This window comes from Polynucleobacter sp. 15G-AUS-farblos, assembly GCF_018882445.1.
In the GTDB taxonomy this organism is placed as follows: Bacteria; Pseudomonadota; Gammaproteobacteria; order Burkholderiales; family Burkholderiaceae; genus Polynucleobacter.
This window is the reverse complement of the sequence record NZ_JACVOM010000004.1, coordinates 57,672-173,014: the sequence shown is the minus strand read 5'-3', so window position 1 is coordinate 173,014 and position 115,343 is coordinate 57,672. Positions and strand designations below refer to the sequence as shown.

Here is a 115,343-nt window from a genome sequence, read left to right as displayed (position 1 = left end):
GGCATGCATCTTTCCTGGATTGCGGGAGGTGTGCTCAAAGTTGTTATGTTCTTGGAGGGGCAGCGCATCCATATCAGCGCGTAAGCCAATCATCTTGCCGGGACCTAAGTCTCCATCCAGTCTTCCAACTACGCCTGTTTTTCCCATGCCACGAAAAACGGTAATACCCCAGCTAGAAAGCGCTTCTGCTACTAGGTCGGAAGTGCGATTTTCTTCAAAGCGCAGCTCCGGGTGAGCATGAATATTGCGGCGAATCTCTTGAATGGAGTTAGCTGAATCGATAATTTCTGGAAGTAAATGCATTCCTTCATCTTATCCGAAAGTCTGTAGACATGCATCTAGAGTGCTAGCTACAGGGGGTTCAAGGTTTAAGTAGGTTTATGTGCTGCGCAGCAAATTGCAAAGCTTCTATTGAATAGGGGGCATCAATCTGTTTTTTTAGTGACGCGGGCAAAGAAGGAATGACCCCCAATAAGGGCGCCCTCATTTTGTGTTGAAGGTATTGAATATTTTCTTCTAAGAAGGGCATTTCAGAAGCGAGGGTGTTTGCAATCCAGCCAGCTACTTTCAGTTGGCGTGATGTCAATGCTTCTTCGGTGAGTAGCGCATGATTAATGCATCCTAATCGCATGCCAACTACCATGATGATCGGCAGCTGTAATTTTTGCGCGAGATCACTTAAATTTTCTGTTGCATTGATAGGAACTAAAAATCCACCGGCACCCTCTACTACAAGGGCCTCTACTTGACTCCGTATTTGCTCGTAAGCACCCATCATGATCTGGAGATCTAGATGGATACCCAATTTTTCCGAGGCAATGTGCGGCGCAATTGGCATGTCCAATATGTAGGGACACAAAACCATTTGTTCTGGTGCTAGTTGTGAGGCTAAACGCAGAGTTTCCAAATCCTCATTGAGAATTTTTCCATCATGATCTTGATAGGTGCCTGCAACTATGGGTTTAAAGCCAACAGTATTAATCCCTTGTTCACGCATTTTAAGAATGAGCGCACCAGCAACTAAAGTTTTTCCAACCTCAGTATCTGTACCTGTAATAAAAAAACCATTCGCCAGACTCATGACGCTTGCACCATGCTTGTTTGTTCAATCTGCTTGAGTTGATGAATCAGCTGACGTAAATCATCCACAGTATGGTTTGCAGAAAAGGTGATACGCAGACGGGCGCTGCCATCGGGAACGGTAGGTGGACGAATTGCAGGAATCCAATAACCTGCCTCATCTAATAGTTTTGCAGCCAGCAGAGCATTTGCATTGCTGCCTAGAATGACTGGTTGTATGGGGGTGCTAGAAAAACTCTTTTCCCATTGGGCAAAGACCATTTCTTTTTTCCAGATTTCAATCAGTTGGCGGAGATGTGTACGTCGATTTTGACCTTCTTCACCTTCGATCAGCTCAAGACTTGTTAAAAGGGTGTGTGCAATTGCCGGAGGAGTCGCTGTACTGTAGATGTAGGGGCGTCCTTTTTGAATGAGCCATTCAATAAATGAATCATGTGCACAAATAAATGCGCCACTCACTCCCGCTGCTTTGCCTAGAGTGCCGATATAGATCAATCGCTCAGAATTCAAATTATCCTGCTCTAAGATTCCGTGCCCTTGTTTGCCTAGGACACCAAATCCATGAGCATCATCAATCAAGAGCAGGGCATCGTATTGCTCAGCAATTTGCAGTAAGGCTTTTGCTGGAGCGAGATCACCATCCATACTGAAAACGCCATCTGTCACGATGAGTTTGAATGGCTTTTGATCATTCTTTAATGACTCTGTGAGGGAGTCCAACTGGGTATGGTCAAACAGAGTGACAGAGGCTTTATTTTGTGCGCCAGCCAGACGTACTCCATCAATCAAAGAGGCATGATTGAGTTTTGCTGAATAGATGCTGGCTTGGCCTGATGGGGCTAGCCTTACAAGGCCTGTAATCGCTGTGAGGTTCGCAAGGTAACCAGTACTAAAAAATAATGCTCGTGCTTGGGGAATATGTTGACTTTGAAAAGAGGCTAATTTTTTTTCAAGTAATTCGTGTGCGACGCTATGGCCACTAATTAAATGGGAGGCGCCACTGCCAACGCCATAGCGTTTTGCACCTTCAGCAAGTGCCGCAATTAGTGCGGGATGATTTGCAAGTCCAAGATAGTCATTGCTACAAAATGCTTTTAGTTCACGGCCATCAACTGTTGATTTTGTATCGCAGGCTGATTCAGTGGCGCGTAAGCGGCGTCTCAGTAATTGCAAATCCAGTTCGGCTATTTGGCTTTCAGCCAGATGTAATGCCTTAAATGAGTGACTCATGACAAGGCCTTATCCAGGGCACGTGCTACAGCCTTACCCATTTGTGCTGCTTCTTCGGTGGACAGGATATAGGGCGGCATGACGTAGATCGTATTTGCAATGGGACGAATCAATAGGCCCTCGTTAATGCATTCAGAGAACATTTGGCGCGGAAAGGCAGACGGATTTTTAAGACATGCTCGCTTAATATCAAACGCCAAAATCATTCCCTGTTGACGCCAATGCTCGATACGGTCATCCGTCTTTGCCCAAGCGAATGCATCTGCTAAATCTCTAGCGCGAGATTGATTTTTTTCTAGTACCTGCTCAGTCTCAAATATCTCTAAACAAGCTAAGGCGGCTGAACAAGCTAAAGGGTTGCCAGTATAGGAGTGTGAGTGCAAGAACCCTTGTTGAGTTTGATCGCTATAAAACGCCCCATATATTTTTTCAGTTGTCATGCATAGGGACAGTGGTAGATAGCCGCCACTAATTCCCTTGGACAGGGTTAAGAAATCTGGCCAGATTTGGGCTTGCTCGCAAGCAAAAAATGAACCACTACGCCCACATCCCACGGCAATTTCATCCGCAATTAAATGAATCTCATAGCGATCACATAAGTCTCTGACGAGTCGAAGATATTCTGGTGAATGCATCGCCATTTGTCCAGCACACTGCACCAGTGGCTCAATAATGATGGCTGCGATCTGTTGATGTTCTTTTTCAAAAAGTTGCTCAAGTTCTTTCGCTGCTTGTCTAGCTACATCATCAGCATTCTCTCCAGATTTTGCCTTACGGGCATCTGGCGATGGCGCTGTATAAACATCTTGCAAAAGTGCGCCATAGGCTTCACGAAAAATAGCAACATCGGTTACTGCTAATGCACCAAGTGTTTCTCCGTGGTAGCCATTTTCAAGACAAACAAATTTTTTCTTTTGTGGCTTGCCTTGAAGTTGCCAATAGTGATGACTCATCTTCAAAGCAATCTCAACTGCAGAGGCTCCGTCAGAAGCATAAAAAACATGCCCCAGATTTTCCTTAGTGAGAGCAGATAATTTTTCGGAGAGCTCTACTACCGGGGGATGAGTAAAGCCGGCAAGCATGACGTGCTCAATCTTTCCTAATTGCTTGGTAATGGCCTCATTAATGTGTGGATTTGCGTGCCCAAACAGATTAGTCCACCAGGAGCTTATGCAATCGAGTAAAGCATTGCCGTTTTCGTCATAAAGCCATGCCCCTTTACCTTTACTGATTGCAATCAGTGGAAAGGATTCATGGTGCTTCATTTGGGTACAAGGGTGCCATACGGCATCCAAACTACGCTCTACGAGGGATCTGGGATTTAGATCGGAAATAAGCTTCATCTTTGGTATTTGACCACTAGTTTTTCCTAAAATTGGCTTGTATCTGTTATGTTTATGCCTTGAATTGACCTATTTTCTGGAATTTACCCATGTTGGACTCCCAAACTGTTGAAAAACCCCTCACCCTAATGAAATCCCAGGCGGATTTGCGTAAAGAGGTGGACGCTTCCGGAGTATGGTCTGTTGCCCAGATTGAAGCTTTATTTGCACTGCCTTTTAACGAGTTGATGCTCAAAGCTCAAGAAACCCATAAAACCTATTTTCCAGAGGGCGATGTGGAGTTGGCCACCTTGCTTTCCATCAAAACCGGCGGATGCCCGGAGGACTGCAGTTATTGCCCACAGGCAGCACGCTATGACACCGATGTGAAGGCAGAGAAGCTGATGGGCCTGGAGGAAGTATTGGAGGCTGCCAAAGCCGCCAAAGCTGCCGGCTCGAATCGTTTTTGTATGGGCGCTGCATGGCGCGAGCCAAAAGACCGCGATATTGAGAAGGTCACCGCCATGATTAAGGGAGTCAAGGCTTTAGGCCTTGAAACCTGCGCCACTCTGGGCATGCTGGAGGCAGATCAAGCCCAAGCATTGCAGGAGGCAGGCTTAGATTTTTATAACCATAACCTCGATACGAGCGAAGACTTTTACCGTTCAGTAATTTCTACACGAGGCTATCAAGATCGCTTGGACACTATTTCCAATGTACGTGCAGCAGGCATGTCCGTCTGTTGTGGTGGCATTGTGGGTATGGGTGAATCCCGTGAACAACGGGCTGCATTTTTGACGCAATTGGCTAATTTGAGCCCATATCCTGAGTCAGTGCCAATCAACCATTTGGTGCCGGTAGCAGGCACGCCACTGGCTGAGCAAAAGCCATTGGATCCTCTAGAATTTGTCAGAACCATTGCTGTTGCGCGGATTACGATGCCCAAGGCACGCGTGCGCCTATCTGCTGGTCGTCAGGAACTAGGTAGGGCAGTTCAGGCAATGTGCTTTTTGGCTGGCGCCAACTCTATTTTCTACGGTGAGCAACTACTCACTACCGGCAATCCCGAGGCAGAACAAGACCGAGCACTATTGGCTGAGCTAGGTTTGAAAACGAAAAAAAGCTCTAAAGCAGAAGTTTTAATCTAGTTTCTTGACGTTTATGTCCCCAATCGATCGCCTGATTATTGAGTTTGATACCGCCCTTCGTTCAGTGGTCGGCGGGGCAAATTCGCAACGTCCTGCACCTGGTGCTGAGATGCTCTCAAAAACGGTTTTAGATACTCAAGAGCGTCAGCATGCTGCAGGACTAATGCGCGTTAATCATGTAGGTGAAGTTTGTGCGCAAGCACTCTATCAATCTCAAAAATTAGTTGCCCGAAATCCGGAAATTCAAGAAATGCTCAATCACTCTGGGCAAGAAGAAATGGATCACCTTGCGTGGTGTGAAACGCGCTTGCAAGAACTCGGTTCGCATACGAGTTATCTCAATCCATTGTGGTATGCAGGATCCTTTGCGATTGGCTTGGCTGCTGGCTTAGCGGGCGACAAGTGGAGTTTAGGTTTTGTTGCTGAAACAGAAAAACAAGTAGAGAATCACCTAGAAAGTCATCTACAAAAATTACCGCAGGAGGATCATCGTTCACGCGCAATTGTTGATCAAATGCGCGTCGATGAAATTGAGCATGGACAGGCAGCAAAAGAAGCTGGTGGAGTGCCCTTACCTGAACCAATTCAAAAAATGATGCAGACGATGTCAAAAATAATGACAAGTACTGCGTATAAGATTTAAATCTGATATTGAGAATCAAAAATCAGATTTTGATTAATTTTTTGATATATTTTTAATTGAGATACTGTTTTTAAATACAGTGCATTTACTGATTATCTAGCCTAAGAGCTAAGATCTATTCTTAAGTATATTTTCCAAGCTGTTGTTTCAAGTAGCTATTTTATTATCACCATTTTATTAACACATGACGCTAAGTGTTTGTAAACACTAGAGAATTTCCTAAAAAAACCCCCAAAAACACTTGACCCTCTAATGGCGATCCTCTAAAGTGGGAGGAAGTGTGAAAAAGTGGGGTAATTGGTGTTTCAAGGTGCGTCAGCTCTCAATTTAGATGCAAAAGGCCGCATGTCTGTGCCGGCAAAGCATCGTGACGCCTTGTTGGTACAAGGTGAGGGTCGGATTACGCTCACAAAGCACCCAGATGGTTGCCTTTTGCTCTTCCCGAGACCCGAGTGGGAAAACTTCAGATCACGAGTTGCGCAATTGCCGATGGATGCCCACTGGTGGCGCAGAATTTTTCTCGGTAATGCGGTGGATCTCGATTTGGATAGCGCTGGCCGAATTTTGGTGAGTCCGGAATTGCGTGCTGCGGCAGACATTGCAAAAGAAGTTATTTTGCTGGGAATGGGTAGTCACTTGGAATTGTGGGATGCAGCAACTTATGCTGCAAAAGAACAGGCTGCGATTGCGCAAGGCATGCCTGAAGCACTCAAGCAATTTAATTTTTGATGACAGGGTGCTATGAACATAACTCATCGCCCAGTGTTGCTGGCCGAGGCGGTGACGGCGCTAATCGATGGCCCACTCATCCAAGAACAGAATCCAGCAAAGAATATTTTGCTCATCGATGGAACATTTGGGCGCGGCGGTCACACTCAAGCATTGCTAAAGCAGCTTGGATCAACAGCGCGCATGATTTCATTCGACAAAGATCTAGATGCGATTGCAGTTGCGCAGCAGATCAACGACCCTCGTTTAAAAATCGTGCACGACAGCTTTGCTCATATGGATCACTACGCAGAGCCAGAATCGGTCGATGGAATTTTGTTGGATTTGGGAATCAGCTCACCGCAGGTGGACGAGGGGCATCGGGGATTTTCATTTCGCCGCGAGGGTCCTTTGGACATGCGCATGAACACGGAGCAAGGTTTAACTGCTGCTCAGTGGCTAGAGCAAGCGCCGCAGGAGGAAATCACTCACGTGATTAAGACTTACGGAGAAGAGCGCTTTGCATTTCAGATTGCGAAGGCTATTGTGGCCAAGCGCGAAGCAGGCTCGTCACCACAAACTACTACTGAGCTTGCAGCGCTAGTTGCCAGTGTTGTGCGCACGCGTGAGGCTGGTCAAGATCCTGCCACGCGAACTTTTCAGGCACTCAGAATCTTTATTAATCGTGAGTTGGAAGATTTGGAGTTGGGCTTAAAGGCTGCTCTGAAATTGCTAAAGCCAGGCGCGCGGTTGGCGGTGATTAGTTTTCATTCTCTGGAAGATCGCATCGTGAAGCAGTTTATGCAGGCACATTCAAAAGTAGAGGTGCCTCGAGGTCTGCCAGTACGCGAAAAAGACTTGCCGCAAAGTGCTCTTGAGATGATTGGCCGTGTTAAGCCGAGTGATGCAGAGATTTTAGAAAATCCCAGAGCTCGTTCAGCCATCATGCGCGTAGCAGAAAAACGAATGGGCTCAGTTGCATGAATCGCGCCACTTTGACCTTACTTACTCTCCTCTTGATTTGCGCGCTCTCTTTGGTGGCGGCGCAGCAACGTGCTCGTAAGTTATTTATTGCGCAAGAACGCGCACAAATTGAAGAGCGAAAATTAAATCAAGAATGGTTACGTCTGGAATATGAGCAACGTAACTTGTCTAAATCAGCGCGTATTCGTGATGTAGCGCGCAACCAATTGCGTATGTCTCCAATCTCCCCTGAGCGTACTTTGTATTTGAGGGAGCTTAAATGAGACCGGTTGGCTTCTCGACTACCCCCAATTTAGTTTTGCGCCTGCCCATGTGGCGGTCACGTCTGATGCTATTCCTGTTGTTCTTTGTTTTCATGTTGCTATTGATAAGAGCATTTTGGATTCAGGGTCCAGGAAATGCTTTTTATGAAGCTAAGGGTGTGCGGGGTACACAACGTGAACTAGAGTTACCTGCAAGTCGTGGAAAAATTTTAGATCGTAACGGTCAAGTTATTGCTACGAGCTTAGAGGCTAAGTCTGTCATTGCATATAACGATACGGTACCGGATGACCTCTCTGCTGAAAAAGTAAAAGCACTTGCTAATCTCTTGCAAATCAGCGAGACAGAGTTACGTAAGAAACTCAAGGAAGAGCGTAAGCAGATTTTCTTAAAGCGCCAGGTTGATCCAGCCGTTGCACAGCAAATTAAACAGCTAGAAATCCCGGGTATTGGTTTAAATAATGAATATCGTCGCTTCTACCCAGAAGGCGAAGCGATGGCGCACGTGGTTGGTTTTACAAACGTGAACGATAAAGGTCAGGAAGGCATGGAGCTCTCTCGGGAGAAAGATCTTGCTGCCCGTCCTGGACAAAGGCGCGTAGTAGTTGATCGCCTCGGTCGAGTGGTTGAGGAAATGGCGATCTTGCAGTTGCCCCAGAACGGCAAAGATTTAAATCTTTCTATTGATAGCAAAATTCAGTTCCTTGCCTATAACGCGGTGAAGAGTGCGGTTGAGACGCATCATGCTAAAGCTGGCGGGGCAGTTGTTCTAGATACGCAAACGGGTGAAATCTTGGCGCTGGCTAATTACCCAAGTTATAACCCGAATGACCGTAAATATTTAACAGGCGAGCAATTACGTAATCGAGTCTTGACCGATACCTTCGAGCCTGGTTCAACTATGAAACCGATTACGGTCTCATTGTCACTTGAAAAGGGACAAGTACAACCAAATACGCAAATGGCGATTGGTGCGAAATATTTAATCGGTCCCAAACCAATTACTGACACACATCCATACGGGACCTTGACTGTCGCTCAAATTATTCAAAAATCGAGCAACATTGGGACTGCTAAATTAGCAATGAATACGACCCCACAAGAAATGTGGGATCTCTACACAGCAGCTGGTTTTGGTCAAGCCCCTAAGATTGGATTTCCGGGAGCGGTTGCCGGAACTTTGCATCCTCACAAAAAATGGGTGCCATCAGATCAAGCACGTATTGCCTTTGGTTATGGTATTTCTGCATCACTCTTTCAGGTAGCGCGTGCGTACACGATATTTGCTCGGGATGGAGAGCTTGTGCCACTCACTATTGAGCGCAGCCCAGAATTTAAGCCAGGTACACCAGTTATTTCTGCAAAGACTGCGATTGAGATGCGCAGCATGCTTGAGTCTGTCACTGAACCTGGCGGTACAGCTATCAAAGCGCAGGCAGAGGGATTCCGTGTTGGCGGCAAGACTGGCACAGCACATAAGTTGGTTGGTAAGGGTTATGGCAACAAGTACCGCGCGTACTTTGTTGGATTGGCACCTATCAGTGCACCACGTATTGTTGTAGCGGTCATGATCGATGAGCCTACTGGCGGAAGTCACTATGGTGGTGATGTTGCAGCACCCGTGTTTTCTACCATCGTCAGTGAAACGCTACATACATTAAATGTATTGCCTGATGCCAAAGTGAAGCAAATGGTTCTACAGGATAAGACGGCAGAAGAAATTCGCACTGCCAATGCTCAGACTCAACATGTGGTTTTGAAAAGATGAGGGTGGCATTGAATATAGAACCCAATCATCTGATTGAATACCTACACAGCTTAGCGAGCCCCTCAGCTAAGGTGAGTGCGGATAGTCGCCAGATAGAGTCTGGCGATATCTTTTTTGCTTACCCAGTAGGGCATGGCAATGCCTTACGTGATGGACGTCATTACATCGATGCGGCCCTTAAAAATGGTGCAGCCGCAGTAGTGTTTGATCCTGCTCATTTTGAATCACCATTCTTGGATCATCCTCAGTGTGTAGCCGTTGAGAATCTTGCTACGAAAGTGGGTGAACTCTGCGCACAATGGTATGGCTACCCAAGTCAGAAATTACGCATGATTGGTGTCACTGGTACCAACGGTAAAACGAGCATTACCCAGTGGCTAGCATCAGCCCTTGATGGAGCTGATCATCGCACTGCAGTGTTAGGTACTCTCGGTACAGGATTTGTAGGTTCTTTAGTGCAGACTGGTTACACCACGCCCGATGCCCCACGCCTGCAAACGCAACTTCAGGAGTTATTGACTGCGGGAGCAAGCCAAGTAGTGATGGAGGCGTCATCGCATGCCTTAGAGCAAGGCCGTATTACTGGAGTTCAATTTAACTGCGCAGTATTTACCAATCTCACCCAAGATCATTTGGATTACCACGGCAATATGGCTGACTATGCCGAGGCCAAAGCAAGCTTATTTGCATTTGCTGGTTTAGAGCATGCAGTGATTAATTTCGATGATGCATTTGGTCGCGAGTTAGGTATGAAGCTATTGGCAAAAGGCGGAATCAAAGTATGGGCCTATGCTTTAAGTAAAGATGCTTTAAATGGCTTTGAAAAATTTGGCCAACGTTTAGAGCGAGTCTACGCAGACGACATCATTCTCAATGGCGTTACATACGATGCCAAATTGGTACATGAAGGTGTCAGTGAGAATGTGGTTCATATTCCTGTAGTAGGGGAATTTAATTTAAGTAATGCATTGGCTGTATGGACTGTATTGCTTACCCAAGGTCTTCACGCTGATGAAGCAAGCAAGCGAATTGCTAAGCTTCGGTCAGTGCCGGGGCGTATGGAGTTGATACCACTGACTAGGGGTAATAAATCCGAGGGCTTGCTCGTCATCGTTGACTATGCGCATACTCCAGATGCATTGCAAAAGACGCTTCAAGCAATTCGTCCAATTGCAGAGCAGCGCAAAGGAAAAATTTGGTGTGTCTTTGGTTGTGGTGGAGACCGCGATGTAGGTAAGCGTTCGAAAATGGGTGCAGTTGCAGAACAACTCGCCGACCAAATCATTATCACTAGTGATAATCCGCGTACAGAAGAACCTTTAGAAATCATCAAGATGATTCGTGCAGGTATGGCTGAGGATGCGTCGAATATTCAAACGATTGCCGATCGTGCGGCTGCCATCATGGCCGCTGTTCGTCATGCTGATGCGCAAGACATTGTCTTGGTTGCGGGCAAGGGTCATGAGACTTCGCAAGAGATTAATGGCAAAAAATTTGATTTTTCTGATCAAGAGCATATTCTCTTAGCGGCTGGGAGTGCTGTCTGATGTTTGCAATGACAACCCTTGCACAAGTGCAGGCTATGTTGCCTGGAAGTACGCTCGTGAATAGTTCTGAGCAGGCTGCTGAGCAAATCCAAATTTCAAGAGTTGGGACCGATAGTCGCCAAATTGAAGTAGGCGAACTATTTGTTGCCTTGGCTGGTGAACGTTTTGATGCGCATGATTTTTTATCGGATGTTGCCAAAGCAGGTGTTGGCGGTGCGCTAATTAGTAAACAAGATAAGTGCCCAGCAGATTTGGCTGCTGTCTGTGTTTCTGATACCAGAATTGGCTTGGGTCAGTTAGCGGCAGCTTGGCGCGTAAAGTATCCAATCCCATTGGCATTAGTCACTGGTAGTAATGGTAAGACTACCGTCAAAGAGATGATTGCCTCCATTTTCAAAGCAGCCGTGGGTGAGGAATCCGTCTTAGTCACTAAAGGTAATCTGAATAATGATATTGGCCTACCTTTAACTTTATTAAAGCTGAAATCTACAGACCAACTTGCAGTGGTTGAGCTGGGAATGAATCACCCCGGTGAAACCGCTGTATTGGCTGCAATTGCGCAAGCCAATATTGCCCTCATTAATAACGCACAACGCGAGCATCAAGAATTTATGGCAACGGTAGCTGCTGTTGCTGAGGAACATTCGGCTGCAATTAAAGCTTTACCTAAAGATGGAGTGGCTGTCTTTCCGGCTGATTCTGAGTTTGCTGATGTATGGCATCAAGCGGCCGCAGGTCGCAAAATCATGGACTTTGTATTGTTATCAGGAGATTCCTCTAAAAAGGCTTCTGTTACTGGACGTCTTTTAAGCGATGGTCAAGTGCAAGTGCTATCAGAGCAGGGCGAGATTGATATTCGTCTCAATACCTTGGGTAGCCATAACGTTCGTAATGCATTAGCAGCTAGCGCTGTTGCTTTGGCTGCTGGCATCAGTCTTCAGAAGATCAAGCAAGGCCTTGAAGCCTTTGTTCCAGTCAGTGGTCGTATGCAAGCAAAGCATGTGGATGCGAACTATACCCTCATTGATGATAGCTATAACGCTAATCCTGATTCTGTGAGAGCAGCAATTGATGCCTTAAAGCAAAGCGGCAATAGTTCTTGGCTCATTCTGGGAGATATGGGTGAAGTTGGTAATCAAGGCCCAGAATTTCATCGTGAAGTTGGTGCCTATGCCGCTTCACAGGGCGTGAATAAATTATTTGCTCTAGGGGAGCAATGCCAATTTGCTATTGCTGGGTTTAAGGATACTAAGTCTTTATCTCCTTCTGCAAGCGCAAGCCATTTTGCAGATATGGATCAGCTCATAGCGCAATTAAGAAATGAATTGCAGGGACAGGTAACTCACGGCAATCGGCATTTAAATATTTTGGTTAAAGGTTCGCGTTTTATGCGTATGGAGCGTGTAGTACAAGCCTTGTTAGAGGAGGCTAAAGCATGCTCTTAATTTTGGCGCAATGGTTGCAAGATGATCTGGGTTTCTTGCGGGTTTTTAACTACATCACTTTTAGAGCGGTGATGGCTACAGTCACTGCTTTGTTGATTGGCCTAGCAGCAGGTCCTTGGGTGATTCGGAAGTTGACTGCATTAAAAATGGGTCAAGCGGTTCGTACTGATGGACCTCAATCGCATTTGGTTAAATCAGGCACCCCAACAATGGGTGGTGTATTGATTCTGATTGGTATTTTTGTCTCCTGTATGTTGTGGGCTGACCTTAGCAATCGTTTTATTTGGATTGTGATGATCGTGACCTTTGGATTTGGTCTGATTGGGTGGGTGGATGACTATCGTAAGGTTGCCTATCAAGACCCTAAAGGTATGGCTTCAAAAGAAAAATTCTTTTGGCAAACCTTAATTGGTTTGTTTGCTGCAATTTACTTAGCCTTCTCAGTTTCAGAAGTAAATAATCTGAAAGTATTGCAATTGTTTTATGAGTGGGTCAAAAGTGGTTTTGCATTAGACCTACCCGCTAAGACTAATTTACTTTTACCTTTTATAAAAGAGGTGAGCTATCCCTTGGGGATGATGGGTTTCATCATCCTCAGTTACTTAGTGATTGTCGGTAGCAGCAATGCAGTGAATCTCACGGATGGTCTAGATGGCTTAGTGATCATGCCGGTGATTTTGGTGGGCGCCGCATTAGGTGCTTTTGCCTACGTGATGGGTAATGCCATCTATGCGAAGTATTTACTTTTTCCATATATTCCAGGAGCTGGTGAGCTCATGATCTTCTGTGGTGCGATGGGCGGCGCAGGCTTAGCATTCCTTTGGTACAACACCCATCCAGCCCAAGTATTTATGGGTGATGTTGGTGCATTAGCTTTAGGTGGCGCACTTGGCACTATCGCTGTCATTGTGCGACAGGAAATTGTGCTCTTTGTCATGGGCGGCATTTTTGTTGCCGAGACATTCTCTGTGATGTTGCAAGTGTTCTGGTTCAAATTTACCAAGAAGCGCTACGGAGAAGGGCGTCGAATATTCCGCATGGCTCCATTGCATCATCACTTCGAATTGGGTGGCTGGAAAGAAACCCAAGTAGTAGTTCGTTTTTGGATTATCACCATTTTGTTGGTCTTAATTGGTTTATCTAGCTTGAAATTACGGTGAGCCAACAGTCAATATGCTGAACTTAGAAAATACCTTCGCAAATCCTAGCGCCGTTAATAATGGGGGCTATGAAGCTCCCCATCGTTTCTTAATTTTGGGTCTGGGCGAGTCTGGCATAGCCATGGCGAAATGGTGCTTGCGCAACGGCGCCAGCGTTCGTCTTGCAGACACCCGCAATCAGTCTGAATTGACTGATCGACAAAACGCTTATTTAGAAGAATTGCGAATAGCTGGGTTCCAAGATATTCAATTTGGTCCGCTAGATGATCAATTGTTATCTGATATTGATGTAATCGGCATCAGCCCTGGTTTATCTCCATTACAGGAGCCAGCGCAATCATTCTTAGTGAAGGCTAGAAAAGCAAGAGTCGATGTGTGGAGTGAGATTGAGTTTTTTGCTCGTGCAATCGCAGCGCTTGAGAGCATGGCTTTGGCAAGTAACTCCTCTTATGCATCGACTGTGCTGGCTGTTACAGGTACTAATGGCAAAACAACAACGACTGCACTAACGGGTCAACTGTGTGAGCGTGCCGGTAAGAAAGTGGCAGTAGCTGGCAATATCAGTCCTGCAGCATTAGACAAGCTTATGTCATGTTTGGATGGCGCTGATCAGCTTGAAGATATGCCTGATATATGGGTTTTAGAGCTCTCTAGCTTCCAACTCGTTTACACCTCGACTCTGAATCCCCGGGCTGCCACTGTACTCAATCTTTCTCAAGATCACTTGGATTGGCATGGCGACATGTCGTCTTATGCAGAAGCAAAATCCAAAATATTTGGTAATGACACGATCTGTATTTTGAATCGCGATGATCCCTTGGTGATGGGTTTGTTAACAGATGAGCAAAAAAATGAACACGCTATTGTGACGTTTGGTGCAAACAGACCGAGCGAACAAGGCGAATTTGGGATTGAGCATGACTTACGTGCTGGCGGCATTGATTGGTTGGTGTGGGGTGAGATCGATGAAGACGTTGAACCCAAGCCAAAGCGTCGTCGTAAGGGAGCTCCGGTTGAGGAGGGTGAGCCTTTGCGTCTGAAGCGCTTAATCCCTGCTGATGCATTGCGGATACGTGGTCGTCACAATGCCTTGAACGCCTTGGCTGCACTGGCCTTAGCGAGAGCAGCTAATTTGCCAATGAATATCTTGTTACATGGTTTGCGTGATTACCATGGCGAACCTCATCGTGTTCAAAGTATCGCGATTGTGAAGGATGTGGAATATATCGATGATAGTAAGGGCACTAATGTTGGCGCAACAGTTGCGGCATTAAATGGTCTTGGTAATAGCGAATCAGGCAAGAGAATTTGGTTAATCGCTGGTGGTGTCGGCAAGGGTCAAGACTTTAGCCCACTTCGTGAGCCTGCATTGCGATTTGTCAAAGGCGCTTTTTTGATCGGTGAAGATGCCGAGCGTATTGCAGAAGTGCTCAATGAACAAGTGCCTTGTACTAACAGCGGCACCTTACAGGCGGCTGTTCAATCCGCAGCTGTGCAAGCTCAATCAGGCGATATGGTTTTGCTTTCTCCAGCCTGCGCTAGCTTTGATCAATTCCGTGATTATGTTCAGCGCGCCGAAGTATTTGTATCTGAGGTAGAAGAATTAGGTATGCGTTTCGAAGGAGTTCAGGCATGAGCTTAAGAGAAAAATTATTTCCAGAAAATCGGATGGGATTGAATCGTTTTTGGAATTTTTCTCGCGGCGGAATTGATAATTTCCGAAGCGGCTTAAGGGATGCTGTATCAGGCGTTGAACAGACACGCTCACGCATGATGGATTACGACCAGTTATTAGTATGGGCTGTCCTATCATTGGCACTCATTGGTTTAGTGATGGTGTATTCAGCATCTATTACTTTAGCTGATGGGCCTAAGTATGCGAACTACAGCAGTAATTATTTCTTAATTCGTCATCTGATCTCTTTGACAATCGCAATTGGTATGGCGATCGTGGTGTTCAAGATTCCTACAAAAGAATGGGATCGCTATTCCCCTGTCATATTTGGATTCACTGTGTTATTGCTAATTGCCGTCCTGATCCCCGGTGTTGGAAAGGGTGTGAATGGCGCTAAACGCTGGATTTCCTTGGGTTTGATGAATTTTCAACCATCAGAATTAATGAAATTTGCAGCAGTCATCTTTGCAGCAAGCTATACCGTTCAGCGACAAGAGTACCTGCACTCATTTGTAAAAGGCATGTTACCAATGGGCATTGCAGTTGCATTAGTTGGTGGCCTGTTAATGGCTGAACCTGATATGGGTGCATTTGTAGTGGTGGCTTTAATTGCCTTTGGGATTTTATTTTTAGGCGGTATTAACGCTAAATTATTTGGTGGTTTGATTGTGGTTGGCTTAACGAGTGCTGCAATAATGATTGCGCTATCGCCATTTCGTCGAGGGCGTATGTTGGCCTTTATGGATCCATGGCAAGTCGACAATGCTGCCAATAAGGGTTATCAGTTAACGCATTCACTCATGGCATTTGGTCGGGGTGAATGGTTTGGTACAGGCCTGGGCGGTAGCGTGGAGAAGTTGCACTATCTACCAGAGGCACATACTGATTTCATCATGGCAGTGATTGGTGAAGAACTTGGCTTCGTTGGAGTAGTGGTCATGATCTTCCTCTTTTATTGGATCGTGCGCCGCGCATTTATGATTGGTCGCACTGCTCTCCAGTTAGATCGAAGCTTTGCTGGTCTAGCCGCAAAAGGGGTTGCCATTTGGATTGGTTGGCAAGCCTTTATCAATATGGGCGTAAACCTAGGCCTATTGCCAACTAAAGGTTTGACATTGCCATTAGTTAGCTATGGCGGCTCCGGAATTTTGATGAATGCAGTAGCAATCGCAATGTTATTACGCATTGATTATGAGAATCGAATTTTGATGCGCGGAGGGAAGTTGTGACAAGACCCTCAATTCTAGTGATGGCTGGAGGTACTGGCGGGCATATCTTCCCAGGCCTTGCTGTCGCTGAATATTTGCGGATCTGTGGTTGGAAAGTCTCATGGTTAGGAAATCAAAATGGCATGGAGTATCGCCTTGTTAAGTCCTGTGATTTTCCATTTGAGTCAGTAGAGTTTGGTGGCTTACGCGGCAAGGGTCTGAAAGCAAAGTTGATGTTACCTATCAACTTAATGCGTGCCTGCATTCAAAGCTGGAAGATTATGCGTCGACTCAAACCTAGTGTCGTTTTAGGTATGGGCGGTTACATCACCTTCCCAGGTGGTCTCGTGAGTAAATTATTAAAGCAGCCCTTGGTATTGCACGAATCTAATTCAGTTGCCGGTAGTGCAAATCTTGCACTCGCCAAAATTGCTATGCGGGTACTAACTGGCTTTCCAGATACGATGAAGCCGGCTGAGTGGGTAGGTAATCCGATTCGCGAGGAGTTTGATCATGTACAAGCACCTGCTTTGCGATACGAAGAACGGCAAGGTCCATTATCCATTTTAGTGGTGGGTGGTAGCTTAGGTGCTGCAGCTCTGAATGAGGTTATCCCCGCTGCATTGGCCTTGATTCCTATCGAGGATCGGCCGAAGGTCATTCATCAAGCCGGCGATAAACATTTGGCAGATTTGCAAAAGCGTTATGTGCAATTGGGCGTGGCTGCGGATATTCGCCCTTTTATTGACGATATGCCTTCAGCTTATGCTCAGGCGGATTTGGTGATTTGTCGTTCGGGAGCAATGACCGTTTCTGAGCTGGCTGCCTGCGGTGTTGCCTCCTGTTTAGTTCCTTTTCCGCATGCGATTGATGACCATCAAACTGCTAATGCCCGTTTTTTATCAGATGCTGATGCAGCCATTTTGTTGCCCCAAGACTCTCTTCATGCGCAGGATTTAGCAATGATGATTCAGAACATGGATCGTTCGAATTTAAAAGCAATGGCATTGCGCGCACATGCATTGTCTAAGCCTCATGCAACCCAACGGGTAGCTGAAGTATGTGCAAATTGTGCAGGGGTAGGCATATGAAGCATATCGTTCAGCAAATTCACTTCATTGGCATTGGTGGCGCAGGCATGAGTGGTATTGCTGAGGTCCTGCTGAACTTGGGTTATCAAGTATCAGGCTCTGATTTGTCGGAGAGTACCACTACTGCGCGTTTAAAAGAATTGGGCGCGGTTATTCATATTGGACATGATCCAAAAAATATTGGAACAGCTGAAGCGGTAGTGATATCTACGGCAGTAGCTGGTAATAATCCTGAGGTGTTAGCAGCGCGTGCAGCTAAGATCCCCGTAATTCAAAGGGCAGTCATGCTGGGTGAGTTAATGCGCCTGAAGCAAGGAATTGCCATTGCTGGAACACATGGCAAGACAACGACCACTAGCCTAGTTGCTTCTGTCTTGGCTGAGGGTGGATTGGATCCAACCTTTGTGATCGGCGGTAAGCTGAATTCAGCAGGTGCCAATGCTCGCTTAGGGCAGGGCGACTTTATTGTGGTTGAGGCAGATGAGTCTGATGCTTCTTTCTTACAGCTATTTCCAGCAATGGAAGTGGTCACCAATATTGATGCTGATCATATGGATACTTATCAGCACGATATGGCCAGATTGAAGCAGGCATTTGTCCAGTTTATTCAGCGTATGCCTTTTTATGGTGTTGCAGTGCTATGTATCGATGATACTAACGTCCGCGACATCATTCCTTTTGTTTCTCAGCCAGTATTACGTTACGGTTTATCTGATGATGCTGATATCCGTGCGAGTAATGTGCGTGCTGATGGAACGCAAATGCATTTCACGGTGGATCGTCGTACGGTACGGCGACATGGCAATAAGCCGGGACCACTCAATATCACCTTAAATTTACCGGGCTTGCACAATGTTTGTAATGCCCTGGCAGCAATTGGTATTGCAACTGAATTGGGTGTTAGTGATGAGGCGATTACCAAGGCCTTATCGCAATTTGGTGGCGTTGGTCGTCGCTTCCAGCGACATGGCGAAATTGCGTTGACATCCGGCGGCAGCTTCACCTTAATTGATGATTATGGCCATCATCCAGTAGAGATGGCGGCAACTCTCGCGGCAGCAAGAGGTGCCTATCCAAATCGGCGCCTTGTCTTGGCGTTCCAGCCACACCGATTTACCAGAACGCGCGATTGTTTTGGTGAGTTTGTTCAAGTGCTCAGAAATTTTGATGCTTTGGTTTTGACAGAAGTCTATCCAGCAGGTGAGGCAAAAATTCCGGGTGCAGATGGGAAGAGTCTGATGAAGGCGGCGCTGGCAGAAGATAAACATTCAAAAGGATCGCTCAATTCTGCAGCGGTTGTATTTGCAGCAAATGTGGGTGAGATGCCGGAAAAATTAAGTCACGTTTTAAAAGATGGAGATGTATTAATTACGATGGGTGCAGGTTCAATTTCTGCTTTGCCATACACGCTGGTGGAGGCAAAGCATGTCTAAGCAAATGATGGATTGGGGCCAATGCGTACAAGCACAACTAGCTAGGCTGGATGTGAAATCCTTGGGTCGAGTTGGCGTTCTATTAGGCGGACGATCAGGTGAGCGTGAAATTTCACTGATGTCTGGCAATGGTGTTCTAGACGCATTAAGAGCAAAAGGGATTGATGCTCATAGTTTTGACACTGGATTGCGTTGCCCTACAGAATTAGCTAAAGAAAAATTTGATCGTGTATTTATTTCCCTGCATGGTCGCTATGGTGAAGATGGAACAATTCAAGGTTTATTGGAATTATTGAATCTGCCCTATACCGGAAGCGGTGTTTTAGCATCAGCATTAGCCATCGATAAAATCGCAACTAAACAAATTTGGATTAGCAATGGTTTGTCTACCCCAGAGTTTGAGGAGTTGACTGCAAGCAGCGATTGGAATGCGGTAGTCAATAAGCTGGGCCTTCCTTTAATTGTGAAGCCTGCTCATGAGGGCTCATCTCTTGGCCTCACTAAAGTGAAAACAGTGGAAGAGCTGCCTGCCGCCTATCAATTGGCTGCAGGACTAGATAAAAAGGTCATTGCTGAAACTTGCATCATTGGTGATGAGTTAACTTGCCCTCTAGTAGGACAGGGCAGTACTGCTGAGGCATTACCTGTGATCAAAATTATTCCACCCCAAGCCAATTACGATTTTCATAATAAGTATTACTCAGATGAAACCCAGTATCTTTGCCCTACGGGATTTGCACCTGAGGTCAATGCGCAAGTCCAAGCCTTAGCGCTAGCAGCATACAAAGCATTGGGATGTCGTACCTGGGGACGGGCCGATGTGATGCTAGATCAAAAGACTGGCAAGCCCTATCTTTTGGAAATGAATACCTCGCCGGGAATGACCTCACATTCTCTGGTGCCAATGGCGGCAAAAGCTGCGGGTGTTGATTATGCAGATTTAACCCTTTGGTTGCTAAGCCAAACTTTAGAGCAAAGGGTGAGCTCTAAAATATGAGTAATTTCATGGATCGGTTCGGTGAAATCTTCACCATGCTAGCGTCTCCTCTCTGGAATCATCCAGCGCGTATGCAGGCGTTTAGCCGATTCTTGATGCGTTGTTTTGCAGTGATGTTGGTCATTGGCGTATTGGTGTGGTTAAGTCAGAGACCGGTCTTTGCGCTCAAGCAAATTCAAATTGAGCCTGTAGCAGGACAAACGCTAAAACATATCAATAAGCCGATTGTGAAACAACAAGTCCTTGAGACAGTACAGGGCAATTTCTTTAGTGTGCGCCTAGAGGACGTTAAGCGCGGCTTTGAAAGTATGCCGTGGGTTAGGCATGCCAACGTTCGTCGCGTATGGCCAAATGGATTAGTGGTCAGCATTGAAGAGCAAAAGCCATTCGGTACATGGGGTGGTGTTGATAGTCACACTCTGATGAATGCTCAAGGTGAATTATTTGCTGGGCGTGTTTCTGAGATTAGCGATGATGTTCACCTGCTTGACTTCTATGGACCAGCTGATGCCAGTCAAGAAGTGATGAGTCTGTATCAAAAAGCAAGTGCCTGGTTCAAGCCTTGGGGTGTAGAAGTAAAAAGTTTGGCGCTAACTGAACGTTATGCATGGCATGTCAAGTTATCAAACGGCATGAAAGTGGAGTTTGGTCGCGATGAAGAAAATTCTGACAAGAACTTAACTGAAGAGCGAGTAGCTCGCCTATTTAAGTATTGGCCACAAGTGCAAGAGAAATGGCCAAATCGTGTTGATGCAGTGGACTTACGCTATGCCAATGGATTTGCGGTGCATTTAGCAGCAGCAAATATTAAAAAGAATGATGTAGATAGTAAAAAAAGTGAGCAGAAGCAATGAGGAGTTGGAATGAGTAAAGACAATCGCGATCTATTGGTGGGCTTAGACATTGGAACCTCCAAGGTGGTTGCCTTGGTTGCTGAACTAGCTCCCGATGGTCAATTTAATGTTGTGGGTGTTGGGCAAACTGCGTCTAAGGGTTTGAAGAAGGGCGTTGTTGTCAATATTGAAGCCACCGTTCAGTCGATTCAGAAGGCCTTAGAAGAAGCAGAAGTGATGGCTGATCGACAGATTGTTCAGGTCTTTACTGGCATCGCCGGAAATCACATTGTGAGTTTTAACTCTAGTGGCATGGTTGCTATTCGTGACAAAGAGGTTGGCCAAGGTGACGTTGAACGCGTTCTAGAGACTGCTAAAGCAATCAATATTCCAACGGATCAACAGATACTGCATATCCTGGTTCAAGAATTCATCATCGACGGTCAAGAAGATGTTCGTGAGCCAATTGGAATGAGTGGTCTTCGCTTAGAAGTGAAGGTGCATATAGTGACTGGTGCTGTTAGTGCGGCACAAAATATTGTGAAGTGTGTGCGCCGCTGTGGCTTAGAAGTAAATGATTTAATCCTCCAGCCTTTAGCCTCGAGCTTAGCGGTGCTAACAGATGATGAAAAAGAACTGGGTGTTGTATTGGTTGATATTGGTGGAGGCACCACTGATATTGCGATTTACTGTCAAGGGTCTATTCGTCATACGGCAGTGATTCCGATTGCAGGTGATCAAATTACCAATGACATTGCTATGGCATTGCGTACGCCAACAATCGATGCAGAAGATTTAAAAATTGCGCATGGTATTGCTCGTCAGGAGATGGCTGATCCAACCACCATGATTGATGTGCCAGGTGTAGGTGATCGTGATCCACGTCCAATGTCTAAGCAGGCCTTGGCTGCAGTGATCGAGCCTCGCGTGGAAGAGTTATTCACTTTGGTCAGAGGCGTCGTTCGTGACTCTGGTTATGAAGATATGGTTTCTTCAGGAATTGTGCTGACCGGTGGAACTTCTTTAATGCCTGGAATGGTGGAGTTAGCAGAACAAGTCTTTTTAAGACCCGCTCGGATTGGTACTCCTGAATATCGCGGTCATTTACATGAGGTTTTAAGAAGTCCTCGATACGCAACCAGTATTGGTTTGTTGATGGAAGGCCAAGCGCAGGTGTTACGTGGCCGCCGTGTTTCTCAATCGGGCGCGTTACAAGGAGTGATGTCGCGCATGAAGGAATGGTTTGCAGGAAATTTTTAAGTTTTTTTCGTCGTCGTCAATGTAGTAAGTTAATTACCTAGGAGGGTATATGGAATTTGAAATGTTAGATCAAGATACTGCTGGCAAAACCATTATTAAAGTGGTTGGAGTTGGTGGCGCTGGTGGTAATGCTGTCCAGCACATGATCCGTCGCGGAGTGAGTGGCGTAGAGTTCATTTGCATGAACACCGATGCAGGCGCATTGCAGCGTTCTGAAGCATCTGTGAATTTGCAACTGGGCTCTAGCGGATTAGGCGCTGGTGCAAAACCTGAAATTGGTGCCTCATCAGCGATTGAGGCGCGCGAGCGAATTGCCGATGCATTACAAGGCGCTCATATGGTTTTCATTACCGCTGGTATGGGTGGCGGTACAGGTACTGGTGCCGCACCTATCGTTGCACAAGTGGCAAAAGAAATGGGCATCCTGACTGTAGGCGTGATTAGTAAGCCATTTGACTTTGAAGGCGTGAAGCGTCTCAAAGTTGCGGAGAATGGTGCAATTGAGCTCGAGTCTTACGTCGACTCATTAATTGTTGTACTCAACGAGAAGTTGTTTGAAGTCATGGGTGAAGATGCTGAGTTTGATAAAGCATTTGCCTGTGCAGATGATGTTTTACACAACGCTGTTTCTGGCATCGCTGAAATTATCAATGTTCAAGGTTTAATTAACGTTGACTTTGAGGACGTCAAGACAGTTATGGGTGAGCAAGGTAAAGCTATGATGGGTACTGCAACTGTATCTGGCATGGATCGTGCTCGTTTAGCTGCTGAAGCTGCCGTCGCATCTCCATTGCTCGAGGGCGTTGATTTGTCAGGTGCACGTGGTGTATTGGTCAACATTACCGCTAGCCGTTCATTGAAGTTGTCTGAAACACGTGAAGTAATGGCTGCGATTCGGGGCTATGCTGCCGATGATGCAACGGTTATTTTCGGTACGGTGTATGACGATAGCTTGGGCGATGCATTGCGCGTGACTGTTGTCGCTACTGGTTTGAATAATCCACAAGCACGTCAAAGCAATCAACCAGAAGTAGTTTGGAGACAAGCAACTGGTACGCATGATGCAATGCCAACCATGGCTGATTTAAATACTTTTGCCCCTGCTAGCGCATCTGCTGCGATGAGTAAGGTCAGTATGGACTCAGCATTGACTGCTAGCGCTGCGATGCTTGGAGGCTTATCTTCTCAGCCCGCTCAGTCTGCTGGTGCTGGCACTGTTGATTACAGTCAATACGATTTGCCACGAGTGTTCCGCAGCTCGCGTGAAGCAACTCCTGCCCCGACTTTGGGTGCAGATAGTTCTCCGCAAGCAAAGACCATGCTTGATAAAGGGGCTGATTACTATGAGATTCCAGCCTTTTTACGTAAGCAAGCAGATTAATTGACTGCTTAATACAATAGATAGTTGCGAAATGCCAGCGCGGCGCCCCTCCGGACGACGAATCCCGCGCTTGCGTTGGCATACTAACTAACAACTACTTATTGGAGATGTCATGATTGCAGTTGGACAAAAATTACCTAACGCTACTTTGAATGAGTTTTTTAATGAAGAGAGCGAAGGCTGTTCTTTGGGGCCAAACGCCTTTGAAGTTGAGAAATTAGTTGCTGGTAAAAAAATTGTTATTTTTGCTTTGCCTGGTGCCTTTACACCAACTTGTTCTGCTAAGCATGTTCCAGGATATGTTGAGCACTGCGATGCAATCAAAGCAAAAGGTGTTGATGAAATTTGGTGTATCTCTGTAAATGATCCATTTGTAATGGGTGCATGGGGACGCGACCAAAAAGTAGGTAAAAAAATTCGCATGATGGCTGATGGCAGCGCAGATTTCACTAAAAAATTAGGCCTAGAATTGGATTTAACAGCTCGTGGCTTTGGAGTGCGCTCAGATCGCTATGCGATGATTGTTGAAGATGGCGTCGTGAAATCCTTAGATCGTGAAGCGCCAGGTAAGTTTGAGGTAAGCGATGCAGCCTCAATTTTGAAAAAACTGTAATTTACTTTTTAAGTAGAGACACCTCATCATGATGAAGCAACGCACAATCGCTACACCGGTGAAAACCGTAGGGATTGGTTTGCATTCTGGTCGCAAGGTCACGATTTCGATCAAGCCTGCACCAGTCAATTCAGGGGTTCAATTTGTTCGTATGGATACCCCAGAGAAGTCAGTGATTCCCGCTACTGCTCTGGCGGTCTGCGATACCCGATTGGCTTCAGTCATCCATAAAGATGGTATTCGTGTCTCGACTGTCGAGCATTTACTATCGGCCTGTGCTGGCCTTGGTTTAGATAATCTCTTGATTGAGCTCGATGGTGAAGAAGTGCCCATCATGGATGGTAGTGCCGCCTCATTTTTATTCTTGATTGAATCGGCTGGTATCGTTGAGCAAGATGCTCCACGTCAGTTTGTTGTGATTAAGAAACCAGTAGAGGTTCGCGATGGCGATAAGCTTGCACGCCTAGAACCTTTCTTTGGCTACAAGCTCGATTTCACAATCGACTTTAAACATCCTGCATTAGATAAAACGGGCCAACGTTTCGTTGTGGATTTTGCGGAGCATGCTTACCGCAGTGAAATTGGTCGTGCACGCACTTTTGGTTTCGCTCATGAAGTAGAGGCATTGCGCGAAATGGGTTTAGCCCGTGGTGGTAGTTTAGATAATGCGATCGTTTTGGATGAGCACCGTATCTTGAATAACGAAGAGCTTCGCTACGAAGATGAATTTGTGCGCCACAAAATTTTGGATGCCATCGGTGACTTATATTTAGTTGGTCACCCCATTGTTGGCGCCTATGTTGCTGAAAAATCAGGGCATGCATTAAACAATGCCTTATTGCGTAAGCTGCTAGAGGATCCTAGTTCCTATGAAATTAGCAGCTTCTCAATTAATAAAGCGCCTGAAGCTTACTCTCAAGAGAGTCAGCCCCTCTTTTTCTAAGAATTCCTCCCCCCAGAGAAATTGCCCCTAGCTTACTTAGGTTTATTTTGAAGTAGCTTCTCAACGGCCTTGCGAAGACCGGATTCAGGATCTAATTTTTCCAATAAGTCCTGCCAGGATGATCGGGCGATCTGATTTAAACCAGTCGGTTTGCGGGGCGCTCTGGCCTCAGTCCTGGCCTTTACATCCCAGTTTGAAACTTGAGGTTTCACTTGTAATTTGATTGACTTACAAATTAAGCCATTTTTTGCTAACTCATTGATTAAGCTAGGTAAAACTTGCTGTAAGCGGCTGGCGATACTGGCATTTTTGACTAGTAAAAACAGTTCGTTTTGCCCCCCTTGACGCCATCCAGCTTCTATTTTTTGGCTAAATTGGCCTAAATCAAGGGCTGTTAAGGCTCTTGCCAACTGGGATTTCACTTTGGCCAAGTCTTCGGTCTTGGCCAAAATACCTCCTAAGCCTTCGGATTCACGCAAGTAATCAACCCACTCATAGGCTGTTTGCTTGCGCTTCTGTTTAGGGGCAAAGTTCATAAAAATAGGGTTACGGGTGATAAACTCAAGGACTTCATTTTCTTCAATATCCCATGGTAATCGGTCTTCTTAAAACCCTGGTCGGCAGTCGTAACGACCGCCTCTTAAAGCAGTATCGCAAAGTCGTTGCTAAGGTCAATGCTTTTGAGCCCAGCCTGCAAGCTTTGGATGATGCTGCCTTGGCGGCAAAAACAGAGCAATTCAAGGCGCGACTAGCTGCTGGTGAAGCTTTGGACGATATTGCGCCCGAAGCATTTGCAGTAGTTCGTGAGGCAAGCGTTCGAGTGATGAAGATGCGTCATTTTGATGCGCAAATCATCGGCGGTCTAGCTTTGCACTACGGCAAGATTGCTGAAATGGGTACGGGTGAAGGAAAAACCTTAACTGCTACTTTGCCAGTGTATTTAAATGCGCTGACAGGTAAGGGTGTTCATGTTGTTACCGTCAATGACTATTTGGCTCAACGTGACGCCGAATGGATGTCAGCTCTATATAACTTCTTAGGCATGCAAGTGGGTATCAATCTATCTCAGATGGATCACACTACCAAGCAAGCAGCTTATGCGGCAGATATCACCTACGGTACCAATAACGAATTTGGTTTTGATTATTTGCGTGACAACATGGTGCAAGATGCAGGTCAACGTGTACAACGTGGCTTGGCTTATGCCATCGTGGACGAGGTTGATTCGATTTTGATTGATGAGGCGCGTACGCCATTAATCATTTCTGGCCAAGCAGATGACCATACTGATTTGTATCTCAAGATTAATGCGCTTCCATCTTATTTAGAGCTTCAAATTGGTGAAGAAAAAGCCGATGGAACTGGAGTTGAAAAGCCTGGTGATTACTGGGTTGATGAGAAGTCACAACAGGTTTATTTGACAGAGCAAGGTCACGATAAGGCTGAGGCTGTGCTGGTGCAATTGGGTGCGCTCAATGATGGCAACTCTTTATACGCACCCCAAAATATTACTTTGATGCACCATGTGTACGCTGCCTTGCGTGCACATTCTTTATTTAACCGTGATCAACATTATGTTGTACAAAACAACGAAGTAATCATTGTTGATGAATTTACTGGTCGCTTAATGCAGGGTCGCCGCTGGTCTGATGGTTTGCATCAAGCGGTTGAGGCTAAAGAAGGTGTACCGATTCAGAATGAGAATCAAACTTTAGCAACCATTACTTTCCAAAATTATTTCCGTATGTACGGTAAGTTGGCAGGTATGACTGGTACCGCAGATACAGAAGCCTACGAATTCAAAGAAATTTATAGCCTGGAAACCGTTGTTATTCCTCCAAATAGAATTAGTCAGCGCAAGGATCGCCAGGATCAGATTTATAAGTCTTCGCGTGAGCGCTATGACGCGGTGATTAAAGATATTGAAGATTGCTATGAGCATGGCCAACCGGTATTGGTGGGTACTACCTCAATTGAGAATTCCGAGTTGATTGCAGACTTGCTGAATCAGCGCAAAATGCCGCATCAAGTTTTGAATGCAAAACAACATGCGCGTGAAGCCGAAATTATTGCGCAAGCAGGCCGTCCAAAGATGGTCACTATTGCTACTAATATGGCTGGTCGTGGAACGGATATCGTGCTCGGCGGTAATGTCGCCAAGCAATCAACGCTCATTCAGGCTGATGCGGCACTTTCAGATGCAGAAAAGTCAGCGAAGATCAAAGCACTTCAAGATGAGTGGCAAAGCATTCACGATCAAGTATTGGCTGCAGGTGGTTTGCATATTATTGGTACAGAGCGACATGAGAGCCGTCGTATCGACAATCAATTGCGTGGCCGATCAGGTCGCCAAGGTGACCCAGGTTCATCCCGTTTTTATCTTTCACTAGATGATCCTCTACTGCGTATTTTTGCTGGTGATCGCCTCCGTGCAGTCATGGAGCGCTTGAAGATGCCGGATGGCGAGCCTATTGAAGCGGGTATGGTGACTCGTTCTATTGAGTCGGCTCAGCGTAAGGTTGAAGGCCGTAACTTTGATATTCGTAAGCAATTATTAGAGTATGACAACGTAGCTAATGATCAGCGCAAAGAAACTTATCGCCTCAGAAATGAAGTGCTAGAAAGTAGTGATGTTGGCGATTTAGTTGCCAATCTACGTGATGATGTTCTGCGCACCTTATGTGCCCTCTATGTTCCACATGAGTCGATGGAAGAGCAGTGGGACTTGGTTGGCCTAGAGAATGTGCTCGCTAGCGACTGGGGTCTTACTGTAGATCTGCAAAAATGGGTTGAGAGTGCAGAATCGGTTGATGATTCTGAAATCGTAGAACGTGTCCTCCAGGCTGCTAAAGAAGTGTATGACTCCAAGGTTGAGTTGTGCGGTCGCGAATCTTTTGCGGGTTTTGAGCGTTCCGTACTCTTGTATAGCTTAGATACGCATTGGCGTGAGCATTTGGCTGCATTGGATCATCTGCGCCAGGGTATTCATTTACGTGGCTATGCCCAAAAAGATCCAAAGCAAGAATATCGTCGCGAAGCCTTTGAGTTATATGGCGAGCTTTTAGAGGTCATTAAGAATGATGTTGTGAAAAGCATCATGACAGTTCAAATCAAGAGTGCTAGCGAATTAGATCAAGCATCTGAATCCATCAATGAAGATTTGGCTAAGCTCTCAGATGTCAAATATCAACACGCTCAAGCAGAGGCTGCTATCTCTAATGCACCAGAAATGGCTGAAGTTGAACTGACTCCTGCCCCTCTTCGTGCGGGACCCAAAGTAGGGCGTAATGATCCCTGCCCTTGCGGTAGTGGCAAGAAGTACAAAAATTGCTGTGGTGCACTAGCTTAGACCCAAATTTCTGCATTGCAGCATATGGGGGCCTAGCCCCCATATTTTTTAGGGCTTTCCCTAGTTATGTAGAGTGGTCTCTATCGTCGAGTATTAATGCTTATATGCAAAAAATTGCATTTATAAGTAAAAGGAATCGGCATGCAAAAGTCACTCCATATCAATGCAGATAAATGCACTGGTTGTCTTCAGTGTGAAATGGCCTGTAGCTATGAACACTACGGGGTATTTAATACTTCAAAATCTCGCATCAAAGTATTTGAATTTCATAAAACGGGTAAGAAAGTGCCTTACACATGCACTCAGTGTGATGAAGCTTGGTGCTTGCAGGCATGCCCGGTCGATGCGATTCGTGTCGATCTGATTACTGGTGCTAAGGTTGTTTCTGATGACACCTGCGTTGGTTGCAAGGTATGCACCATCTCTTGCCCATTTGGAACAATCAATTACGTACAAGATACTGGCAAGGTACAGAAGTGCGATCTCTGCGGCGGCGATCCAGCCTGTGCGACTGCTTGTCCAACCCAAGCCATTACATATGTTGATGCTGACTGGACTGGTTTAGACAGGATGCGTGAATGGGCTGACAAACTCGGCAATCAAGATAACGCTAACTAAAAGCATAGGAAAAATATCATGTCATGGGCTGGAAAACTTCTCCGCGTTAACTTAAGCAAGGGCACTTGCCAATCTGAACCACTCAATATGGGATGGGCCAAAGAGTATTTGGGATCCCGAGGTTTAGCTTCTAAGTATTTTGTTGAGGAAGTCGATCCAAAGGTCGATCCGCTTTCTCCTGAAAATAAAATTATTTGGGCTACAGGCCCCTTAACTGGGACTATGGCCTCTACCGGTGGTCGTTATACCGTGGTGACTAAAGGCCCGCTTACTGGCGCAATCGCTTGTTCAAATTCTGGTGGCTATTGGGGCGCCGAACTAAAGATGGCCGGTTGGGATATGGTGATCTTTGAGGGTAAATCACCAAAGCCCGTCTACCTGTACATTGAAAACGATAAGGCTGAGTTATTGGATGCCTCTGATCTATGGGGTAGATCTGTTTGGGAGACTGAGCCAACGATCAAGATCAAACATCAAGATCCCCAAATTCGGGTTTCTTGTATTGGACTAGCTGGCGAGAATCAAGTGTTATACGCGGCTATCGTGAATGATTTGCATCGTGCGGCTGGCCGCTCTGGTGTTGGTGCGGTGATGGGCAGCAAGAACTTAAAAGCAGTTGCAGTGAGAGGCACTAAAGGCGTTGGAAATCTGAAAGATCCTAAGGCGTTTATGGCTGCTACCACAGCTGCTAAGGCGGTATTGGCTGGCCATGCAGTCACTGGTCAAGGATTACCAACCTACGGCACCCAGGTATTGATGAACGTGATTAATGAGGTAGGCGCTCTGCCAACACGCAATCATCAAGATGTTCAATTTGAAGGCGCTAAGGATATTTCTGCTGAAGCGATGGCAGAGCCACGTGAGTCTGATGGTAAGCCGCACTTAGTCACTAACCAAGCTTGCTTTGCTTGCACGATTGCTTGTGGACGAATTTCTAAAATTGATGACACTCATTTCTCCATTGAAAATAAACCACAGCATATGCATGCTTCTGGTGGCCTTGAGTATGAGGCTGCCTGGGCTCTTGGCGCCGCTAATGGCGTCAATGATTTAGAGACATTGCAATACGCTAATCAGTTATGTAATGAGCAAGGTCTAGATCCGATTTCTTTTGGGGCAACGGTTGGTGCCGTAATGGAGCTCTATGAAATGGGCGTGCTGACTAAAGAGCAGATTGGTATTGAGGCTCCTTTTGGCTCGGCCAAAGCCCTTTGCTATCTTGCTGAAATTACTACTGAAGGCACCGGTTTTGGAAAAGAAATGGGTCTTGGTTCAGCTCGTCTCACGAAAAAATATGGTCATCCAGATTTGTCAATGAGTGTGAAAGGCCAAGAGTTCCCAGCCTATGATGGCCGTGTAATTCAAGGTATTGGTTTGGCTTATGCAACCTCCAATCGCGGTGCTTGCCATTTGCGTGGCTACACCATCGCTTCAGAAGTTTTGGGCATTCCCGTAAAAACAGAGCCTGCTGATACGAATGGCAAGCCAGAGTTAGTGAAAGCATTCCAAGATGCAACCGCTGCATTTGATTCGGCAGGTATTTGCATCTTTACCAGCTTTGCATGGACCTTGGCTGACGTTGCTCCACAACTGCAGGCAGCTTGTGGCGATGAGTTTACGGTCGAAAACTTAACTACTATCGGTGAGCGTATTTGGAATATGGAGCGCGATTTTAATAACCGTGCTGGCTTTACCAATAAAGATGACAAATTGCCTAAACGCTTGATGACTGAAGCAGCTAAGACTGGCCCTGGAAAAGGTTCAGTCAGCGGGCTAGATAAGATGCTGCCTGAGTACTACAAGGTTCGTGGATGGGATGCTGAGGGGCGCCCTAGTGCCGAAACATTGAAGCGCTTGGGTCTTTGAGGCTGTATCGATGAAGCATGTCATTTTGGGCAATGGCCCAGCTGGTGTCATAGCTGCCGAGACCATTCGTAAGCGTGCGCCTCATGACCAAATCATCATGATTGGTTGTGAGGATGCACCACCATATTCCCGAATGGCCATTCCTTATTTGTTAATGGGGAATATTCAAGAGCCTGGGACGTACCTGCGAAAAGACGCTGATCATTTTGAGAAATTAAAGATCGAGCAAATTCGAGGCAAGGCATCTTCAGTTGATTTGAAGGCAAAGAAGATTGAGTTGGATGGTCAATCGATTGCATTTGATAAGTTACTCATTGCAACTGGCTCTGTACCAGTTCAACCACCTATTCCAGGGATTGATCTTCCGGGCGTTCATCCCTGCTGGACCTTGGAGGACGCGCGAGCAATTGCTAAGTTAGCAAAACCAGGATCACGGGTTTTACAAATGGGCGCTGGTTTTATTGGCTGTATTATTTTGGAAGCACTTGCCAGCCAAAGAGTCGAGCTGACTGTGGTGGAGATGGGCGATCGTATGGTGCCTCGCATGATGACGGGCGTTGCTGGTGGCATGATTAAAAAGTGGGTGCAAGAAAAAGGTGTAGAAGTCTTTACTGACACCAAAGTGGAATCGATAGCCCAGACGGGATCCTGTTTAACGGTCAAGCTCTCTAATGGAAAAGCGCTCGAAGTCGACTTAGTCATTTCTGCTACAGGCGTTAAACCCAATATTGGATTTCTGAAGTCATCGGGCCTTGATATGCATACCGGCATTTTGGTGAATGATCAGATGCAAACTTCCCATCCTGATGTCTATGCTGCTGGTGACGTCACCGAGAGCATTGATTTTTCTACAGGTGAGCGCATCGTGAATGCGATTCAGCCAAATGCAGCTGAACAAGCCAGAATCGCTGGGATTAGTATGACTGGTGGAGACGCGCAAAGTTTAGGCGCTTTGCAGATCAACGTCTTGGATACTTTGGGATTGATCTCTTCTTCATTTGGTTTATGGGCCGGTGCTAAGGGTGGCGACCATATTGAATTAGTTGATTCAGATACATACAAATACTTGCGTCTTGAGTTCTTGGGAGATGTTCTAGTAGGGGCAACTTGCGTAGGAACAACCGAACATATTGGCGTGTTACGTGGTCTTATTCAAGGAAAGATTCCACTAGGTGATTGGAAAGAAACCCTTTTGGGCGATCCGACAAAGGTAATGGATGCTTACTTAGCTTCAGGACAAGCGCAATCAGCCTGGATGAATTAAGCTTTAGGTATGCAAGTTACCTTAAAGTTGTTTGCTAGCTTGACTAGCTATCTCCCTCCGAATAAAAAAAATGGGATTGAGGCTGATATTGAAGTTGCCGAGGGCAGTACGATTGGCGACATGATTGAGCTGTATAAAATTCCGAGCAAATCTGCCCATTTGGTGATGGTGAATGGGGTATATATCAAGCCCGAGGAACGCAACCAATATGTCCTCAAGGCTAATGATGCATTGGCAATTTGCCCGCCTGTTGCAGGGGGCTAAGCCCTCAGTAGTGCTGAACTAAATGCCACAATATTTAAGAGAGATGGGTTGCACCCCAGAAGATCTCATGCGCTGGCTGCCACAAGCTCTGGGTACTATTTACCCACATGCAAGGCTCGTTATTGATGGAAATGTTTTGCTGAGCACCCCCAGTCCTAAGCTTGAAATGATTGGCGTTATCAAGCCGGCCCGCAAAATTGCCCTTTTGCACATACCCGTTTTGGAGTTAAAACTCTATTTTTCTGAAAACTGGAGTGCTAGCCAGTGCGATGAAGCCCTAAAGCGATTTGATCTTTATACTCGCAGAGGTGGGGGTTAGTTCGATCCCTTTACTTTCTTTAATCAGTGCTCTATGACAGTTAACTTAGCTCTTCCTCAAAAATCAGATCTCAAGCCAATCAAGGGTTTTGAGATGGGTATCGCTCAAGCAGGTATTAAGAAGCCCAACCGCAAAGATTTACTGGTGATGACCTTGGCTCCTGGTTCTCAAGTGGCTGGTGTCTTTACGCTCAATCGCTTTTGCGCAGCCCCAGTTCAGGTTTGTCGTGAGCACCTTGCTCAAGAGGGCCAGAAGGGGGAAATTCGTGCGCTGGTGGTTAATACCGGCAATGCGAATGCGGGTACGGGAGAGCAAGGCATGAAACATGCCCTAGAGACTTGCGCTGCCTTAGCAAAAGATCTGAAATTAAATCCAGAGCAAATCCTACCGTTTTCTACTGGTGTCATTTTGGAGCCTTTGCCGATAGAGAAAATTGTTACCGCCTTACCTAAAGCCATTGCTAACTTGAGTGCAGATCATTGGTTTGATGCAGCTGAGGCCATCATGACAACCGACACCCAGCCAAAAGCTTGCTCAGCCACTGTTCAGACTTCTGCAGGGCTTGTGACGATGACTGGTATTTGTAAGGGTGCTGGCATGATCCATCCTAATATGGCAACCATGTTGGGTTTCATTGCAAGCGATGTTGGATTTGCACCTGGATTATTAGGTAATCTGACTCGTGAGGTGGCGGATCAATCATTTAATGCCATTACGATTGATGGCGATACATCGACTAATGATTCTTTCATCATTATGGCGACTGGCCAATCCTCGGTTCAGATTCAGTCAATTCAAGATCCAAGCTATGCAACAGTACGCGATGCTTTAATTGCGCTGGCCCGAAAATTAGCGCAGATGATTGTGCGTGATGGTGAAGGCGCAACGAAGTTTATGACGATTGAGGTCGTAGGCGGTATGACTTCGGAAGAATGCCGTTTAGTTGCTAAAGCAGTAGCCCATTCGCCTTTAGTTAAGACCGCCTTTTTTGCAAGCGATCCTAATCTAGGACGCATCCTGGCCGCTATTGGATATGCCGGCATTACTGATTTGGATGTGGGTAATGTGCAGATGTGGTTAGGTGATGTATGGGTTGCTAAAGATGGTGGCCGAAACCCTAGCTATCAAGAGGCAGATGGACAACGAGTAATGGAAGCTTCGGAAATTACTGTCAAAATTGATCTAGGCCGGGGTAGCGCCACACAAACAATGTGGACCTGTGATTTATCGCATGACTATGTCTCAATTAATGCAGACTATCGTTCTTAAAAGCGCTCAAGATTATGAATGAAAAATTAGAGCAGCTCTTAACTCATCTAGAAACATTTCTGCCAAAGCCATTAACGGAAGAGCAGTGGAAATCTTCTACAGCATTTAGATGGCGTCGACGCGATAGTATTTTTGGCAGCATTGGTTTTATGCAGCCAGTAAAGCATGTCTCCGATATTACCTTCGAAGATCTTAAAAATATTGATCGCCAGCGCGATGCAATTCGGGACAATACGAAAAACTTTATTCAAAAAAAGCCTGCTAATAATATTTTGTTGACTGGTGCTAGGGGTACTGGCAAGTCTTCCTTGATTAAAGCGAGCTTGCACGAGTTTGCAGGTCAAGGCTTGCGTTTGGTCGAGGTTGAAAAAGAGCATTTAGCGGATTTGGCTGATATCACCGATATTTTGGCCGAGCGCCCTGAGCGCTTTATCGTTTTTTGTGACGACCTGTCCTTTGAGGAGGGCGAATCAGGCTATAAAGCCATGAAATCAGCCCTAGATGGCTCAGTTTCTGCGCAAGTCGACAATGTGTTGATTTATGCAACTTCTAATCGTCGTCATTTATTGCCTGAGTACATGAAAGACAATGAGAGCTATGTGCATCAAGACGATGGTGAGATTCATCCAGGTGAAGTGGTGGAAGAGAAGATTTCTTTATCTGAGCGATTTGGCTTGTGGCTCTCTTTCTATCCTCCAAAACAGGATGAGTATTTAGAAATTGTTGCGCATTGGCTTACCCATTTTGGTTTGAGTACTGCGCAGATTGAAGCAGCGCGATCTGAGGCATTGATATGGGCTTTAGAGCGTGGCTCACGTTCTGGGCGTGTCGCCTGGCAGTTTGCAAAACATTGGGCTGGTTCCCATTCTTGAGTCAGTTTTATTTTGATGAGCGCTGATCAACGACCCGTTACCGAGGTAGCAGCAGGCATTTTGCTGGACGAGCAAGGCCGCTATCTTTTAGGCCAAAGACCAGCAGGCAAACCCTACGCAGGTTACTGGGAAGTTCCAGGGGGAAAAATTGAAAAAGGCGAATCCGTTTTTCAGGCCCTCAAACGTGAACTACAAGAAGAATTAGGTATTGAGATTGAGTCAAGCGAAGAGTTAACCGTGCTTGAGCATGACTATCCTCACGCCTATGTGCGCTTGCACGTAAGTGTGATCAGACAATGGTCGGGCACTCCTCAGGGCTGTGAGGGTCAGGCTTTATCTTGGGAGTTATTGGGTGCTAAAACACCCTCAGTTGAACCGCTATTACCGGCCGCTTGGCCAATGCTGGAAAGTCTGAAGGATTTATTGCCCTAGAATTGGCAAAGCGTTAATTTGAATGGCACATCGACATTGACGAGCTGTGCCTTTTTATCGCGATCAGCTTTTAGAAAGCGAATGGAGAGCAGATACTTATTGGCACTAATCTCTGAGAAAAGAGTGTCATCTTCCACAGCTAAACGCATCAATTGGTATACCTTCCCAGAAGGTGCCTGCTGAAAGGATCCATTGTGTGCCACTACATCTTTTGCTTCGCCTGATTGGCGGAGTAAACGTAAAAATAATTGGCAGGCTTCCTGCCAAGGTAAAAGAGGTGTCACAAAATTATCGAGGAGTTCACGGCGCTCAGTCGAGGGACTATTTTTCCAAGCGTGATAACTTGGTAAATCAATTGGGCTAGTTCCACCCGGAATATTTAATCTGGTGCGAATTGCGTTTAACCATTCGCTTTCGGAGATGGCAAGATTTGGTCTGCCCATTGAGCTATTGATGCTGCTAGCAACAGAATCAATTTCAGAAAGCGTTTGTGTGAGCGCTTCTTGATCTACCTTTTGTGAAGACTTGAGTCCATTGAGACCGTATTTTTGGCGCTCAAACTCTTTTAAGAGGAGTGACTTAATATCGCCGCGGGAACCAATATCACCAAGATCAAACAAAACAGAGATCGCATTGTGATGAAGTTCGGGGTCATCAGAGCGGTTAAAGTGATTAAAGCGGGCGAACAAATACTCCAGACGAAGCATGCTTCGCACTAATTCGTTGAAGGGGTATTCGTAAACAATCACAAGCCCATATTCTATGACGAACTGAGCTTATCTTTCTGAATCCTGAGGATTTTTTGGTGCAATTGTTCGACTGACTGATGCAGCTCTGCAAGCTTGCCTTGATTTTCGATGACGGTATCGGCGACTGCTAGTCGCTCCTGGCGAGTAGCCTGAGCCTTCAGTATTCCCATAATCTCAGCCCTGGATAAATTGCTGCGCTGCATCACCCTCTCAATTTGAAGCTCCACTGGGCAGTCCACAACAACCAAGTGGTCAATTTGACCTTTCCAGTTCCCAGACTCCACTAGAAGTGGAACTACAAAAACCAGGTAGGGAAAGCCGTCATCTGCAAGTTGTTTGGCTAGTTTGATAGTCTCTAGCTTAATCAGGGGGTGAGTAATGGCTTCAAGGGCTTTTTTGGCATCGAGGTTTTGAAAAACCAGAGAACGCATTTTGCTTCTATCTAAAGCGCCATTGCTGTCTATAAAGTCAGCGCCAAAATACGTTTGAATTGGGGGGATAGCACATCCTCCGGGGGCGGTAATGTGATGTGCAATCAGGTCGGTATCAATCACACCAGCTCCTAGTTGAGCTAATAAATCGCTAACGGCAGTTTTGCCTGAGCCAATACCCCCCGTTAATCCAATGAGCGGTAAGCGCATTTTTAATTCGCTTAACTGAGGCTGCCCAGCAGTAGGTGTGGAATGATCTGTGGCCATAACAACTCAATAATGCCAGCAAAGGCAAGGAATGGTCCAAAAGGAAATGCGTTGCGAGTATTTTGCTGCTTCCATTGCAGGTAGATTAAGCCACCAATAATTCCGGCAAATGAGGCAATGAGCAGCAGACTGGGTAATACATTCCAGCCTAACCAAGACCCTAGGGCTGCCAAGAGTTTGGCATCCCCCATGCCAATGCCATCTTGCTTTTTGATAAATCGATAGAGAGCATTCAAAAACCAAAGTACTGCATATCCTAGAAATGCACCCCAAAGCGCATCTTCCACATTGACAAAATGAAGCGGTGAAAATCCATTGAAACATAGACCTACCATGATCAGTGGCAGAGTGATGACATCTGGAAGTCTGAACGAGCGCAGGTCTATATAGCTGAGATAGAGCAATACTAGTATGAGTGCCATGCGAATGAAATCAACGGTATTCAAAATACCCATTACACAATCTGTCCAAGGTTAAAAATCGGGAGATACAGAATGATGACTAAGCTTCCGATCATTATCCCCACAATCATGATTAAAAGGGGTTCTAGTGTTTGACTCAGCGTATTCAGGCGGTTACTCAGTTCATCCCCCAGAATACTGGCGCGTTTACGTAACATCTCGGGCAGGGATCCGCTTTCAGAAGCAATTCTGAGTAGTTGGAGGGTTTCAATATCAAAGAGTGTGTGGTTTGGATCTGCGCGCCTCAAGGCTTCTCCTAATGGCCATCCTCTGGTTAAGTGCTTAAATATCTCTGCACTGTAATCGTGGCTGATCCAGTGGTTTGAGGATTGGGCGGTGACTCTTAATGCATCTGGCAGAGATAGGCCAGAGGCGACGAGATGGCCTAAGGTTCGACACCAGTAAGTGAGTGTGGCCAGCCTCAATAAGCGGCCAAGAATCGGAAGGCGAAAACTGAAAAGATCACACTTCTTTTGCATAGCAATCGATTTTTTCCAGCACAGTAGCGCAAGGCTTATGAAGCTCAGTAGCCCTAGTCCAATTGATAGATAGAAATGCTCAATCAGTGAGGAGATCTGTATGAGTAATCGTGTAGGTCCTGGTAGATCAGCCTGAAAGTGAGCGAATACATCTTTAAAGACTGGCACAACCCAAACCATCATCACGATCATCAAGGTAAACGATGTGCATAAAGTAATACTGGGATAGGCAAGGGCCTGTTGGACTTTGCGCCTGAGTTCGATTTGTGCTTCTAGTTGCTGGCAGATGGTGGCAAGAGCGAGGTCGATATCACCAGTGCGTTCGCTCACGCTAATTAAATTAATAAACTCCGCAGAGAAGCGCTGAGATTGCATTTGTAAGCATCGGGATAAGCTATTGCCTGCCTTCAATTGCTGATGAATCGTGTTTAACCATTGGCGCCATGGCTTGGGGGCTGTTTGATAAATCAACTCGATCGCATGAAGTAAGGCTAAACCAGCCTGCAATAAAGAAAGCAATTGCTGTGCAAAGTGCAATTGCTCTTGTTTGGAGAGCTTGTGCTTCAAGACCATGTCCCCACCTCTGCATCCAGCGTACGTTGCTCGATCCATCCTTGCTGTACATGATGCAATCCGGCCTCATACATCGTGAGGTATTGGAGATTTGAAATCATGAGCTGCTGATCGCTTAGTACTTCATGAACTCCTAAGCGACCAAAGTAACCCGTCCCATTGCAGATCTTGCATGGCATATCAGCGGTAGATTTTATTTTTTGACAATGGCTACAAATCCGCTGAACAAGGCGTTGGGAGCTAATACTTCGCACACAGGATTCCATCGATTCTCGATCAATGCCTAAGGCTTGAAGCCTTGCTAGTGCACCTCGTGCATTTCGCGTATGTAAAGTGCTTAAGACAAGATGGCCTGTTTGTGCTGCTTGTATTGCTAGCTCAGCGCTTGCCCTATCTCGGATTTCACCAATCATGATGACATCGGGATCTTGCCGAAGTAGGGCGCGAATAATCGTGGAAAAGTCTAAGCCTGCGCGTGGGTGATAGGTCACTTGGTTTATGCCCGGGAGGCGTATTTCAACGGGATCTTCTACTGAGCATACGTTGCGATGGCTTTGATTTAAGCTTTGTAGACAGCTATACAAGGTTCGAGTTTTGCCGCTTCCAGTCGGCCCGGTGACTAAAATTAATCCATGGGTTTGGCTAAGCGCATTTTTGAAAATAGCCAATTGCTCAGAAAGCAAACCCAATTGGTCCAATGCCAGCTCTTCAATTCGATTTGGCAGAATGCGAATAACTGCCTTCTCTCCATAGAGGGTTGGCAATAGCGATACTCGACAATCAATGTCTGGCCTTGAAAAATCACGACCTATTGTTAGACGTCCATCCTGGGGCAAGCGTTTTTCTGCAATATCCAAACGTGCCAGAATTTTGATTCGGGTAATTAAGCGTTCATGTAGCTCTGGGGGATGATGGGCGTACTCTTGCAGTAATCCATCTACTCTGAGACGAACTAAGGTTTTATGTCTTCCTGCTTCAATATGAATATCACTCGCCCTGGATTCAATCGCGTGTAGAGCGATTTCATACCAGATGCGAATAATGAGAGAGTCATCATGCGAAACACTCAATCTTGACTATTGTTCAAAACAGGCCGATGAAGCTTGACGGTTTTAATACCCTGATCATCAAACTGAACAATTTCCATCACGATTCCAGCAATTCGGATGCTGACATCATGATCGGGAATAGCTTCCAGCTTTTCTAGCAAAAGTCCATTTAGAGTGCGGGGCCCATCCAATGGAAGATTGAGGTTAAGCAGTCGATTTAAATCGCGCAGAGTGGCAGCACCACTGGCTAAATAGGTGCCATCGGCCAGCCAATGAGGATCTGTAGAGAGATTAGAAAATGAGGTTGTGAATTCTCCGATTAACTCTTCAACAATGTCTTCAAAAGTCACTAGACCCAGAACCTCACCATACTCATTCACCACCAAACTGAGGCGCTGCTGGTTGTCTTGAAAGAATTGCATCTGCTGTAGGACAGGCGTACCGCTTGGAATAAAGTAGGGTTCATTTACCAGGGATCTAAAGTCTTCATGCTTAAGATCGGTATCCCCCAAGAGAGAAAGCGCTTTCTTAACAGAAAGAATGCCAACGATGCGCTCAGAGTCTCCATCGCATACTGGTAATTTATTGTGATAACAAGTTTCTAGTTGTTGAACTACCTCATCAATTGGTCTAGAAAGATCAAGTAGCTCAATCTTGGCACGAGGCGTCATTACATCATCGACAGTAATGTTTTCTAAGTTGAAAAGATTTAGCAAGATATTGCGATGGTGATTTGAGACAAAACGATTTGACTCCAAAACCAAGCTGCGCAACTCTTCCTTGCTCATTGCTCTGCTGTCAGATGAAGATTGGAGTCCGGAAACCTTCATCAATCCGGAAACAAAGCTATTGATAAACCAAAGCAAGGGTTTAAAAAGAAAGGTGAGCGGGAGGATGAACCAGCCAACACTAGAAGCAATTTTTTCTGGGAAGGCCGCACCAATCACTTTAGGAGTGATCTCGCTAAAGACAATAATCAGGAACGCTACAAGCAAAGTGGCAATCGATAAAACAAGCCCACTATCGCCAAAAATATGTAACGCAATACCTGTTACCAGAATCGGTAATACGGTATTAATTAAATTATTTGAAATCAATAACACTGAAAGTAGTGAATCGATTCGCTTCAGGAGTCTTTCTGCTAATGCGGCGCCTGCATTACCTCCATTTGCCATAGCACGCAGCCGGTGGCGATTGGAGGAGAGCATGCTGGTCTCTGCCATCGAGAAAAAGCCAGAAAGTGCGAGTAAAAAGAGGACGAGAGCCAGTTGACCTAAAAAGGGCCAATCGTCAAAGAAAGTGTCCATGTGTTCTGCCTGCGATGAGTAAGGATGATTCAATATAGCAAAGTGCCATTTCACAAGCTAGAGCTAAGCTTGAAAGCTCGGTAGTCTGACCGTCACAATCTGTGTGAGAATCATCTTATGGCCCGCCACCCGACCAAATCTGCTGATCAAGCGCAATACTGTGTAATGAAGGCACCTTTTGGGTGTCTGGGGATTGAAACCCAATTGGTGGATGGGAGTTTGATGATTTCTAGTATCGACTATTTGCGGCCAAGCACCCCGGTAACTAAGCCTCAAAACCAATTAGCCAAAGAGGCTGTAAACCAGATCAGCGCCTATTTTCAAGATCCGCATTACCAGTTTGATCTCCCTCTAAAGCCTGCGGGAACGGCCCATCAATCTAAGGTATGGAAGAGTGTTTTAGATGTGGCGGCTGGTCAAACAACGACCTATGGTGAGATTGCTCAGAAAATCAAGAGTGGTGCTAGAGCGGTTGGCACTGCATGTGGCGCAAATCCTTACCCCTTAATCACCCCTTGTCACCGAGTGGTATCTGCACAAGGTCTTGGGGGGTTTATGAAAGAAGATGCTCCTGGTTTCTATCGCCAAATCAAAATATGGCTCTTAAAGCATGAGGGTGTGCTTTAGTTTTGACTCAGCTTTCTTAATGGTCCGGTAGATAAGGAAAAAAATGCTTTAATCAGAGCATCATTACCAGAAGCGATCTTGGTAAAGCCATAAAAAGCCATCACAGTATGACGAGATAACTTAACTGCATCTTTATGTGTAAATAGTTGGTGACTTGCAATCTTGGAAAGAGTCATAGCAGCCAATCCAAATGCCAAAAAGCAAAACCGCCGGATACCAATCTCTTGCTTTGGAATGAGGAGGATATAGCGCAAAGAATCTTGCAGCTTTTGATAGGCAATAGAAAGTAATTCTGTTTGATTTATATTGGCAGGCTTCCATGAAACCCCGCGCGCTCTATCTTCAGGGGAATCTTTGAGAATATTGGTCATTTGGAGTGCCTGACCAAAAGCAATCGCCAAATCTTCTTGCCCCTCAATACGTTTTGCAAATTGAGGTGAATGATTGCTAAAAATAGCGGTAAGCAGTTCGCCAACTACTCCTGCCACAACATAACAATACTGTTCAAACTCTTGAAGATCTTTGAGGCCTGCTTGAGTTTGCTTATTATGAAAATGCGACATGCCATCGGACATGATGGAGACACAACGACTAACAGCGGCTTGATCGTCAATTGAGCAAGTATGCAAGATACGCAGCACTGTTGGCGTATGGCTAATCAAATCCAGTTCATCCTGATTGCTGTAATTTTTGAGGGCGATTAAACAGGGCTCAACAAAAGAGCTGACCGGGGCTTTTTCTAAAACAGCATCTAAGAAAAGTTTAGATAAGGCTTGTTTGCTAGAGGGGCTGAGGTCTGCAGCATCTTCAATCGTATCGACGATACGGCAGAGTAAATAGGTATTACCAACGACTTTCTCGATCGTTGGGGGTAGGAGCGGTATGGTTAAGGCAAAGGTGCGAGAGACAGATCCCAGAATGGTTTTCTGATACGCCATATCGGCATTGGGGTTCTCTTTAGGGGAATTCACCTCTGAATTATGTCAGACCAGTATGCCTCAAATCGGTACTTATTCCCTTATTGTCAAAAGTGACATGGCCATATAATTTGAGCAATTTCCTGAAGGAGAAACTGGGCGATGTTGATTTGGTTTGTCATCATCTATTGGGTGGCATCTGTAGGCATTGGCTTGTGGGCTGCCCTACGTGTGAAGAACACTGCAGACTTTGCTGCGGCTGGCCATAGCTTGCCCCTGCCCGTTGTTACGGCAACGGTTTTTGCTACCTGGTTTGGAGCTGAAGCAGTTTTGGGAGTTCCCGCTACCTTTTTGAAAGAAGGTTTGGGTGGCATCGTTTCTGATCCCTTTGGTTCTTCCATGTGTTTAATTCTGGTAGGCCTGTTCTTTGCAAGACATCTCTATAACCGACGCATGCTCACCATTGGTGATTTCTTTCGCGAAAAATATGGACGCACGGTTGAGGTCTTGGTCACCTTATGTATTGTGGTTTCTTATTTGGGCTGGGTTGCCGCACAAATTAAAGCCCTCGGCCTAGTATTTAATGTAGTTTCTGATGGCAGCATTTCTCAAACAGGCGGTATGTTAATTGGCGCGGGTAGTGTGCTCATCTATACCTTGTTTGGCGGCATGTGGTCTGTGGCGATTACCGACTTTATTCAGATGATCATTATTGTCATCGGCATGCTCTACATTAGTGGCGAGATGACGATGCAAACTGGTGGTGTTGGCGTCGTGATTGAGCATGCCGCTGCCGCCGGGCAATTTAGTAATTTTTGGCCTGAGATGAATTTGGCCTCGATTCTGGGATTTGCTGCAGCCTTGTGCACCATGATGCTTGGCTCGATTCCACAGCAAGATGTGTTTCAGCGGATTACCTCATCCAAGAATGTCAACATCGCAGTGCAGGCTGCAATATTGGGTGGCGTTCTGTATTTCATCTTTGCTTTTGTGCCACTCTATTTAGCGTATTCAGCCACTTTAATTAACCCTGATTTGGTGAAGCAATACTTAACCACTGATCCTCAAATGATTCTCCCTAAGCTCATTTTGAATCATGCTCCGGTTTTTGCGCAGGTGATGTTCTTTGGTGCACTCCTCTCGGCAATTAAGAGTTGTGCCAGCGCAACTTTGTTGGCGCCTTCAGTCACCTTTGCGGAAAATATTATTCGTGGTTTCTTTAAGCATTTAACAGATCAAGAGTTGCTTAAAGTGATGCGCATCACCGTGTTGTGCTTTACAGGGGTGGTCACTTTTTTTGCGATCAACTCAGAATTATCGATTTTTAAGATGGTAGAAAGCGCCTATAAGATCACTTTAGTTGCTGCTTTTGTACCCCTTGCTTTTGGAGTATATTGGTCAAAGGCAAATTCTCTAGGGGGATTATTGGCTGTAGTCTGTGGATTAATCGTCTGGATTAGCTGCGAGGTTCTGGCCCCAAACAGCATTTTGCCCCCTCAATTAGCTGGCCTATTTGCCAGCATTGCAGGCATGCTTTTGGGTAGTTTGGTGCCAAAAGACCTGCTCAAAACGGTTTAAACACCTATCTGCCTAAAAATTAGGCAGATAATAAATTGTTGCACTGCAAAATATTCTCATCTAATATGGCAGTAATTCAAAATTTTTGTTCTTATGGAGTTCCTATGAAAATCTGTGTGATCGGTGGAGGGGGCGCGATTGGCGGTTACCTTGCTGTCATGTTGGCGCGAGCGGGCAATGAAGTAACGGTTGTTGCGCGTGGAGCAACTTTATCGGCTATTAAAGAGCGTGGACTTGCTCTGATTATGGATGACCAACCAGAGCCTCTGGTTGCGGAAGTAAAGGCAGTAGAAAAAATTAGAGATGCTGAAACGCCTGATGTTGTCATTTTGGCGGTGAAGGCACATCAAGTTGAGCCCATCATTGATGACTTAGCGGCCATCATGGGGCCTGAGACCATTTTGATTCCGATGCAAAACGGAATTCCTTGGTGGTACTTCCAGAAGCTAGGTGGCGAGTATCAAGATCATTCGGTTGAAACTGTGGATGCTGGTGGTCTGGCTAAAAATGCGATTAATCCAAATAACATTATTGGTTGCGTTGTGTATCCAGCAACCTTTACCCAGGCGCCTGGTGTGATTCGTCACGTTGAAGGCAATCGCTTTCCATTGGGTGAGCTCGATGGCAAGTCAACAGATCGTATTCAGAAAATGTCTGAGATGATGACTGCAGCTGGATTTAAGTCACCGATATTGGATGACATTCGTTCTGAGATCTGGCTTAAGTTGTGGGGCAATATGACCTTTAACCCAATTAGCTCATTAACGCATGGCACGTTAGAGGGAATCTGTCAGTACCCATTAACGAAAGAGTTGGCGCGCAATATGATGGCTGAAGCACAGACTATTGCGGAGAAGCTTGGTGTGACTTTCCGAGTGGATATCGAGCGTCGCATTGCTGGTGCGGAAAAAGTAGGTAAACACAAGACTTCAATGTTGCAAGACTTGGAAGCCGGCCGTAGCTTAGAGATCGATGCACTATTGGGCTCCGTGATTGAGTTAGGCAACATTACCAAGACTCCAACACCTTGTCTGAATACCGTCTTTGCATTAACAAAGTATTTGGATGAAAACGTACAAGCATCTAAAGGAAGCTTAGCTCTACCATCTGTATCGGGTTACTAAGTTTAAAAAACCAAAGTTTTTCAGCATTAAAAAAGCCCTTGCTATTTAGAGTAGCAAGGGCTTTTGTTTTAATAAGTGTGAATTTATTCGAAGCGATTATCTAGGCGTCCTACGCCATCAATGATGATGCTGACATTGCTGCCAGGCTTCATGGAGCCAACGCCAACGGAAGTACCGCAAGCAATAATGTCACCTGGTAAAAGTGGAACATCTTGGGAGATGAGACTGACTAATTTAGCGGGCGGAAAAATCATGTCTGCAATAGGATAGTTCTGACGCTCTTGATCATTCAGGATCGTCTTGATGGTCAATTTGCTGGGATCTACGTCAGTGGTGATGTAGGGGCCAAAGACGCCAAAAGTATTAAAACTCTTCGAGCGAGTCCACTGCGCATAACCTGGGTCGCGATTAAGAATTTCGATCGCAGTGACATCATTGATGCAGGTATAGCCAAAGATAGCCGCCGCCGCTTCTTGCTCACTTACTTCGAAACAGGGTTTACCAATCACAATGCCTAATTCACCCTCGTAAACTACTTTTCCAGAATAGGATTTTGGGGTGCGAATGACTTGATTGGCGGCCAAGAAGGAATTATTTCCTTTTAAAAAATACAGGGGTTCTGCAGGTACGGCATGCTCTAGTTTGGTGACTAGGGCATGAAAGTTATCCACCATTGCCACCATTTTGGAGGGGGTGCAGGGAATATCAATAGTCACTTCAGAAAGTTTAAGGGTCTCTCCGCTTGCCTTGGGTTGATTAAATAAGTCCCCGGAATACACGGCAATTTGATCGCCTTGTACCTGTCCGAAGCCACTTTTTCCTTGGTGTTGATATCTAAGCCATTGAGCCATAATAAGTTCCTGTGAAGTTGAATATTTAATAAGCAATATCTTACAGGGATGTATTGATGGCACAGACTTCCGAGCTGACTTTTGCACCAGAAATGGATCAACCCATTCGGTATATCGAGCGTACGCGTAACTACTATTTGGGCTTGGGTTATGACAATCCCTATGTTTGGGCGCATTACATTAAAGTTCCCTTTACCCGCTTACAAAAACCCCTAAGCCAATCTGTTTTGGGATTGATCACTACGGCAGTTCAATTTGATCCCAGCAAGGGTGATCAGGGGCCGGGCGCCCCCTATAACGCCGCAGCGAAGTTTTATGAGCCCTATAAAACCCCCATAAACCAGAAGCAGGATTTGAGAATTGCCCACGTTGGAATTGATAGAAAAAATGCCAACATGGAAGAAAGCGCATGTTGGTTTCCTTTGGCAGCTGCAAGGCGCGTGGTGGAGATGGGTAGACTGCAGATGGTGTCGCCAAACTTTTATGGTTTACCAACGAATCGAAGTCAACGCCACACTCTAGAAATCGATGCTCCCATCATTTTAAAAATGTTGCGAGCTGATAATGTCGATGTAGCTATCCTGATTCCAAATTGTCCGATATGCCATCAAAGTCAAAGTTTGTTAGCGCGCTACTTAGAAGAGGCTGGTATTCCTACGGTAGTAATGGGAGCTGCAAAAGACATTGTTGAATATTGCGGAGTACCTCGTTTTTTGTTTAGCGATTTTCCTTTAGGAAATGCGGCAGCAAGACCAAATGATCCAGCTTCACAAGACTTAAATTTTGAATTAGCTTTGCGGCTTCTCGAATCGGCACCTGCGCCAAGAACTACCGTGCAGTCCCCCTTGGTTTGGTCGCAAGACCCCGCTTGGAAATTGGATTATTACAACCTTGAGAACTTATCGGAGCAAGAGGTGGCGCGCTTGCGTGATGAGGCGGAGAAGGCCCGTGTGACTGCCCGCGAGCTCAGAATGAAAAGTGTTGGCGCTTAATTAAGTTTGTCTAGCGAGAGAGTATTCGAATAGTGCACGCAAGGCACTAGTAGCGTCATTTTCAGGAAAGTCTTGAATGCAAGTGAGTGCGAGATCTGCTTCACGCTTTGCTGCAGCCTGGGTATATTCCAGGGCTCCTGAGTTTTGCACGCCCCGTAGAATTTGAGCAAAGACATCATCTGGTAAATCTTGGTTTTGCTCGATCGCAGCACGAACTAATAAACGTTCTTCAGACGTGCCATGTTCAAGCAAGAAAATGAGTGGAAGTGTAGGCTTGCCTTCACGTAAATCATCGCCAGCATTTTTTCCCATTTGGGCAGCGTTCGCGGTGTAGTCCAGAAGATCATCCATCAGTTGAAATGCTGTACCGATATGTCTACCAAAGGCTGCAGCCTGATCACGTTGTTGTGCACTGGCATTTGCGAGGATCGCGCCTAGTTCTGTTGATGCTTCGAACAACTTAGCAGTCTTATATCGAATCACTTGCAGATAGCTAGCTTCATCCACTTCTGGATCGTTCATATTGAGCAGCTGCAATACTTCGCCTTCGGCAATCGTATTGGTGGCATCTGAGAGGATTTCCATCACCCTTAAATCATTAGGACCCACCATCATCTGAAAAGCCCTAGAGTACAAAAAGTCACCAACTAGGACGCTGGCGGCATTACCAAAGGCTGCATTTGCAGTTTCACGACCCCTTCTGAGCGTAGATTCGTCCACGACATCATCATGAAGTAGGGTGGCCGTGTGGATGAATTCCACTACAGCCGCCATTTCCAGGGTATGTGGGGTGGTTTTCCCATGGGCTAGGGCCTTTGCCACCAGCATTAACAGGGCTGGTCTGACCCGCTTACCGCCTGCCTGGATGATATATGAGGAGATTTGGTCAATTAAAGCGACTTTTGAGGCTAATTTGAGACGAATAACCTCATCTAAGGCCTTGAAATCTAAGGCAATTGGGGCCAGGATCTGGCTTAAGTCATTGATTTTGACAGTGCTAGGCATTCAACATATAATAATGGGCTTAGCTGGTCCAGGGTGGATTAGCTTAAATGTAGATATTAATTGAGGTTTCAAACCATGTACGCGGTCATAAAAACCGGTGGCAAACAGTATAAAGTTGCTGCAGGCGAAAAATTGAAAATAGAACAGATACCAGCGGAAATCGGCAGCGAAATCACTCTTGACCAAGTCCTCGCCGTTGGCGAAGGCGCTTCACTGAAATTAGGTGATCCATTGGTTAATGGTGCAGCTGTGATGGCCACTGTCGTCTCCCAAGGACGTCACGATAAAGTGACAATCTTTAAGATGCGCCGTCGCAAGCATTATCAAAAGCACCAAGGCCATCGTCAGAATTTCACTGAAATTTTGATCAACACGATTAAAGCCTAATTCACGGTAGGAGAAAGATATGGCACAGAAAAAAGGCGGCGGCTCAACACGAAATGGTCGCGACTCAGAATCGAAACGCTTAGGCGTTAAGGTATTTGGCGGCGAGCAAATTAATGCTGGCAGCATCATCATTCGTCAACGTGGCACACGTGTTCATCCAGGTGCAAACGTTGGTATTGGTAAAGATCACACTTTGTTCGCCTTAATTGACGGCCAGGTGGAATTCGGCGTTAAGGGTGCTTTGAAGAAGGCCCAGGTTTCAGTCCTGCCTCGTTCATAAGGCGCCTGACTGAGATCCGTTTGATTCAGATTTATTCCGAATTTAACTCTTAGGAACAGGCCTCGCTAAGCGAGGCCTTTTTTATTCATGAAATTTATAGACGAAGCTCGTATTGAAGTCATAGCTGGCCAAGGTGGTGCCGGAAGTGCCTCTATGCGCCGCGAAAAGTTTATTGAATTCGGCGGCCCTGATGGTGGAGACGGTGGCAAAGGCGGAAGCGTCTGGGCAACAGCAGATCGCAACATCAATACGCTGATTGATTACCGTTATGCGAAAACGCATACGGCAAAAAATGGTGAGCCAGGTCGTGGCGCTGACTGTTATGGTCGCGCAGGCGACGATATTGAATTGCGGATGCCTGTTGGCACGATTATTTCTGACTATGAAACCGGCGAACCGATTGCTGATTTAACTACTCATGGCGAGCGCTTATGTTTGGCTCAAGGTGGTGTTGGTGGTTGGGGCAATATTCACTTTAAGAGCAGTACCAATCGTGCGCCACGTCAAAAGACCAACGGTAAACCTGGTGAACGCCGTAAGTTAAAGCTTGAGTTAAAAGTGTTGGCCGATGTGGGTTTGCTGGGCATGCCTAATGCGGGTAAATCCACACTCATTACAGCGGTTTCAAATGCACGCCCCAAAATTGCAGACTATCCGTTTACTACATTGCATCCAAATCTAGGCGTTGTTCGCGTTGGTAATGAGCGTAGTTTTGTCATTGCAGATATTCCTGGTTTGATCGAAGGTGCCGCTGAAGGTGCTGGCTTGGGCCACCGCTTCTTACGCCACTTGCAAAGAACTGGCGTCTTATTACACCTTGTAGATATTGCGCCTTTTGATGAGAATGTAGATCCAGTTGCTGACGCTGTTGCGATTGTGAATGAGTTGCGTAAGTACGACGAGGCTTTGGTTGAAAAACCCCGCTGGTTGGTGCTTAACAAGGTAGACATGATTCCTGAAGAGGATCGTAAAAAGGTGGTGGCTGACTTTATTAAGAAGTTCAAGTGGAAGGGTCCCGTGTTTGAGATCTCTGCTTTAACTGGATTGGGTTGCGACAAACTCTGTTATTCCTTGCAAGATTATTTAGATTCAGTTCGTCGTGATCGTGATGACGCTGAGGAGCGTTTGGCCGACCCACGTTATCAAGATCAAACTGAAGATAAAGCACCAGATTAAATCCATACTTGAGATGTTCAATTGATATGACTGTTCAAAAATCTAAACGAATTGTTGTCAAAGTTGGCTCAAGCCTCGTAACCAATAATGGCGAAGGCTTGGATCATGCTGCTATTGCAATGTGGGCTGATCAAATGGCGACTTTACAAAAAGATGGTCATCAGGTTTTGATGGTGAGTTCAGGTGCGATTGCAGAGGGTATGCAACGTCTAGGTTGGACTAAGCGCCCTCAAGAAATTCATCAACTGCAGGCTGCTGCTGCAGTGGGTCAAATGGGTTTAGTCCAGGTGTATGAAAGCTGTTTTGCACGCCTGAATCTGCACAGTGCCCAGATCTTGTTAACGAATGCTGATTTAGCAGATGCGGAGCGCAATGCGAATGCTAAAGCGACACTAGATACCTTGCTTAAGCTGGGAGTAGTTCCTATCATCAATGAAAACGACACAGTGGTTACTGATGAGATTAAGTTTGGTGATAACGATAGCTTAGCTGCTTTAGTAACGAATCTGATTCATGCCGATCTACTGGTTATCCTGACTGATCAAGGCGGCTTGTATACAGCTGACCCACGTCAAAATCCGGATGCAAGCCTATTGCCAGATGCGCTTGCTGGCGATCCTGCTTTAGAAAAAATGGCAGGTGGTGCAGCGAGCGAGCTCAGTAAGGGCGGCATGTTAACTAAGGTCCTAGCGGCTAAGGTTGCTGCTCAGACTGGCGCTTCTACAGTTATTGCTTCTGGACGTGAGCCTCAGGTGCTCACTCGTTTATTGGCTGGCGAGAAAATTGGTAGCCGCCTAAGCCCAAAATAAAACCAACTGACTTGTTCTAAAACGGCGGTGGCGCAATGCTACCGGTAAATGATTTTGAACCTAGGTTTTGTAATATGTTCTGAATGTTTTTATCTTGCATCGCCATATTGCAAAAAGCCCCTTGTGCTAAGGCTGCTTGATAGCGGTTGGGAACATTAGATTTGATTTCTCGCCAGGCCGCCAAGGGATTCTCTTTCCAAACACCACTTTCAAAATTACCATACAGACGCCACTGAAAAGAATCACAACGAATACCTTCGTATTGAGCTTGTGTTTCGCCGCTAGGATTAGTTATTACAACGATATAGCGCGTTACTCCATCAGCCCCAATTAAGATGGAGTTGGTATCTACTGCAAATTTGAAAATAGTAGCTTGTGAAACATAGAAAGGCTGCAAAGTAGATTTATTTGGTGGGTTGAGAGGCATCGCTGTTGTGCCTTCTTTAAAGACCATCGGTGCAAACGGATCTAAGCCGCTTTGCAAGGCATCCCCAGCGCAGGCCATGAGGCTCAGGCAGATAAGCACGCCACAAACGTAGGAGTAGAGACGCTGGAGAAATGGTTTCATTTTGATTTGTGGTCCGTATTGGATTCTTTAGAAGACTCTTCGTTGTTGGAGTAAAGCGATTGCATCAGATCTAAAGGTGTACCCCAGGCCAGTTGCTGCATTCGTAGACCGCGAGCCAGATAGCGTGCTAATTCTGAAAGGGCGAGTTGGTAAACCTCACGCTTGAAGTCAATCACACCATCTAGCTGAATCCAGAAGGGAACCCAGCGCCAAGCATCAAACTCAGGATGTTCGGATGCCCGTAATTGAATATCGCTATCTAAGCCTACCAGGCGAAGTAAAAACCAAATTTGCTTTTGTCCACGATAAGCCGCACGGTGGACGCGGGTTGCATGTTGTCGACGCAAGTACTCCTCAGGGACGTCGTAACGAAGCCAATCCCTGGTCCGCCCAATAATTTGGACGTGCTCTGGCAGCAAGCCAACCTCCTCTTGCAATTCGCGGTACATGGCCTGCTCGGGGCTCTCACCATGTTGAATCCCGCCCTGCGGGAACTGCCACGAATGCTGCCCAACGCGTTTTCCCCAGAAAACCTCGTTACGGGCGTTGAGGAGGACAATGCCGACATTGGGGCGATACCCTTCACGGTCAAGCATGATCGTGCCTCAAATCCTTTAAAATCAATGATTTGATTATATCCATACATGAAAGCATCACAATCATTTCTCGCCACGCTAAAAGAAGCCCCCTCTGACGCTGAGGTGGTTTCGCACAAGCTCATGGTGCGCGCAGGTTTAATTCGTAAGCTCAGTGCTGGCGTTTATAACTATTTGCCCTTAGGTTTGAAAGTCATACGTAAGGTAGAAAACATCATTCGCGAAGAAATGAATCGTGCTGGTGCTATCGAATTATTGATGCCGATGATTCAGCCGGCTGAATTGTGGCAAGAAACAGGTCGCTGGGAGAAGATGGGCCCAGAGTTACTCCGCATCAAGGATCGTCATGATCGTGACTTTTTGATTCAGCCTACTTCCGAAGAAGTCATTACTGATTTGGCTCGAAATGAAATCAAGAGTTACAAACAGCTCCCAATCAATTTCTATCAAATTCAAACAAAGTTCCGCGACGAGCGTCGCCCCCGTTTTGGCATCATGCGTGGTCGTGAGTTCAGTATGAAGGATGCGTACTCTTTTGACCGCGATACCGAAGGCTTGAAAAAATCATATCAAGTCATGTTTGATGCTTACACCAAAATTTTTAAACGCATGGGCCTTCAATTCCGTGCAGTAACGGCAGACAACGGCGCTATTGGTGGCTCAGGTAGCCAAGAGTTTCATGTGATAGCCGAAACTGGTGAAGATGCGATCGTGTACTGCCCTAATTCAGATTACGCCGCCAATTTAGAGGCTGCTGAATCTCTAGCTTTGATTGCTGCAAGAGCTGCGGCAACTGCTGTGATGACCAAGGTGCCAACACCGAATCAAACCAATTGCGCTGATGTTGCGAAGTTTTTAAATGCGCCTCTAGAGAAGACTGTGAAGTCACTAATCTTTGCAGTGGATCAAGAGCAGGGACCGGCCAAACTCTTTATGTTGTTGGTACGTGGCGATCATGAACTGAATGAAGTAAAGGCGAGCAAGGTTCCTGGCATGGTGGAGTCGCGCTTTGCCACTGAAGCAGAAATTTTGCGTGCATGTAATGCGCCGGCTGGTTATTTAGGCCCTGTAGGCATCAGCTCCGATGTGACGGTAGTGGCCGATCGCACCGTGGCCAACATGTCTGATTTTATTTGTGGTGCAAATGATGCGGGCCATCACCTTACTGGTGTGAACTGGGTTCGTGATCTACCAGAGCCTTTGGTTTTAGATATTCGTAACGCCGTAGTGGGTGACCCGTCTCCCGACGGTAAAGGAGTAGTGGATATTTGTCGCGGCATTGAAGTGGGCCACGTATTCCAATTGGGAACACGTTATTCAGAGGCGATGGGTTGTACTTATTTAGATCAACAAGGTAAAGCACAGCCCATGGTGATGGGTTGTTATGGCATTGGGGTAACGCGCTTACTCGGTGCTGCGATTGAACAAGGTCACGATGAGCGCGGCATCATTTGGCCAATCTTGATGGCGCCATTTGAGGTAGTGATTTGCCCTATGAATTACGATCGATCAGAGCTCGTGAAGTCGACAGCGGATCAACTTCATGATGATTTACTCGCAGCAGGAATCGATGTCATTTTGGATGATCGTGGTGAACGACCAGGTGCGATGTTTGCTGACTGGGAGTTGATTGGTGCGCCGTTCCGCGTGGTGATTGGCGATCGTGGTTTGGCAGATTCTGTAGTGGAGTTTAAGGGGCGTACTGATGAAGAATCTCAGAACATTCCTTTAGCTGACATCAAAGAAAAAGTCATTGCATCCGTTGCTGCAGCTAAAAAGCAAGTGGCATAAAGGCTGAGTGACGCTTAGCCAGTTTCCTCTTTTCGAATTACTTCTTGAATAATCCGCCAATGCCTTTGGCTGCGCCTTTTGCAGCCATCGAGGCCATGGTGCGAGCCATTTTCCCGCCCTTAAATTGTTTCATCATGGTTTGCATTTGCTCAAATTGAGCCAAGAGGCGATTGACCTCTTGAACTTCCACCCCAGCACCAGCAGCGATCCGACGTTTACGACTGGCTTTTAGTAATTCGGGTTTGCTACGTTCGCGTGGCGTCATACTGTCAATAATTCCGCGCATCCGCTGAGTCTGTTTATCTGCATTGCTCAAGTTTGCTTTTGAAGCAGCTTGAGTAACCTGACTTGGCATCTTATCCATCAGACTTGCCATGCCACCCATCTTCTGCATTTGTAGAAGTTGATCGCGAAAATCTCCGAGATCAAAACCACCTTTAGAAATCTTGGTGGCCAACTTCTCTGCCTTGGCAACATCCACATGCTGTTGTGCTTGCTCAACCAGCGCCAGAATATCGCCCATTCCCAGAATGCGATTGGCCATACGCTCGGCATCAAAAGCCTCTAAGCCATCCATTTTTTCGGCTACACCAATAAACTTGAGTGGTACGCCGGTAACTTGACGAACAGAAAGCGCTGCGCCGCCACGTGAATCACCATCGAGCTTAGTTAGAATCACACCGGTTAATGGCAATGCTTCATGGAAGGCCTTTGCAGTATTCACCGCATCCTGACCCAGCATGGCGTCCACCACGAACAAGGTTTCAATTGGATTGAGGCTGGCATGCAAAGTTTGAATTTCTTGCATGAGTGCTTCATCGATACCAAGGCGACCGGCCGTATCAACTAAGACAACATCAAAGTAATGACGACGGGCCCAATCTAAAGCAGCAAGCGCAATATCGTTTGGTTTTTGATTGATATTGCTGGGGAAAAACTCAGCACCAACTTGTTTGGTAACGGTTTCTAACTGTTCAATAGCAGCAGGACGATAGACGTCACAAGAAACCGTTAGAACTTTTTTCTTTTTCTTCTCTTGCAACCACTTTGCCAATTTTCCAACAGAGGTGGTTTTACCTGCTCCCTGAAGGCCGGCCATCAAAATCACGGCAGGTGGTTGGGTCGCTAAATTGATCTCACCACTTTGATTACTGTCGCCCCGCATGACTTGGGCGAGCTCACGTTGTACGACGCCGACTAATGCTTGACCAGGGCTTAGACTGCCAACCACTTCTTCGCCAAGGGCTTTAAATTTAATTTGTTCTAACAGGGATTTCACTACTGGGAGGGCTACGTCGGCCTCCAGCAAGGCTAGCCGGATCTCCCGTAGCATCTCGGAGGTATTGGCTTCGGTAAGGCGGGCCTGCCCCCGCATTGTTTTAACAACGCGTGATAGACGATCGGTGAGGTTTTCTAGCATTTATCGATTAGACTTTCCAGATGGATATTTTAGGTCACCCAGCTTTCGAACTGCTTCCTCCCGCACTTTATCTGCTTCTTTTGCTTTTTTTGAGTTTTAGATCAAAGGACGGCGATGAGTCTTCGGCCTCAGTAGGCTTAATTCAGGGCTTTATTCTGTTTGCTTTGGTGGTTCACGGCCTTGTCTTACATGACTCGGTATTTACTGACCGGGGCTTTGTGTTTGGGTTTGCCCAGGATTTATCCTTAATTGTCTGGGTAGGGCTTGCCTTCTATTGGTTCCAATCTTGGTTTTTGCCCATCTCCAGCTTGCGTTGGCTAGCAGTGTTGTTTGCCATGGTGTGTTCATTACTACCTAGCCTTTTTCCTGGAATTTTAATTTCTCCAAAAGCAGTTGCTGACCCTTGGTTCAAGGGGCATTTCATCGTTGCCACAATTGCAGTCGGTTTGCTCAGTTTGGCCGCGATGCAAGCGATGTTGATGAGCATCCAAGATCGGGCCTTGCACCGCCAGCTGGCGATTATTCCGAATAGCCGTTTTGCACATTGGCTGGAAGATTTACCGCCATTGATGACGATGGAAAGCCTCTTATTCAACTTACTTTATGTAGGTTTTGCGCTCTTGAGTTTGACTGTATTTTCGGGTTTGCTATTTTCTCAAACATTGTTTGGAAAACCATTGGTGTTTGATCACAAAACCATCTTTGCTTTAATTTCATGGTTTTTATTTGCTGGTTTGCTAATCGCGCGTTGGCGCGTTGGTCTGCGTGGTCGTGCAGCCATACGATGGGTTTTGAGTGCTTACACTGCACTGCTACTTGCTTATGTTGGTAGTCGTTTTGTGTTGGAAGTCATTCTTCAGAGAGTGTGATCTGTGCTTAAGTGGCTTCTCTTAATAGCAGGCATTGTCCTGTCTTGCCTTTGGTTTAAAGATAAGAAACAGGCAAAGGCAGTGAAACAAGAAACCGCCACACCCAAGCCCGCTATGGCTAAGGCGGTATCTGAACCTGAAGCGATGGTCTTATGTGAGTTTTGTAAAGTCCACCTACCAACCTCTGATGCGCTGGTCATTGAAGACCGTTTTTATTGTTCCAAAGAACATTTGTATGCAATAGATGGGCGGGGTTGGTTAGGGGATGCGTTATGGCGCATTTCTCCGAATCAAGATGTCAGGCCCGAAAACATCATGCCTGACTTAGCTGTAGTTCATCACATTAGCCTGCCTCCAGGCGGTTTTAAAAGCCAAGTATCAAGTCAATACATCATCGATTTTTTTCAAAATAACTTAGATACCTCAGTGCATCCCTATTTTGAAGAGATTGCTTCCCAAAAAGTTTCCAGTCACTTCTTAATTACACGTGCTGGCAAATTAATTCAATTTGTTTCTACACAAAATAAGGCATGGCATGCCGGAGTTTCCTCATTTCTGGGCAGAGAAAAATGCAATGATTTTTCTATTGGTATCGAGCTAGAGGGTGATGGGGATACTGTTTTTGAAGAGCCTCAGTACCAGGCTCTCGCAAAACTGATGGCAGAGTTAAATAAGATGAATCCGCAATTACAGGTTGTTGGTCATAGCGATATCGCACCAGAACGCAAAACAGATCCAGGAAAATTATTTGATTGGAAAAAGTTCCAAAAAGCGACAGGCATCTCTTCAGAGAAACTCCCTTTTGGTCTTGATTCTCGTTAGCCTGTAATTTGTATGTGAGCATACGCTCACTTTTCTAGCCTTTACCTAAATAGGGCTTAAAAATACGCACCAAAATCACCCCAAAATAAGTATGAATCTTAGTAAAAATACTTATAAATATTCATCAGAAAAAGCTTACCAAAGCTTAAATATTTCCCTATACTTAGTGCCTAATGCACTTCGAAACACTAGATGTAGTGTTTGAATCTCGCAATACCCCATTGTTTTTTAACGATTTTTTGTCCAAATAACTATATATAAGCAGGAGCAACATGACATACGCTAATCCACAAACAGCAGGCCAACCTTCTGGTGCAAATAATCCAGGAATGAGTCCTGCAGGAGCTATTAATCAGGCTCCTTCTGCCGGTTTTGTTGCTGGTGGTGTTGGTGGTACTCAGGCAACCCAATTGTCTGATTACAAAATTATTCGCCGTAATGGCTCAGTTGTGGCTTTCGAGCCATCCAAAATTGCGATTGCCGTAACAAAAGCATTTTTAGCAGTTAATGGTGGTCAAGGCGCAGCTTCTGCTCGTGTTCGCGAGCAAGTAGAGCAATTAACCCATTCAGTAGTACGCGCTTTATTGCGTAGCCGTCCTAATGGCGGAACTTTCCACATTGAAGATATCCAGGACCAAGTTGAATTGGCCTTGATGCGCAGTGGTGAGCACAACGTAGCCCGTGCATACGTTTTGTACCGTGAGAAGCGCAACCAAGAGCGCGCCGCTCAACAAGAAGTTTCTCAGCAAACACAAACTGCAAATGAAGTCGGCGAGTCTGGCATCAAAGTAACCGATAACGGAGTAGAGAAGCGGTTGGATATGGCCGCTTTGCGTACTGTGATTGAAGCAGCTTGCGAAGGCTTGGGTAACAACATTGATGCCACACCTATCATTACTGAAACCATTAAGAATTTGTACGATGGTGTGCCAATGGCTCAAGTTTATGACTCAGCTATTTTGGCTTCACGTACCTTAATCGAAAAAGATCCTGCTTACAGCCAGGTGACCGCACGTATTTTGATGCACGTCATTCGTAAAGAGATTTTTGGTAAAGAAGTTTTGCAAGGTGATACACAAGCTGAATACAGCACTTACTTTGCGAAGTACATCAACGAGGGTATCTCTGCAGAATTGTTAGATCCACGCATGCGTGAGTTTGACTTGCCACGTTTGGCTGCTGCCTTGAATGCAAGCCGTGACTTGCAGTTCAACTACCTCGGTTTACAAACTTTGTATGACCGCTATTTCTTGCACATTGAGGAGCGTCGCATTGAAATGCCACAGGCCTTCTTCATGCGTGTTGCGATGGGCTTGTCTTTGAATGAGATGGATCGCGAGCGTCGTGCGATTGAGTTCTATGAAATCCTTTCTACATTTGATTTCATGTCAAGCACGCCAACCTTGTTTAATTCAGCAACCACTCGTCCTCAGCTCTCTAGCTGCTACTTGACGACTGTGGATGATGACCTTGATGGCATCTACGAAGCATTAAAAGAAAATGCTTTGTTGTCTAAGTTTGCAGGTGGCTTGGGTAACGACTGGACCAACGTTCGTGCCTTGGGTAGTCATATCAAAGGTACAAATGGTAAATCTCAAGGTGTGGTGCCATTCTTAAAAGTTGTGAACGACACTGCGGTTGCTGTGAACCAAGGCGGTAAGCGTAAGGGTGCAGTTTGCGCCTACTTGGAAACATGGCACTTAGATATTGAAGAGTTCTTGGAGTTGCGTAAGAACACTGGTGATGATCGTCGCCGTACGCACGACATGAATACCTCTAATTGGATTCCTGACTTGTTCATGAAGCGTGTCATGGAAGGTGGCGATTGGACTCTGTTCTCCCCATCGAATACGCCTGATTTGCATGACAAATTCGGTAGAGCGTTTGAAGAGGCTTATGTTGCCTATGAGCAAAAAGCAGATCGTGGTGAGCTAAAGCCATTCCGTAGAATTCCAGCGCAACAGTTATGGCGCAAGATGCTCGGCATGTTGTTTGAAACTGGCCACCCATGGATCACTTTCAAAGACCCTTGCAATATTCGTAGCCCACAACAGCATATTGGCGTAGTTCACTCTTCTAACTTGTGTACTGAGATCACCCTCAATACCAATGAGAGCGAAATCGCTGTATGTAACCTTGGTTCAGTGAACTTAACAGCTCACATGACTACCGATGCCAATGGCAAGATGATTTTGGATCACGAGAAGCTCCAAAAAACCGTGCGCACTGCCATGCGTATGTTGGATAACGTGATTGATATCAACTACTACGCAGTAGCAAAAGCGCGTAATTCCAACTTAAAGCATCGTCCGGTTGGTATGGGCATCATGGGCTTCCAGGATTGCTTGCATATGCAACGCATTCCTTACGCTAGCGATGAGGCTGTGAAGTTTGCCGATTCCTCCATGGAAGCCGTTTGCTACTACGCCTATCAAGCTTCTTGTGAGCTGGCTGAAGAGCGTGGTGTTTACAGCACCTATAAGGGCTCTTTATGGGATCGCGGCATTCTCCCGCAAGATTCAGTAGCGATGTTGGCAGCTGAGCGCGGTGGTTATGTTGAGGTAGACAACTCATCTACTATGGATTGGAGCGGTTTACGTGCGCGCATTAAGCAGCACGGTATGCGTAACTCCAATTGCGTGGCGATTGCGCCTACCGCAACAATTTCTAACATTATTGGTGTTTCAGCTTGTATCGAGCCGACTTTCCAGAACTTGTTTGTGAAATCGAACCTTTCTGGTGAGTTCACAGTGGTGAATGAGTACTTAGTGCGTGATTTGAAGGATCGCGGCCTTTGGGATGAAGTCATGATTGCGGATTTGAAGTACTTTGATGGCACTTTGTCTAAGATCGATCGCATTCCACAAGATTTGCGTGATTTGTACGCGACTGCGTTTGAAGTAGAGCCAAGCTGGTTGGTTGAAGCAGCTTCCCGCCGTCAAAAGTGGATCGACCAAGCGCAATCACTCAACATCTATATGGGTGGCGCTTCTGGCAAGAAATTGGACGATACCTACAAGTTGGCCTGGTTACGTGGCTTGAAGACGACTTATTACCTCCGCACTATGGCTGCAACACACGTTGAGAAATCAACCGTTGCCAGTGGCCAATTGAATTCAGTTTCTAGTGGCGGCGGTGTAAATGGTACTGATGCAGCAGCTGCCAGCGCAGCCGGCGGAGTTGAAGCGGATGGTCCAGTTTGCACAATGCGCCCAGGTGATGCTGGCTTTGAAGAATGTGAAGCATGTCAATAAGCGATTCGCTTATTGGCCATAAATAGAATAATTAGGAGAAAGTTATGTTGAATTGGGAAGAGGAAGTGGCTCCAGCACTAGCGAAAGCTGGTATTGCACCGCAGCCGGTTGCAGTGGAGCCACAACGTCCACAGCCAGATCAAGTGGCAATGGCGCCACAAGCAGCAGCACCAGCTAATGCAGCCAATTTATCTGGCGGTGCAGCTTTGCGTGTCAATGCTGCTGATAAGCGTGTGATTAATGCCAAGACCGACGTTAATCAGCTGGTTCCATTTAAATATAAGTGGGCTTGGGAGAAGTATTTAGCTGGTTGTGCAAACCACTGGATGCCACAAGAGATCAATATGAATCGCGATATCGCGCTTTGGAAAGATCCAAATGGCCTGACAGAAGATGAGCGTCGCATCATTAAGCGCAATCTGGGTTTCTTCACTACAGCAGATTCTTTGGCTGCTAACAATATTGTTTTGGGTACTTATCGCCACATTACCGCTCCAGAATGCCGCCAATACTTATTGCGTCAGGCTTTCGAGGAGGCTATTCATACCCACGCTTACCAATATATTGTGGAATCTTTGGGCTTAGATCAGTCCGAAATCTTTAACGCGTACAACGAAATTGAGTCAATTCGCGCCAAAGATCAGTTCTTAATTCCCTTTATCGATGTATTAACTGACCCAAATTTCAAGACTGGCACATTAGAAGCTGATCAAAAATTACTTCGTTCGCTGATTGTTTTTGCTTGCGTAATGGAAGGATTGTTCTTTTATGTTGGTTTTACGCAAATACTTGCAATGGGTCGCCAAAACAAAATGACGGGTGCTGCTGAGCAGTATCAATACATCCTTCGTGATGAGTCTATGCACTGCAATTTTGGTATCGATTTGATTAACCAAATCAAGCTGGAGAACCCGCAGTTATGGACTTCCGAGTTCAAAGACGAGATTAAATCCATCTTCGAAAAAGCAGTCGAATTAGAGTACCGTTATGCCGAAGATACGATGCCTCGCGGAGTGCTCGGATTGAACGCGCCGATGTTCAAAGGTTACCTAAGATACATCTGTAATCGCAGATGTTTGCAAATAGGACTTGACGCGATGTTCCCAAATGAAGAGAATCCATTCCCATGGATGTCAGAAATGATTGATCTTAAGAAAGAACGAAACTTTTTTGAGACACGCGTTATTGAGTATCAAACTGGTGGTGCGCTTAGTTGGGAGTAGTGAGGTAAGTAAAGCGCACAGTCGGTTAATTGGAGATTAGACGGTTGGATAGTTTAAGAAGTCAACAAAACAAGATTCAAATCCGAAAACCCTTAATTAAGGGTGCCTGGTCTACCCTCTCTATTTTTTACAGCATATTTAAGAAGCCGTTGTCCTTTGGGACCACGGCTTTTTTTCCAGGATTCATTAGCGTGCAGCACTTAGCATCAAGCCGTGCGCCGATGAATGGCTCGCTCGTCAGATCCAATCGGTTGCAAAACCAGGCGGAAACGAATGGTCGGGTCTTCTTAATCGGTAGTTTGTACTAATCCTCACGTGAAGGAGCATGACTATGGCAATCGCCAAGAAAAAACCTGCTGCAAAAAAACCAGCTGCTAAAAAAGTAGCTGCTAAGAAACCAGCTGCTAAAAAAGTAGCTAAAAAGAAGCCTGCTGCTAAGAAGCGTGTAGCTGCTAAGAAGCCTGCTGCTAAAAAAGTAGCTGCTAAAAAGCGTCCTGCTGCTAAGAAGCGTGTAGCTGCTAAGAAGCCTGCTGCTAAAAAAGTAGCTGCTAAAAAGCGTCCTGCTGCTAAGAAGCGTCCAGCTGCTAAAAAAGCTGCTGCGAAGCGTCCAGCTGCAAAAAAGCGCGTAGCAAAAAAAAAGTAAGTAAGCCTGCTGCGAAGAAAGCGGGCTCTGCTGTAAAAAAGCCCGCGGCTAAGAAAGCTGCACCAGCGACTAGTGCGTTGAATCCTGCTGCTGCTTGGCCCTTCCCAACTGGCACACGTCCTTAAACAGACGGGTGTTACTAGAAGGGGTCTCTCACGAGACCCCTTTTTTTATTACCTATTTTTCTAAAGCATTTCGGGTGCACCCCAAAATGAAGTTACGCTTTTAGAGGCTAAAGCCGAATGCAGACTTGAATTGATCAGCAATCTGATCTTTGCTCGGCTGATGGTTTTGAGGTCCCTGATGGGTAATTTTGATTGAACCCATCAAACTTGCAAGGCGACCAGTGGTTTCCCAATCCATTCCATTCTCTAAACCAAAGAGCAGTCCACCACGAAATGCATCGCCACACCCAGTTGGGTCTACAAGCTTTGCTGCTGGAACTGGCGGAATCGCAATGCATTTACCTTCCGAGTAAATGTCAGCACCTTCAGCCCCTTTAGTCACGATCAGGGCTTTCACACGTTCTGCGATCTTATCTAGACTCAAGCCCGTTCTTTGCGAGAGCATTTCGCCTTCATAGTCGTTTACCGCTAAAAAGCTAGCGATCTCTACAAGTTCAAGAAGTTCAGGGCCATTGAACATCGGTAAACCTTGGCCTGGATCAAATACAAACGGGATGCCAGCTTCTGCAAGTTGATGACAGTGTTCCCACATTCCTTGGCGACCATCAGGGGCAACAATGCCGAACTTGGCCTCGCCTTTTGCGTTTTTGCTGCGTTCAGTAACGACTGCAGAAACTTGATTGAGATGAGACTCGCCCATGGCGCCCGGATGAAAAGCGGTAATTTGATTGTTGGCTTGATCGGTTGTAATCATGGCTTGAGCTGTAAAGGCATGCTCGATCTGGCGGATATGGCTAGCATCAATCTTCAGTTGCTTGAGGCGCTCCATGTAAGGTGCCGCGTCACCACCAACCGTTGCCATGATGATGGGGTCACCACCCAATAGCTGAAGGTTATAGGCAATATTGCCAGCGCAACCACCGAATTCTCGGCGCATGGTGGGTACTAAAAAGGCGACATTGAGAATATGAATCTGTTCAGGCAGGATCTGATCTGCAAATTTGCCTTCAAAGTTCATGATGGTGTCGTAAGCGATAGAGCCACAAATCAAGCTAGCCATAAATTACTTTCTGTAAAAAATAAGGATAAAAAGGGAATGTGAGGATGGAATGTTGGAATTATTGTGAATAAAGCACGCGCACACGATAGCCTGCAGCATTTAGAGGAAGTGTTACTGGCAGTTGCGCATGAATTAATTCACCAGATGGCGCGCCCTTGGATGCAAATTCTGGATGAGATGCTTGCCATGCACTGGGTAACCATTCTTTTGGCGTTAATTGAATCGATTTCAGTTCAGATTCTTCTGCATCAGTCAGAGAAATTTCTAAATTCGGTACTAAAACTGCAATAGCAAGGCGATTTTGTATTTCAACTTCCAACACAGATTGATTTGGAGCGTTTTTAAGGCCCTCTCGCGCGTTTTCTGGTGATAACGTAACCGAAGTTATTTTCCACGCAGCAAAATCGCTTACAGGGCGATTGATGCAGCCTAATGCCATACATAATTTTTGATCAATACGATTTAATAAGGAAAAAGCCTTCACACTCATTGCATGAGATGTGCCATCAATCCGAGGTGCAAGTGCGGGTAATAAAGAATTCCTAGAAAGATGCTCACCAAAGATGAGGAGGAGCACTAAAAAAATACCTAGCAGGATTAATTTAAGACTTTTTTTTTGAGCTGGCGCAGAAATAGGCTGCACTTTGTCTTTTGGAAGAGCGCCATGCAGGCAAACCCAGCCTTCACTCTCTCTCCATACGGAAAGCGTGAGCCATTGGCTGTAAGTGGCGATCACTTCTTCTGCTTGACGTGCAAGTACGCCAGATAAAACAATTTGACCGCCTGGGCGCATCTTATTGACGAGGGCTGGTGCCAGCACCTGCAAAGGATTGGCCAGAATATTGGCCATCACGATGTCGTATTTGATTTCTGCTGCCAATTCAGGCGCATCTTCATTGGGCAATACAAATCGAATCACGGTGTTGTTGATCTCCGCATTGCTGCGTGCCGCCACCATCGCTTGTGGATCAATATCGGTACCAACTACCGGCTTTGCGCCTAATTTTGCTGCTGCTATCGCCAATATTCCGGAGCCACAGCCGTAGTCGAGCAGACTTTGGTTTTGTAAATTACGTTGTTGCTCTAGCCATAGTAGACACAAATGCGTAGTGGGATGGCTTCCCGTCCCAAAGGCTAAACCTGGATCAACGGCTAAACAGATTGCATTTGGATCGGTGGGTGCATCGTGCCAAGAAGGCACCACCCAAATGCGCTCGCCAATTTGAATTGGAGCGAATTGGCTTTGGGTTAATCGAACCCAGTCTTGTTCTTCAACAATTTTTTCTTGGGGTGCGGCCAAATTAAAGCCTGCGTCCTTGAGGGAAGCCAATAACTCAGAAATAAAGTCAGCGCTCCCTGAATCATCTATCTCAGGGTTAAAAAGCGCTGTGACTGAGGAGCGTTCCCATGCTTGCACTTCGGGAGAAAGACCTGGTTCTCCGTATAGAGGGTTCTCATCGTAACCTCCTGCAGCATCGTCCTCAACAGTGACCGACAGTGCTCCTAAATCGAGGAGGGCATCGCCTAAAGGTTCAGCAGTTTCAGCAACTACCGCAAAGACGAGCTCACGATATGACATACAGAACTCGCATCAACTAGGGTTTGCCGCGACTTGCAGCCTGCTCTTCTAAGCGATGCTCCAGATAATGAATGCTGGTGCCACCCTCTATGAAGTTTGGATCAAGCATCAGTTCACGGTGTAATGGCACGTTGGTTGTAATACCGTCAATCACCATTTCAGAGAGGGCAATCTGCATACGGCGTATCGCTTGTTCGCGAGTATTGCCATAAGAAATCAGCTTTCCAATCATCGAGTCATAGTTCGAAGGCACTACATATCCACTGTAAGCATGTGAGTCCACTCGAATTCCAGGTCCACCTGGCATGTGGAATGAACCAATTTTGCCTGGACTAGGTGTGAACTTGAAGGGATCCTCCGCATTTAAGCGGCACTCAATTGCGTGGCCACGGAAGACGATATCTTTTTGGCGATAGCTCAGCCTTAGACCGGCAGCAATGCGAATCTGCTCTTGAACAATATCAACACCGGTAATCATTTCGGTAACCGGGTGCTCAACCTGAACGCGGGTATTCATCTCAATAAAGAAAAATTCATTGTTTTCGTAGAGGAACTCAAAGGTTCCTGCACCGCGATAACCAATCTTGCGGCATGCCTCAGCACAGCGTTCACCAATCTTGGCAATCAAGCGACGATCAATACCGGGAGCCGGTGCTTCCTCAATCACTTTTTGGTGGCGACGTTGCATAGAGCAATCACGCTCACCAAGCCAAATGGCATTGCCATGGGTATCAGCCAAAATCTGAATTTCCACATGTCGAGGTTTTTCTAAAAACTTCTCCATATAGACTTGAGGATTACCAAAGGCGCGACCCGCCTCTTCTTTGGTCATATTGACGGCATTGAGCAGCGCTGCTTCAGTATGAACAACACGCATTCCACGTCCGCCACCTCCGCCTGCAGCCTTAATGATCACTGGATACCCAACCCGTTTGGCAGTAGCAATAATTTCTTTCGGATCATCTGACAAAGCACCCTCAGACCCTGGAACACAAGGTACACCCGCTTTAATCATGGCGCGCTTTGCAGAAACTTTATCGCCCATCAGTCGAATGGATGCGGCAGTCGGGCCAATGAAGGCAAAACCAGATTTCTCAACCCGCTCAGCAAAGTCAGCGTTTTCAGAAAGGAATCCATAACCAGGGTGAATTGCCTCTGCATCAGTCACTTCCGCCGCAGAAATAATTGCTGGCATATTGAGATAACTCAGGGGGGATGGTGCTGGCCCAATACAAACGGCCTCATCAGCTAGCCTCACATACTTTGCTTCTTTATCTGCAGTGGAATAGACCACCACAGTTTTAATTCCCAACTCGCGGCATGCGCGTTGGATACGGAGAGCAATTTCTCCCCGATTGGCAATCAGAATCTTATCGAACATGTCGGCTCTGAGTTAGGTAATAGCAGGTTGGAGGAACTTAGTAATTAAGCGATGATGAAGAGTGGCTGGTCAAACTCAACACCTTGACCGTTCTCACACAAAATCTGTTTAATCACACCGTCTTTTTCAGACTCGATCTCGTTGAGTAATTTCATCGCCTCAATAATGCAGAGCGTTTGACCTACTTTGACAATGTCGCCTACGTTAACGAAGTTGGGAGATTCTGGATTTGGTGCACGATAGAAAGTGCCAACCATAGGTGAGCGAGCAACAAAACCGGTTTCAGCAGGCTCTTCAGCTACAGGAGCAGCTGCTGGCGCTGGGGCAGTTTGTACAGGAGCCGCTTGAATTGCTTGTGCGGGAGCAGGGTTTGCATAAACCACCTGTCCTGCAGGGGCTGGAGCTCCTGCGTTGACGATTCTGACTCGATCTTCGCCTTCATTTACTTCTAACTCAGAAATGCCTGATTCAGATACCAGGTCAATCAAGGTTTTTAGTTTTCTCAGATCCATATTGAGTACTTCCTCTCTTGTAATTCTTTAATTAAGCTTATTTTTGTAAACGAGTAATCGCTGCTTGAAGTGCTAATTCGTAGCCGATTGCACCAAGTCCGCAGATCACGCCAGTAGCGATGTCGGAGAGATAGGAGTGCTTACGAAACTCCTCGCGTTGATGAATATTGGATAAATGCACTTCCGTAAATGGAATAGCAACACCAGCAAGAACATCCCGCAGGGCAACACTGGTGTGGGTAAAGGCGCCTGGATTAATGATGATGAAATCCACGCCATCTAATTTAGCTTTTTGAATCCGGTCAATTAGTTCGCCCTCATGATTGCTTTGGAAGGTATCTAAATCTACCGAGTGCGCTTTTGCGAGCTCTCCAAGCCTTTTATGAATATCTTCTAGGGTTGTTTTTCCATAAACATCGGGTTCACGGGTTCCCAGCAGATTGAGGTTTGGGCCTTGAATTACGAGAATTGAAGCTTTTTTCGACATAGTTCCCTGTTTTTAAAGGCAGTTAAGTATCAATTGCTACATTCGGCTTTTAACTACAAATGCATCTTTACTGAATTTGATACTTCATTTCTAACAGAAGAAAGTATACCTGTTTAGCCTCATCAAAAGCCTAAAAAATAGGAAATTTTAGCTATAGATATTGCACTTTATCGAGTTAAAAAGCTTAAATTAGGGTGCTTTAAGCAAGCTAGACCATCATTAAAAGACAATAACTGCCATCAAATGGCCGATTTAATTGCTTTTCTGAGCTCATCTTCGCTTATTTTCCCTAATTTACTATAAACAGCTTGACCCTTGGAGTTAATAATGAGGGTATAGGGTAGTGCTCCCGATGTATTGCCCATTTGCTTAGAGAGATTGCTGCCCTCCAAGCCGCCAATAACAATAGGGTATGACACAGGGGTCATATTTAGAAATTCACGAATATTAGAGGGCGAATCAATACCAATGCCTACAAATAAGACATTTTGCTGCAAGAACTCTTTCTGAAGCAGATCTAAAGTGGGCATTTCCTCAACACAGGGAGGGCACCAGGAGGCCCAAAAGTTCACAACCAAGACTTTTCCCTGCCATTCTTCAGATTTAATGGATTTGCCATCGGGTATTTGCCAGGGATTGGCAAAAAAGGCTTTGATAGCAGGGTCGCTAGCAAGACCTGTTTTTGAAATCCAATGAGAACTGAAGACTCCGGCTAGGAGCGCCAGAAGACTTATTAGGGTAATGATGATCCACTGTCTTCGATTCACGGCAACTCCTTCGCTAAAATTCGCAGATGCATATTCATATCTTGGGCATTTGCGGTACTTTCATGGGCGGCATTGCCGCAATCGCTCGTCAGGCTGGACATCGCGTTACAGGCTGCGATGCCAACGTGTATCCACCAATGAGTACTCAACTTCAAGCTCAGGGTATCGAACTCATTGAGGGATTCTCGCCAGACCAATTATTACAGTTTGCGACCATGCCGGATTTATTTGTTATCGGCAATGTGGTTTCACGCGGTAATCCATTGATGGAGGCCATTTTGAATCAAGGCCTGCCATATATTTCTGGGCCACAGTGGCTTGGCGAGCAAGTGCTTTATGGCAGACACGTATTGGCAGTGGCAGGTACGCATGGCAAGACCACCACATCTGCAATGCTCACATGGATTTTGGAATTCAATGACTACAAGCCGGGTTATTTAATTGGTGGAGTGCCTCTCAATTTTTCTGTATCAGCGCACCTTGGGGAGAGTCAGTATTTTGTTATTGAGGCCGATGAATATGACACGGCATTTTTTGATAAGCGCAGTAAGTTTGTGCACTACCGACCACGTACAGCCTTGTTAAATAATTTGGAGTTTGATCACGCAGATATCTTTGCGGATCTTGCGGCAATCGAAACCCAGTTTCATCATTTAGTACGCACCGTTCCGAGTGATGGCCTGTTGGTAGTGAATGGCGAGGAGCCTGCACTAGAGCGGGTTGTGACGCGTGGCGCTTGGGCGCCTGTAGAGCGCTTTGGGCATGAATTAAATAACGAGTGGTCACTCATTTCACAAGAAGGTGACGGATTTATTGTCAGAAAATCTGGCAAAGAAGTCGCTACCGTGAAGTGGGCACCAGACTCTGGTGTTATGGGAAGACACAATCAACTCAATGCACTAGCGGCCATAGCTGCTGCAAATCATATTGGTATTTCACCGGAAGACAGTGCCCGTGCCTTAGCAGTATTTAAGAATGTCAAACGCCGTTTAGAAACTATCGGAGTGGCAAATGACATTACGGTCTACGATGATTTTGCACATCACCCGACAGCCATCACCACCACGGTAGATGGTTTGCGCCGCCGCGTGGGTCAATCGCGTATTTTGGCGGTGTTAGAGCCTCGCTCTAACACTATGAAATTAGGTGTGATGAAAGCGCAGCTTCCAGCCAGTCTAGAAGCGGCAGACAAAATTTTTGCTTATGGCGCTAGCTCAGGTAAAGAATCTTTGGGATGGGATTTGAATGAGGTTTTGGCACCCCTTAATCGCACAAGTGCTGACAGAGCTAAAGCATTTGATGATTTAAGTGCATTAGTAGAAGCTGTAGCTCATGAGGCGAAACCAGGAGATCATATTCTGGTGATGAGTAATGGCGGCTTTGGCGGTGTACATCACAAAATATTGAAAGCCTTGGTGGGATAAGTAGTGTTGATGATGCTTTAGTTAAAAGATGACAATGGTATTCAGAGAAAAGAAGAAAGCAAAATGGGCAATAGATTAAAAGATAAAGTAGCCATCATCACTGGAGCAGCAAAAGGAATTGGTTTTGCGACCGCGCAACGATTTGCTCAAGAGGGCGCGAAGGTCATGATTGCCGATATCAATCCTGAGCTCGTAAAGGGAGCGGCTGCCCAAGTTCCGCATGCGGAGGGCTATGAAATGAATGTGACTGATCGTGCAAGCATTCAAGCGGTGGTGGATCAAGTCATGCAAAGACATGGACGCATTGATATCTTGATTAACAATGCCGGTATTACGCAAGATGCGCGTTTAATTAAGATGACTGAAGCGCAGTTCGATACAGTAATTGATGTGAATTTAAAGGGCGTGTTTAATTGCACTCAATTAATTGTTCCCCATATGCTCGAGGCTGGTTCAGGTGCCGTGGTCAATGCATCGAGCGTAGTGGGCCTTTATGGCAATTTTGGTCAGACTAATTACTCCGCCACTAAATTTGGTGTGATCGGGTTTACTAAGACATGGGCTCGTGAGCTTGGCCCTAAAGGGATTCGCGTGAATGCGGTATGCCCAGGCTTCATCGCTACCGAGATGGTCAAAGCGATGCCAGAAAATATTTTGCAAGATATTGAAAGACGCAGTTGGTTGGGGCGTCTGGGCACCCCAGAAGAAATGGCGAATGTCTATTTATTTCTATCTAGTGATGAGGCGAGCTACGTCAATGGCGTTGCTCTAGAGGCCAGCGGCGGGATTTCCCTCTAAGCATGAATCTTGTCTATGAAGAGGGTGGCGATGTCAAAATCGCAACAGTACAGTCTGCATCTGGTTCTGGGGATTCAGAAACCTGGCAGGCCACTAGTCTTTCCGGTAAAAAGATCAAGCTAAAGGCCAAAGAAGTTTGGATACGTTTTGAGAAACCTGAGGCTCAAGCAGTCATGGATGAGGCACAACTGCTTTCCAAAGAAATTGATCTGCAATTGCTTTGGGACTGTGCGCCCGAGGAAGAATTTAGCTTGCTTGATGTTGCTCTGGAGTATTTTGGAGATCAGGCCAGCATTCCTCAGCAAGTGGCTTTAGCGACTGCCCTCCAAGGTGCGCCAGTCTTTTTTCGACGTAAGGGTCGTGGGCGCTTTCAGCGGGCTCCCCTAGAGCAATTGCAAGCAGGCTTGCTAGCCTTAGAGCGAAAGCAAAAAGAATCAGAACAGCAAGCACTTTGGCAGCAAGAGCTGGTAGCAGGGCAGTTTCCTGAAGTCCTAAAGTCGTCTGCGCATCAATTACTGTTTTCTCCAGATAAAAATACTTCTGCTTACAAGGCCTTGATTGCGGCCTGCTCACAAACTGGTGAGTCACCGGCCCAATTAATGATTCGGTGCTCTGCTATTGAGTCACCTTTGGCATATCACCAAGGCTTATTTCTCAAAGACCATTTTCCCAATGGCACAGGGCATAACAAGTCCATTGGGGTAGATCAAGCATCGTACGAAGCGGCGGTAGCTGAATTACCCCTTGCTTCAGTCAAAGCATTTTCAATTGATGATGCAGGTACCACGGAGATTGATGATGCGCTCTCGGTCACTGAGCTAGCGGATGGTGGCCACCGAGTCGGCATTCATATCGCCGCACCAGGCTTGGCGATTGCGAGGGATGATCCACTGGACCAAGTGGCACGGCAACGAATGTCGACAGTGTATTTTCCTGGTGACAAAATTACGATGCTGCCTGATTCGGTAATTAAACAGTTTTCACTGGATGAGGGTGAAGCTCGACCTGCCTTGTCGATCTATGTTGATATTGATGCTGCTGGTGTAGTGAATAAAGACACCTTGCAGATGCGTGCAGAGATGGTGCCGATGGCTGCCAATCTGCGCTTGGAGGATTTGGAGCACTTAGTCAGTGATGAGAGTTTGCAGGATGAGAGTGCAAACTATCCTTTCCGTAAAGAATTAGCGGTTTTATGGAAGGCTGCTAAGCTCTTGCATGCAGGACGTCAAGAGAAGCGGGTTGCCAATGGACTTCGTCCAGAGCAATTGGGAGCGTTAGATCCTAATGCCTTAGCAAGAGATTTTTATTTTGAAGTGAGTCAGGTTGATGGTGCAGAACGAATTGGCATTATTCCTCGTCAACGCGGTTCAGTTTTAGACACCATCGTGGCCGAATGGATGATCTTTTGTAATAGTGCTTCTGGCCAGTTGCTTGCTGAGCATGGTTTGCCTGGATTATTTAGGACCCAAAAGGGTTGGGGTCCGATGCGTACCAGAATGCAAACAAGCCCAGGGCCGCATGAGGGCTTGGGCTTAGATTATTACGCTTGGTGTACTTCACCATTACGACGATATTCTGACTTAGTAAATCAATGGCAATTAATTGCTCTAGCTAAGCACGGTGTAACCGCCAAGATGGTTGCTCCTTTTCCGCCACGCGATGCAGTCTTAATGGGTATTGCAGCTGACTTTGAGTCCTGCTACCAAGTTTATGGTGAATATCAAGATAGGTTAGAGAAATACTGGTGTTTGCGTTGGATAGCGCAGGAGGGTGGATCGAGAACGGTATATGTTCGCCACCTCAAAGAAGGCATGTCTCGAGTCGAATTGGTGCCGCTGCATATTCCTATTCCAGAATTGGCTACCCATCCTCGTATGACACGTGCTCAAGTAGTTATTGCTGATGTGGATCTGCTGCAACTGGGTGCTGGCGTTAGGGTATTAGAAATTGAGTCCCCAGCAAAAATTGCAGAGGAGCTTGCTGAAGAGCTCGCAAAGGATATTGCTGAAGAGAATGTAGATAAGCCCGCTGAAGATGAAAGTCCAGAGTAGTTCTACCATCGCTTATCTTCAAAATGCTTGGCGTCGCCATCCATTTCAGTTTGCCCTTTGCGCATCACTCCTCATCCACCTACTCTTTTTATCTGTACGCTGGGGTGCTGGGGAAATCCAGAGTCGTAGACTCAATACACCACTGAGTGTAGTGCTGGTAAATGCGAGCAATAAAACGCCGCCGCAACAGGCTAATAAATTAGCTCAGGCAGATCTGCAAGGCGGTGGTAAGACCGATAAGCAAGATGCAACTGTGATACACAGAGCACGCTTGGGTGCGGAAGCTCGCTTAGAGATTTTGGAGAAACAGCAAAAACAAATGTTGGCAAAGTTAGATGAGCAACGTGCTCGCTCTGGGGGTCGGAAAAGTGGTGATGAACAGAAAATGGCGCCACAACTCAACTCCTTGGAAGCTGAGCTAGCTAAGCGTTTACAGACTGATGGCCAAGGTCCTCGCCGTAAAGTATTAACTGGAACAACCGCGAAGGCAGTGAGCTTTGCACATTATTACGATGCGATGCGTCAAAAGATTGAAGCATATGGCAGTGCTTTTTTCCCACGCGCAAACGGGCGACCCTTATATGGCAGTTTGATTATTGTGGTGAGCGTGGATGCCCAGGGAAACATTACCAATAATGCCCAAGGCAAGGATGGTGTATCGATTGGCCGCAGCTCAGGTAATGCCGAGCTAGATCGCCAGGCTCTAGCGATTGTGCGTGCCTCGGCTCCATTTGGGGCTTTTCCATCTGAAATGCGCAAACAAATTGATGTTTTGGATTGGGTCTCGACTTTTGAATTTACCCGCGAGGGTAGCGATCGACTGGAATTACGGCGTTAATTTGCTTTGAAAAATAGTTCAAGAAATAGATCAAAAACTCGCTTATTCTCTCAATATGACTTCATCTGCATCCATGGATTTACACACCGACCCGAGCTTATTCAGGGGCTTGGATGTGTACGCTGTTGTAGGTAATCCCATTGCGCATAGTAAGTCTCCATTAATTCATGCAAAGTTTGCAGAGCAATCGAATCAAGCGATGCATTACGGACACTTGCAGCCAGATTTAGGGGGATTTGCAAAAGCAGCACAAGATTTTTTTGCTGCTGGAGGCAAGGGTATGAATGTGACTGTTCCTTTCAAGCTAGATGCACAAGCTTTAGCCCAAGTCTTAACCCCAAGAGCCAAGTTGGCTGGGGCAGTAAATACCTTATGGATCGAGGGGCAGCAGATTTTTGGTGACAATACCGATGGTGCTGGCTTGGTTCGAGACTTATTAGCTCAAGGCATTACGCTGAGAGGCGCGCGCATATTACTTTTAGGTGCTGGTGGTGCCGCACGTGGCGTGTTAAGTCCATTGCTGGATCAGCTGCCAAAAAACTTGGTGATTGCTAATCGTTCTGCTGCTAAAGCAGGCGAATTAGTAAGCATCTTTGCCAATTTGGCAAAAGAAAAAAACACCACTTTGGAATCAGTCACTCTTGAGGGTTTGGAAGACTCCAAAAATACAGCCCCATTTGATTTAGTGATTAATGCCACTGCAGCTGGCCTTGATAATCAATCTCCTCTGAGTCATGCGGCTGCAGCCAATGTATTCGTACCCAGTTCATTTGCCTATGAAATGCTTTATGGGAAGACAAGCAGATTTATGCAGCAAGCGCTGCAAAGAGGCGCACGTGTGAGTGATGGTTTGGGTATGCTGGTAGAACAAGCGGCTGATGCATTCTTGATTTGGCGTGGTAATGAGCTCGCCTCGTCGATTGATCCAAGAGCAGTATTGGCGCAACTCAGAAGCTAGTCTTCTTCTCATGCGTTGGTTTGCCTATCCCATTAAATGCCTCTTGTTTGGCGTGCTAGCAATGCAAGCGTACTTTGCTATTCAGATTGGCTTGTGGACAAAATTCAATCCAGATAGCACCGCATTTCAACGCGCTGAGCGCTGGCGCTTATGTTCCTGGCATTGGTCATGCCCCATCCAATCAAAGTGGACGCCTTACGACAAGATTTCTGGGAATCTAAAACGGGCTGTATTGGTAAGTGAGGACGATATCTTTTTTCAACATAAAGGTGTCCGTGTTGAGGATATGCAAAAGGCCTGGGAAAAGAATCAACAGAAGCACCGCTCAGGTAATAAAACTAAAACGGCATTACGGGGCGGCTCAACGATTACTCAGCAATTGGCTAAAAATTTATTTTTATCCTCAGAGCAAAATTATTTGCGTAAGGGTCAAGAGCTCATCATTACTGGCTTACTAGAGTTAACACTCTCAAAACAAAGATTATTTGAGATCTATCTCAACTCTGTCGAGTGGGGCGAGGGCATTTTCGGCATCGGGGCAGCCTCACAGCGCTATTACGGTATTACTCCCTCTGCCTTAGATCGAGAGCAGTCTGCAGCTTTAGCTTCTGCTTTGCCAGCACCAAAATGTTTTGATAAAGCTCAGTATTGTCGTAAGGCCAATATCCATTTTCCGACTCGCCAAGAATTTATCTTGGAATATATGGATCGGGTAGCCTTAACTCCAACGCCTAAGAGTAGCTCTAGTAAATAGTTAATACTCGAACAGAAGGCCGCACTAATATCAGCACTAATAAAATGATTTTGCTGCTGCAGCCCTGAGCGCATCGCGCGTATTGAGGGCTACTGCTCTTGCCGCTTCAGCAAAATCACTTCCAGAGCTTGCATAGAGAATCGCCCTTGAAGAATTAATGATCATGCCTGTACCGGGTTTATTGGGAATGGCACCTGCTTTAACGGTGGCATCAATATCACCGCCCTGGGCACCAATGCCTGGTATGAGTAAAGGCATCTCGCCAACAATGGCACGTACTTTTGCAATCTCTTCTGGGAATGTGGCGCCTACAACTAGACTGATTTGACCGGAGCTATTCCATTGTTGTGCTGCCAGTTTGGCTACATGTAGATATAGCGGTTGACCATCAGGAGACACGTTCAAGAACTGTAGGTCGGAGCCGCCAGGGTTAGAGGTGCGACAGAGTACGATGACGCCTTTGCCAGCGTGCTTGAGATAGGGTTCGATGGTGTCAAAGCCCATATAGGGGTTGACGGTAATCGCATCAGCTCCATAGCGTTCAAAGGCTTCTAGAGCATAGTGGTCAGCCGTGCTGCCAATGTCACCCCGCTTGGAATCCAGAATGACTGGAATATGGGGATACTTCTCCTTGAGATGTTTAATGAGTTTTTCGAGTTGCGCCTCAGCCCTTTGGGAGGCAAAGTAAGCAAACTGGGGTTTAAAGGCGCAGACTAAATCAGCGGTTGCATCAGCGATTTCTCGGCAGAACTCAAATATGCCCTCTGGTTTCCCTTGTAGCGCTGAGGGTAAGCGCTTGGGGTCTGGGTCAAAACCAACACACAGCATGCTGCCTTGAGAAGCCCATGCAGACTGGAGTTGCTGGTTAAAGGTATTTGAGCGAGAGTTCATTGGATTTGGCTTATTTTAGTGAAACTATTATGTTCTATAGGATAAACTAGCGCACATTCCTTAGGAGTTCACCATGATCAACTTGTTCGTCCTGCAAAATGGCCGCCTCTCTCAAGAGCAAGTGGAAGATCGCAATGAATTGTTGCAATATGCCAATCCTATCTGGATCGACGTCGTTGATCCAGAGGAAGAGGAGCTCATTTGGATTAAAGAGGCTTTTGGCGTACTTTTGCCTGAGTTGGATGACTTAGGTGACTTAGAGGCATCTGCTCGATATTTTGAAGCTGATGATGGCCATCTCCATATTCGCACCGATTTTTTATTGGATGAAGATGAAACATCACGCAACGTACGCGTGGCGTTTGTACTCACTAAACAAGTGCTGTTCTCCATTCATGATGAAGATCTTCCTGTATTCCGTCTGGTGCGCTTACGTGCCCGCTTACGTCCAGGCTCAGTCAGTAATGCAAAAGATGTATTGCTCGATTTGTATTCCACAGATGCCGAATACTCTGCAGATGCACTCGAAGAAGTTTATGAAAATCTTGAGCATGCGGGTAAGCGCGTTCTTTCTGATGATATTAATGATGCTGATGCTGCGGAAGTTTTAGAAACGATTGCAACAGAAGAAGATACTAACGGCCGTATTCGACGTAATGTCATGGATACCCGCAGAGCCCTATCTTTTTTGATGCGCAGCAAGTTGCTCTCGGATGAACAGCAAGAAGAAGCGCGTCAAATTTTGCGTGACATTGACTCTTTAGAAAACCATACGGCATTCTTGTTCGACAAGATTAACTTCTTGATGGATGCTACGGTTGGTTTTATTAATTTGAACCAATCGAAGATTATTAAGATCTTCTCGGTGGTATCTGTCGCCTTAATGCCGCCTACCTTATTGGCCAGTATCTGGGGTATGAACTACAAACATATGCCAGAGTTAGATGCTACTTGGGGTTACCCGATGGCTATCGGGGCCATGCTTGTTTCCGCACTCATTCCACTCTTCTATTTCCACAGCAAAGGCTGGATGAAGTAATTATTGCTGTGCGGATTTAAGTAAAGCGAGTAATTCAGAGAGGGCGTAATGTGTTGCTTGTAAGCGCACAGCTTGCCGATCTCCTTGAAAGACCTTGGTAGTGCAGAGGGTTTCCGATACACCTGCTGCGTTTTGAATAGACCATCCAAAGCACACTGTTCCCACTGGCTTTTCTGCTGAACCACCGGATGGCCCGGCTATGCCGGTAATGGCAATAGCTGCTTTGACCTTGGCATTCCTCAGCGCGCCTTCAGCCATTGCTTTAGCCACGGGTTCGCTTACAGCCCCAAAAGAGCTGAGTAATTCCGTTGAAACGCCAAGGCACTCTGTTTTAGCTTGATTGCTGTAGGTGATGTAACCACGTTCAAACCAGTCGCTTGAACCTGCTAGCTCCGTCAATGTCGCGCATACCAGACCGCCAGTACAGGACTCAGCAAGGGCGATTTTCCAACCCTGAGGAACTAAAACACCAGCGAGTTCTTTTGCAATATTGAGCGCATTCATATTTTCTTTATCTAGTTCTATTCTTAGAGAATCCATGCTTGTACTAATGCAATGATCAAGAGCGTGAAGAATGCCGCTGCAAGATCATCCACCATGATTCCCAATCCTCGCCATAGGATTTGAATCATCGTAGAAGGTGTGTTGACATCGCCTTCCAGTTTTTTAAAGTGGCGATCGATCATTCCGATTGGCCCAGGTTTGACTGCATCGAAAAAACGAAAGAGTGCAAATGCTAAGCCTTGCATCCAGAGAGAAGCGGGCATGATAAAAATCAGCACCAACCAAAATGCAATGATTTCATCCCAGACTATTCCGCCAAAATCTTTCTTTCCCAACTCTTCACTAACCTGACCACAAACCCAGCAACCCAATAAAAATCCACCACCGATAATCCATAAAAAATCTTCGGTAGTGAAGAAATATTCGCCAACTAAGAATGCTGCCCAAGCCCAAAGAGTGCCGGCAGTGCCAGGTGCCACGGGGCTTAGACCGCTACCGAAACCAAAGGCGATCGTGCGCCCAGCAGTTTGGAAAACCCATTTGAAGCTGGGTTTGTTTATAGGGGTATGAATAGTTTGAGACATTATTTAAAGTGGTCAAATGATTTCATCAGTGATAGGGTTTCAGCATCACTTAATGGTTTTCCATCAGAATTCAGTATCTCAATATTCGCTGCATCACTCTTGATTGCTATAGTCTGACCAATGCGGGTGAGAGGTAGATTTAAAGTTTTACTAATGTGTTCGATCGCATCCCGTTGATGCTTGTCTGCAGTAAAGCAAATTTCGTAATCATCACCACCGCAGGCAGCAAATTGATTTTGGATGGATGAATCTTGCTTTAATAAGATTGCTGACTTTGGTAATTGATCAATCCTAATTTGTGCATCCACTTTGGATTGACTGAGGATATGTTTGAGATCACCTAGCAGACCATCAGAAATATCTAAGGCTGCTGTTGCAACACCTCTCAAGTGAGTGCCCAGTTCTACTCTAGGGATGGGTTGGTGCATGCGATGTTCTATTTGTTTGAGGTCGACTTCGGGTAGTGAAATTTCATGACGCAGTGCAGCAAGCGCTAATCTGGCATCTCCTAATTCTCCTGAAACCCAAATGTCATCGCCAGGCTTTGCCCCTGATCTTTGTATGGCTTCTCCTTTAGGGAGGGTGCCCAATGCCGTAATGGAAATGGTGAGTGGCCCTGCAGTGGTATCGCCCCCAATGAGCGAGCAGGAAAATTGTTTTGCAATAGAAAACAGACCCTTGCTAAAGGCCTCAAGCCAGACCTGATCAGCATCCGGTAGTGCCAAAGCCAAGGTAAATCCTAGTGGCGTGGCACCCATAGCAGCTAGGTCTGAAAGATTGACTGCTAGGGCTTTACGGCCCAATAGCTCTGGGTCGGCACCAACAAAAAAATGCCTTCCTTCCACAAGCATATCGGTGGTGATAGCGATTTCCTCATTAGAGGAGGCTTGAATCAGCGCGCAGTCATCTCCAATGCCCAAACCAATTTCGGATTTTGGATTCATAGCATCGGCGCCCGTTTTAAAAAAACGTTGAATTAGCTCAAATTCGCCAATGGGGTCTGATGAAGAATGCATGCCTCATTTTAGGCTGTCGGCAGTCTGACATCTGAGAGGAATAGAATTAGAGGCTTAAATACGTCCATATCTAAGAGTTAGTTGATGAGCAAAGAAAATACTAAAGACCAACAAATTGCGGCCCTCAGAGAGGCTGCATTGCAATATCACGAGTTTCCGACTCCAGGAAAGATTGAGATTGCCCCTACTAAGCAACTAACTAACCAACGCGATTTAGCACTTGCTTACACTCCAGGTGTTGCAGCTCCTTGCGAAGAAATTGTAAAAGATCCAGCGAATGCATTTAAGTACACTGCCCGTGGAAATTTAGTTGGCGTCATCACTAATGGAACCGCTGTACTTGGTTTAGGAAATATTGGACCACTGGCAAGTAAGCCGGTGATGGAAGGTAAAGCAGTTCTCTTTAAGAAATTTGCTGGTATTGATGTTTTTGATATCGAAGTAAATGAGAACGATCCAGACAAATTAGTAGAAATTATTGCTGCATTAGAGCCAACGTTTGGCGGTATCAATTTAGAAGATATTAAAGCGCCTGATTGTTTCGTCGTCGAGCGTAAGTTACAAGCGCGCATGAAGATCCCGGTCTTTCATGATGACCAACATGGCACTGCGATTGTGGTGGCGGCAGCGATTCTGAATGGCTTAAAAGTCGTTGGCAAAGATATTGGCAATGTGAAGCTGGTGACCTCTGGCGCTGGCGCTGCTGCATTAGCGTGTTTAGATCTCTTGGTAGATCTCGGTATTCCACGTAAAAATATTTGGGTAACAGACTTAGCTGGCGTGGCCTATAAGGGACGTAAAGAGCTGATGGATCCTGAGAAGGAGCCATTCTGCCAAGAGACTGATTTGAGAACACTTGATCAAGCAATTGAAGGAGCAGATATTTTCTTGGGTCTTTCCGCTGGTGGCGTACTCAAGCAAGACATGGTCAAGAAGATGGCTGATAAGCCATTGGTTTACGCCTTAGCAAATCCAACCCCTGAGATTCTTCCTGAAGAAGTAAAGGCTGTTCGTCCAGATGCGGTGATGGCAACAGGTCGTACAGATTACCCAAATCAAGTGAACAATGTTTTGTGCTTTCCGTTTATTTTCCGCGGTGCCTTGGATGTGGGGGCTACCACCATTACCCGTGGCATGGAAGTGGCTGCCGTTAAGGCCGTGGCGGAGTTAGCTCAGGCTGAGCAAAGCGAAGTAGTAGCCTCTGTTTATGGCATTGAGAATCTCTCATTTGGCCCAGAGTATTTAATTCCGAAACCATTTGATCCCCGTTTGATTACGGTGATTGCCCCAGCCGTTGCTAAAGCGGCAATGGATGACGGCGTAGCCTTACGCCCAATCAAAGATTTTGATGCATATCGTAATCAGTTGCAGCAATTTGTGTACCACTCCGGTACTTTGATGAAGCCTTTGTTTAGCATTGCTAAGCGAGTGCCTGCGAATCAAAAACGGATCGTATTTGCTGAGGGCGAAGACGAGCGGGTATTACGTGCAGTGCAAATCATTATTGATGAACACCTGGCCACGCCAATCTTAATTGGTCGTCCGGCTGTGATTGAGCACCGTATTGAAAAATTTGGTTTGCGCATGAAGGCTGGTGACGACTTTGAGGTTGTTAACCCAGAAAATGATTCACGTTTCCGTGATTTCTGGCAAACCTATTTGTCGATGACTGAGCGTAAAGGTGTAACGGAATCATTTGCCAAGTTGGAAATGCGTCGTCGCAATAGTTTGATTGGTTCCATCATGATCATCAAGGATATGGCTGATGGCATGATTTGTGGAACAGTCGGTAATTCAGCAACCCATTTGAAATATATTGATGAAGTGGTTGGTCAAGAACCTGGCGCAAATGTTTATGGCGCTATGTCAGGATTAATTCTTCCAGGACGCCAAGTGTTCTTGGTAGATACCCATATCAATCTTGATCCCACAGCGGAAGAGTTGGCTGAGCTGACTTTAATGGCCGCTAGTGAAATGCGTAAGCTTGGGCTGGTGCCTAAAGTAGCTTTGCTCTCACACTCCAATTTTGGTTCAAGCAACGCACCTTCCGCAATTAAGATGCGCGAAGTGTTGGCATTAATTCAGAAGGCAGCACCAGATTTGGAAGTGGATGGTGAGATGCATGGCGATAGCGCTTTGGATGCCACTATTCGTGCGGGCGCAGTAACAAGCTCTCCATTGAAAGGCGATGCTAATTTGTTAGTTCTTCCTAATATTGATGCTGCCAACATTTCCTACAATCTCCTCAAGACAGCTGCAGGGAATGGAATTGCAATTGGCCCCTTGTTGTTAGGCGTAGCAAAACCAATCCATATCTTGACCCCAGCTGCTACTGTCCGCAGGATTGTCAACGTGACCACTTTGGCCGTAGTAGAGGCGGCAAGCAACGCCAGAGGTATTTCCTAGGGGGCTGTTATGTATGTAGGTTAGCAATAACTTACATATATTTTTCCTATATAAATCAACGACTTATATAAAATGTACTGTATTTGGGCTTGATTTGATGGCGTGATAAGGGTAACCTAGCATCCATCATGAATAATCGCTCTGAAAACAGCAGTACAGCCAGCTTCGACGAACATAGCCGTGCTGAAAGTTGGGACAGCAATGATCGTTTAGAAACCGAATCATCCGCTGCCAATATTTACGCGCAAGGCGGTTTGTCTCGTTTACAAACCTATGCAGCAAATCAAGTTTCGGGGAAAAAAGTGACAGCTTCTTGGCGTGCCGCTTTGGCCGTTCGCGATGCCGGACCGCCGGCAATGTTGCGCAGTGTGCGCACAAATATCGTGCAATCTATCCGCGCTTTCCGTACTCCAGATTTACAAGAGGCGGCTACTGAGCTCGGACAGCATTTCATTTACGCAAATTGTGCCAATGCAATGACTAAAGGGGAAGTTTTAGAGTCCATTGCAATTGCATATTCATTTACTAAGCAGCAGGCTAAGAATTTTGATCCTTTATTGGATGCCTTGACAACTACTGTAGACAAGTCTGGCCCCCAGCCTGGATTTGTAGTGGTGCTTGAAGGTTTGCCTTGCACTCAGAAGTTTGACAAAGAAGCACGTGAAACACTTTTAGATGTTTTCCGTGATGCTGTAGATTTCTGGGCAGAGCGCCGTACACCTTATCGCGTCTTCTACTCTTTTGCCTAAAGCGCCAGTTTTAGGAAACAGCCAGAATCGCCTCTACTTGAGGCGAATTTGCATTTCAGGGTTCCATACGCTATGCACGGCTGTAATCGCCACCACGCCAGCCGTTTCAGTCCTCAGCACCCGTTCACCCAAAGAAACCATTTGATAGCCTGCAGCCTGGGCTAAAGCCTCCTCTTCGGGTGAATGACCTCCCTCAGGTCCAATCATGACAATTACATCCTGTGGCGCATTCTCTAGCAGGACTGAATACATGCTTTGAGTTGCATCTGGAGTCAAAAGGAGTTTGAGTTTTGGCTTGGGACTGGCTTTTAAAAAAGCTTCAAAGGTTTGAATGGGCTCCAGTTCAGTGAAAACCGTTCGATCACATTGTTCGCAGGCTGCCTGAATAATTCCGCGCCAATGAATCAGTCGCTTTTGAGCGCGTTCCGCATCGCTTGAACGGGTGAGTTTGATAACTGAGCGTTCGCACTGTAATGGCGCAATGATTTGAGCACCAGTTTCAACCGCTTTTTCCACAATCCAATCCATTTTGTCTCCACCAGCCAGCCCTTGAGCCAAGGTGATGGCATAGGATGTCTCACGATGGGTGTCAGTGCGGATATTGCTCAACGCGGCTTGACCCGTCTTTCCGGTCAAAGAGAGTAGTGTGGCCTCGCCAATTTGGCCCTTTCCATCAAATATTGGGAAAGTTTCCCCAATTTGAATGCGTCGAACACGTAAATGGTGGGCGAGCTCAGGAGTGAGGATGTTTGGCTTTTGGGAATCCCATGGCCCGGGAAGATAAAATTGAGGCATTACTGAAATATAGCCAATTTATTTTCCTCGAGACCACTTTTACGATGTCAAACCTTCAAATTCGCATGGCCAATGCCATTCGCGCCTTATCCATGGATGCAGTTCAGCAGGCTAATTCAGGACATCCTGGAATGCCAATGGGTATGGCTGATATTGCTGTTGGACTTTGGAATGAGCATTTGCAACATAATCCAACCGATCCACATTGGATGAATCGCGATCGTTTTGTTTTGTCTAACGGTCATGGCTCGATGTTGCTGTATTCGCTTCTCCATTTAACGGGCTACGATTTAGCAATTGATGAATTAAAAAATTTCCGTCAACTGCATAGCAAAACTCCAGGGCATCCAGAATATGGAATCACACCAGGCATTGAAACCACTACGGGTCCTTTAGGTCAGGGAATTTCAAATGCAGTTGGCATGGCGCTGGCAGAAAAGTTACTGGCTGAAGAATTTAATCGCCCTGGACACAAGATTGTTGATCACTTTACTTATGTATTTTTAGGTGACGGTTGTTTGATGGAAGGTATAAGTCATGAAGTGTGTTCATTGGCTGGAACCTTAAAGTTAAACAAGTTGATTGCTTTATGGGATGACAACGGCATTTCGATTGACGGTAAAGTGGTTTCTTGGTTTAACGAAGATACGCCAAAACGTTTTGAAGCTTATGGTTGGAATGTCATTCGTGATGTTGATGGGCATGATGCTGAAGCGATATCTGCTGCGATTACAAAGGCTAAGAAGAGCGATAAACCCACCCTGATCTGCTGTAAGACCGCCATTGGCCAGGGTTCACCCAATATGGCAGGCAGCGATAAAGTACATGGTTCTCCATTGGGGGCGACTGAAATTGCGGCAACTCGAGTAGCTTTGAATTGGCCTTATGCACCCTTTGAAGTTCCGAAAGATATTTATGCTGCTTGGGATTTTAAAAAGCGTGGACAAGCACTTGAGCATGATTGGAACAAACAATTTCAGGCTTATAAAAATAAATACCCAGAGCTTGCCTCTGAATTGCAACGTCGTATGCAAGGTGATTTATCAAAAGATTTTTCAGCTACCTTAAATGCGTATCTGAAATCTTGTGAATTAAAAGCAGAAACCGTCGCTACACGTAAGGCGAGTCAAAATGCGATTGAAGCATTGGCTCCGGCTGTTCCAGAATTTATGGGTGGCTCTGCTGACTTAACTGGATCAAATTTAACCAACTGGTCTACATGCAAACCAGTACGTGGTGATCAATGGGGTAATCATATTAATTACGGTGTTCGTGAGTTTGGTATGAGTGCGATCATGAATGGAATCGCCTTGCATGGTGGTTACATTCCGTTTGGTGGCACATTCTTAACCTTCTCTGATTACAGTCGTAACGCCCTGCGTATGGCCGCATTGATGAAGTTACGCAGCATCTTTGTCTTTACTCACGATTCGATCGGCTTGGGCGAGGACGGGCCAACCCACCAATCAGTCGAGCAGGTTGCTAGCCTACGTTTAATCCCGAATCTGATGGTTTGGCGGCCTTGTGACACCACTGAGAGTGGGGTTGCCTGGGGTGCAGCAATCGAGCGCAAACATGGCCCAAGCGCCTTAATTTTTAGCCGCCAGAACTGTCCATTTGTTTCTCGTAGTGCTGCTCAAGTTAAAGAGATTGCTCGTGGCGGCTATGTTTTGCGTGATCCAAAGTCAGCCAAGATTGATGCGGTGATTATTGCCACCGGCTCAGAAGTCGCGCTTGCTTTGCAAACCGCACAACAGTTAGAAAAAGATGGCTTGGGTGTTCGAGTGGTTTCAATGCCTTCAACTACTGTCTTTGATCAACAAGATGCCGCTTACAAAGCAAAAGTATTGCCAGCGAATATTCCGCGTATTGCCGTTGAGGCTGGTGTCAGTGATTTTTGGTGGAAATATGGATGTGCTGCTGTGCATGGTGTAGATACCTTTGGTGAGTCTGCTCCAGCACCACAGCTATATGAGTATTTTGGTTTAACGAGTGATCAGATTGCAAAAACAGTAAAGCAATGTATTGCTCAGTAAAGAATTCGTGAATTTAATATTTGTAAGGGGAATGGAATGACAATTAATGTCGCAATTAATGGTTATGGACGTATTGGCCGCATGGTATTGCGCGCCTTGTATGAAGACCAGGTGAACGGCAAACCTAGAAGGGATATCAAGATTGTGGCTATTAATGCCATGGGTGATATCGATATCAATGCACACCTTACCCAATATGACTCTGCGCACGGACGTTTTCCTGCAGAGGTGAAGGTTGATGGCGACTGCATGGTGGTTAATGGTGATCGAATCAAAATGTTCTCAACTCGCAATCCAGCAGAGACCCCATGGGGTGAGTTGGGTGTGGATTTAGTTTTAGAGTGCACTGGCAAATTTACTTCTAAAGAAAAAGCCATGATTCACATTCAACAGGGTGCTAAGAAGGTATTAATTTCTGCTCCTGGTGAAAAAGATGTGGACGCTACGATTGTTTATGGCGTTAATCAAAATGTATTGAAGCCAGGTGATGTTGTTGTTTCTAATGCGAGTTGCACCACCAACTGTTTGGCACCGCTTGTAAAGCCGCTCTTGGAAAAAATTGGTATTGAATCTGGCCTGATGACCACGATCCATGCCTTTACCAACGACCAAGTATTAACAGACGTGTATCACAAGGATATGCGCCGCGCGCGTTCAGCTGTAACAAGCATGATTCCAACGAAGACTGGCGCTGCAAAAGCAGTTGGTTTGGTATTGCCTGCTTTGGCCGGTCGCTTCGATGGTTTTGCAATGCGCGTTCCAGTGATTAACGTTTCCGTAGTGGACTTAACTTTCGCCGCTAGCCGCGCTACAAGCGTGGATGAAGTCAATGCTATCTTGAAGACTGCAAGCGAAGGCGAACTGAAGGGTATTTTGGGCTTTAATACCCTGCCTTTGGTTTCGATCGACTTTAACCATGATCCACGCCCAAGTATTTACGATGCCTCACAAACTCGCGTTTCAGCTGATGGCAAATTGGTCAAAGTATTGGCTTGGTATGACAATGAATGGGGTTATTCAGTACAAATGCTCAATGCTGCAGAGGCTTTAATGGCGGTTAAGTAAATAAAAGTCGTTAAAAGTAGCTATCTGCTGCTAAAAGTTACGTAAATAAGATAGTTATTTGGGTTATCAATAAAAAAGACCTCGATTTGAGGTCTTTTTTGTATTAAGAATCAGTAAAAGTAGCTAACTGTGGCTATTTTTGCTTATTTCGGCAGTTTTTCTTCTGGCAATGGCCGTACATGGCTAAAGAATGCTCTTGGAGCTTAAATCCTAGGCCTTTTGCAATATCGCGCTGCCTTTTCTCAATCGCTTCGTCTACAAACTCTTCAACGTGACCACAGTCTAGGCAAACCAGATGGTCATGATGTTGCCCTTCATTGAGCTCGTAGATCGCTCTGCTGTCGCCCTTGCTCGACTCAAAATGGCTACGCAATAAAAGACCTGCTTGCTCAAACTGAGTTAATACTCGATAAACGGTAGCTAAGCCGATTTCTTGATCCTCTTTGGCAAGCGCCATAAAGACATCTTCTGCGCTGAAATGAGTGCCCCCATTTTGGTGGAAAAAATCCAAGATTTTCATACGAGGACCGGTAGCTTTAAGGCCGATATCTCTTAAATCTGCTGGTGATGGGTTTTGGTTCGTAGTCATGGCTTTGGGAGCTAAAATCAATGTCTTAATGATACGGCCAGCCATGCAAAATTGCCTTGTACTTTTTAGTCGCTTTTTGAACCCCTTTTTAAAGGGGGATTATGCCCCCTCACGTTCGGCTTTGATGGCTGCTGCCTTTTTGGGTTTTTTAAGTCTAGGCGGATGTACCTCGGCTGTAGATGATCATCAACGCGCCTGGATGAATACGATTTTTAGGCCTTATGTTCCTGATGTAGTTCAGGGCAACTTTATTTCGAGTGAGCAGTATGCCAAGCTAAAGCTAGGGATGACACGTGAGCAGGTGCGTCAAGTTTTAGGAACGCCTTTGCTGGCTAGTTATTTCCACGCCAATCGCTGGGACTATGTATTTGAATTTAAGCGTGCTGGACAGCCTATTGGTAGTGAGCGTCGTGTCACTGTCTTTTTTGATGGCGACAAAGTGGTGAAGTTTAATGGAGATGCTCTGCCAACCGAAGTCGAGATGGTGGCAGAGATTGATAATTACGCAAAACAAAAACGCTCATTCTGGGAAATTTTTACCGGCAGCAACAAGCCGCCTGTAACACCGCCTTTGCAGCAGCCTGAGCTGTTAGTGCCTAGCCCAACGAATAATTTACCTCCAGCAGCAAAAGCTCCAGAGATTAAAACTCCACAGGTAAGTGATAGCGCAGCCCCTTCAACCAATTTGGTAACTGAATCCGCTGGCTCGGAAGCGCCGACACCATTAAAGACTCAGTAATTCAATTCTGAAGCAGTGTCCACTTAATACATTAATAACAAAGCGAAGAAATTCATGATGAAGATTGCAATAGCTGGAGCCACGGGTCGCATGGGCAAGATGTTGATCGAGGCGGTACTCAATACCCCGGATGCTCAATTGGTTGGTGCCTTGGAGCACACGTCATGCCCACAGCTGGGTGAAGATGCAGGCGCTTTCTTGGGCAAGAAAACGGGCGTGATGATTTCTGCGGATGTATCTCAGGTTTTAAGTGGCGCCGAGTTTCTCATTGATTTCACAAGGCCCGAGGGAACGATGTCGCATTTAGCAGTAGCTGAAAAAACAGGTACCAAGATGGTGATTGGCACTACTGGTTTGAGTGCCGATCAAATTGCTAGCTTGAAGACGGCTTCAGCAAAGTTGGCTATTGTGTTTGCGCCGAATATGAGTGTTGGGGTGAATGCCACTTTCAAGCTCCTCGAGATTGCTGCAAAGATGTTGAATCAGGGATACGACATTGAAATTATTGAGGCGCATCATCGCCACAAAGTAGATGCTCCTTCTGGAACTGCGCTCAAGATGGGCGAAGTCATTGCGGATGCGCTTGGTGAAAAATTAGATGATGTCGCTGTGTATGCTCGAGAAGGTCATACCGGTGAGCGCAAAGAAGGTTCGATTGGCTTTGCCACGATTCGTGGTGGTGACATTGTGGGTGATCACACTGTCTTATTTGCAGGTGATGGCGAGCGTATTGAAATTAGCCATAAATCAACTAGTCGCCAATCTTATGCGCAAGGTTCCTTACGCGCAGCCCGTTTTTTGCAGAACCAAACTTCAGGCATGTTCGATATGCAAGATGTTTTGGGGTTGCGTAAGTAATCAATTAATACCTATAGAAGAAAAGAGCTGTATTACATGAGCAAGGATTACGACTACCGTCGCATTGAAGCAGCAGCGCAGGCTGATTGGGATAGCGCCAAAGTCTATGAAGTAAAAGAGGACGCGGTAGATGCTGCTGGTCAAAAAAAGCCAAAGTATTACGCTTGCTCGATGTTGCCTTACCCATCTGGAAAACTACATATGGGTCATGTACGCAACTACACCATCAATGACGTGATGTCCCGTCAGTTGCGGATGCAGGGCTATAACGTGTTGATGCCCATGGGTTGGGATGCTTTTGGTATGCCAGCTGAAAACGCTGCGATTCAGAATAAGGTACCACCCGCTCAATGGACTTACGACAACATTGCTTATATGAAAAAGCAAATGGCTGCGATGGGTCTTGCTATCGATTGGTCAAGAGAAGTCGCTACCTGTAGTCCTGACTACTATCGTTGGAATCAGTGGCTCTTTTTGAAGATGTTGGAAAAAGGGATTGCCTATCGCAAGACCCAAGTGGTCAATTGGGATCCGATTGATCAAACTGTATTAGCAAACGAGCAAGTGATTGATGGTCGTGGTTGGCGGTCTGGGGCTTTAGTTGAAAAGCGTGAAATTCCGGGTTACTACTTCAACATTACGGCTTATGCCGAGCAGTTACTTGAAGGGCTAGATGGATTGGGCTGGCCTGAGCGCGTCAAAACTATGCAACAAAATTGGATTGGCAAAAGTCGTGGTGTGCGTTTTGCTTTTAAGCATGAAATCCCTGCTGAGGATGGCAGGTACATTCAAGATGGTTTGCTCTATGTATTTACTACACGTGCAGACACAATTATGGGTGTGACCTTTTGTGCTGTTGCTGCTGAGCATCCATTGGCAACAAAAGCTGCGGCCAATAATCCAGCACTGGCTGCCTTTATTGAGAAATGCAAAACCGGTAGCGTGATTGAGGCGGATTTAGCCACCCAAGAAAAAGAGGGTATGTTCACCGGTCTTTATGTAACCCATCCTTTGACTCATGAACAGGTGCCAGTTTGGGTTGGTAACTACGTATTGATGTCCTACGGCGATGGTGCTGTGATGGGTGTGCCAGCACACGATGAGCGTGATTTTGCATTTGCCCTGAAATATCAGCTTCCGATTAAACAAGTGATTGCGCTAAAGGGTGAGTCACCGATGTTTAATGCAACCCGTTGGGAAGACTGGTATGCACAAAAAGAAGATGTGGTTTGCTTAAATAGTAATCAGTTTGATGGCATGTCTCATGAGGAGGCCGTCAGTGCTGTTGCTAGAGAATTAGAAAAGTTGGGTGTTGGCCAGATCAAGACTACTTATCGTTTGCGTGATTGGGGTATTTCACGTCAACGCTATTGGGGCACACCAATTCCAATTATTCATTGTGGCGATGATGCTCATCCTGGCTGTGGCGCGGTACCAGTTCCTGAGGCAGATTTACCAGTAGTTCTGCCAGAAGATTGCGTACCTGATGGCAGCGGCAATCCCCTCAATAAGCGCGCTGATTTTTTAAATGTAAAGTGTCCGAAGTGTGGCAAGCCTGCGCGTCGTGAAACCGACACGATGGATACCTTTGTAGATTCTTCCTGGTACTTCATGCGCTACACCGGTCCTGATGCTAAGACGATGGTGGATGAGCGTAATGGCTATTGGATGCCAATGGACCAATACATTGGCGGCATTGAGCACGCTATTTTGCATTTGCTCTATGCGCGCTTTTGGACTAAGGTCATGCGCGATTTAAATCTTATTACTTTTTATGAACCGTTTCAGAATTTGTTAACGCAAGGGATGGTTCTTAATGAGACTTATTACTCTGAAGATGCCTCAGGTAAAAAGACTTGGCTCAATCCTTTAGATGTGGAATTGGATCTAGATGAAAAAGGTCGTCCACAAGGTGCCAAATTAAAAGACGGAAGTTCTAGCGCACCCATCATCATTGGTGGCGTAGAAAAGATGTCCAAGAGCAAGAACAATGGTGTTGATCCTCAGGCCTTGATTGATCAGTACGGGGCAGACACCGCTCGTTTATTTGTGATGTTTGCAGCACCTCCTGAGCAACAGCTGGAGTGGTCTGGGGCCGGCGTTGATGGTGCCTCCCGTTTCTTGCGTCGTGTATGGATGTATTCAAGTAGTCAGGCGGATGCATTACGGGCTGCAGGTGATCAGCTGCCAGCCGATCTCAATGATGCTGAAAAAGAATTGCGCCGAGAGGTTCATACGATTCTGAAGCAGGCGAATTTTGATTACCAGCGTCGTCAATACAATACGGTGGTTTCTGCTGCGATGAAGATGCTCAATGTACTTGAGCCTATGAAGTTGGATCAAGCATCCTCTATCAGTGCGCCTGTTCTTCGAGAGTGCCTCAGTATTTTGTTGCGCGTCCTCTATCCAGTGGTGCCACATTTAACCCATGTACTCTGGAAAGAGATTGGCTACGATAAAAATAATGGCCCTTTGCTGGATGCCCCATGGCCAGCTGTAGATGAATCTGCATTAGTGCAAACCGAAATCACCTTGATGCTGCAGATCAATGGCAAATTGCGTGGTGATATTCGGGTGCCTGCTGATGCTGGTAAGGATCAGATTGAGGCATTGGCATTACAAAGCGAGCCGGCTGTGAAGGCTTTAAATGGCGGGGCGCCTAAAAAGATCATTGTGGTACCTGGTCGCTTAGTCAATATTGTTGCTTAGCTTGTAGCCCAACCCCTTTTACTGGAAACTAAAGATATGAGCGCAGATCACCCAACTCCTAAAACAAAGTTACCCTCAGGCAGGGTTAGTTTGCTTAGAAGAAGTGTTCTTGGATTGCTAGTCATCGCTCCAATGAGTGGTCTTATTGCATGCGGCTATAGATTGAGGGGTGCAGTAGATTTACCTTTCAAAGCGCTCGCTATTACCGGTAATCCATCTCCTCCTTTGCGCGCAGATCTACAGACAGCAGTATTGACTGGCACTGACGTCAAGGTGGCGATCAATCCTCGTGACGCTGATTTAATTTTAGAAATTACGAATGAAATTACTGGTCGTGAAGTCCTGGCCTTTAACTCAAGCGGTCAGATATCAGCTTATCGTTTAAGTATTCGCGTTGGTTTTAGGGCCTTTGATACCGCTGGTAATGAAATCGTACCTGAGGCAGAGGTTTATCTCACTCGCGATATGGACTTTTCAGTTTCGACTGTATTGGCAAATGATGCCCAGATTCAAGGTTTCTTAGGCTTAATGCGTCGTGACTTGGCGATTCAGATTTTGCGTCGTGTAGCTGCGTCTGCTAAGTCTCAAAAGACCAGGGCTTTCTGAGGCTAAATGACATTGCATGGTTAAAGCCGACGCATTACAAGCCCATCTCAAAAAGTTAGATGCCGGAGGCGCTCTATTACCGCTGTATATCTTCAGTGGGGATGAGCCGCTTTTAATGATGGAAGCGATGGATCAATTGCGGGCTATTGCAAAAAAACAATCCTATACCGAGCGCGAAGTTTTATTACAAGAGCGCGGATTTGACTGGAGTGCCCTCTTAAGTGCGGGACAAACAATGTCCCTGTTTGGGGACAAGCGTTGGCTTGAATTGCGCATACCAACAGGTAAGCCGGGTCGGGATGGCGCGGATGCTTTAAAGCAGTTTGCTGCGCAAGTTGAATCCCAAGCATCAGGTCCAGAAGGTCCTGATACGGTAGTGTGCATTATTTTGCCTCGCCTAGATGGAAAGACGAAAACCTCAGCTTGGTTTAGCGCATTGGACGAAGCGGGTATGGCGATTCAGATTGACTCTTTGGATCGTAGCCAGTTGCCTCAATGGATTGCGGGGCGATTAAAAAGACAAAATCAGGAAGTGGAGTCCGGTGCCGAAGGTATGAGAGCGCTGGAATTTGTTGCCGATCAGGTCGAAGGAAATTTAATCGCTGCCCATCAAGAAATTCAGAAGCTCGGTTTGTTATATCCCAGCGGTAAGTTATCTGAAGAGCAAATTCGAACTGCGATTTTGAAGGTGGCGCGCTACAACGTATTTGAATTAACTGAGGCGATGCTTGCAGGCGATTTGCCGCGATTAAATCGGATGCTTGATGGATTAAAGGGCGAAGGCGAGCCTTTGGTTTTGATTCTCTGGAGCGTGACAGAAGAGCTTAGGCTACTATCTAAGCTAAAGGCTGCCAGCGATGCCGGTGAATCCGTGCAGCAGTTAATGCGTGCAAATCGTGTCTGGGGTAATAAGGAGCGTTTATATCCCACAGCCCTGAGACGAGTTCAGCCCCTAAAGCTGCGCAGAGCCATGCAAGTCGCTGCAGGACTAGATCGTCAAGTAAAGGGTTTGTATGCTGCAGATTTACCAGCAGACCCATGGGATGGTTTGCGCTTAGTAGGCAATTTATTGCGCTAAGCTTGGTAGATTGGTTAAAGCAAAGAAAGATTGAGAAAGTAATTAAGATGAGTTCAGCAATACAAGAAATGATGCAAGACATTGGCAAGCGAGCTCGCGAAGCATCGCGTGCTATGGCACGTGCATCTGCTGAACAAAAAAACCAAGCTTTATTACACATCGCTAAGCTTATTCGCCAAAAAGCGAGTGAGATTCAAAAAGTGAATGAAGTCGATGTAGCGCGTGCAAAGAGTGCTGGTCAAGATGCTGCGTTTATTGATCGACTCACCATGACGCCAAAGACGATAGAAACGATGGCTTTAGGTTTAGAGCAAATTGTCACCTTAGAAGATCCCATTGGAAAAGTGTCTGCCTTGAAGAAACAGGCTTCTGGAATTGAGTTGGGTCAGATGCGTGTTCCCTTGGGCGTGATTGGAATCATTTATGAGTCTCGTCCGAATGTCACGATTGATGCTGCTGCCCTTTGTCTGAAATCAGGTAACGCTGTGATTTTGCGAGGTGGTTCTGAGGCGATTGACTCCAATACCTTATTGGCTCAAATTATTCAGGAGGGCCTGACTGCAGCTGGGCTACCAAAGGATGCTGTACAGGTGGTGAGTACTACTGATCGCGCTGCTGTGGGGGAAATGATCACAATGACCCAGTACATCGATGTGATCGTACCTCGTGGCGGTAAGAGTTTGATTGCCCGTTTGATGGCTGAAGCGCGCGTGCCGATGATTAAACACTTAGACGGTATTTGTCATACCTATATTGATGTTGATGCAGATATCGCAATGGCTATCAAGGTTTGCGATAACGCTAAGACGCAACGTTATGCCCCATGTAATGCAATGGAAACGCTGTTGGTCAATCAAGCGATTGCGGAAAAAGTATTACCAACTCTATGCAAGATTTATCAAGACAAGGGTGTAGAGCTCCGCGTGGATGCACTCACCCGTAAAACATTAGAAGCTGCTGGTTTAAATAACTTGGTAGATGCTAATGAAGCAGATTGGCAAACAGAATATCTAGCTCCTATCTTGTCGATTAAGACGGTAGCAGATGTCGATGAGGCCATGCATCATATTGAGTGCTACGGCAGTAAACATACCGATGCCATCATTACAAACAATCAGGCAACGGCAGATCGTTTCTTACGCGAAGTAGATAGCGCGAGTGTGATGGTGAATGCCAGTACACGCTTTGCGGATGGCTTTGAATATGGTTTAGGTGCTGAAATTGGTATCTCGAATGACAAACTTCATGCCCGCGGTCCAGTTGGGCTTGATGGCTTGACTTCTCTTAAATATATCGTCATGGGTCATGGCGAGATTCGCACTTAAAAGATAAATCACAATGGGTAATGCATATCTCTGGGTTAAGACATTTCATATTGTCTTGATTACGTCTTGGTTTGCTGGGCTTTTTTATCTCCCTAGAATCTTTGTCAATCTGGCAGATGAAAAAAATCCAGAAGCCTATAAGCGCTTACTCGGCATGTCAGATCGCCTCTTTCGGTTCATGACTATTTTGGCCGTTCCTGCAGTATTACTCGGCCTGACTTTATGGCTTCATTTCAGGGTTGGTGCTGGTGATATGTGGATGCACGCTAAGTTATTTTTTGTGCTCTTGATTATTGGTTATCACCACTCTTGCTGGATTCTGCTTAAAAAATTCCGAAATGGCGTGAATGCTAAATCCGGCGTTTGGTTTCGTTGGTTTAATGAAGTTCCTGTACTTCTACTAGTGGTGGTTGTGGCGCTCGTTATTTTTAAGCCTTAATTTAAGTTTTTTATTTCTTTTGTGAAGATTGCTAGACCTATGAGATTTTTTGTTGTTTGTCCTGGAGGTCTAGAAGTCCCGCTAGCTCAAGAGTTGGCAGCCATTGCCGCACGCCCTGATTCTAAGGCGCTAGGCGCCTGGGTCATTGACCCCACTCCAACAAGTCCTACAGGCGGCATTGGATTGGCTGCTCCTATTTCAGCAGCGATGGCCTTAAATCTACATTCCAGAATTGCTAGCCGTGTTTTATTGCAAATGGCCCAAGCGCCCTATAGACAAGAGGAAGATCTTTATAAATTAGCTAGTGGATTGGCTTGGGAAGATTGGTTTACATCCAACCAAACTTTGCGCGTAGACGTTACCGCCCATCGTTCGCCATTAAAGAGTCTGAATTTTGCTACCTTGAAAATTAAAGATGCCATTGTCGATCGCTTACGTGATGTGACGGGAGATCGCCCTAGTATTGACACAGCCTTTCCAGATGTTCGGGTGCAGGCGCATTTGACTGCAACTCAGGTGAACATTTATTTGGATACCTCTGGTGAAGCATTATTCAAACGCGGCTGGCGTGATGAGAAGGGTGATGCACCCTTAAAAGAAAATTTAGCTGCCGGGATTTTGTCGATCACGGGTTGGCAGCCATCCCAAACCCTATTTGATCCAATGTGCGGCAGTGGCACTTTCTTAATTGAAGCGGCGCAGATGGCATTGGCTATTCCTCCAGGAGCTATTCGTGCGGGAATGTATGGCGATGATGTGAAGCCCAGTAGATTGGCGTATCGTCCATTAGTGACCTCTGCCCATGGCTTTGGTTTTCAGAGGCTGAAACCTTTTAACGAATTGATCGAACAAAAACGCTGGGTGGATTTGAAAGAGGCAGCGCAAGCTCAGATGTTGGCAATGCGAAAACAATATCCCACTGCAGAGTCACTTGGCATCAGTGGCGGCGATATTAATGAGAAGTTGGTTTCCATGTTTAGAGGTAATTGGCAAAGAGCCCAGTTGCCTGATCAGCCAGTAGTACGACAAATAGATGCCTTGGCAGCAAAGCCTCCTGTGAATGCAAAAGAGGGTGTGATGCTTTTGAACCCGCCTTATGGTGAACGCTTAGTCATTAAGGGTGGACGTGGTCAAGAGCGTAATTCATCAGATTCCGAACATGATGAAGAGCCAGAAAACCGCTTTGAGTTGAATTTGGAGACTGGTCGGCAAAGTGCTAAACGCTCTAGCCGTGAATCCTTAAAGCGTTTACAGGCCCAAGAAGAGCAAGACCCTAAGTTCGTTGAGTTTTTAAGGCAATTTGGTCAGCATCTCAAGGAGTCTTTTGGAGGCTGGAATGTCTTTGTCTTAACTGCGGATATGGCTTTACCAGGTCAATTGCGTATTAAAGAGTCTAAACGCACCCCTTTATTTAATGGTCCTCTAGAGTGCCGACTCTTCAAATTTGAAATGCATGCCAAGCGACCAATCCCAAATAATGCCGATATGGAATAAGCGATTTAAAATTAATTTAGTACAAAAAGATAAGATAAGCGGAGAAGAAACCCATGGAATTGAAAACCTATATGTGCCTGATTTGTGGCTGGGTTTATGACGAGGCTGCTGGCTTACCTGATGAGGGAATTGCGCCAGGAACCTTGTGGGCGGATGTTCCTATGAATTGGACTTGTCCAGAGTGCGGGGCACGTAAAGAAGATTTTGAAATGATGGCGATTTAATTAGGAAACTACAGTGACTACAGTAGATCAAAACGCAGTTTTATTTGAGCGTGCACAAAAGACAATTCCTGGTGGTGTGAATTCTCCTGTACGAGCCTTTCGTCAGGTTGGTGGAGTACCCCGTTTTGTTTCGAAAGCCAAAGGCCCTTATTTCTGGGATGCCAATAACAAACGCTACATTGATTTAATTATGTCCTGGGGCCCTATGATTGTGGGCCATGCCAATTCAGAGGTAGTAGAGGCTGTTCAGAAGGCTGCAGAGACGAGTTTTAGTTATGGGGCGCCAACTGAGGGTGAGATTGAGTTAGCAGAGCGCATTTGTGCTGTGATGCCTAGTGTTGAACAAGTGCGTATGGTGTCTAGCGGTACTGAAGCCACCATGAGTGCCTTGCGTTTAGCACGTGGATACACCAATCGCGATTTAATTATTAAGTTTGAGGGTTGCTATCACGGTCATGCTGATAGTCTGTTGGTAAAGGCGGGTTCTGGGCTGTTGACTTTTGCGGACTCGACTCAGAATGCGCCATCTTCTGGTGGTGTTCCGCAAGATTTGGTGAAGCACACTTTGGTATTGCCCTACAACGATGTGGCGGCTATTGAGGAAGTCTTTCAAAAGCAGGGCGATCAGATTGCGGCTGTCATTATTGAGCCGATTGCTGGCAATATGAATTTGATTCAGCCTTCAAAAGAATTCTTATCCACTATTCGTAGCCTTACTGAAAAGCATGGCAGCGTACTCATTTACGATGAAGTCATGACTGGCTTTAGGGTGGCCTTAGGCGGTGCTCAGTCGCTTCAGGGTGTCGTCCCAGATCTCACTTGCTTGGGTAAGGTGATGGGTGGCGGTATGCCAATAGCGGCCTTTGGTGGCAAAAAAGAAATCATGTCTAAGTTAGCCCCTCTAGGCAATGTGTATCAGGCTGGCACGCTCTCGGGTAATCCAGTGGCGGTTGCAGCAGGACTTAAAACTCTGGAGATTATTTCTCGAGAAGGTTTTTATGAGTGCCTAGGCGGCCAAACTCAAAAGCTGATGACCGGGCTTAAGCAAGCTGCTGATAAAGCCAAAATTCCTTTTGCGGTTGACAGTGTGGGCGGTATGTTTGGTTTCTATTTCACCGACCAAGTGCCCACTTCATATGAGGCAGTCACAAAGTCCAATATTGAGGCATTCAAAAAATTCTTTCATCTGATGTTAGATGAAGGTGTTTATTTGGCACCCTCTGCATACGAGGCTGGGTTTACTTCGATAGCCCATGATGATGCAGTCTTGGCTGCCATCATTTCTGCTGCTGAAAAATCGTTTCTAAAACTGTAAGTCTAAGTAATCAGCTGGCTACATCCTAAGTGGATGGTCATAGCCAGCGACTTGGATAATCTCTGATTTTTTGGAATCAACCCCGGATTCTGAAATTTCAATCGCAGTGAGTTTGCCACCCCATACACATCCGGTATCTAAGCTAATCACATTGTGTTGACGCATGAGTCCTAGGGTGGACCAATGCCCAAAGTGCACGAGCGTGTCTCGGGTTTTGCGCTTGGGAACCTTAAACCAGGGAACGTAACCAGCAGGTCCGTCCTCTAAACCTTCCTTACTCTCAAATTCCATTTTACCGCCAGGAGTGCAAAAGCGCATACGAGTAAGTGCATTGGTAATGACTCGCAAGCGTTCGTAACCCTGAAGAGATCGACTCCATTTATTTGGGGTATTGCCGTACATCTGGGCTAAAAATTCTTTGTAGGAGGAGCGACGTAAGGCCTTTTCTACTTCCTGGGCACACTCAATGGTTTGCTGCAAATCCCATTGGGGTAGGACGCCAGCATGCACCATCAATACTTTTCCATTGCTCAGAGCCAAAGGACGATGACGTAACCACTGAATAAGATCTTTGCGATCGGGGGCATTGAGGATGTCCCCTACAGTATCAAGACCTTTGGTCTTGCGCAGGCCCGCATCAATCGATAGGAGATGTAAGTCGTGATTTCCTAAGATGCACTCAGCACGGCCAGCCTCTTGTAAAGACTTGAGTTGCCGCAAACTTCCAAGAGAGTCGGGGCCGCGATTAACGAGATCCCCCAGAAAAATCATTTTAGATTTTTTAGGTAATTTTTTAACGAGGGCCTTTAATGATGGTCCACAACCTTGGACATCACCAATTGCATAGATCTTGCTCATGCCCTATCTTAAATCGGAAAGGGCGTAGTTCAGCTACTCAACGTTGATTTTTTTCACGACGCTATAGCGCACTAAAGTATTTTTGCGCGCTTCATCATGATTCACGACAGGCATGGGGTAGTCTCGACCCAATAAAAGACCTGCTGCCTCTAGTTCAATGTGGCCTGCCTGCCAAGGGGCATGGATGGATTTTTTAGAAAGCTTTTCTAATTGGGGTAAATAGCGTTTGATGAATTTACCCTCAGGATCAAATTTTTCGGATTGCGTGATCGGATTAAAAATCCGGAAGTAGGGCTGAGCATCGCATCCGGATGAAGAGGCCCATTGCCAACCGCCATTGTTAGAGGAGAGTTCAAAGTCATTGAGATGCTCTGCAAAGTAGGCTTCGCCCCAACGCCAATCAATACCAAGATCTTTTGTCAGAAAGCTGGCAACCACCATTCGTAAGCGGTTATGCATATAGCCGCTTTGGTTAAGCTGGTGCATAGCTGCATCAACGAGGGGATAACCTGTTTTACCCGCACACCACGCAGCAAATAATTTCTTGGCATGGTTGCCGCTTTCCCAGACGATATTGTCATAGTCGGGCTTGAATGACACTCCATTCGCTAAGCGAGGATGGTTGGCTAAAATCATGAAATAAAAATCTCGCCAGATCAGCTCGCTTAACCAAATCGTGGCACCCATGCTGCCAGCTAACATGCGGCGATGCGCCTCACGCACCAAGCCACGAATCGAGAGCATGCCAAATCGTAAATGCGTTGAGAGATAGCTAACGCCTTTAATCGCTGGAAAATCTCTACCGATCTGGTATTGATCAATCCGCGAGAGAAAGTCTTCTAAAAAGGCCTGGCCTCCAGCAGATCCTGGGGACAAGTAGGACTCGATACCGGTTGCTACAAAGCCCATAGACTCAAGCGAGGGAAAGGCTTCATCTATTTTTTTAGGAATCGCTGCAAATTGACCTGGTTTAGGTGTGCAGTCGTAAGCCGCTAGATCTTTTTCTTGGAGGGTCTTAAGCCAATTATTTTTGTAAGGCGTAAAGACGGAGAAAACGGTATTGGAATTCGTCAGAATCTCTTTCTTTTCAAAAATGACTTGATCTTTGTAGCTTTGAAAGCCGATGTCCATTTTTTGAAGAGACGCTGCCACACTGGAATCCCGTGCAATCGCAGAGGGTTCGTAATCATGGTTCGTGAACACAGCGTTGACGCCGAGTTCTTTAGCGATCTGAGGTATGCATGTTGAAGGCTTGCCAAAGCGAACGATGAGGCCGCCACCTAAGCTACGTAGTTCTGTATCGATTTGCATTAAGCCTTGCCAAATAAAGTCAACACGGCGATCGTGTTTTAAGCCATTGCTATCTAGCTCACCCTTCAGAAGGGGTTGCAGGATCTCGGTATCAAAAATGAAGGTAAGCCAAACCTGCTTAGCCTCTTTCAGGGCGTGGTGAAGGGCGGCATTGTCATAAAGACGAAGATCACGGCGGAGCCAAACTAGAGCTTTTTGCATAGCCCCTATATTAGGGCTAAATGACTGCCCTTGCTTGCCTTAGCGGTTAAGATCGAGAGCATTCATGGATACGATATTTTTTATTCTCTCGAAGGTAGTCCAGTTTTGTATTGAGCCCCTCAATTGGGTAATGGTTTGGGTCGTCCTGGCATTGTTATTTATCTTATTAAGAAAGATATCCCTTTCCCGGCGCTTTCTATTGATTGCCATTTTGAATCTAGCGTTTATTGGATACCTGCCAAGCTCTGAGCTTGTCCTAAGGGCTCTTGAAAATACTGTTCCGAGAGTCAACTTAACTCAGCTAGCAAATGGTGGTCTGGGCGGAGTGATTATTTTGGGTGGCGCAATCGAAGGTGGTGAAATTGCGATAGACCGCGGTGAGGTTTCGATTTACTCATCGGCTGAGCGTGTGACTAAAGCCTTTGAACTTCTGCGTAAGTATCCCGACTTGCCATTGATTTTTAGTGGGTACTCAGGACGCGTGAATCCAAAAGGCATTTCTGAGGCAGATGCGTTTAAGCAATTAATTCAGGAGCAGGGCTTAGAAAGTGCGCAGGTGCATTATGAAAATCAATCACGCAACACCTATGAAAATGTTCTTTATGTCAAACCCATGATGGTGCAATTGGGCCTCAAAAATGAGCAAGGCTCATCAAAACCCTGGCTCGTGATTACCTCAGCCAGTCATATGTATCGATCCTTAAAAATCTTTGAGAAGCAGGGAATTGAGGTATTGGCTTTGCCAGTCGACTATCAGACGGCATATCGCCTGCAATGGACTGCCTTTGATTTGGTGGAAGGGGCTCAAAACTGGAATAGGGCATTACATGAGCTGATTGGGCTTTTGGCCTACTGGATTACAGGAAAAATCTAGATATTCTGTAAAATAAGGGCATATGACTACGGCGAAGAAAGATCAAGCCTCCAAAGCATTAGACCCAGCGTCTAGTACAGACCCTTTGATTTCATATTCAGCCGATCATCTTGCAAATCAGTTTCTCATCGCCATGCCAGGGATGGTCGACAGCAATTTTGCTGGCTCAGTCATTTATCTTTTCGAGCATACTCAAAAAGGCGCAATGGGCTTAGTAGTCAATAGACCAACTGAAGTCAATTTGGGAGCGCTCTTTGACAAGATTGAACTCAAATTAGAAATTGCGCCCTTACTAGACCAGCCTGTTTATTTTGGTGGACCCGTTCAAGTAGAGCGTGGCTTTGTGCTACACGAGCCCAACCCATTGATTTCGTATAGCTCTTCACTAGTGATTCCTGGTGGACTCACCATGACAACCTCAAAAGATGTTCTCGAAGCAGTTGCTTCTGGTAGTGGCCCTCGCGATTTTTTAATGACCTTGGGTTATGCGGGCTGGGGCGCTGGTCAACTTGAGGAAGAGATTACGCTCAATGGCTGGATGAATGTGCCGCTTTCACGTGAGCAAATGAGTGAGATTATTTTTAAGACGCCCTATAGCCAGCGTTACCAAAAAACCATGAGTCATTTGGGTTTCGATCTTTCACACCTCTCGGGTGAGGCAGGGCATGCCTAAGCCGATGACGGTGATGGCCTTCGATTACGGTACGCGCCGAGTAGGTGTGGCAGTAGGAAATTCAGAAACGGGTCTTGGCCAGGCTTTAAAAACTATTGCAGCCCCTAATCTAGATGGTCTTTTTAAGGAGATAGAAAGCCTCCTTAAGGAATGGCAGCCTGAAAGGCTAGTAGTTGGCAAGCCACTCCATCCAGATGGCGCAGAACATGAAATGACAGCCAAGGCAACGCGCTTTGGAAATCAGCTGCAAGGCCGCTTTCATCTGCCGGTTGATTGGGTAGATGAGCGTTATACCTCAGCGGTTTTGGAGGGTGATGCGCAAATGCAGGACAATCTAGATGCACATTCTGCAGCCCTCTTATTAGAGCAGTATTTTTCTGAACTAGCGGCACAAGCCGCAACAAAGTATGTTGGATAAAAAATTGAGAAGTTTTGGAACCCCCGAATGAACGCTGAAAAGTCATACGAAAAGTTACTAGAAAATCTGCGCCAGCGAAAGCAGTCTGCCTCCTTTGAAATTGCAGGATTAGCCATGGGTGGCGCTTGGATTGCTGAGCGTCTTGCTAGCGACTTAGGAATGCCACACTATGGGGTTATTAATGTGGCTTTTCATCGTGACGATTACGCTGAAAAAGGTATGACTGCATTGCGAACTGCCAGCACAAAGTCTACCAACCTACCATTTGATGTTAATGGCGCCAACATCATTTTGATTGATGATGTCTTACTGACGGGAAGAACGGTACGCGCAGCACTCAACGAGTTATTTGATTTTGGTCGACCCGCTCAAGTCGAATTAATGGTGCTTGCTGATCGTGGGAAGCGTGAACTACCAGTTGCCGCTCATTTTGTAGGTGAAGAAGTCCAAATACCAGATCAACAAATTTTAGTTTTAGAAAAAGATGCCGCTGGCAAGTTCAGCTTTCAGCTTGAGGAGCGCGCAGAATGAATGCAGCAAATAAGGCAGCCAATAAGTCAGCACATAACACCGCCAACCCCTTGGTGAATCAATTTAACGCTGCTGGAGAGTTAACCCACCTTCTGACCCTAGAGGGTTTGTCTAAAGATCAAATCCTGCATATTCTGGATACAGCTCAGCAGTTTGTCAGCGTGACAGATCCTTCGAGAGAAGTAAGGAAAGTTCCTCTCTTGCGCGGTAAGAGTGTGTTCAATCTTTTCTTTGAAAACTCCACTCGTACTAGAACGACTTTTGAGATCGCTGCAAAACGTTTGTCTGCAGACGTTATCAATCTGGATATTTCAACTTCCTCTACCGCTAAGGGCGAGAGTCTGCTCGACACCATTGATAACTTAGTGGCGATGCAGGCAGACATTTTTGTAGTGCGCCACAATGTTTCTAAAGCGCCGATCGAGATTGCCAATCATGTGCCAGCGCATGTGCACGTGGTGAATGCCGGTGATGGCAGTCATCAACATCCAACCCAAGGTTTGTTGGATATGTACACCATGCGTCACTTCAAGCAACAGTTCAAAGGCCTGAAGGTGGCGATTGTGGGCGACATTGTGCATAGCCGAGTCGCTAAATCCAATATTCATGCGCTGACCACTTTGGGATGTGAAGAGATTAGAGCGATTGGCCCAGAGAGTTTGCTACCTAATGATTTGGATATGTTGGGAGTGAAGGTGTATCACAGCATGGAAGAGGGCCTGAAGGATGCTGATGTGGTGATGACCTTGCGAATTCAAAAAGAACGCATGGAGGCTGGCCATGTTCCTGAGGGCGACGCTTTCTTTAAGCAGTATGGCCTTACGCCAGCTCGTCTAGCTCTTGCAAAATCGGATGCTATCGTGATGCATCCAGGTCCCATGAATCGTGGTGTAGAAATTGATTCAGCAGTAGCAGACGGTCCTCAATCTGTCATTCTCAATCAAGTTACTTTCGGAATTGCTGTGCGCATGGCAGTCATGTCGATTGTTGCTGGTAACTAATTAGATCCATTGAGCGCAATAGAGTCTGTGTCTATACCCAAGGTAACTGAGCAAAAGCGTTGGTTGATTTTGACGCACGCTTTTAATATGGATGGGCGAGCTGCTAGCCTCACTATCACGGATAAGATCCCCTACTTGCTTGAAGCAGGTGTTGAGCCGATTGTATTTAGTGCAATCACAGGTATCAAAGATCAACGCTTTCCACACTATCAATTTCTGGCTTGGGGTCCTTCCGGATTCCGCTTTGACTTTCGTCATTGGATTGCCAATCAATATGGCCGAGGTCTTTTTTATAAGATCACGACTCGTACCGTGTCTTTGCTGCTGGCCCCATTCATTGCCATTGAGAAGTTGGTCTTGGGATACTCAAGCCAATGGTCATGGGCTATACCAGCCTTTATTCATGGCCGTCGCCTAATTAAAGAAGGTAAGGTTGACGTCGTATTTTCAGTGGGTAGCGCGTGGTCCGCGCACTTGGCTGGCGTATGGCTTAAGAAATCAACAGGCATCAAACTCATCTCCGAAGTACACGATCCATTAGTGATTCGTCAGAGCCCGGGTGACGATGGGGCTGATAAACCCAAAAATAGAGATGCACGTTTCCGCCATTTCCTAGAAAGCCAACTTTGTAAATATTCTGATTTTGTTTGGTGGTTTACTGATGGCGCCTTGCATTACGCCAAGGTCCGCAACACCAATCTCAATACATCTGGAAACGCTAAAGGCTTTGTGGTGATGCCTGGTGCAGAACCTCCGGGTGTGGAGAATATTCATGCGGGCCATGCTTATGCAGAACATTTAAATCTGTGCCATTTTGGTTCTTTAGCAAAAGATCGCAGCCTATCTGTCATATTGAAAGCACTCACTGTACTGCTCCAAAAATATCCAGAGGCAAAATCAGCCATTCGCGTCCATGCTTATGGAGCTCCATTAGACAGTTATTCAACTCAAGCAATTGAGGAGTATGGATTTAGTGATGTATTGCTTACGCATGGTCGTCTTGAAAAGGATCCTGTAACGGGTTTATCGGGGCGTGAGCGCGTCGTAGAAAAAATGCAACAAGCAGATGTCCTGATTCTGCTTCATGGCACAGGCGAAGAGTGCGCCGAGTACATTCCATCGAAGTTCTATGACTATCTTTGGGCACAACGTCCGATCTGGGCTATTACCCACCGCAATCCCCAGCTAGATCAAATGCTCTTGGAGCGTAATGCCTATTTAAGTATTAGTGGAGATGAATCCAGTCTTGCAATGACGCTGGAGAAAATCTGGTTAGATTGGCAGCAGAAAAATCTCAATCAGGTGAGCGGAGCTCCGATTGGAGTCAATCAAGCGGTCAAGAAAATTCTGGAGACTACGGCGAGCTAAATCTGGTTTAAGCTCTGCCGTATTGGTCTTCGAAACGCACAATATCATCTTCACCTAAGTAGTCGCCTACCTGAGCTTCGATAATCACGAGTGGTATGTCACCTAAATTCGTGAGTCTATGCTGAGTCTCTTTCGGAATGTAAGTGGACTCATTGGCATTGAGATGGAGCACCTTATCGCCATTGACGATTTCAGCCTTACCTGTGATAACTACCCAGTGTTCATTGCGGTGATGGTGCATTTGTAATGACAATTTGCCGCCTGGGTTAACCACAATCCGTTTGATTTTGTAATCAGGGCCTTCTTCAATCACGGTGTAAGTGCCCCATGGACGATGCACAGTACTGTGATAAGTGGCGCGCTCATCTTTATCTTTATTGAGCGCATCGACTACTTTCTTAACGGATTGAGAGTTGCCTTTAGCGCTGACCAGTAAAGCATCAGGCGTATCCACAATGATCAGATTATCTAAGCCGACTGCAGCAATTAAGCGTTCACGCCCAAAGACAAAGTTATTTTTGGAGTCAACAAAAATAGCCTTTCCTTCTGCAGCATTGCCATGTTCATCTTCTGGAAAGTGTTTTGCCATGGCATCCCATGAGCCCACATCATCCCAGTCAAAGCTGGCATTAACGGAAACGACATTCGGCGCCTTTTCCATTATGGCGTAATCGAGAGAGATATCTTCGATCGCTGCCATGGTAGTTTTATCTAATGTAAATGACTCGACGTTATCCGCAGGCTTGCTAGCCGCCCAACAAGTCTCAACTTGTTTAGCCAAGTTTGGTGCAATGTCATTCGCAACTTTGAGCAAAGTATTCGGCGTAAAGCAGAACATCCCAGAGTTCCAGTGGAAATTACCGGCAGCAACATATTGCTCTGCTAAAGCCATGGCTGGCTTTTCAACAAACTGTTCAACTACACGTCCCTCGGCATTGCTTGGAGTGCGCGCTGGGTTGCCTAACTTCAAATAACCGTAACCTGTTTCTGCATGCGTTGGCGGAATACCAAAGGTAACCAAATTACCTTCCTTTGCAAAGTCCACAGCTTTAGCAACGGCCATCTCAAATCCCACCTTGTCATGAATGACATGGTCAGCAGGAAGAACCAGCATGGGAATATCGCCACGCCCTGCATTTTTAGCGGCCAATGCTGCAAAGAGAACAGCAGGCGCAGTATTGCGACGCAGGGGTTCAATAATCGTGAGTTTGGCTTCTTGTGATGAACCTTTTAAATCCGCTTGAACTTGGAAGCCAAGACTTTCCGAGGTAACGACGCAAAGCCAAGGATTGGATGATTCAATGCGATTCGCGGTTTCGCTCAGGAGCGATTGTTGGCTGGCAACCGGCATAAAAACCTTTGGACGGTTTTCACGAGACACGGGCCACAAACGGGAGCCTGCTCCCCCACAAATGATTACCATCGAAAAGTTCAGTTTCATGGGCAAATTTTACCTAAAGAAAAGGGGCAGAAAGGAACGCAAGGGACCCCTTGCGGTATTGCTTGCCTGCTGATTACTTCAAAGTGGGCGCTACATGCTCCAAGAACCACTTATAGGCGTCCTGGATGCCAGGGCGCAGGGCAATTTCAGCCTTCCAGCCTAGGGCATTGACTTTGCTCACATCAAGTAACTTTTGTGGGGTTCCGTCTGGTTTTGAGGTATCAAACTGCAATTCCCCCTCAAAACCAACGACTGCGACCACTTCTTCAACCAATTCACGGATTGTGATGTCATTGCCGCAACCAATATTCACAAAAGAGCCGTCATAGTCTTGTTCCATGAGTTGGACACAAGCTCTGGCCATATCATCCACGTGCAAGAACTCACGGCGGGGCTTACCTGATCCCCAAACCATCAAATGGGGGTCTTTACGCAATTTGGCTTCATGGGCCTTGCGGATCAGCGCAGGCAATACATGGGAGTTATTTAAATCATAGTTATCGCCAGGACCATACAAGTTGGTTGGCATGACGCTCACATACTTCGTGCCGTACTGGCGGTTGTAGTTCTCGCACAGCTTAATTCCCGCAATTTTGGCCAAAGCATAAGGCTCATTGGTTTGTTCCAATGGGCCAGTGAGTAAGTACTCTTCTTTGATTGGCTGTGGACAGTCTCTTGGATAAATACAGCTTGAACCCAAAGACATTAAGTTGTTAATACCAGCTTGATACGCGCCATGAGTGAGGTTGCACTCAATCATGAGGTTTTGATAAATAAAGTCAGCGCGGTAAATATTATTCGCTTGGATACCGCCTACTTTTGCTGCAGCGATAAAAATATAGTCAGGCTTTTCGGTATTTAAAAATGCGTGCACCGCTGCTTGATTGAGTAGATCAAGCTCTGCATGGGTTCTGGTAATGACATTGTCATAGCCGCGGGATTTGAGTAGGCGAGTGATCCCGCTACCCACCATCCCACGATGACCTGCTACATAAATCTTGGCGGTTTTATTCATTGCGACTTAAAGTGGTGTAGCCGTGTTTCTTGACTAATTCATCACGCTCCGCACCTTTTAAGTCTTCGCGCACCATCTCTTTAACGAGATCTTGGAATGAGGTTGCAGGAACCCAGCCCAGTTTTTCTTTGGCTTTAGTAGCATCACCCAAAAGTGTTTCTACTTCGGTTGGGCGGAAGTAACGTGGGTCAACAGCGACAATGCACTTACCGCTAGCGTCATAACCCTTCTCATCAACGCCTTGGCCCTTCCAAGTAATCTTCATACCGAGTTCTTCGGCGGCGTAATCAATAAATTGACGCACGCTGTACTGAACGCCAGTTGCAATCACAAAATCTTCTGCTTGTTCTTGTTGGAGCATGAGCCACTGCATCTCAACGTAGTCACGGGCATGACCCCAGTCGCGCAGAGCATCTAAGTTACCCAGGTATAAGCACTCTTGCAAACCCAGTTTGATACGTGCAAGCGCGCGGGTAATTTTGCGTGTAACAAAAGTCTCGCCGCGGATTGGGCTCTCGTGATTAAACAAGATGCCGTTACACGCATACATACCGTACGCTTCACGATAGTTCACAGTGATCCAGTAGGCGTAGAGCTTGGCTACGGCATATGGGCTACGTGGATAAAACGGTGTGGTTTCTTTTTGTGGAATTTCTTGTACCAAGCCATAGAGCTCAGAAGTCGATGCTTGATAAAAACGGGTTTTCTTTTCTAACTTGAGGATGCGGATCGCTTCCAAAATACGTAGTGCGCCTAATGCATCTGAGTTTGCTGTGTACTCAGGTTCTTCAAAAGAAACCGCTACGTGAGATTGCGCTGCTAAGTTGTAAATCTCATCAGGCTGAGTTTGCTGAATGATGCGAATGAGGCATGAAGAATCAGTTAAGTCACCATGATGCAGGGTGAGTTTATTACCCTCAATATGCGGGTCATGGTAGAGGTGATCGATACGATCAGTATTAAAAAGTGAGGTACGGCGTTTGATCCCGTGTACTTCATAACCCTTTTTGAGTAATAACTCGGCTAAATAAGCACCATCTTGGCCAGTAATACCTGTAATCAGGGCAACTTTTGATTTTGACATGGGGGTTTTCTTAATTATTAGATTAAATAGTTAAATACGCAGTAAATGCGCTATTGTAAATTGTTTTAAATGCCAACTTTCGCTTGTGGGAAGGCAGAAAGCCAAGCAAATACAATGAGATGTATTCAAAAACAGAGCGATAAACGGATTTAAAAAGCTTTTTAAAGATTTAAGGAAGCAATTTCTTCAGAGATTAAGGGTAGATATTGGTGGGAATGCCAGTAAAAGCAGAGCGCGGTAGAGGATTCTTGCGAAAGCTAGATCGCTGGATTGGCGTGCCTGCTCTCCTAGGTTTATCCCTTTTTCGTAAAAAAAGACCCAAACCCGCTCAATTTAATAGCATCGGTATCTGTGTTTTTGCTGCTATTGGCGATGCTTTGCTGGCCTCATCCCTCATTGCCGACCTCAGAAATGCCTTTCCAGGGTTGAAAATCACGGTTTTTGCCACTCCAGCGAACGTTGCGACATTTGATCTGATTACCGGCTATGACGACCTGGTATTGGTTCCGATTACCAATCCATGGGCAGCAATTGGGGTGGTGAGCTCCCATCCGGTCGATATCCTGATTGATTCCTCCCAATGGCCACGAATTGGGGCTTTAGTGGCTGCATTGAGTGGGGCGCGCTGGACGATTGGGTTTGAGACGGCAGGTCAGAATCGGCATTATTCCTACGATATTTGCGTAAAACATAGCTCAAAAGCCCATGAATTAGACAATTTTCGGTCTTTATTGTCCCCATTAGGGGTTCAAGCAAAGGCTATGCCTCCGCTGGATTTATCGACCTTAGCGGGCATAGAGTGCCTAAATATTAAGCAGCCATACTTAGTTTTGCATCCCTGGGCCAGCGGCAATCATTTTGAATTGCGTGAGTGGCCCATTGCCTCTTGGGTGAGTCTGGCATCTCAAGTCCTTCGTTCAGGCTATGGGGTAGTGATCAGTGGAGGCCCGGGCGATGTTGATCGTGCTGCTGATTTGTGCCTGAAGATAGAGCGCGCATCCGGAGATCTCACTCCAGTTTCTCTTCTGAATTTGGTAGGACAGACTAATCTCTTGACTACGGCCGCCTATGTCAATGGAGCGGCAGCGGTGGTTGCCGTGAACACAGGCACGATGCATTTGGCAGCTTTATTGGGCAAACCTTTGGTTGCTTTGCATGGTCCTACCAACCCAGATCGTTGGGGTCCAATTTATCCAGGCGCTAGAAATGAGCAAAATACTCTGATTCTTGGTCCGGGTTTCAATGAAGGCGGCGCCTATCTCAACTTAGGTTTTGAGTATCCAGAGAATCCAACTTACCTCATGGATCAAATTTCGGTAGAGGCAGTTGTGGATGCCCTGCGTAAATTTTCCATAAATATTGAGTAGTACTGCAAAATACGACGATGGCTGCATCCTTAATTATTAATTCTTACCTGATTCGTATTTTCGATTTCGTCACCATTAATTTGGTGGGATTCTGCACCTTTTTCGCTATTCAATACTTTAAAGACCCAGACTTAGATTTACAGCGTTATGCCTCATTAATGTTGTTAGCAAGTTTGGCGTATCTCTTCCTCACCAATCGCGCCTATCGTTCATGGCGTGGCGGCAACTTAATGGCGCTCTTTGGTCAGGTAGCCAGTGGCGTTTTAAAAACCTGGATTTTGATTTTGATCTGGTTAGTATTTAGTAAATCAACCGAGATGTATTCACGTCTTTGGTTGGTTTCATGGGCAACGATGAGCCTCTTTGTTTTATGCGGTAGTAGATTATTTGGTTATGTACTAATTAGACGTTACCGCAGCAAAGGGGTGAACTTAAGACATATCGCGATCGTCGGCTCAGGCGGAACTGCTGATGAAATTGCTCGCCGCATCAGTGAGTCACCATGGTCTGGGTACCGAGTGCAATTGCAGTTAAGAGACTTAGATGCAAGCAAGCTAGATGAGCTTGCAAAACAACCCTTGAATGAAATTTGGCTAGCCCTGCCTATGGGCGATGGCTCACAAATGCGCATGGTGATGGAGCATTTGCAGATGAGTACCGCAACGATTCGCTTTGTGCCAGACTGGTTTTCATTCCGATTGATTAATCACGGAGTGAGCGAAGTCTTGGGTATGCAGATGATTGATCTTTACGGCACCCCCATGACGGGCATGAATTTATTCCTCAAATCTATGGAAGATTTCTGTTTATCCATTTTGATTTTGATTTTCATTAGCCCGCTGATGCTGATACTGGCGATTGGCGTGAAACTCAGCTCGCCGGGGCCCGTGTTTTATCGCCAGGAGCGCGTGGGCTGGAATGGTGAAGTCTTTGAGATCTACAAGTTCCGAACCATGCCAGTCGATCTGGAAGAGGGTAAGGTAGTTTGGGGCGGTTCGGCAAACAAATCAGTCACGCCATTTTCTAAATGGTTACGCTCCACCAGTCTAGATGAGTTACCACAGTTTTTTAATGTCTTGCAGGGCAAGATGTCTATCGTTGGTCCTAGACCAGAGCGCCCTGTTTTTGTGGAGCAGTTTAAAAAAGAAATTCCAGACTATATGAAGAAGCATTTAGTCAAAGCGGGTATTACAGGCTGGGCGCAGATTCACGGTTGGCGTGGCGATACTGATCTCAACGCCCGTATTGAGCATGATTTGTATTACATCGAGAATTGGTCCTTATGGCTGGACCTAAAAATTATTTTCTTTACGATCTTCCGCGGCTTTGTAAATAAAAACGCGTACTAAGCATTAACTCAGAAACTTCAATTCAGCGCTGTATTACTCTGGAAGTTTTTCTGACCTAGCAACATGGTGTTAAGCAGGGCGATACAGAAAAATAGAATTTCAATCGTGTGCTTACTGCTGACCTCTGCAATCGTGAAAGTTAGTAGTAAATCGGCCGTAATCCAAATGACGACTAAACGGTTAGGTGAATTGCTTCTCAGGGCCAAGACGACTGTAGAGAGTAATGCTCCCAAAGTCAGGAAGAGGCCTGGAATGCCGAATGCCAAACCTAAATCAATCCAGGCGCTATGGGAAGACCGAATCGTGGCTTCCGGATAGGACTTGCGAATGACTTTACTTAATGAATGCTCAAGTAGTCCATAGCCTAGAGGGTTTTGTGTAATTGAGTGAACGCCGGCTGCAGCCCAAGCAGCACGCTCATAGTTGTTGGGATAGACCTGTTCGCCAGAGGCAGTATTGGGGTAGCCATATTTTTGAACATCTTGCCAATTCGGCACTTCATCAATTTTGATGGCAACTGTCACGTCATCCACAAAGTGATTCCAGCCACGATTAATACTTAAGTGTTGCTGAATAAAGATGATGATCAAGACGGTGGGAATCAGAGGGACTAGCCAGATTTTCCAATCTAATTTTCTGAGCTCCATCTGCTGTTTGAGTTTTGAAGCACCCACAAAGAGAAGCCAGCTTACAATCAAGATGATGCCTACGCCTACGCCATTGCGTGTATCAATGATGGTGGTAAAGGCAAATAGGATCGTTAGTACACCCAAGAGCCAATAACAATAGATTGGCCATGGGTAACTTGGGCGATTGTGAATGAGCGCAGTGGCAGCAGATCCACAAATGGCGCTAATAAATAGGCCACCCATCAATACGGTATTAATTTTGTTACCAAAGGGGCTGGAAAAATAATAGTTCGGCATAAATGCCTGGCCAGTCTGGAAATACATCCCAAGGTAATGAATGAGGAGATAAATAAAGCTGCCGAATATCCCCAGCCATAAAAATTGTGCACGGCGAGGATGCTCGCGTAATACAAGGCCAGTTGCCAGGCCAATAAAGATTGATTCTAGGACTCTGAGCCAGGTGCTGCTGAGCTCTTGAAATTGCTGCCCAGATTCGTTGCTAAATAAGAGGTAGTGAATCACCACCCAAATAAGCATCGCAAAGGAAAGAATAAGAGGTGTGTATTGGGCCCAGGAGCTTGAAGAGGAGCTAGAGTTGCTCTTGGAGCCTTTTCCTCGTGAATACTGCCAGAGCAATAAGAGGGCTAATAAGGTGCCGGTGGCTAAAAGCGTATTACGTAGGGCAATCGTATTTTTAAGGGACCAAACGGCCAGCAAAGCAGTGCTGATGAAGATGATCAAGGCGCTCAAAATAGGGAAAGAGCGGTTTGAGCCAATAGGTTTCATATAATCAAATAATAACGGCTAAATTGGGAATGTCGGCCTCCCACCCCTTTATCAATCTGCTCGGGGGTAGATAAAGGATGATGTTTCTTGAGTTTCCGAGTTAATCAAGTGCTTACATTGGCGGATAAATTGCAATGATTCTTTTAACGGGTGCCACTGGCTATGTTGGCTCACACACGTGGCTTGAATTGCTGTTCGCTGGAAATCGCGTTATCGGCTTAGACAATTTCATTAATTCCAGCCCATTGGCTTTGGCTCGTATAGAGTCTCTGGCTGGACAAAAATTAGAGTTTATCGAGGGTGATGTTTGTAATAAAGCATTCCTTGAGACAGTCTTTAAAAAGTATCCCATTAAGGGTGTAATTCATTTTGCCGCGCTAAAAGCAGTTGGTGAATCCGTGGCTCAGCCACTGCGTTATTACCAAAATAATCTGGCGGGTTTGCTGACATTGCTTGAAGTGATGCAAGCCAATAACTGTAAGAATTTCGTATTTAGTTCTTCTGCAACAGTCTATGGTGATCCAAGCGTTGTACCAATTAACGAGCAGTCCCCTGTTCGGCCCACCAATCCTTACGGTCAAACCAAGTTGATGAGTGAGCAAGTATTACGCGACTTAGAAGTTTCTGATCCAAGTTGGCGTGTTGCTTACCTGCGTTATTTCAATCCAGTGGGCGCTCATGAGTCTGGATTAATTGGTGAAGATCCTCGCGGCATTCCTAACAACCTTACTCCTTTGGTTGCCCGCGTAGCAGCAGGCAGAATGTCTGAACTCAAAGTGTATGGAGATGATTGGTCTACTCCTGATGGAACAGGCGTTAGAGACTACATCCATGTCGTGGATTTGGCCCAAGCCCATGTGAAAGCAGTGGAATATTTATTGGCTGGACGTGACTCATTGACGGTCAACTTGGGTACCGGTCAGGGTTATAGCGTGATGGATGTTCTAAAAGCGTATAGCGATGTCGTTGGTAAGCCCATTCCATATCAGGTGGTCGATAGACGTCCTGGCGATATTGCCACTTGCTATGCAGATCCCACTCTTGCAGAGAAATTGCTGGGCTGGAAAGCGCGCCGCAATTTAGGGCAGATGTGCGCAGATAGCTGGCGCTGGCAGTCACAAAACCCGATGGGTTACGAATCTTAAATGCCATTCGATTTCGTTCTATATTGCAAATCTTATCGTCGAGATTTATTGCGCGTAAAGCGCTTGCTTGAATCGATACGCAAACATAATATTGAATCGATTCCTGTTTATATCTCCACTCCGCAAGCCGATCGAGATGCTTTATTTGCACTAGTCGGAGAAAATCAGGGCTATCAATGGATTGCTGACGAGGAAATAGTTCAGTCCAATCCACGTGCTCCAAAGGATATTCAGAAAACAAGATCGGGCGGTATTGCCCAGCAGGTAATCAAGTCTGAATTTTGGCGATTGGGTTTAGCTAGTAATTATTTATGCATTGATTCGGATAGTATTTTTATTCGTGATTTTGGAAAGGCCGCTTTTTTAGCTCCAGACGGTTCTCCTTACACCGTGCTGCATCAAAATAAAGAACTCTTTCAGATGGCGACCAATCGTGGGCATCTTCGGGTTGAGAGAGAGCTGCGCAAAGAAGCTGAAACAGTGAAGGCCTTGTTTGGCAGGGTCGGACCAAATTACTACTGTGCCCCTGCACCTTTTATCTGGTCTGCTAAGGTATGGAAGTCTTTAGATCAACAGTATCTGCAGCCTAAGGGGATGACGCTTTGGGATCTCATTACTCCGGAGTATCCAGAGAGTTTAATTTATGGCGAAACTTTGCTTAAATATGAAGCCATTCCAGTGCGAATGATTGAACCTTTGTTTCGGATTTATCACTACGACTGGCATTACTACCTTTCCCGTCGTTTGGGTGAAACTAAAGAGACATTGATGCAAAACTTTATCGGAGTGATTTATCAGTCTGCCTGGGAATCCGAATTAGATTATGGTGCCCCGAGTAAATCTCTTCCTTCAAGATTATTAAAAAGAACGAAACGTTTTTTACGTTATTTACAAAGTTATTTCTAATTATTCATGAGTCAAGATATAAACCAAAGAGTAGTTGGATCATCGGCTCAGGCAGCAAGCTCTTCATTGCCCCTAGTCAGTATTTCAATGCCTGCTTTTAATGCTGAGCATTACATTGCTGAGGCAATTGAAAGTATATTAGCCCAGTCTTATCAAAATTTCGAGCTTATCATTTGCGATGATGGGTCTACTGATCGTACGCCTAATATCATTAATCGCTACAACGACCCAAGGATCGTCAAAATTTTCTCATCGAAAAATCGTGGATTAATTGCGACTCGAAATGAAATTGCGCAAATTGCCAAGGGAAAGTATTTAGCGTTACTTGATGCTGACGATCTTGCGTTCCCAGAACGTCTCTCATTACAGGTGAAATTTTTAGAGGATGGAAATGCGGATCTTTGTGGGGCAGATCATTGGACTTTAAATCAAGGTACTGGTGCTATAAAACCTTCTAGGCAGCGTCATTCAAATGCGGATATTCAGGCTCTATTGGCCGTTTGCAGTCCTTTATGTAATCCCGCAGTAATGGGGCGAATTGAGATATTTAGAGCGCATCCCTATCTTAAATCTTATATTCATGCAGAGGATTATTGTTTGTGGACCGAAATTGCGCTAGCGGGATATAAGTTCTCTAATATTTCCCAAAAATTAATTATCTACAGGCTACATCCTACCCAAACTAGTGTTAACCATATTAGTGCAGCACGTAATGTATTTAGGTCTTATCAATCTCGTTATCTTGAGGGTCTTGGGATCTCACCGGCCTATCTACCGCGTACTCTTACCTTTAGGGAGCGTTTAGTTTTTGGGGTTGAATTTATGCGCCTGATTAATCGAAAAATTGCCAATATTTCGATTGCAGCAAATTGTGAGCTGTATGCTCGATTTCAATTTCGGGGAAATGGTTTATGGACTCCTTTGACAAGGATGGAGCGCATCATCGTGGCTGCTTGTGCAAGCTGGCAAGGTCGACGAAGTTTTCTGGATACCCCTAAGCTTTGAGCTTATTCCAGTCCCCTGGAATAAGGTTGGAGAGATCAAGGCTTCTATCGCTTATCCATCGATTGGGCGAATAAATTTTGCCCACATTATTTTTTCTTAGCCATGCTCCCCACCAGCTAAAAGAGCTATTTGCAATGATGTGGTGTTTGCAAGAAGTCATTAGCTCCAACTCATGAATTGTCGAATTATCAGGAGATAGATTTTCTATGTAAGTCATCGAAAGATCTTGGGGTAAAGCCAATTTAGCCCAATCAAGATCATCTGAAAAAATAAAAAAATGAGCATTTGGATGTATTGAGAGGATGTCTTTCAATGCAGTTTGGTAATAATCCAAATCTAAAGCGCCATGAAAATGAGAAGCCGATGGTGAATTGACATAGTCACCCCTGCGTACATGAACCATTACTGATTCAGATGTCAGAATTTTAGACTCATACTGCTTGTAAGCTTGAGGCAATAGTTCGCGAGCAGTAAATTCAAGTTGAAGTAATGACCTAATGTGGCTGAAATATCTATAAGATTGCCAGTATCCAAAAAGATAGAGGTCTCTGCGATTAATATTTTTTAGATTAAATATTTCTTTGTCAAAGTCATAGGCATTGACCTGTCTTTGAATGATGGGGCCGAAAGGTAAATATTGCTGTATTAAAAATCGGAACTTTTTTTTCGTTGTTAGCTTACCGCTATTCTTGAATAACGCGGGATCAATGTTTAGCAGTGGTAATTCTAGTTTTCGTGGGGTAACACCTTTCTCTAGTTTATTAAACCAAGAACAATCCAGGGTAAAGTCTGCGTTGTAATGCAACGAAAGTGCCCTTGCAATCGCGTACTGAAACATTTGATTGCCAAGACCGCCCTGAAGGTAAGATGAAATCGTCATAACCTTATAATTAGAACATTAATTTAACTCTCATCTTCCCTTTGTCTAATTGCATCAACTACTATTGAATATGAA

110 protein-coding genes and 2 pseudogenes (2 of these 112 cut by a window edge) are annotated in these 115,343 nt (G+C 45.9%); 75 read left to right on the top strand and 37 right to left on the bottom strand.

The genetic code is table 11. The annotated features are described in order from the left end of the window. The 4 genes in view from ICN41_RS07810 to bioA are tightly spaced (at most 58 nt apart) and all read right to left on the bottom strand, a layout consistent with a single transcriptional unit that may run on beyond the window. On the bottom strand, nt 1-303 hold the 5' end (the start) of the coding sequence (locus tag ICN41_RS07810; protein ID WP_216292382.1) for a M20 aminoacylase family protein. Its footprint begins 894 nt before the window's first position; 303 of the gene's 1,197 nt are visible here — the first part of the coding sequence; it begins with the start codon at nt 301-303; its stop codon lies beyond the left edge, outside the window. Between the two features lie 58 nt (nt 304-361). Beyond that, on the bottom strand, nt 362-1,081 hold the full coding sequence (bioD, locus tag ICN41_RS07805) for a dethiobiotin synthase (RefSeq protein WP_216292381.1): 720 nt from the start codon (nt 1,079-1,081) through the stop codon (nt 362-364). Beyond that, nucleotides 1,078-2,310: an 8-amino-7-oxononanoate synthase gene (gene bioF, locus ICN41_RS07800; protein WP_216292380.1), complete on the bottom strand. Its 1,233-nt coding sequence runs from the start codon at nt 2,308-2,310 to the stop codon at nt 1,078-1,080. The genes bioD and bioF overlap by 4 nt, the downstream gene beginning before the upstream one ends. Beyond that, the gene (gene bioA, locus ICN41_RS07795) at nt 2,307-3,653 is read right to left on the bottom strand and encodes an adenosylmethionine--8-amino-7-oxononanoate transaminase (protein WP_216292379.1); all 1,347 of its coding nucleotides are present in this window, start codon (nt 3,651-3,653) and stop codon (nt 2,307-2,309) included. Before bioA ends, bioF begins: the two co-directional genes overlap by 4 nt. 89 nt (nt 3,654-3,742) lie before the next feature. On the opposite strand from bioA, the gene bioB reads away from it, so the two are divergent. The 19 genes from bioB to lpxC all read left to right on the top strand — a co-directional run bounded on the left by bioB (nt 3,743) and on the right by lpxC (nt 24,730). After that, nucleotides 3,743-4,780 (top strand): biotin synthase BioB, encoded by a 1,038-nt coding sequence (bioB, locus tag ICN41_RS07790; RefSeq protein ID WP_216292378.1) that lies wholly within the window; start codon nt 3,743-3,745, stop codon nt 4,778-4,780. 13 nt (nt 4,781-4,793) lie between these two features. Continuing rightward, nucleotides 4,794-5,423: a 2-polyprenyl-3-methyl-6-methoxy-1,4-benzoquinone monooxygenase gene (coq7, locus tag ICN41_RS07785; protein ID WP_216292377.1), complete on the top strand. Its 630-nt coding sequence runs from the start codon at nt 4,794-4,796 to the stop codon at nt 5,421-5,423. 300 nt (nt 5,424-5,723) lie between these two features. Further along, nucleotides 5,724-6,152 carry a division/cell wall cluster transcriptional repressor MraZ gene (mraZ, locus tag ICN41_RS07780; RefSeq protein WP_216292376.1) on the top strand — a complete coding sequence of 143 codons (429 nt, stop codon included), beginning with the start codon at nt 5,724-5,726 and terminating at the stop codon, nt 6,150-6,152. Nucleotides 6,153-6,164: 12 nt separating this feature from the next. Further along, nucleotides 6,165-7,115, top strand: a complete 951-nt coding sequence (gene rsmH / locus ICN41_RS07775) for a 16S rRNA (cytosine(1402)-N(4))-methyltransferase RsmH (protein WP_216292375.1) — start codon at nt 6,165-6,167, stop codon at nt 7,113-7,115. Then, the gene (gene ftsL / locus ICN41_RS07770; protein WP_216292374.1) at nt 7,112-7,378 is read left to right on the top strand and encodes a cell division protein FtsL; all 267 of its coding nucleotides are present in this window, start codon (nt 7,112-7,114) and stop codon (nt 7,376-7,378) included. Before rsmH ends, ftsL begins: the two co-directional genes overlap by 4 nt. Beyond that, nucleotides 7,375-9,144, top strand: a complete 1,770-nt coding sequence (locus ICN41_RS07765) for a penicillin-binding protein 2 (RefSeq protein ID WP_216292373.1) — start codon at nt 7,375-7,377, stop codon at nt 9,142-9,144. Before ftsL ends, ICN41_RS07765 begins: the two co-directional genes overlap by 4 nt. Nucleotides 9,145-9,146: 2 nt before the next feature. Then, nucleotides 9,147-10,691, top strand: coding sequence for a UDP-N-acetylmuramoyl-L-alanyl-D-glutamate--2,6-diaminopimelate ligase (locus ICN41_RS07760; protein ID WP_370629116.1), 1,545 nt, complete (start codon nt 9,147-9,149; stop codon nt 10,689-10,691). Then, nucleotides 10,691-12,136: a UDP-N-acetylmuramoyl-tripeptide--D-alanyl-D-alanine ligase gene (murF, locus tag ICN41_RS07755; protein ID WP_216292371.1), complete on the top strand. Its 1,446-nt coding sequence runs from the start codon at nt 10,691-10,693 to the stop codon at nt 12,134-12,136. The genes ICN41_RS07760 and murF overlap by 1 nt, the downstream gene beginning before the upstream one ends. Then, nucleotides 12,127-13,296 carry a phospho-N-acetylmuramoyl-pentapeptide-transferase gene (gene mraY / locus ICN41_RS07750; protein ID WP_216292370.1) on the top strand — a complete coding sequence of 390 codons (1,170 nt, stop codon included), beginning with the start codon at nt 12,127-12,129 and terminating at the stop codon, nt 13,294-13,296. The genes murF and mraY overlap by 10 nt, the downstream gene beginning before the upstream one ends. Before the next feature lie 13 nt (nt 13,297-13,309). Next, nucleotides 13,310-14,932 carry a UDP-N-acetylmuramoyl-L-alanine--D-glutamate ligase gene (gene murD, locus ICN41_RS07745; protein WP_216292369.1) on the top strand — a complete coding sequence of 541 codons (1,623 nt, stop codon included), beginning with the start codon at nt 13,310-13,312 and terminating at the stop codon, nt 14,930-14,932. 32 nt (nt 14,933-14,964) lie between these two features. Continuing rightward, complete coding sequence (gene ftsW / locus ICN41_RS07740; RefSeq protein WP_255537957.1) at nt 14,965-16,200, top strand: putative lipid II flippase FtsW; 1,236 nt, start codon at nt 14,965-14,967, stop codon at nt 16,198-16,200. Continuing rightward, nucleotides 16,197-17,270 (top strand): undecaprenyldiphospho-muramoylpentapeptide beta-N-acetylglucosaminyltransferase, encoded by a 1,074-nt coding sequence (murG, locus tag ICN41_RS07735; protein ID WP_216292367.1) that lies wholly within the window; start codon nt 16,197-16,199, stop codon nt 17,268-17,270. Before ftsW ends, murG begins: the two co-directional genes overlap by 4 nt. Next, entirely contained in the window at nt 17,267-18,703 is a 1,437-nt protein-coding gene (gene murC / locus ICN41_RS07730) for a UDP-N-acetylmuramate--L-alanine ligase (RefSeq protein WP_216292366.1), read from the top strand. Before murG ends, murC begins: the two co-directional genes overlap by 4 nt. Before the next feature lie 7 nt (nt 18,704-18,710). Next, the gene (locus tag ICN41_RS07725) at nt 18,711-19,700 is read left to right on the top strand and encodes a D-alanine--D-alanine ligase (protein WP_255537956.1); all 990 of its coding nucleotides are present in this window, start codon (nt 18,711-18,713) and stop codon (nt 19,698-19,700) included. Between the two features lie 8 nt (nt 19,701-19,708). Next, on the top strand, nt 19,709-20,554 hold the full coding sequence (locus ICN41_RS07720; protein WP_255537941.1) for a cell division protein FtsQ/DivIB: 846 nt from the start codon (nt 19,709-19,711) through the stop codon (nt 20,552-20,554). Between the two features lie 9 nt (nt 20,555-20,563). After that, nucleotides 20,564-21,793, top strand: coding sequence for a cell division protein FtsA (ftsA, locus tag ICN41_RS07715; protein WP_216292363.1), 1,230 nt, complete (start codon nt 20,564-20,566; stop codon nt 21,791-21,793). 49 nt (nt 21,794-21,842) lie between these two features. Continuing rightward, complete coding sequence (gene ftsZ / locus ICN41_RS07710; protein ID WP_216292362.1) at nt 21,843-23,174, top strand: cell division protein FtsZ; 1,332 nt, start codon at nt 21,843-21,845, stop codon at nt 23,172-23,174. Between the two features lie 112 nt (nt 23,175-23,286). Further along, nucleotides 23,287-23,787, top strand: coding sequence for a peroxiredoxin (locus ICN41_RS07705; protein WP_216292361.1), 501 nt, complete (start codon nt 23,287-23,289; stop codon nt 23,785-23,787). A gap of 28 nt (nt 23,788-23,815) precedes the next feature. Next, a complete protein-coding gene (gene lpxC, locus ICN41_RS07700; protein WP_216292360.1) occupies nt 23,816-24,730 on the top strand; it encodes a UDP-3-O-acyl-N-acetylglucosamine deacetylase in 915 nt (304 codons plus the stop codon). Nucleotides 24,731-24,762: 32 nt separating this feature from the next. On the opposite strand, the gene ICN41_RS07695 is transcribed toward lpxC, so the two are convergent. Continuing rightward, nucleotides 24,763-25,266 (bottom strand): hypothetical protein, encoded by a 504-nt coding sequence (locus ICN41_RS07695; RefSeq protein ID WP_216292359.1) that lies wholly within the window; start codon nt 25,264-25,266, stop codon nt 24,763-24,765. A 53-nt stretch (nt 25,267-25,319) separates the two neighbouring features. Between ICN41_RS07695 and secA the strand changes: the two genes are divergently transcribed. From secA to ICN41_RS07650, 9 genes are all read left to right on the top strand, one after another. Next, nucleotides 25,320-28,079 (top strand): preprotein translocase subunit SecA, encoded by a 2,760-nt coding sequence (gene secA / locus ICN41_RS07690; protein WP_216292358.1) that lies wholly within the window; start codon nt 25,320-25,322, stop codon nt 28,077-28,079. 141 nt (nt 28,080-28,220) lie between these two features. Then, nucleotides 28,221-28,697, top strand: coding sequence for a 4Fe-4S dicluster domain-containing protein (locus tag ICN41_RS07685; RefSeq protein WP_216292357.1), 477 nt, complete (start codon nt 28,221-28,223; stop codon nt 28,695-28,697). An 18-nt stretch (nt 28,698-28,715) separates the two neighbouring features. Further along, on the top strand, nt 28,716-30,563 hold the full coding sequence (locus ICN41_RS07680; protein WP_216292356.1) for an aldehyde ferredoxin oxidoreductase family protein: 1,848 nt from the start codon (nt 28,716-28,718) through the stop codon (nt 30,561-30,563). A 10-nt stretch (nt 30,564-30,573) separates the two neighbouring features. Then, nucleotides 30,574-31,827 carry an NAD(P)/FAD-dependent oxidoreductase gene (locus ICN41_RS07675; protein WP_216292355.1) on the top strand — a complete coding sequence of 418 codons (1,254 nt, stop codon included), beginning with the start codon at nt 30,574-30,576 and terminating at the stop codon, nt 31,825-31,827. Between the two features lie 9 nt (nt 31,828-31,836). After that, nucleotides 31,837-32,091, top strand: coding sequence for a MoaD/ThiS family protein (locus ICN41_RS07670; protein ID WP_216292354.1), 255 nt, complete (start codon nt 31,837-31,839; stop codon nt 32,089-32,091). A 22-nt stretch (nt 32,092-32,113) separates the two neighbouring features. Then, nucleotides 32,114-32,410, top strand: a complete 297-nt coding sequence (locus ICN41_RS07665; RefSeq protein ID WP_216292353.1) for a hypothetical protein — start codon at nt 32,114-32,116, stop codon at nt 32,408-32,410. Nucleotides 32,411-32,443: 33 nt separating this feature from the next. Beyond that, nucleotides 32,444-33,679: a bifunctional glutamate N-acetyltransferase/amino-acid acetyltransferase ArgJ gene (gene argJ, locus ICN41_RS07660; protein ID WP_216292352.1), complete on the top strand. Its 1,236-nt coding sequence runs from the start codon at nt 32,444-32,446 to the stop codon at nt 33,677-33,679. Between the two features lie 14 nt (nt 33,680-33,693). Next, complete coding sequence (locus ICN41_RS07655; protein ID WP_216292351.1) at nt 33,694-34,551, top strand: ATP-binding protein; 858 nt, start codon at nt 33,694-33,696, stop codon at nt 34,549-34,551. Between the two features lie 15 nt (nt 34,552-34,566). Then, a complete protein-coding gene (locus tag ICN41_RS07650; protein ID WP_216292350.1) occupies nt 34,567-34,983 on the top strand; it encodes an NUDIX domain-containing protein in 417 nt (138 codons plus the stop codon). Here the strand turns inward: ICN41_RS07650 and zapD are convergent. Genes zapD through ICN41_RS07620 form a run of 6 tightly spaced genes read right to left on the bottom strand, consistent with a single transcriptional unit; the run spans nt 34,980 to nt 40,299 of the window. Continuing rightward, nucleotides 34,980-35,732, bottom strand: a complete 753-nt coding sequence (gene zapD / locus ICN41_RS07645) for a cell division protein ZapD (RefSeq protein ID WP_216292349.1) — start codon at nt 35,730-35,732, stop codon at nt 34,980-34,982. The genes ICN41_RS07650 and zapD overlap by 4 nt on opposite strands. A gap of 11 nt (nt 35,733-35,743) precedes the next feature. After that, on the bottom strand, nt 35,744-36,373 hold the full coding sequence (coaE, locus tag ICN41_RS07640; RefSeq protein WP_216292541.1) for a dephospho-CoA kinase: 630 nt from the start codon (nt 36,371-36,373) through the stop codon (nt 35,744-35,746). Between the two features lie 11 nt (nt 36,374-36,384). Next, nucleotides 36,385-36,852, bottom strand: coding sequence for an A24 family peptidase (locus ICN41_RS07635; protein WP_255537940.1), 468 nt, complete (start codon nt 36,850-36,852; stop codon nt 36,385-36,387). A gap of 32 nt (nt 36,853-36,884) precedes the next feature. Beyond that, nucleotides 36,885-37,943 (bottom strand): type II secretion system F family protein, encoded by a 1,059-nt coding sequence (locus ICN41_RS07630; protein WP_216292347.1) that lies wholly within the window; start codon nt 37,941-37,943, stop codon nt 36,885-36,887. Further along, nucleotides 37,934-39,013, bottom strand: coding sequence for a GspE/PulE family protein (locus ICN41_RS07625; RefSeq protein ID WP_216292346.1), 1,080 nt, complete (start codon nt 39,011-39,013; stop codon nt 37,934-37,936). The genes ICN41_RS07630 and ICN41_RS07625 overlap by 10 nt, the downstream gene beginning before the upstream one ends. Beyond that, nucleotides 39,010-40,299, bottom strand: a complete 1,290-nt coding sequence (locus ICN41_RS07620) for an HlyC/CorC family transporter (protein ID WP_216292345.1) — start codon at nt 40,297-40,299, stop codon at nt 39,010-39,012. The genes ICN41_RS07625 and ICN41_RS07620 overlap by 4 nt, the downstream gene beginning before the upstream one ends. 117 nt (nt 40,300-40,416) lie before the next feature. Between ICN41_RS07620 and ICN41_RS07615 the strand changes: the two genes are divergently transcribed. Then, nucleotides 40,417-40,926 carry a methylated-DNA--[protein]-cysteine S-methyltransferase gene (locus tag ICN41_RS07615; RefSeq protein WP_216292344.1) on the top strand — a complete coding sequence of 170 codons (510 nt, stop codon included), beginning with the start codon at nt 40,417-40,419 and terminating at the stop codon, nt 40,924-40,926. Here ICN41_RS07615 and ICN41_RS07610 read toward each other — a convergent pair. Beyond that, complete coding sequence (locus ICN41_RS07610) at nt 40,923-41,897, bottom strand: phytoene/squalene synthase family protein (protein WP_370629115.1); 975 nt, start codon at nt 41,895-41,897, stop codon at nt 40,923-40,925. The genes ICN41_RS07615 and ICN41_RS07610 overlap by 4 nt on opposite strands. Before the next feature lie 108 nt (nt 41,898-42,005). Here ICN41_RS07610 and ICN41_RS07605 point away from each other — a divergent pair, with 108 nt between their 5' ends. Both ICN41_RS07605 and ICN41_RS07600 read left to right on the top strand, forming a co-directional pair. Continuing rightward, the gene (locus ICN41_RS07605) at nt 42,006-43,421 is read left to right on the top strand and encodes a sodium:solute symporter family protein (protein WP_216292343.1); all 1,416 of its coding nucleotides are present in this window, start codon (nt 42,006-42,008) and stop codon (nt 43,419-43,421) included. A gap of 104 nt (nt 43,422-43,525) precedes the next feature. Next, the gene (locus ICN41_RS07600; RefSeq protein WP_216292342.1) at nt 43,526-44,545 is read left to right on the top strand and encodes a 2-dehydropantoate 2-reductase; all 1,020 of its coding nucleotides are present in this window, start codon (nt 43,526-43,528) and stop codon (nt 44,543-44,545) included. Between the two features lie 83 nt (nt 44,546-44,628). Here the strand turns inward: ICN41_RS07600 and ICN41_RS07595 are convergent, their stop codons facing one another. Further along, on the bottom strand, nt 44,629-45,396 hold the full coding sequence (locus ICN41_RS07595; RefSeq protein ID WP_216292341.1) for a fumarylacetoacetate hydrolase family protein: 768 nt from the start codon (nt 45,394-45,396) through the stop codon (nt 44,629-44,631). 56 nt (nt 45,397-45,452) lie between these two features. On the opposite strand from ICN41_RS07595, the gene ICN41_RS07590 reads away from it, so the two are divergent. After that, entirely contained in the window at nt 45,453-46,388 is a 936-nt protein-coding gene (locus tag ICN41_RS07590) for a reductase (RefSeq protein WP_216292340.1), read from the top strand. Here the strand turns inward: ICN41_RS07590 and ICN41_RS07585 are convergent, their stop codons facing one another. Beyond that, nucleotides 46,389-47,393: a polyprenyl synthetase family protein gene (locus ICN41_RS07585; RefSeq protein WP_216292339.1), complete on the bottom strand. Its 1,005-nt coding sequence runs from the start codon at nt 47,391-47,393 to the stop codon at nt 46,389-46,391. 75 nt (nt 47,394-47,468) lie between these two features. Here ICN41_RS07585 and rplU point away from each other — a divergent pair, with 75 nt between their 5' ends. The 4 genes and pseudogenes from rplU to proB all read left to right on the top strand — a co-directional run. Beyond that, nucleotides 47,469-47,780 carry a 50S ribosomal protein L21 gene (rplU, locus tag ICN41_RS07580; RefSeq protein ID WP_011902040.1) on the top strand — a complete coding sequence of 104 codons (312 nt, stop codon included), beginning with the start codon at nt 47,469-47,471 and terminating at the stop codon, nt 47,778-47,780. Nucleotides 47,781-47,799: 19 nt separating this feature from the next. Then, complete coding sequence (rpmA, locus tag ICN41_RS07575) at nt 47,800-48,060, top strand: 50S ribosomal protein L27 (RefSeq protein ID WP_087908492.1); 261 nt, start codon at nt 47,800-47,802, stop codon at nt 48,058-48,060. An 87-nt stretch (nt 48,061-48,147) separates the two neighbouring features. Next, on the top strand, nt 48,148-49,236 hold the full coding sequence (cgtA, locus tag ICN41_RS07570; RefSeq protein WP_216292338.1) for an Obg family GTPase CgtA: 1,089 nt from the start codon (nt 48,148-48,150) through the stop codon (nt 49,234-49,236). A gap of 26 nt (nt 49,237-49,262) precedes the next feature. After that, a pseudogene (proB, locus tag ICN41_RS07565) lies at nt 49,263-50,033 on the top strand (glutamate 5-kinase); the annotation flags it as partial. A gap of 28 nt (nt 50,034-50,061) precedes the next feature. Here the strand turns inward: proB and ICN41_RS07560 are convergent. Both ICN41_RS07560 and ICN41_RS07555 read right to left on the bottom strand, forming a co-directional pair. Next, nucleotides 50,062-50,613, bottom strand: coding sequence for a CNP1-like family protein (locus ICN41_RS07560; RefSeq protein ID WP_216292336.1), 552 nt, complete (start codon nt 50,611-50,613; stop codon nt 50,062-50,064). Beyond that, on the bottom strand, nt 50,610-51,209 hold the full coding sequence (locus ICN41_RS07555; RefSeq protein ID WP_216292335.1) for an RNA pyrophosphohydrolase: 600 nt from the start codon (nt 51,207-51,209) through the stop codon (nt 50,610-50,612). Before ICN41_RS07555 ends, ICN41_RS07560 begins: the two co-directional genes overlap by 4 nt. Before the next feature lie 48 nt (nt 51,210-51,257). Here ICN41_RS07555 and ICN41_RS07550 point away from each other — a divergent pair, with 48 nt between their 5' ends. Next, nucleotides 51,258-53,000, top strand: a complete 1,743-nt coding sequence (locus ICN41_RS07550) for a proline--tRNA ligase (RefSeq protein WP_216292334.1) — start codon at nt 51,258-51,260, stop codon at nt 52,998-53,000. A gap of 37 nt (nt 53,001-53,037) precedes the next feature. Here ICN41_RS07550 and ffh read toward each other — a convergent pair whose 3' ends face one another. Beyond that, the gene (gene ffh / locus ICN41_RS07545; protein ID WP_216292333.1) at nt 53,038-54,420 is read right to left on the bottom strand and encodes a signal recognition particle protein; all 1,383 of its coding nucleotides are present in this window, start codon (nt 54,418-54,420) and stop codon (nt 53,038-53,040) included. A gap of 89 nt (nt 54,421-54,509) precedes the next feature. Here ffh and ICN41_RS07540 point away from each other — a divergent pair, with 89 nt between their 5' ends. From ICN41_RS07540 to ICN41_RS07520, 5 genes are all read left to right on the top strand, one after another. Next, nucleotides 54,510-55,289 (top strand): inner membrane protein YpjD, encoded by a 780-nt coding sequence (locus ICN41_RS07540; protein WP_255537939.1) that lies wholly within the window; start codon nt 54,510-54,512, stop codon nt 55,287-55,289. A gap of 3 nt (nt 55,290-55,292) precedes the next feature. Continuing rightward, a complete protein-coding gene (gene ampD, locus ICN41_RS07535; protein WP_370629114.1) occupies nt 55,293-56,111 on the top strand; it encodes a 1,6-anhydro-N-acetylmuramyl-L-alanine amidase AmpD in 819 nt (272 codons plus the stop codon). Between the two features lie 272 nt (nt 56,112-56,383). Further along, nucleotides 56,384-59,365 carry a ribonucleoside-diphosphate reductase subunit alpha gene (locus ICN41_RS07530; RefSeq protein WP_216292331.1) on the top strand — a complete coding sequence of 994 codons (2,982 nt, stop codon included), beginning with the start codon at nt 56,384-56,386 and terminating at the stop codon, nt 59,363-59,365. 44 nt (nt 59,366-59,409) lie between these two features. Continuing rightward, nucleotides 59,410-60,588: a ribonucleotide-diphosphate reductase subunit beta gene (locus tag ICN41_RS07525; RefSeq protein WP_216292330.1), complete on the top strand. Its 1,179-nt coding sequence runs from the start codon at nt 59,410-59,412 to the stop codon at nt 60,586-60,588. Between the two features lie 331 nt (nt 60,589-60,919). Beyond that, nucleotides 60,920-61,231 carry a histone H1-like repetitive region-containing protein gene (locus ICN41_RS07520; RefSeq protein WP_255537938.1) on the top strand — a complete coding sequence of 104 codons (312 nt, stop codon included), beginning with the start codon at nt 60,920-60,922 and terminating at the stop codon, nt 61,229-61,231. A 225-nt stretch (nt 61,232-61,456) separates the two neighbouring features. Here ICN41_RS07520 and ICN41_RS07515 read toward each other — a convergent pair whose 3' ends face one another. From ICN41_RS07515 to ICN41_RS07490, 7 genes and pseudogenes are all read right to left on the bottom strand, one after another. After that, the gene (locus tag ICN41_RS07515) at nt 61,457-62,416 is read right to left on the bottom strand and encodes a carbohydrate kinase family protein (protein WP_216292329.1); all 960 of its coding nucleotides are present in this window, start codon (nt 62,414-62,416) and stop codon (nt 61,457-61,459) included. Between the two features lie 58 nt (nt 62,417-62,474). Beyond that, nucleotides 62,475-62,993 carry a DUF3426 domain-containing protein gene (locus ICN41_RS11390; RefSeq protein ID WP_370629120.1) on the bottom strand — a complete coding sequence of 173 codons (519 nt, stop codon included), beginning with the start codon at nt 62,991-62,993 and terminating at the stop codon, nt 62,475-62,477. A gap of 84 nt (nt 62,994-63,077) precedes the next feature. Then, nucleotides 63,078-63,995: pseudogene (prmA, locus tag ICN41_RS11385) on the bottom strand (50S ribosomal protein L11 methyltransferase); the annotation flags it as partial. A 16-nt stretch (nt 63,996-64,011) separates the two neighbouring features. Beyond that, nucleotides 64,012-65,376 (bottom strand): acetyl-CoA carboxylase biotin carboxylase subunit, encoded by a 1,365-nt coding sequence (gene accC, locus ICN41_RS07505; RefSeq protein ID WP_216292327.1) that lies wholly within the window; start codon nt 65,374-65,376, stop codon nt 64,012-64,014. A gap of 44 nt (nt 65,377-65,420) precedes the next feature. Further along, a complete protein-coding gene (gene accB, locus ICN41_RS07500; protein WP_216292326.1) occupies nt 65,421-65,888 on the bottom strand; it encodes an acetyl-CoA carboxylase biotin carboxyl carrier protein in 468 nt (155 codons plus the stop codon). Nucleotides 65,889-65,925: 37 nt separating this feature from the next. Beyond that, complete coding sequence (gene aroQ, locus ICN41_RS07495) at nt 65,926-66,375, bottom strand: type II 3-dehydroquinate dehydratase (protein ID WP_216292325.1); 450 nt, start codon at nt 66,373-66,375, stop codon at nt 65,926-65,928. 239 nt (nt 66,376-66,614) lie between these two features. After that, complete coding sequence (locus ICN41_RS07490) at nt 66,615-67,142, bottom strand: redoxin family protein (RefSeq protein WP_216292324.1); 528 nt, start codon at nt 67,140-67,142, stop codon at nt 66,615-66,617. Between the two features lie 26 nt (nt 67,143-67,168). Here ICN41_RS07490 and mpl point away from each other — a divergent pair, with 26 nt between their 5' ends. The 6 genes from mpl to mtgA all read left to right on the top strand — a co-directional run bounded on the left by mpl (nt 67,169) and on the right by mtgA (nt 73,965). Further along, nucleotides 67,169-68,566, top strand: a complete 1,398-nt coding sequence (gene mpl / locus ICN41_RS07485; RefSeq protein ID WP_216292323.1) for a UDP-N-acetylmuramate:L-alanyl-gamma-D-glutamyl-meso-diaminopimelate ligase — start codon at nt 67,169-67,171, stop codon at nt 68,564-68,566. A gap of 63 nt (nt 68,567-68,629) precedes the next feature. Beyond that, complete coding sequence (gene fabG / locus ICN41_RS07480; RefSeq protein WP_216292322.1) at nt 68,630-69,364, top strand: 3-oxoacyl-ACP reductase FabG; 735 nt, start codon at nt 68,630-68,632, stop codon at nt 69,362-69,364. A 2-nt stretch (nt 69,365-69,366) separates the two neighbouring features. Further along, complete coding sequence (locus ICN41_RS07475) at nt 69,367-71,415, top strand: RNB domain-containing ribonuclease (RefSeq protein WP_216292321.1); 2,049 nt, start codon at nt 69,367-69,369, stop codon at nt 71,413-71,415. Next, nucleotides 71,399-72,253, top strand: coding sequence for an energy transducer TonB (locus ICN41_RS07470; RefSeq protein WP_216292320.1), 855 nt, complete (start codon nt 71,399-71,401; stop codon nt 72,251-72,253). Before ICN41_RS07475 ends, ICN41_RS07470 begins: the two co-directional genes overlap by 17 nt. Nucleotides 72,254-72,308: 55 nt before the next feature. Next, entirely contained in the window at nt 72,309-73,211 is a 903-nt protein-coding gene (aroE, locus tag ICN41_RS07465; RefSeq protein ID WP_216292319.1) for a shikimate dehydrogenase, read from the top strand. Between the two features lie 10 nt (nt 73,212-73,221). Beyond that, on the top strand, nt 73,222-73,965 hold the full coding sequence (mtgA, locus tag ICN41_RS07460; protein WP_216292538.1) for a monofunctional biosynthetic peptidoglycan transglycosylase: 744 nt from the start codon (nt 73,222-73,224) through the stop codon (nt 73,963-73,965). Nucleotides 73,966-74,001: 36 nt separating this feature from the next. On the opposite strand, the gene pyrF is transcribed toward mtgA, so the two are convergent. Continuing rightward, a complete protein-coding gene (gene pyrF, locus ICN41_RS07455) occupies nt 74,002-74,856 on the bottom strand; it encodes an orotidine-5'-phosphate decarboxylase (protein WP_216292318.1) in 855 nt (284 codons plus the stop codon). 73 nt (nt 74,857-74,929) lie between these two features. On the opposite strand from pyrF, the gene corA reads away from it, so the two are divergent. Further along, nucleotides 74,930-75,895: a magnesium/cobalt transporter CorA gene (corA, locus tag ICN41_RS07450; RefSeq protein ID WP_216292317.1), complete on the top strand. Its 966-nt coding sequence runs from the start codon at nt 74,930-74,932 to the stop codon at nt 75,893-75,895. On the opposite strand, the gene ICN41_RS07445 is transcribed toward corA, so the two are convergent. Genes ICN41_RS07445 through thiL form a run of 3 tightly spaced genes read right to left on the bottom strand, consistent with a single transcriptional unit; the run spans nt 75,896 to nt 77,999 of the window. Further along, nucleotides 75,896-76,435, bottom strand: a complete 540-nt coding sequence (locus ICN41_RS07445) for a CinA family protein (RefSeq protein WP_255537937.1) — start codon at nt 76,433-76,435, stop codon at nt 75,896-75,898. Then, the gene (locus ICN41_RS07440) at nt 76,423-76,983 is read right to left on the bottom strand and encodes a phosphatidylglycerophosphatase A (RefSeq protein ID WP_216292316.1); all 561 of its coding nucleotides are present in this window, start codon (nt 76,981-76,983) and stop codon (nt 76,423-76,425) included. The genes ICN41_RS07445 and ICN41_RS07440 overlap by 13 nt, the downstream gene beginning before the upstream one ends. Beyond that, entirely contained in the window at nt 76,983-77,999 is a 1,017-nt protein-coding gene (thiL, locus tag ICN41_RS07435) for a thiamine-phosphate kinase (RefSeq protein ID WP_216292315.1), read from the bottom strand. Before thiL ends, ICN41_RS07440 begins: the two co-directional genes overlap by 1 nt. Nucleotides 78,000-78,083: 84 nt before the next feature. Here thiL and ICN41_RS07430 point away from each other — a divergent pair, with 84 nt between their 5' ends. Together ICN41_RS07430 and ICN41_RS07425 are read left to right on the top strand one after the other, a co-directional pair. After that, nucleotides 78,084-80,405 carry an NADP-dependent malic enzyme gene (locus ICN41_RS07430; RefSeq protein WP_216292314.1) on the top strand — a complete coding sequence of 774 codons (2,322 nt, stop codon included), beginning with the start codon at nt 78,084-78,086 and terminating at the stop codon, nt 80,403-80,405. Nucleotides 80,406-80,533: 128 nt separating this feature from the next. Further along, a complete protein-coding gene (locus ICN41_RS07425; RefSeq protein WP_216292313.1) occupies nt 80,534-81,154 on the top strand; it encodes a barstar family protein in 621 nt (206 codons plus the stop codon). A 33-nt stretch (nt 81,155-81,187) separates the two neighbouring features. Here ICN41_RS07425 and ICN41_RS07420 read toward each other — a convergent pair whose 3' ends face one another. Continuing rightward, nucleotides 81,188-81,949, bottom strand: a complete 762-nt coding sequence (locus ICN41_RS07420) for a 16S rRNA (uracil(1498)-N(3))-methyltransferase (RefSeq protein WP_216292312.1) — start codon at nt 81,947-81,949, stop codon at nt 81,188-81,190. 44 nt (nt 81,950-81,993) lie between these two features. On the opposite strand from ICN41_RS07420, the gene tkt reads away from it, so the two are divergent. Together tkt and gap are read left to right on the top strand one after the other, a co-directional pair. Next, the gene (gene tkt / locus ICN41_RS07415; protein WP_216292536.1) at nt 81,994-83,985 is read left to right on the top strand and encodes a transketolase; all 1,992 of its coding nucleotides are present in this window, start codon (nt 81,994-81,996) and stop codon (nt 83,983-83,985) included. Between the two features lie 36 nt (nt 83,986-84,021). Further along, entirely contained in the window at nt 84,022-85,050 is a 1,029-nt protein-coding gene (gene gap, locus ICN41_RS07410; RefSeq protein ID WP_216292311.1) for a type I glyceraldehyde-3-phosphate dehydrogenase, read from the top strand. 133 nt (nt 85,051-85,183) lie between these two features. On the opposite strand, the gene fur is transcribed toward gap, so the two are convergent. Next, on the bottom strand, nt 85,184-85,639 hold the full coding sequence (gene fur / locus ICN41_RS07405; RefSeq protein WP_216292535.1) for a ferric iron uptake transcriptional regulator: 456 nt from the start codon (nt 85,637-85,639) through the stop codon (nt 85,184-85,186). A 43-nt stretch (nt 85,640-85,682) separates the two neighbouring features. Here fur and ICN41_RS07400 point away from each other — a divergent pair, with 43 nt between their 5' ends. From ICN41_RS07400 to hemL, 10 genes are read left to right on the top strand one after another with little or no spacing between them, the layout of a single operon-like run. Then, nucleotides 85,683-86,378 carry an outer membrane protein assembly factor BamE gene (locus ICN41_RS07400; protein WP_216292310.1) on the top strand — a complete coding sequence of 232 codons (696 nt, stop codon included), beginning with the start codon at nt 85,683-85,685 and terminating at the stop codon, nt 86,376-86,378. Between the two features lie 57 nt (nt 86,379-86,435). Further along, nucleotides 86,436-87,236 (top strand): 4-hydroxy-tetrahydrodipicolinate reductase, encoded by an 801-nt coding sequence (gene dapB, locus ICN41_RS07395; RefSeq protein ID WP_216292534.1) that lies wholly within the window; start codon nt 86,436-86,438, stop codon nt 87,234-87,236. Nucleotides 87,237-87,272: 36 nt separating this feature from the next. Next, nucleotides 87,273-89,945 (top strand): leucine--tRNA ligase, encoded by a 2,673-nt coding sequence (gene leuS, locus ICN41_RS07390; protein ID WP_216292309.1) that lies wholly within the window; start codon nt 87,273-87,275, stop codon nt 89,943-89,945. A 36-nt stretch (nt 89,946-89,981) separates the two neighbouring features. After that, entirely contained in the window at nt 89,982-90,551 is a 570-nt protein-coding gene (gene lptE / locus ICN41_RS07385; RefSeq protein ID WP_216292308.1) for an LPS assembly lipoprotein LptE, read from the top strand. Between the two features lie 16 nt (nt 90,552-90,567). Beyond that, nucleotides 90,568-91,629 (top strand): DNA polymerase III subunit delta, encoded by a 1,062-nt coding sequence (gene holA, locus ICN41_RS07380; RefSeq protein WP_216292307.1) that lies wholly within the window; start codon nt 90,568-90,570, stop codon nt 91,627-91,629. A gap of 41 nt (nt 91,630-91,670) precedes the next feature. Next, nucleotides 91,671-92,954, top strand: coding sequence for a glutamate-5-semialdehyde dehydrogenase (locus ICN41_RS07375; RefSeq protein WP_370629119.1), 1,284 nt, complete (start codon nt 91,671-91,673; stop codon nt 92,952-92,954). A 13-nt stretch (nt 92,955-92,967) separates the two neighbouring features. Beyond that, on the top strand, nt 92,968-93,393 hold the full coding sequence (locus ICN41_RS07370) for a CopD family protein (RefSeq protein WP_216292305.1): 426 nt from the start codon (nt 92,968-92,970) through the stop codon (nt 93,391-93,393). Nucleotides 93,394-93,432: 39 nt separating this feature from the next. Then, on the top strand, nt 93,433-94,887 hold the full coding sequence (locus ICN41_RS07365; protein WP_216292304.1) for a class I SAM-dependent RNA methyltransferase: 1,455 nt from the start codon (nt 93,433-93,435) through the stop codon (nt 94,885-94,887). A 53-nt stretch (nt 94,888-94,940) separates the two neighbouring features. Next, nucleotides 94,941-95,111 carry a rubredoxin gene (locus ICN41_RS07360; protein ID WP_216292303.1) on the top strand — a complete coding sequence of 57 codons (171 nt, stop codon included), beginning with the start codon at nt 94,941-94,943 and terminating at the stop codon, nt 95,109-95,111. Between the two features lie 13 nt (nt 95,112-95,124). Further along, nucleotides 95,125-96,426: a glutamate-1-semialdehyde 2,1-aminomutase gene (gene hemL / locus ICN41_RS07355; protein WP_216292302.1), complete on the top strand. Its 1,302-nt coding sequence runs from the start codon at nt 95,125-95,127 to the stop codon at nt 96,424-96,426. A gap of 18 nt (nt 96,427-96,444) precedes the next feature. On the opposite strand, the gene ICN41_RS07350 is transcribed toward hemL, so the two are convergent. Both ICN41_RS07350 and ICN41_RS07345 read right to left on the bottom strand, forming a co-directional pair. Continuing rightward, nucleotides 96,445-97,284 (bottom strand): symmetrical bis(5'-nucleosyl)-tetraphosphatase, encoded by an 840-nt coding sequence (locus ICN41_RS07350; protein WP_216292301.1) that lies wholly within the window; start codon nt 97,282-97,284, stop codon nt 96,445-96,447. Nucleotides 97,285-97,317: 33 nt separating this feature from the next. Beyond that, complete coding sequence (locus tag ICN41_RS07345) at nt 97,318-98,796, bottom strand: deoxyribodipyrimidine photo-lyase (protein WP_216292300.1); 1,479 nt, start codon at nt 98,794-98,796, stop codon at nt 97,318-97,320. A 64-nt stretch (nt 98,797-98,860) separates the two neighbouring features. Between ICN41_RS07345 and ICN41_RS07340 the strand changes: the two genes are divergently transcribed. From ICN41_RS07340 to ICN41_RS07315, 6 genes are all read left to right on the top strand, one after another. After that, nucleotides 98,861-99,670, top strand: coding sequence for a YdcF family protein (locus ICN41_RS07340; protein WP_216292299.1), 810 nt, complete (start codon nt 98,861-98,863; stop codon nt 99,668-99,670). A gap of 88 nt (nt 99,671-99,758) precedes the next feature. Next, nucleotides 99,759-100,343: a YqgE/AlgH family protein gene (locus tag ICN41_RS07335; RefSeq protein WP_216292533.1), complete on the top strand. Its 585-nt coding sequence runs from the start codon at nt 99,759-99,761 to the stop codon at nt 100,341-100,343. Continuing rightward, complete coding sequence (gene ruvX / locus ICN41_RS07330) at nt 100,336-100,761, top strand: Holliday junction resolvase RuvX (protein WP_216292298.1); 426 nt, start codon at nt 100,336-100,338, stop codon at nt 100,759-100,761. Before ICN41_RS07335 ends, ruvX begins: the two co-directional genes overlap by 8 nt. Before the next feature lie 27 nt (nt 100,762-100,788). Further along, complete coding sequence (pyrR, locus tag ICN41_RS07325; protein WP_216292297.1) at nt 100,789-101,292, top strand: bifunctional pyr operon transcriptional regulator/uracil phosphoribosyltransferase PyrR; 504 nt, start codon at nt 100,789-100,791, stop codon at nt 101,290-101,292. Beyond that, nucleotides 101,289-102,293: an aspartate carbamoyltransferase catalytic subunit gene (locus ICN41_RS07320; protein WP_255537936.1), complete on the top strand. Its 1,005-nt coding sequence runs from the start codon at nt 101,289-101,291 to the stop codon at nt 102,291-102,293. The genes pyrR and ICN41_RS07320 overlap by 4 nt, the downstream gene beginning before the upstream one ends. 27 nt (nt 102,294-102,320) lie before the next feature. Next, nucleotides 102,321-103,661: a hypothetical protein gene (locus ICN41_RS07315; RefSeq protein WP_370629113.1), complete on the top strand. Its 1,341-nt coding sequence runs from the start codon at nt 102,321-102,323 to the stop codon at nt 103,659-103,661. A gap of 7 nt (nt 103,662-103,668) precedes the next feature. On the opposite strand, the gene ICN41_RS07310 is transcribed toward ICN41_RS07315, so the two are convergent. From ICN41_RS07310 to gmd, 3 genes are all read right to left on the bottom strand, one after another. Continuing rightward, nucleotides 103,669-105,102 carry a mannose-1-phosphate guanylyltransferase/mannose-6-phosphate isomerase gene (locus tag ICN41_RS07310; RefSeq protein ID WP_255537935.1) on the bottom strand — a complete coding sequence of 478 codons (1,434 nt, stop codon included), beginning with the start codon at nt 105,100-105,102 and terminating at the stop codon, nt 103,669-103,671. Between the two features lie 73 nt (nt 105,103-105,175). Continuing rightward, nucleotides 105,176-106,117, bottom strand: coding sequence for a GDP-L-fucose synthase (locus ICN41_RS07305; RefSeq protein ID WP_216292296.1), 942 nt, complete (start codon nt 106,115-106,117; stop codon nt 105,176-105,178). Further along, nucleotides 106,110-107,201 (bottom strand): GDP-mannose 4,6-dehydratase, encoded by a 1,092-nt coding sequence (gmd, locus tag ICN41_RS07300; RefSeq protein WP_216292295.1) that lies wholly within the window; start codon nt 107,199-107,201, stop codon nt 106,110-106,112. The genes ICN41_RS07305 and gmd overlap by 8 nt, the downstream gene beginning before the upstream one ends. A gap of 215 nt (nt 107,202-107,416) precedes the next feature. On the opposite strand from gmd, the gene ICN41_RS07295 reads away from it, so the two are divergent. Both ICN41_RS07295 and ICN41_RS07290 read left to right on the top strand, forming a co-directional pair. Beyond that, the gene (locus ICN41_RS07295) at nt 107,417-108,568 is read left to right on the top strand and encodes a glycosyltransferase family 9 protein (protein WP_216292294.1); all 1,152 of its coding nucleotides are present in this window, start codon (nt 107,417-107,419) and stop codon (nt 108,566-108,568) included. Between the two features lie 17 nt (nt 108,569-108,585). Beyond that, on the top strand, nt 108,586-109,917 hold the full coding sequence (locus ICN41_RS07290; RefSeq protein ID WP_216292293.1) for an undecaprenyl-phosphate glucose phosphotransferase: 1,332 nt from the start codon (nt 108,586-108,588) through the stop codon (nt 109,915-109,917). Nucleotides 109,918-109,934: 17 nt separating this feature from the next. Here ICN41_RS07290 and ICN41_RS07285 read toward each other — a convergent pair whose 3' ends face one another. Continuing rightward, a complete protein-coding gene (locus tag ICN41_RS07285) occupies nt 109,935-111,332 on the bottom strand; it encodes an O-antigen ligase family protein (RefSeq protein WP_216292292.1) in 1,398 nt (465 codons plus the stop codon). Nucleotides 111,333-111,466: 134 nt separating this feature from the next. Between ICN41_RS07285 and galE the strand changes: the two genes are divergently transcribed. From galE to ICN41_RS07270, 3 genes are read left to right on the top strand one after another with little or no spacing between them, the layout of a single operon-like run. Continuing rightward, on the top strand, nt 111,467-112,477 hold the full coding sequence (gene galE, locus ICN41_RS07280; RefSeq protein ID WP_216292291.1) for a UDP-glucose 4-epimerase GalE: 1,011 nt from the start codon (nt 111,467-111,469) through the stop codon (nt 112,475-112,477). Further along, complete coding sequence (locus tag ICN41_RS07275; RefSeq protein WP_216292290.1) at nt 112,478-113,383, top strand: DUF6492 family protein; 906 nt, start codon at nt 112,478-112,480, stop codon at nt 113,381-113,383. A 6-nt stretch (nt 113,384-113,389) separates the two neighbouring features. Further along, nucleotides 113,390-114,388 carry a glycosyltransferase gene (locus ICN41_RS07270; RefSeq protein ID WP_216292289.1) on the top strand — a complete coding sequence of 333 codons (999 nt, stop codon included), beginning with the start codon at nt 113,390-113,392 and terminating at the stop codon, nt 114,386-114,388. On the opposite strand, the gene ICN41_RS07265 is transcribed toward ICN41_RS07270, so the two are convergent. Further along, entirely contained in the window at nt 114,378-115,268 is an 891-nt protein-coding gene (locus tag ICN41_RS07265; protein WP_216292288.1) for an alpha-1,2-fucosyltransferase, read from the bottom strand. The two genes, ICN41_RS07270 and ICN41_RS07265, sit on opposite strands and share 11 nt — an antisense overlap. A 70-nt stretch (nt 115,269-115,338) precedes the next feature. Here ICN41_RS07265 and ICN41_RS07260 point away from each other — a divergent pair, with 70 nt between their 5' ends. Then, nucleotides 115,339-115,343: the beginning of a glycosyltransferase family 10 domain-containing protein gene (locus tag ICN41_RS07260; RefSeq protein ID WP_216292287.1), read on the top strand. It continues 1,075 nt past the right edge of the window; only the first 5 of its 1,080 coding nucleotides appear in the window; its start codon is at nt 115,339-115,341; its stop codon lies off the right edge, out of view.

Bases quoted from the DNA above. Each gene is read 5' to 3' on its own strand.
- ICN41_RS07650 (WP_216292350.1), top strand. From the start codon at position 34,567: ATGAGCGCTGATCAACGACCCGTTACCGAGGTAGCAGCAGGCATTTTG.
- ICN41_RS07590 (WP_216292340.1), top strand. From the start codon at position 45,453: ATGGCACAGACTTCCGAGCTGACTTTTGCACCAGAAATGGATCAACCC.
- ICN41_RS07365 (WP_216292304.1), top strand. From the start codon at position 93,433: ATGAGATTTTTTGTTGTTTGTCCTGGAGGTCTAGAAGTCCCGCTAGCT.
- fur (WP_216292535.1), bottom strand. From the start codon at position 85,639: ATGACTACGAACCAAAACCCATCACCAGCAGATTTAAGAGATATCGGC.
- ICN41_RS07265 (WP_216292288.1), bottom strand. From the start codon at position 115,268: ATGACGATTTCATCTTACCTTCAGGGCGGTCTTGGCAATCAAATGTTT.
- murC (WP_216292366.1), top strand. From the start codon at position 17,267: ATGAAGCATATCGTTCAGCAAATTCACTTCATTGGCATTGGTGGCGCA.
- corA (WP_216292317.1), top strand. From the start codon at position 74,930: ATGATCAACTTGTTCGTCCTGCAAAATGGCCGCCTCTCTCAAGAGCAA.
- ICN41_RS07615 (WP_216292344.1), top strand. From the start codon at position 40,417: ATGGCCCGCCACCCGACCAAATCTGCTGATCAAGCGCAATACTGTGTA.
- rplU (WP_011902040.1), top strand. From the start codon at position 47,469: ATGTACGCGGTCATAAAAACCGGTGGCAAACAGTATAAAGTTGCTGCA.
- ICN41_RS07290 (WP_216292293.1), top strand. From the start codon at position 108,586: ATGGCTGCATCCTTAATTATTAATTCTTACCTGATTCGTATTTTCGAT.
- ICN41_RS07370 (WP_216292305.1), top strand. From the start codon at position 92,968: ATGGGTAATGCATATCTCTGGGTTAAGACATTTCATATTGTCTTGATT.
- fabG (WP_216292322.1), top strand. From the start codon at position 68,630: ATGGGCAATAGATTAAAAGATAAAGTAGCCATCATCACTGGAGCAGCA.
- rpmA (WP_087908492.1), top strand. From the start codon at position 47,800: ATGGCACAGAAAAAAGGCGGCGGCTCAACACGAAATGGTCGCGACTCA.
- ICN41_RS07670 (WP_216292354.1), top strand. From the start codon at position 31,837: ATGCAAGTTACCTTAAAGTTGTTTGCTAGCTTGACTAGCTATCTCCCT.
- mtgA (WP_216292538.1), top strand. From the start codon at position 73,222: ATGCGTTGGTTTGCCTATCCCATTAAATGCCTCTTGTTTGGCGTGCTA.
- ICN41_RS07685 (WP_216292357.1), top strand. From the start codon at position 28,221: ATGCAAAAGTCACTCCATATCAATGCAGATAAATGCACTGGTTGTCTT.
- ICN41_RS07585 (WP_216292339.1), bottom strand. From the start codon at position 47,393: ATGCCTAGCACTGTCAAAATCAATGACTTAAGCCAGATCCTGGCCCCA.
- ICN41_RS07515 (WP_216292329.1), bottom strand. From the start codon at position 62,416: ATGGCTAGCTTGATTTGTGGCTCTATCGCTTACGACACCATCATGAAC.
- ftsW (WP_255537957.1), top strand. From the start codon at position 14,965: ATGGGATTGAATCGTTTTTGGAATTTTTCTCGCGGCGGAATTGATAAT.
- bioF (WP_216292380.1), bottom strand. From the start codon at position 2,310: ATGAGTCACTCATTTAAGGCATTACATCTGGCTGAAAGCCAAATAGCC.
- tkt (WP_216292536.1), top strand. From the start codon at position 81,994: ATGTCAAACCTTCAAATTCGCATGGCCAATGCCATTCGCGCCTTATCC.
- ICN41_RS07520 (WP_255537938.1), top strand. From the start codon at position 60,920: ATGGCAATCGCCAAGAAAAAACCTGCTGCAAAAAAACCAGCTGCTAAA.
- ICN41_RS07350 (WP_216292301.1), bottom strand. From the start codon at position 97,284: ATGAGCAAGATCTATGCAATTGGTGATGTCCAAGGTTGTGGACCATCA.
- ICN41_RS07725 (WP_255537956.1), top strand. From the start codon at position 18,711: ATGGATTGGGGCCAATGCGTACAAGCACAACTAGCTAGGCTGGATGTG.
- leuS (WP_216292309.1), top strand. From the start codon at position 87,273: ATGAGCAAGGATTACGACTACCGTCGCATTGAAGCAGCAGCGCAGGCT.
- mpl (WP_216292323.1), top strand. From the start codon at position 67,169: ATGCATATTCATATCTTGGGCATTTGCGGTACTTTCATGGGCGGCATT.
- ICN41_RS07600 (WP_216292342.1), top strand. From the start codon at position 43,526: ATGAAAATCTGTGTGATCGGTGGAGGGGGCGCGATTGGCGGTTACCTT.
- ICN41_RS07675 (WP_216292355.1), top strand. From the start codon at position 30,574: ATGAAGCATGTCATTTTGGGCAATGGCCCAGCTGGTGTCATAGCTGCC.
- lpxC (WP_216292360.1), top strand. From the start codon at position 23,816: ATGATGAAGCAACGCACAATCGCTACACCGGTGAAAACCGTAGGGATT.
- ICN41_RS07595 (WP_216292341.1), bottom strand. From the start codon at position 45,396: ATGGCTCAATGGCTTAGATATCAACACCAAGGAAAAAGTGGCTTCGGA.
- ICN41_RS07345 (WP_216292300.1), bottom strand. From the start codon at position 98,796: ATGCAAAAAGCTCTAGTTTGGCTCCGCCGTGATCTTCGTCTTTATGAC.
- secA (WP_216292358.1), top strand. From the start codon at position 25,320: ATGGTAATCGGTCTTCTTAAAACCCTGGTCGGCAGTCGTAACGACCGC.
- coq7 (WP_216292377.1), top strand. From the start codon at position 4,794: ATGTCCCCAATCGATCGCCTGATTATTGAGTTTGATACCGCCCTTCGT.
- ICN41_RS07665 (WP_216292353.1), top strand. From the start codon at position 32,114: ATGCCACAATATTTAAGAGAGATGGGTTGCACCCCAGAAGATCTCATG.
- ICN41_RS07305 (WP_216292296.1), bottom strand. From the start codon at position 106,117: ATGAATAAAACCGCCAAGATTTATGTAGCAGGTCATCGTGGGATGGTG.
- dapB (WP_216292534.1), top strand. From the start codon at position 86,436: ATGAAGATTGCAATAGCTGGAGCCACGGGTCGCATGGGCAAGATGTTG.
- bioA (WP_216292379.1), bottom strand. From the start codon at position 3,653: ATGAAGCTTATTTCCGATCTAAATCCCAGATCCCTCGTAGAGCGTAGT.
- cgtA (WP_216292338.1), top strand. From the start codon at position 48,148: ATGAAATTTATAGACGAAGCTCGTATTGAAGTCATAGCTGGCCAAGGT.
- ICN41_RS07530 (WP_216292331.1), top strand. From the start codon at position 56,384: ATGACATACGCTAATCCACAAACAGCAGGCCAACCTTCTGGTGCAAAT.
- ICN41_RS07635 (WP_255537940.1), bottom strand. From the start codon at position 36,852: ATGGCACTCATACTAGTATTGCTCTATCTCAGCTATATAGACCTGCGC.
- ICN41_RS07425 (WP_216292313.1), top strand. From the start codon at position 80,534: ATGAATAATCGCTCTGAAAACAGCAGTACAGCCAGCTTCGACGAACAT.
- ICN41_RS07705 (WP_216292361.1), top strand. From the start codon at position 23,287: ATGATTGCAGTTGGACAAAAATTACCTAACGCTACTTTGAATGAGTTT.
- aroQ (WP_216292325.1), bottom strand. From the start codon at position 66,375: ATGTCGAAAAAAGCTTCAATTCTCGTAATTCAAGGCCCAAACCTCAAT.
- ruvX (WP_216292298.1), top strand. From the start codon at position 100,336: ATGCCTAAGCCGATGACGGTGATGGCCTTCGATTACGGTACGCGCCGA.
- ICN41_RS07310 (WP_255537935.1), bottom strand. From the start codon at position 105,102: ATGAAACTGAACTTTTCGATGGTAATCATTTGTGGGGGAGCAGGCTCC.
- ICN41_RS07445 (WP_255537937.1), bottom strand. From the start codon at position 76,435: ATGGATTCTCTAAGAATAGAACTAGATAAAGAAAATATGAATGCGCTC.
- argJ (WP_216292352.1), top strand. From the start codon at position 32,444: ATGACAGTTAACTTAGCTCTTCCTCAAAAATCAGATCTCAAGCCAATC.
- pyrR (WP_216292297.1), top strand. From the start codon at position 100,789: ATGAACGCTGAAAAGTCATACGAAAAGTTACTAGAAAATCTGCGCCAG.
- ftsL (WP_216292374.1), top strand. From the start codon at position 7,112: ATGAATCGCGCCACTTTGACCTTACTTACTCTCCTCTTGATTTGCGCG.
- ICN41_RS07765 (WP_216292373.1), top strand. From the start codon at position 7,375: ATGAGACCGGTTGGCTTCTCGACTACCCCCAATTTAGTTTTGCGCCTG.
- ICN41_RS07400 (WP_216292310.1), top strand. From the start codon at position 85,683: ATGCAAAATTGCCTTGTACTTTTTAGTCGCTTTTTGAACCCCTTTTTA.
- bioD (WP_216292381.1), bottom strand. From the start codon at position 1,081: ATGAGTCTGGCGAATGGTTTTTTTATTACAGGTACAGATACTGAGGTT.
- ICN41_RS07560 (WP_216292336.1), bottom strand. From the start codon at position 50,613: ATGAAACCATTTCTCCAGCGTCTCTACTCCTACGTTTGTGGCGTGCTT.
- ICN41_RS07605 (WP_216292343.1), top strand. From the start codon at position 42,006: ATGTTGATTTGGTTTGTCATCATCTATTGGGTGGCATCTGTAGGCATT.
- bioB (WP_216292378.1), top strand. From the start codon at position 3,743: ATGTTGGACTCCCAAACTGTTGAAAAACCCCTCACCCTAATGAAATCC.
- accB (WP_216292326.1), bottom strand. From the start codon at position 65,888: ATGGATCTGAGAAAACTAAAAACCTTGATTGACCTGGTATCTGAATCA.
- ICN41_RS07475 (WP_216292321.1), top strand. From the start codon at position 69,367: ATGAATCTTGTCTATGAAGAGGGTGGCGATGTCAAAATCGCAACAGTA.
- gmd (WP_216292295.1), bottom strand. From the start codon at position 107,201: ATGTCAAAATCAAAAGTTGCCCTGATTACAGGTATTACTGGCCAAGAT.
- holA (WP_216292307.1), top strand. From the start codon at position 90,568: ATGGTTAAAGCCGACGCATTACAAGCCCATCTCAAAAAGTTAGATGCC.
- ICN41_RS07630 (WP_216292347.1), bottom strand. From the start codon at position 37,943: ATGGTCTTGAAGCACAAGCTCTCCAAACAAGAGCAATTGCACTTTGCA.
- ICN41_RS07430 (WP_216292314.1), top strand. From the start codon at position 78,084: ATGAGCAAAGAAAATACTAAAGACCAACAAATTGCGGCCCTCAGAGAG.
- ICN41_RS07420 (WP_216292312.1), bottom strand. From the start codon at position 81,949: ATGCCTCAATTTTATCTTCCCGGGCCATGGGATTCCCAAAAGCCAAAC.
- pyrF (WP_216292318.1), bottom strand. From the start codon at position 74,856: ATGAACTCTCGCTCAAATACCTTTAACCAGCAACTCCAGTCTGCATGG.
- ICN41_RS07275 (WP_216292290.1), top strand. From the start codon at position 112,478: ATGCCATTCGATTTCGTTCTATATTGCAAATCTTATCGTCGAGATTTA.
- murD (WP_216292369.1), top strand. From the start codon at position 13,310: ATGCTGAACTTAGAAAATACCTTCGCAAATCCTAGCGCCGTTAATAAT.
- ICN41_RS07320 (WP_255537936.1), top strand. From the start codon at position 101,289: ATGAATGCAGCAAATAAGGCAGCCAATAAGTCAGCACATAACACCGCC.
- ICN41_RS07620 (WP_216292345.1), bottom strand. From the start codon at position 40,299: ATGGACACTTTCTTTGACGATTGGCCCTTTTTAGGTCAACTGGCTCTC.
- coaE (WP_216292541.1), bottom strand. From the start codon at position 36,373: ATGCGCTTACCGCTCATTGGATTAACGGGGGGTATTGGCTCAGGCAAA.
- ICN41_RS07655 (WP_216292351.1), top strand. From the start codon at position 33,694: ATGAATGAAAAATTAGAGCAGCTCTTAACTCATCTAGAAACATTTCTG.
- mraY (WP_216292370.1), top strand. From the start codon at position 12,127: ATGCTCTTAATTTTGGCGCAATGGTTGCAAGATGATCTGGGTTTCTTG.
- ICN41_RS07720 (WP_255537941.1), top strand. From the start codon at position 19,709: ATGGATCGGTTCGGTGAAATCTTCACCATGCTAGCGTCTCCTCTCTGG.
- ICN41_RS07340 (WP_216292299.1), top strand. From the start codon at position 98,861: ATGGATACGATATTTTTTATTCTCTCGAAGGTAGTCCAGTTTTGTATT.
- galE (WP_216292291.1), top strand. From the start codon at position 111,467: ATGATTCTTTTAACGGGTGCCACTGGCTATGTTGGCTCACACACGTGG.
- ffh (WP_216292333.1), bottom strand. From the start codon at position 54,420: ATGCTAGAAAACCTCACCGATCGTCTATCACGCGTTGTTAAAACAATG.
- gap (WP_216292311.1), top strand. From the start codon at position 84,022: ATGACAATTAATGTCGCAATTAATGGTTATGGACGTATTGGCCGCATG.
- ICN41_RS07555 (WP_216292335.1), bottom strand. From the start codon at position 51,209: ATGCTTGACCGTGAAGGGTATCGCCCCAATGTCGGCATTGTCCTCCTC.
- ICN41_RS07285 (WP_216292292.1), bottom strand. From the start codon at position 111,332: ATGAAACCTATTGGCTCAAACCGCTCTTTCCCTATTTTGAGCGCCTTG.
- rsmH (WP_216292375.1), top strand. From the start codon at position 6,165: ATGAACATAACTCATCGCCCAGTGTTGCTGGCCGAGGCGGTGACGGCG.
- ICN41_RS07295 (WP_216292294.1), top strand. From the start codon at position 107,417: ATGCCAGTAAAAGCAGAGCGCGGTAGAGGATTCTTGCGAAAGCTAGAT.
- aroE (WP_216292319.1), top strand. From the start codon at position 72,309: ATGACTTCATCTGCATCCATGGATTTACACACCGACCCGAGCTTATTC.
- ICN41_RS07440 (WP_216292316.1), bottom strand. From the start codon at position 76,983: ATGTCTCAAACTATTCATACCCCTATAAACAAACCCAGCTTCAAATGG.
- ICN41_RS07470 (WP_216292320.1), top strand. From the start codon at position 71,399: ATGAAAGTCCAGAGTAGTTCTACCATCGCTTATCTTCAAAATGCTTGG.
- lptE (WP_216292308.1), top strand. From the start codon at position 89,982: ATGAGCGCAGATCACCCAACTCCTAAAACAAAGTTACCCTCAGGCAGG.
- ICN41_RS07360 (WP_216292303.1), top strand. From the start codon at position 94,941: ATGGAATTGAAAACCTATATGTGCCTGATTTGTGGCTGGGTTTATGAC.
- ftsA (WP_216292363.1), top strand. From the start codon at position 20,564: ATGAGTAAAGACAATCGCGATCTATTGGTGGGCTTAGACATTGGAACC.
- ICN41_RS07550 (WP_216292334.1), top strand. From the start codon at position 51,258: ATGAAAGCATCACAATCATTTCTCGCCACGCTAAAAGAAGCCCCCTCT.
- accC (WP_216292327.1), bottom strand. From the start codon at position 65,376: ATGTTCGATAAGATTCTGATTGCCAATCGGGGAGAAATTGCTCTCCGT.
- ICN41_RS07695 (WP_216292359.1), bottom strand. From the start codon at position 25,266: ATGAACTTTGCCCCTAAACAGAAGCGCAAGCAAACAGCCTATGAGTGG.
- ICN41_RS07270 (WP_216292289.1), top strand. From the start codon at position 113,390: ATGAGTCAAGATATAAACCAAAGAGTAGTTGGATCATCGGCTCAGGCA.
- ftsZ (WP_216292362.1), top strand. From the start codon at position 21,843: ATGGAATTTGAAATGTTAGATCAAGATACTGCTGGCAAAACCATTATT.
- ICN41_RS07680 (WP_216292356.1), top strand. From the start codon at position 28,716: ATGTCATGGGCTGGAAAACTTCTCCGCGTTAACTTAAGCAAGGGCACT.
- murF (WP_216292371.1), top strand. From the start codon at position 10,691: ATGTTTGCAATGACAACCCTTGCACAAGTGCAGGCTATGTTGCCTGGA.
- thiL (WP_216292315.1), bottom strand. From the start codon at position 77,999: ATGCATTCTTCATCAGACCCCATTGGCGAATTTGAGCTAATTCAACGT.
- ICN41_RS07525 (WP_216292330.1), top strand. From the start codon at position 59,410: ATGTTGAATTGGGAAGAGGAAGTGGCTCCAGCACTAGCGAAAGCTGGT.